This window comes from Pandoraea sp. E26 (assembly GCF_000681415.1).
Classification (GTDB): Bacteria; Pseudomonadota; Gammaproteobacteria; order Burkholderiales; family Burkholderiaceae; genus Pandoraea; species Pandoraea pnomenusa.
Genome location: NZ_AYXJ01000050.1, coordinates 1 through 88,794 on the forward strand (window position 1 = coordinate 1; position 88,794 = coordinate 88,794).

Below are 88,794 nucleotides of genomic sequence, written 5' to 3' on the forward strand. Positions count from 1 at the left end.
GCCGCTGATGCCCGCCACGCCGACGGGGCAGATCATCTGTTCGAGCCGCTCGGCCGACACACCGCGCTCTCGCAGACGATGCTCGAACTGACGACGCTTGGTCATCGAGCCGATCAGGCCGAAGTAGGCAAAGTCGTCACGCCTGAAGATCGCCTCGCACAGGCGCTGATCGAGCGCGTGGTTGTGCGTCATCACGAGGAAATAGGCGCCTGGCGGTGCTTCGGTCACCAGGGCCTCGGGGGTGTCGGTGGATTCGACCACGGTGTTGGCCGGCACCGTTTCGGGGAACGTTTCGGTACGCTCGTCGGCCCACGTCACGCGGCACGGCAACGTGGCGAGCACCTGGACGATGGCCTGTCCGACGTGTCCCGCACCGAACAGCACGATATGAAAGTCGCTCGGCGCGAGTCGCTCGCTCAGCCACAGCCAGCCGTCGCTGCCCTGCCAGAAGGAGCAGGCGGCGTCGTCGGCGTCGCGGGTGAGCGTGTGCGGATGGGCGAGTGGTTCGTCGGGATCGAGCCCGGTCAACATGACCGGACCGCCTTGCTGCTGACTGGCAGCGGCATTGGCACCGGGCGCGCCGAACGCCACGCTGCGCAGGCTCGCCTCGCCAGCCGCCAGGCGCTTGTGCAACGCGCTCACCCACGCCAGGTCGGTCAGCGTGAGCACCTCGAACGCGAGTGTGACGGCCCCGCCGCAGCATTGCCCGAGGCTGGGACCGAGGGCGAAACGCTCGACGTGACGTGCGCCTTGCTGCCCGTATTGGCGCAACAGCGTGCGCGCCACCTCCATCGCCTTCCATTCGAGATGACCGCCGCCGATGGTCTCCCAGACGTGCTCGCGCGTGACGAGCAGGTGCGTGCCCGCTTCGCGCGGCGCGGAGCCTTCCACGCGTGCGATCGTCACCAGTACCGCGGCTTCGCCGCGGGCCAGCAGCTTGTGGGCGGCGTCGACCCAGCGATGCATCAGGCGGCGCTCCGGGTGCGCAACTCGGTGATGGCCATGAGCAGTGCCTCGGAAGTGGCGGGCGCATTGAGCAACGGTTCGTCGCGATAGTCGTTCACGCTGGCCACGGCGTCGCGCAGGGCGTTGAAGACCGAGAACGGCAGCAGCAGCGGCGGCTCGCCCACGGCCTTGGATCGATGGATCGAGTCCGAGACGTTGGTGTTCTCGAACAGCGCCACGCGAAAGTCCGTCGGGCAATCGCTGATGCCGGGGATCTTGTACGTGGAAGGTGCGTGCGTCATCAGCTTGCCGTCCTGGTTCCACCAGAGTTCTTCCGTCGTGAGCCAGCCCATGCCCTGGATGAACGCGCCTTCTACCTGTCCGATGTCGAGCGCCGGGTTGATGGACTTGCCGGCGTCGTGCAGCACGTCGGCGCGCAGCAGGCGCCATTCACCGGTCAGCGTGTCGAGAACGACTTCCGAGACCGCCGCGCCGTAGGCGAAGTAGAAGAATGGGTTGCCGTTCATGGTCCTGGCGTCCCACGACAGGCCCGGTGTGGCATAGAAGCCGTCGGACCACAACTGCACGCGCGCCCAGTAGGCCGCTTCGACCAGATCGGGGAAGGGGACGTCGGTGCCGTTGACGCTGACCACGTCGTTGGCGAAGTGCACGTCGTCGGCCGAGCCGCCGTACTTCTGCGCGGCGAAGTCGGCCAGACGCCGGCGAATCTGCCAGGCGGCGTTCTGTGCCGCCTTGCCGTTCAGGTCGGCTCCCGTCGAGGCGGCCGTGGCGGAGGTGTTGGCCACCTTGCTGGTGTCGGTCGCCGTCACGCGCACGTGCGAGAGATCGACGCCAAGCTCGTGAGCGACCACCTGTGCGACCTTCGTGTTCAGGCCCTGGCCCATCTCGGTGCCGCCGTGATTGACGAGCATCGAGCCGTCGCGATAGACGTGCACGAGGGCGCCCGCCTGGTTGAAGGCCTGCACGTTGAACGAAATGCCGAACTTCAGCGGCGTGAGTGCGAGCCCCTTGCGCAGCACCGGACTCGTGCGGTTGAACGCGCGCACGGCTTCGCGTCGGGCCCGGTAATCGCTGGTCTGTTCCAGTTGCGCCACCAGCTCGTGAATGACGTTGTCCTTCACGAGCTGGCCGTAGGGCGTGGTGTTGCGCTCGGTCTTGCCATAGAAGTTCGCGCGGCGCACATCGAGCGCATCCTTGCCCAGGCGGCGCGCGATCGCGTCCTGCAGGACTTCCATGATAAGTGCGCCCTGCGGGCCACCGAAGCCGCGAAACGCCGTGTTCGATTGCGTATTGGTCTTGCCGCACAGGGCGCGCAGATCGGCGGCCGGCACGAAGTAGGCGTTGTCGAAATGGCAGATGGCGCGCGTGGCGACAGGGCCAGACAGGTCCGCCGAGAAGCCCGCGCGCAGCGTCATGTCGACCTTCGCGCCGACGATGCGGCCGTCGTCGTCATACCCGACGTCGTATTCGAAGTAGAAGCCATGACGCTTGCCGGTCATCATGAAGTCGTCGTCGCGATCCAGACGCAGCTTCACCGGACGTTTCAGTCGCGAGGCGCACAGCGACGCCACACACGCGAACAGGCCCGATTGCGATTCCTTGCCGCCGAAGCCGCCGCCCATGCGGCGGCACTCCACCTGCACCTGATGGCTATGCCAGCCGAGTGCGTGCGACACGAGCGCCTGCATTTCGGTGGGGTGCTGCGTCGAGCAATACAGGTGGATACCGTCGTTTTCCTTCGGAATCGCGTACGAGATCTGCCCTTCGAGGTAGAACTGCTCCTGACCGTTGCACTCGAACGTGCCGCTCAGTCGATGCGGCGCGGTTTGCAGTGCGGCATCGGCATCGCCGCGGCGCAACTGCATCGGCGGCAGCACGCCCGCACCGGCGGCCTTGGCGGCCTGCGGCGTGAGAATGGCGGGCAGGTCTTCGTACTCGCCCCTGGCCAGGCGCGCCGCGCGGCGCGCCGCGTCGTGCGATTCGGCCACCACGGCGAACATCGGCTGGCCGATGTACTGCACCACGCCGTCGGCGAGGATCGGGTCGTCGTGAACGACCGGACCGCAATCGTTCACGCCCGGGATGTCGGCGGCGGTGAAAACCGCGACCACGCCCGGTGCGCGTCGCACCGCGTCGAGATCGAGCGAGAGAATGCGGGCGTGCGCCCTGGGCGACGCGCCCAGCGCGCAGTGCAGCGTGCCTTGCACTTCGGGAATGTCGTCCGTGTAGGTGGCTTCGCCGGCCACATGGAGGACGGCCGATTCGTGCGGACGCGAGCGGCCCACCTGCGCGGTGGCCGCGGCCGGGGCGGCCTGTGCAGTCTGCGGGGTCTGCGGGGTCTGCGTCATGAAGCCTTCGACTTGCGTGTTCATGGGCAACTCCGATTAGACGTTCGCGAACGCGTTGACTTCATGGGCCGCAAGCGGCGCATCGGTGCGCGTTTCCAGGAAAAAACGATACAACAGATTCTGCGCGCCGGCGAGGCGGTAGGCGCTCGTGGCGCGCATGTCCGACAGCGGCTGGTAATCGGTGGGCAGCGCGGCCATGGCGGCGCGCACGGTGGCCTCCGTCCACGGCCGACCCGTCAGTGCGGCCTCGATGGCGCTACCTCGCCTGGGCGTGGCGGCCATGCCGCCGAACGCGACACGGGCCGAGCGCACGGTCTCGCCGTCGAGTTCGATGGCGAACGCGGCGCACACGGCCGAGATGTCCTGGTCGAAGCGCTTGGCCAGCTTGTACGTGCGAAAGCGCTGTACGGCCACCGGCAGCGGCACGCGAATGCCTTGCACGAATTCGCCTGCTTCCAGCGCGTTTTTTTGATAAGCGAGATAGAAATCCTCGAGCGGCATTTCGCGCACGACGCCTTCGCGATGCAGCACGATGCGCGTACCCAGCGCGATCAGCGCGGGCATCGAGTCGCCAATGGGCGAGCCGTTGGCCACGTTGCCGCCGAGGGTGCCGGCGTTGCGAATCGGGAACGAGGCGAAGCGCTGGCGCAATTCGGCCAGCTCCGGATAGTGAGCCACGAGTGCGTCGAACGCGTCGTTGAGCAGTGCACCGGCGCCGATGTAAAGGCCGTCGGGGCCCTCGGAAATCTCGCGGAGTTCGGCGACCTGACCGAGGTAGATCAGGTGAGGGAGCTCGCGAAACTGTTTGGTCACCCACAGGCCGACGTCGGTGCTGCCGGCGAGCAGGCGGGCCTGCGGGTGCGCCGCGCGCAGGCGCGCCAGCTCGGCCAGCGTGCGGGGTGCGTGGAAGACCTGGCCGTCGTGTTCGTACGAGAGCGTTTCGCCGCGCTGCAGGGCCCGGAGCTGTTGGGCCAGTGCGCCGCGGTCGAACGCCTGACGCGGCAGATCGAACATTTTCTGGGCGGCGTCGACGATGGGGCGATAGCCCGTGCAGCGGCACAGGTTGCCGGAGAGCACGTCGTCGATTTCGCGCCGGCTCGGGCAGCCGGCGTCGGCCGGACGGTTCTGGTACATGGCCCACAGCGACATCACGAAGCCCGGCGTGCAGAAGCCGCACTGCGACGCATGGCAATCCACCAGTGCCTGCTGCACCGGGTGCAGCGTGCCATCGGCGCCGCGCAGGTCTTCCACCGTGAAGAGGGCGCGGCCGTCGAGCGTCGGCAGGAACTGGATGCAAGCGTTGACCGCACGCAGCGCCACGTTGCCGTCGTCGGCCAACTCGCCGATCACGACCGTGCAGGCCCCGCAGTCGCCTTCGGCACACCCTTCCTTGGTGCCGGTGCAATGCAGGTCTTCGCGCGTGTACTGAAGCACGGTGCGGGTCGTGGCCTCGCCAGTGACCTCGTGCACCTTGCCGCGGTAAAAAAAGCGGATGGCTTGTGTCTCCATGGTTCTCAGTGTAGTGCAGTGCATTGTGGACGCGCCGGATATCGTTGTCTCCGCCGGCGTTGGGGGATGGGCCGAAGATAGCACCGCGGGCCGGGGGAAATATTTCGTCGGCATGATGATGCCTATTCGGGCGCCCCGATGAGGTGGCATTGTCATAAACTATGGCTCAACCCGCCGTCATCCGGCGTTCAACACGCCATCAGTGCGCCCCAGCTCATGCAAAGACCCCGCGAACAGATCGACGCCTACCTGCTGCGGGTACTCCATACGTTGCTGACCGAACAGAGCGTGTCGCGCGCCGCTCTCAAGCTCGGACAGTCGCAGCCGGCCGTCAGCAATTCGCTGCGCCGTCTGCGAGAGATCACCGGCGACGCCATTCTGGTGCGCGGCAAGAGCGGGATGGTCGCCACCGAACGCGGACAGGAGCTGCTGGGCTACGCGACCGACGCGCTCGCGGCCATCGACCGGATCACGCATCCGAGCACGGAGTTCGCGCCGCAGACCACGACCCGGGCCTTCCGACTGGGCGCGCCCGATTATCTCGACGCTGTCTTCCTCCCCAATATCGCCGAGGTGTTGCGTCGCGACGCGCCATCGGCGCGCCTGCACGTCCAGCCGATCAACGCGGGCTTCGATTACGCGGGCGCCCTGGAGAACGGCTCGCTCGACGTGGTGATCGGCAACTGGCTCGAGCCGCCGCCCCAATTGCACATGTCGCGCCTGTTCGACGACGAGGTGGTGTGCATGCTCGGTGCGCAGCATCCGCTTGCAAGCAAGGGCATTTCGCTTAAGCATTATCTGGAATTACCGCATCTGGCGCCCACGCCTTACGTGGCCGAGCGACAGAGCTTCATCGACGGATGGCTGGCCGACCAGGGCCTGCGCCGCAACATCCAGATGACGATGCCGTACTTCGGCCTCGTGCCGTACGTGCTGATGCGCACCGACCTGGTATTCACGACCGGCCGCCAGTTCGCGCAGCACTACGCGCGGTATCTGCCGATCCGGGTGCTGCCATCGCCCTTTGCCTTCCCGCCGATGCGCTTTTATCAGTTGTGGCACGAACGCACACACGCGGCGCCCGAGGTGACCTGGCTGCGACGACGCATTGCGGAAGTGGCGACGGAGCTCGACGTCGCGAACGGGAGCGGGGCGCAAGTGCCGGTGGCGCCGCGGCCCTGAGATTTGGGGCGCGCGTGCCAGGCCAGGATTCGGGGCGGGCCAGGGGGCGCGTGAGGGCCGCCGTCCGGAGGCAGGAGGCACGAGGGCTGCCCGGTATCAGCGCGAGGCGCGAGCGGTCTAGGCGGTTGAGGGGGAAGGGTCTGGAGACGCGCGCGAGGCGGGAGGTGGCGACCCGAGGGAACCCCGGCCGTTGCCTGAAGGCGAACGGCCGGCAAAACGAACAACGCTCAGCGCAGCGAGACAGCGCGAGGCGGGCGGTGCAGCGCCAGCGACAGGAAAATCACGACGAACGCGGCGAGCGACCACATCGGCAGCGTCAGACCCAGAATCGGCGGGTACATTGTCTGGCACATGCCTTGTACCTGGAAGACCTGCGGCAGCAGGCGCGAGGTCGGCAGGGCGTCGACGAACGCCTCGACCACGTCGTACCCGCAGCTCACGAGCGGATTGGCCTGCACGTAGATCAGATAGCCCGACGCCGCCATGCCGCCGATGGCCGACAGCGCTGCCAGCACGCGGGCAACCTGAATGCCTGTCCGATGGCGCGAGATCGCACCGACCAGACCGAAGATTGCGATCAGCACGAGGGCATAGCGTGTCAGGATGCACAGCGGACACGGATCTTCGTGACGCACGTACTGGAAGTACAGCGCGCCGCCCAGCAGGGCGAGGCAGACCACGGTAAGCAGGAGATACAGCAGACGTTCGCGGCGCAGGGCCGGGTCGAGTTGGGCGTTCATGTCACTTCGGGCGGTGGGCCATCACAATTCCCGCAACACCCCGAATGACGCCGGGCGACGGGCACTTGGGCAGGGATTGTAACCCCACCCCGAGGTCAATGTGCGTCTCGCATGGCGCGAAAATGAAGCGAAAAGCCGGGAACTTTTCGCCCTGATTTGACACGCCCGACCCCTTCCCGCCGCAAGGCATCCCGCCGGCGGCACATCGGCGCGCCGACACGTGAGCGAGGCTGCCGTCCACGCGGCGCCTGGCGTGCCGCGGCGCGAGCGCGATCAGGCGCCGAGGCCCGCCGAGCGCAGCGCGTGCTCGATGGCGCGCGCCACCGGGAACAGGCGGGCATCGTCGCCCGCCGCGCTGCTGGCCATGAGGCCGATTGGGGCTTCTCCCTTGCCGTGGCAAGGCAGGGAGAAGGCGCAACCGTCGATCATGTTGATGGCGGTCGGGTTGCGCAGCACCAGCGCGTTGGTGGCCGTGAAGGTCTCGTCGCTCGCTTCGAGCGGTGCGATGGCCGGCGGGGTGAGCGGCACGGTCGGGCAAAGCACCGCGTCGAAGCTTTGCCAGACGGGGTTCGCCGCGGCAATGAGTGCCGCGCGTGCGTTCAGCAGGTCGATGTAGTCGGCGGCGCCCGCGGGTTCGCCCTTGCGAATGCGTACGAGCACGCGCGGATCATAGTCCTGCGCACGCTCGGCGAGCCACTTGCGATGCCATGCGTAGGCTTCGATCGGCGAGAACCCGAAACGGTTGATGGCAGGCAGGTCGTCGAACGGCGTGAACTTGAATTCCACCAGTGTGGCGCCTGCCCCGGCGAGCGCGGCCAGGGCGCGTTCGTAGATGGCGATGGCCTCCGGTTCGGCGCCGTCGAGCACGAAGTTCGTCAAGACACCGAAGCGCATGCCGCGCATCTCGCGCGGTGCGGCCGGGGCTTCGTCCACGGCCTGTCCCGCGAGGATGGCGTCGACCCGGGCACAGCAGTCGACCGAGCGGCCGATGGGGCCGACGGAGTCTAGCGACGTCGACAGCGGCAGGGCGCCCTCGCGCGGTGTGCGCGCGGCGGTCGGCTTGAAGCCCGTGAGGCCGCAGAAGGCCGACGGAATGCGAATGGACCCCCCGGTGTCGGTGCCGAGGCCGATGGCCGCCATGCCATCCGCGACCGAGGCGGCGGCGCCGGACGACGAGCCGCCGGCGATGTGGCCCGCGTCGCGCTGCCACGGCGAGCGCGGCGTGCCGTAGTGCGGATTCAGTCCGAGGCCGGAAAAGGCGAATTCCGTCATGTTGGTGCGACCGACGATCACGGCGCCCGCCTGCCGCAGCCTGGCCACGGCGAGCGCGTCGTGCTTGGCCGGGGGCGCGTTGTCGAGCACCCTGGAGCCGGCGCGCGTGACTTGTCCGGCGACGTCGAACAGATCCTTCACCGACACGGGGATGCCCATGAGCGGCGAAAGCCGCACCCCGGCACGGCGCAATGCGTCGAGCCCGTCGGCGGCGTCGCGGGCGGCTTGCGCGTCGACGTGCGTGAAGACGACGTGGCCTTGGCCGGCGGGGTCGGCAATGCGCGCGAGCGCCTGTTCGGTGAGGGCACGGCTGGTGGTGCGGCCGGCGTCGAGCGCGGCGGCGAGGTCGGACAGGGGGCGTTGCAGATCGATGGCGTCGGTGCTCATGTTCAGATCGCTTTCAGGATATGGGTGCGGAATTCGTCAATGTGACGGGCGATGGCCCGGCGGGCGCGCTCGGCGTCATGCGCGGCGAGCGCGTCATACAGTTCGAGATGCTCCTCGTAGACGCCCTCGAGATGGCTCGGCGTCGACAGCGCAAGGAACCAGAAGCGCAGCGAGCGCTCGTGCAGGCCGCGCAGCAGATCGGCGAGTGTCTGGTTGCGCGAGGCGCGCGAGATCGCGAGATGGAAGTCACGGTCGATGCGCATCATGGCGGCCACGTCGCGCGCGGCGATGGCGTCGCGAGAGCGCAGCAGCACCGCCTCGATGGCCGCGAGGTCGTCGGGCGTGGCCGCGCGCGCGGCCAGCTCGACGCAATAGGTCTCGTTGATCATGCGCACGTCGATGATCTCGAGCGCGTCGTTCAGCGAGACGGGCGCGACCATGGCGCCCTTGCGCGGCAGGATGACCACCAGCCCTTCGAGCGCGAGGCGATGCATGGCCTGATGCACCGGCGTGCGCCCAAGCCCCGTCGACTGCATCAGTTGCGCTTCGTTCAGGGGCTCACCCGGACGCAGACGCAGCGTGATGATGTCGTGCTTGATGGCTTCGTAGGCGCGCTCGGTAAGGCTGCGGCCCTCGGGGCTCGCGCTCGAACCGGGCGGGTTCGTCGCGGCGGTCGCGTCGGGCATGCGGCGCACGGGAGCGTTGGGGGGAGGGGCGGTCGTCTCGTTGGGCATCGGGTCTGAGGAGGTCAGTCGGCGATGGCCAGCGCCTGCGTGACGTAGCCGTGCCGGATCGTGCGGCCGAGCACGGGGTCGTGCAGCTCGATCTCGAACCGCTCGCCGCCGGCCACGCCGCCAATGGCAGCGAGTGTGCCACAGAACATCGCGGCACCCGAGCGCAGTCCGCCGACACTCGCCGTATCGCCGGCACTACCGATACCATCGGCCCCGGCACCCGCTTCGAGCCTCGCCATCAATTCCTGCGGCGCGAGCAGCCCCGCCACCGTGCCCTCCTGATACAGGCGGCGCTCTCCGTCGCACGTGACCCACGAGCGCAGTTCCAGCCGATCCCAGTGCGCCGCCACATCGGCAAGGTGCCACGCGCCGCGCGCTACCGGCTTGGCGCAGATCTGCTTCGAGACCGTCACCCCATATGCCTCGACTTCCCGGTCGGTGTGGTCCGAACCGACGCTCACGAGCATGGCGTCGCCGTGGCGCACGAGCACGCATTCGGCCTCTCCGCTGCTCGTCTGGCCGACGACGTCGATGGTTTCATCCTGCGACAGCAACGCCGGCGCCAGTCGATAGAAGCAGGGCGTGCTCGACGGACGGCGCACGCCGAGCGCGGCCAGCTCTGCAATGTGATGCTCGACGGCGTCGCGATCGCGGCCGGCCCAGCCCGCAATGATCAGGGTGTCGATCGGCACGTCGACGCGCGTGGCGACGCCGCTGCCGCCGACAGCGGACACCGAAAAGGACAGACGGGAACCCATACGTTGCAAACTCCTGAAAGTGCGACTGGTGAAATTGATTTGATATTGTTGTGATATTTCACTGGCGGAGGCGACAAAAAGCAAGCGAAAAAATTTCGTCGCATCTTGCGGAAAACGGGAATCTTTTATGAAAAGCCCCGTCAATCTTGGGTTGCGCGCCGGTTCGCCCGTCGCGTATATTGATTCCGCACCCGTTTTCGGCCTGTGGTTTGTCGGGTTTCGGCATTCCGGCGAGCGCGTCGGAGCCCTCCCCGGGGGGGAGGGGGTGCGGACCCGCGACCCGGTGGCCGTCCGGTCGGCGGGACCGGGCAAGCGAGCGCAACGTCTATCAAGCCGGCGGCACATGGCCGGCTTCCCACCTTTATCAAGCATCACGTCTTGTGTTGCCGCTGCGGCCCGCGAGGGGCGCGACGCGTGGCCGGCGTGGAGTCAAGAACAGCAAAATCGGCGCAACGCGCCGCGGGGAGAACGTATCGGATGCATCACGCCATCGACTTCATTCAGGACCTGGCCGTCATCATGCTGCTGGCCGGCATCGTGACGGTCATCTTCAACCGGTTCCGGCAGCCGGTCGTGCTCGGCTACATCGTGGCGGGGGTGATCATCGGCCCGTACACGCCGCCGTTTGCCCTGATACACGACGAGAAGACCATCGGCATTCTGGCCGAGCTGGGCGTGGTGTTCCTGATGTTCTCGCTGGGGCTGGAGTTCAGCCTGCGCAAACTCGCACGCGTGGGGGTGACCGCCTTCGTGGCGGCGCTCACCGAGATCGTGCTCATGCTGTGGATCGGCTACGAGATCGGCCGCTTCTTCGGCTGGGGCACCATGGATTCGATCTTCCTCGGCGCCATGCTCGCGGTGTCGTCGACGACCATCATCGTGAAGGCGCTCGACGAGCTGGGCATGAAACGCGAACGTTTCGCGCAACTGATCTTCGGTGTGCTGATCGTCGAGGACGTGTTGGCCATCGGCATGATCGCGCTGCTCTCGGGCATTGCCATCAGCGGCTCGGTCGACGCCGGGGAGGCTACCTTCACCCTCGGCAAGCTGCTGTTGTTCATGGTGGTGTCGCTGGTCGTGGGTATCCTGCTGGTGCCGCGCATTCTCGCGTACGTGGCCAAGTTCAAGAGCGACGAGATGCTGCTGGTCGTGGTGCTCGGCCTGTGCTTCGGCTTCTGCCTGCTCGTCATCCAGATGGGTTACAGCGTGGCGCTCGGTGCGTTCCTGATCGGTGCCATCATGGCCGAGGCCCGCGAGCTGCATACGATCGAGCGACTCGTCGCGCCGCTGCGCGACATGTTCAGCGCGGTGTTCTTCGTCACCATCGGCTTGCTGCTCGATCCGCACGTGCTCGCCACGTACATCTGGCCGATCCTGGTGATCACGGTGGCGGTGGTGCTCGGCAAGATCGTGTCCTGCGGGCTGGGGGCCTATCTCTCAGGGCAGGACGGCCGCACATCGATGCGCGTGGGCATGGGGCTGTCGCAGATCGGCGAGTTCTCGTTCATCATCGCGTCGCTGGGCCTGTCGCTCAAGGTGACCAGCGACTTCCTCTATCCGATCGCCGTGGCGGTGTCGGTCATCACGACGCTGCTCACCCCCTATCTCATCAAGAGCGCCGATCCGGTAACGGGGTGGCTCGGACGCGCGATGCCGGGCCGTCTGTCGTACGTGCTCGGACAATACACGCAGTGGTTGCAGAGCATTCATCTGACGGGCGACAGCGCGGCGATCGTCACCATCGTGCGGCGCATCGTGGTGAGCGTTGCGATCAATCTGGCGCTGGTGGTGACGATCTTCCTCGGTGGCGCATTCTTCTACCGGCGCCTTGCCGAACTGATGTCGCCGTGGGTGAGCGATCCGAGTCTGCAAAGTGCGGTGGTTTGGGGCGCGGCGCTGGTGTTGTCGCTGCCGTTCCTGATTGCGGTGTACCGCAAGCTCAAGTCGCTCTCCTTGCTGCTCGTGGAGCTTTCCGTGCCGCCGAGTCTGACGGGGCGCTACACATTCCAGGTGCGACGTGTGGTGGCGGAGATCCTGCCGATCGCGGCGATGGTCGGCGTGATCCTGCTCGTGGCGGCGCTCTCGGCGAGCATTCTGCCGTCGACGGAGATGATCGTCCTGATCGTGGCGGGCACCGTGGTGCTGGCCGTCGCCATGCGCAGCTGGTTCGTGCGCATGCACGCAAAGCTCCAGATCGCGCTCAAGGAGACGCTCGAGCATCAACCGGACAGCGGCGAGCAGGGCGGCGGCGGGGCGTCGCACTGAGCGGCACTGAGCGGCACCAAGCGGCACCAAGCGGCTTCGGATGCTTCCGGCGCTTCAGCTTTTGCGCGGCGGGAAATCAAAGATCAGGCACGTGGTCGTGGCGTGCGCGTACAGCGTGCCGTCCGGCCCGACGATGCGCCCCTCCGCGATGCCGACCTGACGCCCCGCCTGAATGACTTTCCCTTCGGCGCGCACGCACGGGACATCCCGGGTGAGGGGGCGCACCATGTTGGTCTTGAGTTCCAGCGTGGTGTAACTGCGACCGGCGGGGAGCGTCGAATGAATGGCGCAGGCCACGGCCGAATCGAGCAAGGCGGCGAACCAGCCGCCATGGACCGAGCCCAGCGGGTTGTAATACGGCAGGGCCGGTCGTCCCTGAAAGACCGCGCGGCCCTCTGCCACTTCGATGGCGATGAAGCCGAGTGTCTCGCTGATCGGCGGCATCGGCAGCGCCCCATCGAACATCGCTTCGAAAATCTCCCGACCCGACAGCCCGACGACGTCGGCGGGGTTGGCGACGCCATAGCGTGCCGGCCCGCGACGTTCGATGCGTTCGCGCACGGCCGCTTCGTCGGCATTCCACTGTGCCAGCACCGCGGTGGCATCCGGCTTGTTGTTCATGACGTCTTCCTCGTAACTTTTATAATGCTAGGGATGTGGCCCGATTATAGAAGTCACGATGCATGCCCAGGGGCATTTGCGTTAGAGGGAAGTGTCGATGTTCGGCGGCGAGCCACGGGCAGACGGGAGGACGGGGGGCCAGACTCGCTGTCCCCACTGTCTCCGCTGGCCGTGGCCGTTCAGGCCGCCTGCGCCTGGCTGCGACGGTAGTTCGCCAGCTCGTCGATCGTGAGGATCGGCAGGCCGTGCAGCTCGGCGAAGCGCTCGATGTCAGCGCCTCGCGTCATCGTGCCGTCCGGGTTCATCAGCTCGCACAGCACGGCGGCCGGCTTCAGACCGGCGAGAATCGCCAGATCCACCGACCCCTCGGTGTGGCCGCGGCGCGTGAGCACGCCGCCCGGCTGCGCACGCAGCGGGAAGACGTGACCGGGGCGTGACAAATCGGAGGGCTTGGCATCGTCGGCGATGGCGGTGCGGATCGTGGTGACGCGATCGGCCGCCGATACGCCGGTGCTCACGCCCTGACGCGCCTCGATCGTCACCGTGAATGCGGTGCCGTAACGGCTCTGGTTCTGCTCGACCATCGGGGGCAGATCGAGACGGCGCAGCGTCTCGTCGGGCAGGCACAGACAGACGATGCCGCTGCATTCGCGGATCAGCATGGCCATCGTGGTCGGAGTGATTTTCTCTGCGGCCACGATCAGATCGGCTTCGTTCTCGCGGTCGAGATCGTCCATGAGGATGACCGGACGGCCTTCGCGCATGGCGTCGAGTGACGCCGCCAGACGAACTTCGACGGGCGGCAGGTTGGCGAACGCCGGATAGGCGTGCAGATCGTCGGCGTTGTTGGCGGCCGGTGTATCGGCTTGCGGTGCGACTTGGGCAGTGCTGTTGAATGCGGACATGAAACGCTCCTCGCGTAAGTCAATCGGGCGAAAAACGTTTTCGGGGCATGCGAACGGACGTCACCATGGGACGGCATCCCATGGTGCGCGGGTATCGACGCATCTTCTCTCATCCGGACTATGACCGTCGGCTCTGGCTTCGCACCAGATCTGCTGACCCTGCCGGTGTCGCGAAAGCAACGATGGCAGGCGCTCGCGGGCTCGTGACGCACGCAGCTCGCGCTGCGTGAGGTGTCACATACCGCCGGTGGGGACTTTCACCCCGCCCTGAAGACGTGTGTGTCGAACGCATCGCATCTCGCGGATACTCATTGCGCGGCGTCATTGCGTATTCGACACGCCGGAGCGTAGCACAAGGTGCCGAGGGTTCGCAGCGAAGACTGCGCGACATATGGGGGCATTCGGGATGCGCGGGGCGCGAATCCGGAGGCTGTCGCGGCGCGCCAGTGGCGCCGCGACCCGGCAACGACGCCGCCGAAAACGTCAGGCGCTCGTGCCCTTGACGGTGTACCCGGCGTCCGTGATGGCGGCGCTGACTTCCGCCGGCGAGAGCCGGCTTTCGACGTCGACGCGGCCGGCGCCGAGATCCACGTTGACCTTGGCTGTGGCGTCGCGCTCGGTGATCGCTCGCGTGACAGCCTTTACGCAATGACCGCAGCTCATTCCTTCGACTTGCACTTGCATGTTGCTCTCCTTGAAGTAGGTATCGGTTACGGATACGTCAAACCGATCATAGACCTTCCTATGGCGGGAAGCTCAAGCACTTTTTCGGATGATTCGCGTCGACGCTCAGACACGCCCCAAACGCATGCGGCGCTGACAGCGCTATTGTGGATAGGTGAAGGGTTCTGGCGCGGCGTTGCCTGCGACACGTTGACGCGGTGGGCCCCAAAGGCATGGAAGCGCGCGGCGAGACACTTGACCTTCCTGCCATGGCAAGCTTTAAGCTGCGAAGCATGATGACAGTCCTCCCGGAGGCCGCTATATGACTCAGAACTGGTCGGTGGGTATCGAAGGCATGACCTGCGCGTCGTGCGTGACGCGGGTCGAGAAGGCGTTGCGACGCGCGCCGGGCGTCGCGAACGCCAATGTGAACCTCGCTACCGAGACGGCGGCGGTGGAAGCGCTCGCCGGAGTTGCGCCGGCCGCCCTGCTGGGGGCGGTCGAAGCCGCCGTGAGCGACGCCGGCTATCAGGTCGCCGAGCAGCCGTTCGAGCTGGCGATCGGCGGCATGACATGCGCATCGTGCGCGGGGCGCGTGGAAAAGGCGCTTCGCGGCGTGCCGGGCGTGGTGGAAGCGAACGTCAACCTGGCAACCGAGCGTGCCGCTGTACGCGGGGTGCGAGGGGTGGTCGACATGAGTGCGCTGACAGCGGCGGTGGCGAAGGCGGGGTACGAGGCGTCGCCCGTCACCGATCCGGCGCAGGCGGCATCGTCCGGCGAGGGGCCGACGTGGTGGCCCGTGGCGGTGGCGGCACTGTTGTCGTTGCCGCTGTTGTTGCCGATGTTGCTCGAACCGCTGGGTGTCCATTTGATGCCGCCGCCATGGGTGCAGTGGTTGCTCGCCACACCCGTGCAGTTCTGGCTCGGCGCCCGGTTCTACCGGGCGGGGTACAAAGCCGTGCGTGCCGGTAGCGGCAACATGGATGTGCTGGTGGCGTTGGGCACGTCTGCCGCGTACGGCTTGAGTCTTTACGAGTGGTGGCGCGCACCGACCGGCAGCATGCCGCATCTGTATTTCGAAGCGGCGGCCGTCGTGATTACGCTCGTCTTGCTCGGCAAATGGCTGGAAGCGCGTGCGAAACGACGCACGGTCGAGGCGATACGTGCGCTGGCGGCATTGCGGCCCGAAACGGCGCGTGTGCTGCGCGATCCGCAGGGTCTGGCCAGTGAAGTGACGGTGCCGCTCGGGCAGGTAAAGGTTGGCGATTGGGTGGTCGTGCGCGCCGGCGAACGCGTGCCGGTCGATGGCGTGATTCGCGATGGCGCCAGCCAACTCGACGAGTCGCTGCTCACGGGCGAGCCGCTGCCGATCGACAAGGCGGCGGGGGACACGGTCGTGGGCGGCTCGATCAATGGAGCGGGCACGCTGCGCGTGGAGACGAGCGCCATCGGTGCGGACACCGCGCTCGCCCGCATCATTCGGATGGTCGAAGATGCACAGGCCGGCAAGGCGCCGATTCAGCGCGCCGTCGACCGCGTGGCGGCGATATTCGTGCCGGTGGTCGTGCTGATCGCCATCGTCACGGTGGTCGCCGGACTCATGCTGGGGATCGGCCTGGAAGCGGCGCTGCTCAATGCGGTGGCGGTGCTCGTCATTGCCTGTCCGTGTGCGCTCGGATTGGCCACGCCCGCCGCGATCATGGTCGGCACGGGCGCCGCGGCGCGGCAGGGCATTCTCATCAAGGATGCCGAGGCGTTGGAGCTGGCGCATCGCATCCGTGTGGTGGCGTTCGACAAGACCGGTACGCTGACCGAAGGGAAGCCGCGCCTGGTGGCGCATCTGCCTGCCGGAGGCACGTCTGCCGAGACGTTGCTGCGCTGGGCCGCGGCAGTCCAGTCAGGCAGTTCGCACCCGCTCGCGAAGGCCGTGATGGTCGCCGCGGATGAGGCGGGGCTGACGTCGTCCCTGCCGGTGGCGTCCGACGTGACGGCGTTGCCCGGTCGTGGCATGCGGGCGCACATCTCGGAAGCGGGCGACGCGAGCGGTGCGCACACCCTGCAGTTGGGCAACACACGGCTGCTCGAGGAACTCGGGGTGTCTGCGGGTGCGCTCGCGAGCGAGGCGACGCGCCTTGCCGCCGAGGGGCGCACGGTATCCTGGCTGGTCGAGACGCCTGGGGCGAGTGCCGCGCAATTGCTCGGCTTGCTGGCATTCGGGGATACGCTCAAGGCAAGCGCCAGGCCGGCGATCGAGCGGCTCCATGCGCTTGGTGTGCGATGCGTGATGGTCACGGGCGACAACGCCGGGAGCGCCGGGGCGGTGGCGGCGGCGCTGGGCCTCGACGAGGTTCATGCGGATGTGTTGCCGGAGCACAAGGCGCAAGTCATCGCGCAACTCAAGCGCGATGGTGCTGTCGTAGCGATGGTCGGCGACGGCATCAATGACGCGCCGGCACTGGCTGCCGCCGATGTGGGCATCGCCATGGGCTCGGGCACGGACGTTGCGATGCAGACGGCAGGCATCACACTCATGCGCGGCGATCCGCTGCGTGTGGCCGATGCCATCGATGTGTCGCGTCGCACGTGGTCGAAGATTCGTCAGAACCTGTTCTGGGCATTTGCCTACAACGTTGTCGGCATCCCGCTCGCGGCCTTTGGCCTGCTGAGTCCGGTGATCGCCGGGGCAGCGATGGCGCTGAGCAGCGTCAGCGTGGTGAGCAATGCCTTGTTGTTGCGCCGCTGGCGTCCGGCGGTGCTGGCGGCCAACGTTGGGGCGTCCGACGTCCCCCACTTGCCGCGCGACGCGCGAGCGTGACATGCCCCGGTGCCCCCCGACAGGTCGATCGTGCACCGGGCAGGGGCGTTCGGCTTGCCCGGGCGTCAGGCGAACGGCGCATAATGGGCTCATCGGGACGGATGTCGCGGCGACGGACAGGCCAACCGGCCGGGCCGCGTCGCCTGAATTTTTTTGACTTGAAAATCGCCGAAAGCGACCTCATCTAGGTGATATCGTCTGTCTTCCGGCACGAGGTCCATGCTGCCGAATATGAATAGTCTGCATATCGCGAGTTACAACATTCACAAGGGATTTTCCGCGTTCAACCGCTTGCGCGTTCACGAACTACGCGCCGGGTTGGAGGGGCTCGCGCCGGATCTCGTTTTCCTGCAGGAAGTGCAGGGCATGCATCAGAGACACGCCCTGCGCCATACCGATTGGCCGCTGCAACCGCAGCACGAGTTTCTGGCCGGGGCGATGTGGCGCGATCACGCGTATGGTCGCAACGTCGTTTATGAGCACGGGCATCACGGCAATGCGATTCTCAGTCGCTATCCGATCGTGAAATCGGACAATCACGACATCACGACCTATAGTTTTGAGAAGCGGGGCATGCTTCATTGCGAGATCGCCGTGCCGGGATTGGCACAGCCCCTGCATTGTCTGTGTGTGCACCTGTCGCTGGCTGGGCCTGGCCGTCGGCGCCAGTTCGAGATGCTTACCGAGCGCGTTGCCGATGCCATTCCGGCGGATGCACCGCTGATCATTGCGGGCGATTTCAACGACTGGAGCAATCAGGCCGATCGGTTGCTGGCCGAGAAACTGGCGCTGACCGAGGTTTTCCAGAACAGTGCGGGGCGTCCTGCCCGGAGTTTTCCGAGCGGAATGCCGCTTTTGCGACTTGACCGCATTTACGCACGCGGCTTTCATATTGAAGGGGCGCAGGTTTTACACGGTCGCCCCTGGTCACGGATCTCCGATCACGCGCCGATCAGCGCCCGACTCGTGCCGTCGGGTGGCGACGAGGCGGTGAACGGCTCCAATACCCCGTCGTTCAACCCTCGTTCCCCCCAGTGAGGCAGCCATGAACATCGGACAAGCGGCACAGGCCAGCGGCGTGACCGCCAAGATGATCCGGTACTACGAGAGTATCGGCCTGATGCCCCCGAGCCCGCGCTCCGAGGCAGGTTACCGGCGCTATGGCGAGCAGGATCTGCACCTTCTGCGTTTCATCCGTCAGGCCCGACGATTGGGCTTCGGCATCGATCAGATTCGCCAATTGCTCGCCCTTTGGCAGGATCGCGACCGGTCCAGCGCCCAGGTCAAGGCGTTGGCGCAATCCCACGTCGACGAGCTGAATCAGCGCATCGGGGAATTGGTGGCGATGCGCGATACGCTCTCGCATCTCGCGAAGCACTGCCACGGCGACGATCGTCCCGACTGCCCGATTCTCGAAGGTATTGCCGCGGCCGGGTTGTCGTCGGCACCGAATCGCAAGGCGGACGGCTCCTCGGAAGGCGCGTCACCTTGTGCTCATGAGCCAGCGGCGCTCGCGCAGGGCGCAGCTACCGGCGTAACCGCCACGGCCGGCACCGCTGGCTCGGCAGATACTACGGGAACCGCTGGCACCAAGGCGCCCGCCAATGCGGCCGGAGGCGATGGGGATGGCAAGGCGTTGCACAGCCTGCAGAAGTAATTGGATCACCCGGACATCGGCCGCGAACCGCCCTCGGGTCCAAAATTCGGGCCGCATACCGTCCGTTGCAACATGACGCGCCGCAATAGCGGCGCTTTTTTTTGTCTGCGTAATTTTGATCGATCGCTGCGACACCGTGCCGCAAGCCAGTCGTCGGGACTGTGGAATTTTTTTATCTAATTGATTTTTATAATATTTATATGGAATAAATTGGATTCGAAGCGTGCCTCTAGCAGATTTTGTGGGATTTTTGCACATAGGGGCTAACCCTTACCGGGAAAACCCTATATAATGCGAAGCACTGCTGCGATGCAGCACACTAAATGAACTGGAGAAACGTCATGTTTGCCGCCCTGTTTGAAGTCGTGAACACTTGGTTTGAAACTGCTGAGCGTCGTCGTCGTGAAGCGTTCCTGGCTGAGTCGAAGGACATCATTGAGCTGGAACAACGTATCCGCGCGATCGAAACCGCCGGTTACTAAGCAAGTCTGCAAGAAGTCCTTTCGGACGAACGGTCGTCGCTGGCGCAATCAGATCAGTCGATCGGCCAACGGGCGATTCGCGTCATCGGTTGCGATGACGTGCGACGGCGCCCCGCCGTGAGTCCGGATGCCAAATCTCGCTGTTCCGGGAATTGGTTCGCGAAAGCCCGCCACCTTGGCGGGCTTTGTCGTTTACCTCGCGGTGTCGCCTTGTCGCTGTGTCGCCGTGTCGCCGTGTCGCCGTGTCGCCGCGTCGTCGCTGGCAGCTTCGTTGCCTCCACCGCCCCCCGCCATTGCCGCAGCTCAGGTCCCCGCCGTCGGCAGGCGTATCGGCAATGTGCTGGGGGGGGGGTGTCGATGCCCGCCCAATGCGGGTGAGGTGCCCGGGAGCAGGGGGCTCCCGGGATACGCTTCAGGTACGGCGTCAGTCGGTGCCGTACTTCGGCGAGCGCGGCCCGTACAGCAGGCCGTTGGGGTGTCCGGCGGACAGCAGACGCGCGTTCGCCGTGCCCGCCACCGTGTAACCGGCGTTCGACACGCTGTTGACGATCTGCTTGACCGCTGCCGTGATCAGCATGCCGATCAGGCCGCCGCCGCTGTTGTTGCCTCCCTCGTTGTTCGATGCACTTGCGGCACCGCTCCAGAGCTTGGCACCGTTGCGCAGGTCGATGAGATCGGCTGACACCGTGACGACGGTCGCGCTGTCGAGCACCATGTACTTCGTGCCGTATTGCTTGATCTTGATATAGAGGGCGGCGTCGGCGCCGAAGATCTCACGCAGCTTGACCGGGCTTACCTGGTGGATGTCGCCGGCTACCGTCAAGCCATTCTGACGGAACGACTCGTCGACCAGCGCGACGGGCATCACGTAATAGCCGGCTTCGCCCAGCGGCACCGTCACCTGCGACAGCACGCTGTAGGTGGCATCGATGTCGGGTGATTCGTTGAGCGGCGGCAGCACCAGAATCGACTTCGGCTTGCTTTCCTTGAACGCGGTGTAGTCGTAGGGCTTGGCCTGATGCACGGCGCACCCGGTCATCGCGGCGGCGAGCGCCGCAACGGCCATCCATTTGCAAAGTCGGACGATCATTGTTTGGCCTCCGAGGTCTTGTTCTTGAGGAGGAAGTCGATGTAGCCGGCCGATTCGGGGAACAACTGCTTTTCGGTCTGGAATTCCTCGACCATTTTGTCGGGCTTGCCGACCGATGCGTAGAGCAGTCCAAGGTGCGCGTGATAGCCCGGGGGCGCGGCGTGGTTGCCGGCCTTGATCTTTTCGAGATCGCGCTCGAGCACGATGATCTGCGCTTCCTTCGATTCTCCCTTGAAGTATTCGTAGACCTGTGGCTGATAGCTTTCCCAGTCGTACAGCGGCTTGGGCGGCGTGGCACAGCCGGTCACCAACGTGACGACGGCGCCACCCACGGCGGCCGCGAGCGCGGCACGGCCGAACGAGAACTTGCGATTCATGGCGTAGTAATCCTGTCAGGCATGGCGCGGCGTGGTCGTGCATCGCGCTCGCGCACACGAGAAGTGCGCGCGATCACGCGATTACGTGAGTACGCGGGCGCGCGGCGTGCGCGTCACGACCGACGCGCCGCGACATGCGGCATCAATAGAGGCTTGGGGCGTGAGTGGGCTTACTTGCCGGGCTTCCAGGCACCGCTTTCGATGCCGGCGACCAGGTTGTTGACCGCTTCGCGCATGGCCAGATCAAGGACCTTGCCATTGAGCGTGGAGTCGTAGCCGGCGGTGCCGCCGAAGCCGATCACCTCGCGATTCGACAGCGCGAACTCGCCCGCGCCACCGCTCGAGAAGACGACTTCCGACGTGGCGATGTCGACCACGTTCAGATTGACCTTGGCGTAGGCGATCTGCTCGCGGCCTCGGCCGAGAATGCCGAAGAGCTGTTTGTCGCCCACTTCCTTGCGGCCGAACTCGACGACATCGCCGGTGATGACGTAGTCGGCACCCTTGAGCGTCTGCCGCGTCTTCTTGATGTCGGCTTCCTGGCGAATCTCGGCCATGTTGTCGCGGTCGAGCACGTTGAAGCGGTTGGTTTGCTGCAGATGCGTGATCAGGATCGTCTTGGCCTGACTGCCGAGGCGGTCGACGTTATCGGAAAACACCCCTCGCATGTATGCCGAACGATTGTCGAACTTGCCGACGGCGATCGGCGTGCGCACGCCGACGAATGGACGGCTGGCACTCTCGACCTTGGCGACTTCCACGGTACGCGAGCTTTCGGTGGCGCAACCGCCGAGCACGCCGACGGCGAGCACGGCGGCGCTGAACAGCGCGACGCTGGACTTCCTGTTTTGCACGGTGAACCCCTTGTAGTGTTGTCGCCCGGCGGTCGACGTCTCGTGGCGTCGACCTGCTGCGGGCATCTGATCGCCTTACCGGAATTGCGGACTTCTCGTTCTGATATTTGGTAAGGGGTGCTGATGTTAGCACGCGTGCGAGCCGGTGAGGGCGTTGCCGAATGTCAAAAAATGCTCGCGTTCGGTCGCCTCAGTCGAGACCGAAGACGAGCAGGAGGTTGGTGGCGGTGATGAGGGCGAACAGGCTCCACGCCGCCACTTGCGTGGGGCGTCCGATGGCGTTGCCGCGCATCACGCGGCGATCGCTCACCGAGCGGATGAGCGGCCACATGGCGAACGGGAGTTGCAGGCTGAGCAGCACCTGACTCCAGACGAGCAGCTTGCCCACGGCGCCGTCGCCGAGCCACAGCACGCCGACGAGCGCGGGCACGAGCGCCAGCCCACGCGTGATCAGGCGTCGCTGATAGCACGGGATCTTCAGGTGCAGGAAGCCGTCCATGATGACCTGACCGGCGATGGTGCCGGTGAGCGTCGAGCTTTGCCCCGAGGCGAGCAGGGCGATACCGAAGAGGAAGGCGGCCGCACTGCCGGCAATCGGCGTGATGAGTTGATACGCCTGCTCGATATCGGTGACGTTGGTCTGGCCGCTGGCGTGAAACACCGAACCCGCAAGCATCAGGATCGCCGCATTCACCCCCATGGCGATCACGAGCGAAACCCACGTATCGATGCGCACCAGCGCGAGCGTGTCGTGCACGTCGCCGCGCTTGCCGCCGACCACGCGCCGGGTCTGCACGACCGACGAATGCAGGTACAGGTTGTGCGGCATGATCGTCGCGCCGACAATGCCGAGCGCGAGCACGATGGCATCGCGCCGGTCGTGGCTCGGGGCGCCGGGCACGAGTCCGGCGGCAACCGCATGCCAGTCGGGCGGCACCATCGCGACCTGCGCGACGAAGCAGAATGCCATGGTGCCGATCAGCCCGAAGACAATGGCCTCGATCTGCCGGAAGCCTTTGCCTTGCAGGCCCAGCACGATCATGGTGTCGAGCGCGGTGAGCACGATGCCCCACGCGATCGGCACGCCGAGCAGCAGTTTGAAGGCCAGCGCGCAGCCGAGCACTTCGGCGATATCGCACGCGATGATCGAAATCTCGGCGGTGATCCATTGCACGAAACGTCCCGCGCGGCCGTACCGTTCATAGCTGGCCTGTGCGAGATCGCGTCCGGCAACGAGTCCCAGCCGCGCCGCGAGCATCTGGAGAAAGATGGCGGCGAGACTCGACATTGCCACGACCCAGAGCAGGGAGTAACCGAATTGCGAGCCGGCCTGAATGTCCGTGGCCCAGTTGCCGGGATCCATGTAGCCGATGGCGATGAGCAGCCCGGGACCGGCGAAGCGCTTGAGCTTGCGCCAGCGGGAGTCGCGTGCGTCGATGACGATGCTGCCTTTGACTTCGGAGGGACAGAACGGTGCGGTGGCGGTGGTCGGCAGGGGCATGAAGGCGCAAAGGCGGGAAGCGGGAAATGAGAACGGTTGGCAACGGGTTTCGTCCGATCCCGCAACGTTAGCCGGGTGTGCGCAGGCTCGCAAGCGGGATCGCGGCGGGAGGGGGGCGGTGAGCGGCGAGGAACCGGGGGACAAGGGTAAGCGGTGAGGGGCGCCGCCGGAAATGCGATCACGAATCTCTGGTCAATGACGGGTGAACTGTTATACTGTACATTCATACAGTATTTCGACGCGTGATGACCCTGTCGCTTTCCTCCCTGCCTGCCGGGCTGTGGCGTGCCAGTGAACTGGCGCATTGCCACCGTGCGGGGCACGCCTCCGGCTTTGCCGCGCTCGACGCCGAGTTGCCCGGCGCCGGATGGCCATATGGCGCGGTGACGGAGTTGCTGAGCGATCGTCCCGGGATCGGTGAATGGCGGCTGCTCGCCCCGGCGTTGCGCGATCTCACGCAGGCGGGCAAGCCGGTGATGGTGATTGCGCCGCCGATGCTGCCGTATGCGCCAGCGCTGGCCGGCTGGGGAATCGATTTGCGCTGGCTCAGTGTCGTGCTGCGTCCCGTGCATGACACGGCAGGCGCGGGGGCGCGCCGGCGTGGTGTGCGTGGCGTGCGTGGGGCGGGGGCCGCCGGCGCGCAGGACCGGGACATGCTCTGGTGCGCCGAGCAGGCGCTCAAGAGCGCGTGTTGCGGCGCGGTGCTGACCTGGCTCCCGGCGGCCACACCCGAACAGATTCGGCGGTTGCAGGTCGCGGCGGGGGGCGCGCAAACGCTGGCCTGGGTGATGCGTCCTTGCGCCGCGGCGGCCACGGCTTCGGCGGCGCCGTTGCGACTGGGGCTGAGCGTCGGCGAGGGGAGCCGTCTCGGCGTGCGGTTTCACAAGCGTCGAGGTCCGCCACGGCTCGAACCTCTCTGGCTGAGCCTGCCCGCCCCGTACGCTGGTGTTGCTCAGGGGGGCACGGGAGCCGCCGATGTCGCCGACGACGGGATGGCGGTGTCCGCGGCGCCCGATCCCGCGCCTTCGCCCGCACCGTCCACGGTGCCTTTCGTTTCTGCTTCCGGAGTCTCGCATGGCTTGCTGGATCGCCCTGCATCTGCCGTATCTGGCGCTCGAGATCGCCGCGTCGTTCACGCCGGCTGACGCGCAGACGACGGTCGTGCTCGCGCAGTCGCGCGTCTGGCAGGCCGGCGAGGCGGCACGGGCGGCGGGCGTGCAAAACGGCATGCGTCGCGGCGGGGTGTTGGCGCTGTTGCCGCAGGCGCGATTCCATGATCGCGACGAAGCGGCCGAGCGAGTTGCACTCGAGGCGCTGGCGCTCGCGTTGCTGCGTTTCGGCCCCGACGTTGCCATTGCCTCGCCACAGTGCGTGCTGATCGACGTGGCCCCGAGCCTGCGCTTGTTCGGCGGGCTGGCCTCGCTTGCCGCGCAGGTATTCGAGAGCGCCGAGGCGCTCGGGCACCGGGCGTCGCTCGGCATTGCCGCGACGGCCGGTGCGGCGGCGTTGCTCGCGCGTGCCGGCGAGGCGCGTGCCGGCGAGGCGGTGCCGCTGCCTGTCGACTCGCAGGCGGACTCGCAGGCGCCGACACCGCGGCAGATGCAGGCCGCCATGCAGACGCGAGCGTCGCGCCGCTCGATCGCGCCCGGGGAAGCCCGGCAGGCGGTAGCCACGAGAACTTCTGCGGAGACGGCGATGCCGCTGGCATCCGCATGGCGCGGCGAGCCATTGTTGCCGCCAGACGAGCGGGCGCTGCCGCAACAGCTCGACTCGCTGTCGGTGGCATGGGTGCCCGAGGCGCAGCCGTGGCTCGACTGGCTCGCACAGATCGGGTGTGCGACGTTGGGCGAATTGCGGGCATTGCCTGCGCCCGGCGTGCGACGGCGCTGCGGCGCCGAACTGCTGGCGGCGCTTTCCCGCGCGTATGGCGAGACACCGGAGGCACCGGCCTGGTACCGTGCGCCGCCCCATTTCGAGGCCGTGCTGCCGCTGCCGTCACTCACACATGACGTCGAGGTGCTGCTCTTCGGCCTGCGCCGTCTGCTGGCCCAGCTCACCGGGTGGCTTGCGTCCGGGCAACTGGCCACGCGCGCGCTCACGCTGGTGCTGGAGCACGAGCCGCTTGGCCGGCAGACTCTGGCGCCGACACGTTTCGATATTCGCCTGGCCGAGCCGAGCGCCGCGCCCGCGCACCTGCTGTCGCTGTGCAAGGAACGACTGGCCCGTGCGCCGCTGGTCGCGCCGGTGTTGACCTTGCGGCTCGACGTCACGCAAACGGCCCGGCATGAACCGCAAAGCGGATCGTTGCTGCCCGAGCCGGGACGCGCCCGGCAGGACTTCGTGCAACTGATGGAACGCGTGACGGCGCGGCTGGGCGATGAACACGTGAGGCGTTTGCACGTGCGCGGCGATCACCGCCCGGAGGCGGCCTGCGTCAGTGAGCCCTACGGCTCGCCCGCGGCATCCGGTCAGGCATCCGTCGGCAAACGCGCGACGCCCGATGCGAGTCGCCATCTGCCGACGCGGGAGGTGCCGGTCCCGCCGCGTCCGGTGTGGCTGCTCGATACGCCTCAGCGGTTGCGCGTGCACGAGGAGCGTCCGTGGCGGCAGGGCGTGTTGCAACTGGTGAGCGGCCCGGAGCGCATCGAGGCCGGCTGGTGGGCGCCGGGAACGGTCACGCGCGACTACTTCATCGCCGCGGACACCACAGGGGCGCTGCTGTGGGTGTTTCGCGAGCGTCCCGTGAAGGGGGCGGACGCCGCGTGGTATTTGCATGGCTTGTTCGGTTGAATTCGACGAGACCGTTCTGCTATGAATGTCGACGATTTTCTGCCATGGCAAGGGCCTACCGAGGGGCTGGCCGCCAATGACGACGGTGCCGATGACAGTGCCGCTGCGTCCGCTGCGGCCGCTTCGCGCGAGACGGACGACGGCGGTCTGCCCGCCTATGCCGAACTGCATTGCCTGTCGAACTTCTCGTTTCAGCGCGGTGCGTCGCATCCGGAGGAGTTGATCGCGCGCGCTGCACATCTGGGCTACACCGCGCTGGCGATCACCGACGAGTGCTCGCTGGCCGGCGTGGTGCGCGCGTTGGCCGAGGTGGTGAAACATCCGTCGATGTCGCTGATCGTGGGCAGCGAGTTTCGCCTGACGCCTCAGGCACCGCAAGCGGCCGAGCCGGTGCCGGCCCGCGCGCCGCTGGCGCCCGCCGGCATCGACACCTCGGGACAGGATCCGGATCGCCTGGGAACTCTTCATCTCGTGGCACTTGCGCAGCATCGCGACGGTTACGGCAACCTTTCCGAGATGATCACGCTGGGGCGCATGCGCGGGCCGAACCGCAGTTATCGCCTGCACCCGCGAGACTTCAGTGCGCCGCACGCCGGGCAGGCCCATTTGCGGGGGCTGCCGGGCTGCCTGATCATTCTCGTGCCCGACCCCGACGCGAGTGTCGAGTGCACGCTGGCCCAGACGCGTTGGGCAAGGCAGACGTTTGGCGAGGGGCGTGTCTGGCTCGCGCTCGAGCGGCGGCACCGCGCCGACGATGACGCGCATCTGGCACGGCTGCGCACGATCGGCGCCGAATGCGGCGTGCCGCTCGTTGCCACCGGCCACGTTCTCATGCATGTGCGCTCGCGCAAGCCGTTGCAGGACACGCTCACGGCCATCGGACTGGGCAAGCCGGTGCAGGCCTGCGGGCTGGCACTGGCGGCCAACGCCGAGCAGCATCTGCGCACACGGTTGCGGCTCGCATGGCGCTATCCGGCCGAGGCCCTGGCCGAGACGATTGCCATCGCTTCCCGGTGCCATTTCGATCTGCGCAGCCTGCGTTACGAGTATCCCGAGGAGCTGGTGCCCGCCGGTCATACCCCGCAGACCTACCTGCGTCAGGAAGTCGAGGCGGGCGCGAAGCGGCGCTATCCGCATGGCGTGCCGCAAAAGGTTCGCGACCTGATAGAGAGCGAACTGGCGCTCATTCGGGATCTCGAGTACGAGCCGTACTTTCTGACGGTGTACGACATCGTGCGCTTTGCCCGCAGTCAGAACATCCTGTGCCAGGGGCGTGGGTCGGCGGCCAACTCGGCGGTGTGCTATTGCCTGCACATCACGGCCGTCAATCCCGACGAAGTGCAGTTGCTCTTCGGTCGCTTTCTGTCGAAGGAGCGCAACGAGCCTCCCGATATCGATGTCGACTTCGAGCATCAGAAGCGCGAGATCGTCATCCAGTACATCTACAACAAGTACGGCAACGACCGGGCGGCGCTGGCCGCGACGGTGATTTCCTATCGCATGCGCAGCGCGGTTCGCGATGTCGGGCGGGCGCTCGGCATCGATCTGTCGATCGTCGAGCAGGTGGCGCAGAGCCAGCAGTGGTGGGACGGGCGCGAGAATCTGCTCGCGCGCATGGCGACACAGGGGTTGTCGCCCGATGCGCCGACCACGCGGCTGTGGGCCGATCTGGTGGCGCGGCTGATCGGCTTTCCGCGGCATCTGTCACAGCACGTCGGTGGTTTCGTGATCTCGCGCGACAGACTCTCGCGGCTCGTGCCGATCGCACCGGCGGCGATGGAGAATCGTTACGTCATCCAATGGGACAAGGACGACATCGAGACGCTCAAGCTGCTCAAGGTCGACGTGCTGGCGCTTGGCATGCTGAGCGCGTTGCGCCGTACGCTCGACCTGCTGGGCGAATGGCGGGGCAAGCCGATGGAGCTGGCCGATATTCCGCGCGACGACCCGGCAACGTACGGGATGATTCGCCGGGCCGATACCGTGGGCGTTTTCCAGATCGAGTCGCGGGCGCAGATGAGCATGCTGCCGAGGCTCAAGCCGGACAAGTTCTACGATCTCGTGATCGAAGTGGCGATCGTGCGGCCGGGGCCGATTCAGGGCGGCATGGTGCATCCGTATCTGCGCCGCAAGCAGGGCAAGGAGGAGGTGATCTATCCGCGCGAGGAGATCAAGGCGGCGCTCGAGCGCACGTTGGGCGTGCCGATCTTTCAGGAGCAGGTCATGCAGATCGCGATGATCGCCGCCGACTTCTCGCCCGGCGATGCCGATCAGTTACGCCGCTCGATGGCCGCATGGAAGCGCAAGGGCGGGCTCGAGAAATTCCAGACACGCATCATCGGCGGGATGCAGAAAAACGGCTATCCGCTCGAATTCGCCGAAGCCATCTGCCGACAGATCGAGGGCTTCGGCGAATACGGGTTCCCCGAAAGCCATGCGGCGAGTTTCGCGTTGCTCGCGTATGCCAGTGCGTGGCTCAAGTGCCATGCGCCGGAGATGTTCCTGTGCGGGTTGCTCAACAGTTTGCCGATGGGGTTCTATTCGGCGTCGCAACTGGTGCAGGATGCGCGCCGGCATCGTGTCGAGGTGCGGGCGGTCGATGTCTGTGTGAGCGATGTCGATTCGCGTCCCGAGGCGAGGGTCGGGCGATACGGCAATGCCCGGCGCCCGGCGGTGCGGCTTGGGCTGTCGTTGGTCAAGGGCCTGTCGGAGGCGGGCGCGAAAGCGATCGAGCAGGCGCGGCGGCAGCGCCCGTTTACCGACATCGACGATCTGACCGCTCGCGCGGCGTTGTCGCGACGCGATCTCGATGCGCTGGCGGCGGCCGATGCATTGTCGGCCTTGTTGGGCGGGCGCCGTCAGGCGCGCTGGGCGGTGGCGGCGTGGCAGCCGCCCACGCCGCTGCTGGGCGCAACGGTCCTGCGCGACGCGCTGCCGGGCAGTGCCGACGAGCAGGTGGCGTTGCCGGCGATGCCCGAGGGGCAGGACATCGTGGCCGATTATGCGAGCACGGGGTTGACACTGCGGCGTCACCCGTTGCTGTTGCTACGCGAGAAACTCGCGAGAATGCGCGTGCGAACGGCAAGGGAGTTGCAGGCCGAGGGCGTCAACGGCCGACGCGTGCGAACGGCAGGCATCGTGACGGGGCGCCAGCGTCCCGGCACGGCCAATGGCACGGTGTTCGTCTCGCTGGAAGACGAGACTGGCGTGATCAATGTGATTGTCTGGCCGGACCTGGTCGAATCGCAGCGCAAGGAACTGCTGGCGTCGTCCTTGCTGGGGGTGGAAGGCGTGTGGCAGCGCGAGGAGCGTGTGACCCATCTGGTGGCGCATCGCCTGGTCGATCTCTCGTCGATGCTCGGCGAGCTCACGATCTCGAGTCGGAACTTTCACTGACACGATTTCGCCAGTTCACCGAGGCGTGATGCACGCCTCCGGCACGTCGGTTCAATGGGCGGCGTCGGCTTGCTTGCCCGCCTCCTGAGCGAGTGCACTGGCCTCTTCCTCGCTGCGCAGGCCGTTGAAGTGAGCGTTGAGCAGCACGGCGCTGATCGAGGCGAGCAAAATGCCGCTGTGAAAGAACGGCGCGAACGCGTGCGGCAGCTTCATGAAGAACTTGTCCGACGCCACGGGAATCATCCCCACGCCGATGCTGATGGCGATGATGTAGAGGTTGTAGCGATTCTTCGAAAGATCCACCTTCGAGAGGATCTTGATGCCTGTGGCCGTGACCATGCCGAACATCACGATGCCCGCACCGCCCAGCACGAATTGCGGCACCGATGCCACCACGTGCGCCACCTTCGGAAACAGTCCGAGCACGATCAGGATCAGCCCGCCCGTCGCGCACACCCAGCGGCTTTTCACTCCCGTCACGCCAACGAGCCCGACGTTCTGCGAGAACGACGTGTACGGAAACGTATTGAAGATCCCGCCGATGACCGTGCCCAGTCCGTCGACGCGCAGCCCGCGCACCAGCGTCTTCTGATCGACCGGGCGACCGACGATGTCGCCTACCGCGAGAAACATGCCGGTCGATTCGATGAACGTCACGAGCATGACCAGCGTCATCGTGGCGATGGCGATCGGATCGAAACGCGGCATGCCGAAGTGAAAGGGCATGACGAAGCCGAACCACGGCGCCTCGGACACCCCGGCGAACGACACCTTGCCGAGCACGACCGCCACGATCGTGCCGAACAGAATGCCGAGCAACACGGCAATGTTGGCGAAGAAGCCGCGAACATATTTGGTGATGAACAGGATGCACAGCAGCACCGCGAACGACACGCCGAGGTAAAGCGGATTGCCATAGTCGGGGTTGCCGAAGCCGCCCGCCGCCCAGTTGATGCCCACACCCATGAGCGAGATGCCGATCACCGTAATGACCGTGCCCGTGACAACCGGCGGGAAGAGCCGCAGCAGTTTGCCGATGAAGGGGGCAATGAAGATGCCGATCACGCCTGCCGCGATGGTCGCGCCGTAAATGTCGAGCAGTCCGAGCTCGGGGTTGGTGCCGATCGCGATCATGGGGGTGACGGCCGTAAACGTCACGCCCATCATGATCGGCAGGCGAAGGCCGAAGATCCAGAGGCCGAGCGTCTGTATCAGCGTGGCGATACCGCACGCGAAGAGATCGGCATTGATCAGGAACGCAATCTGATCGACCGACATCTTCAGCGCTCCGCCAATGATCAGCGGCACGGCGACCGCGCCCGCATACATCACCAGCACGTGTTGCAATCCCAGCGTGAACAACTTGGGCAGCGGCAGGCGCTCATCGACCGGGTGCACCGGCACAGCAGCGGATTGCGTCATGTCTTCTCCTGATCCGACGGTATGCGTAGATTTACAAGGCGAAGCCGAGCGTAAATTTTTTACCGGGGGGCAGCGAGTGCAGTCAAAAAAAGGCTGCGCGTGGCGATCATCCCTTCAAGGCCCGCAATCGACGTGCAGGCATGGCGAAAAACTGCGGTATGTCGCCATGGTACGCCTGCCGGCGAGGCAATGGCGCGTCGGGCGCAACGCCTTGCCGGGCGTGGCATGGGGCGTCATGCCTGCGTGCGGATGACACAATCGCGCACGCGACCGACGGCGTTGGAATGGTCCATTCGACAGCGTCCGGGCGCACTGTCGAGTGACTCAATATATCGATTTTGAAATACCAAAGATTGCGTCTGGCGTATGAGGCGGCGCGACACGAACGGCGGGTTCGCCGACGTCCCAAGCGCCTGGGCGCTCGGACGCGCAGACCCCGCGCCAGCAGTCCTAGCGCGTGCCGGTCGTACCGGAGGGCTTGCGCACGAGCGCGTCGCCGGTGTGGCTTCCCGTAGTGGCATTGCGTTGGGCGACGCTGTCGAGCTTGCTGGAGATTTCGTCACCCATGTGGTGCAGAAACTCCATTTCCTTCGCACCGATGCCGCCCGCGCAAAGCGCACCGCCCCAGTCGCCGTAGAGCAGGGCCACGGTCTGGTTACGCTGGCGAATCGGCAACAGGAAGAAAGACTTCACATTGGCGAAGTGCTGCCGGTGCCAGAGCGGGATACGCGCCACGATGCGAGGCTCGCGCGCATTGTCGATCAGGATGGCGCGTCCGTTGGTCAGCGCAAGGTGGAAGACGTCGGGCTCGAACGCTTCGGGGAACGCCAGCCCGAGCAGCGGCTGCACGTCGCGTCCGATGCCGAATCGCATCTCGAAGACCTTGTTGGCCGGCGAACGCACGAAAGCGGCGCAATTCACGAAGCCCAGCGACTGCAGGATCGCCTCGAGCGTCAGGTTGAGCAGGCCCACGGCATCCGTCTCGCCGGTGGCGGCACGCACTTCGGAGAGGCCGTCGGCCAGGCGGCGTGCCGCGTCCAGCGGCTTGCCGGCCGGCGGCTGGCGCGAGTTCGACGCACCGGTGCTGATCGCGATGAATTCCTGATGGCTCGTGTCGCGCGCCATCTCTTCGCCCACCGAGACGACTTCGCCGACGTCCAGCGCCAGACGGTCCGCGTAACGCTCCGCCAGCTCGGCCAGACGCGCCGGGTCGGCGCCGCGCGTGAGCTCGGTCACCATTTCGTTGGACATGTTGGCCACCGCGCACAGCCAGTCGGCGTGCGAGAGCGGCGCATCGCCTTCCAGGTCGATCGGCCGCATGCTGGTCGCGATCGACTCGGGCAACCCCCACTTGCGGGCCGCCGCTTCGGACAGTTCCGGGAACGAGATGGCCAGCACCTGTTCGCAGGCATCGCTGTCGCTGATGCCTTGCTGCTCGGCGAGCCTCTGGATCTCCACCCATTCGTCGGGAAAGCAGTACGTCACCAGCAATCGCGCCACGTGATGCAGCAACGTGCACACGACCGCCTCTTCGCCGTCGCGAATGCCGTTCTTGGACGTGATGTCGCGCGCGAACGCGCCCGCGAGCGTGGCGCGCGCGAGTTCGCGAGCCATGTCGTCGCGGCCCGCCGCGACTTCGCCGAAGCCTTCGAGCAGCTTGAGACTCAGGGCGAGGTGGCCGATCGTATCGACGCCGAGAATCATGATCGCGCGCGAGACCGTCGTCACGTTGCAGCCGAACGGCGCATACATGGCGGAGTTGGCCAGGCGGATCACTTTCTGCGTGAGCGCGAAATCGGAGAGCACCGACGACGCCAGATCGGCGGTACTCGTGTTCTCGCTTTGCATGGCGGACACAATGCCCGTGACCGAGCGCTGCAGCGACGGGAAGTCGCCGCGCTCGGCCATGCGCTGCCATAACAGTTCGAGCGTTTTTTCTTTGGTCAGACTCATGGTGGCGGGGTTGTCCGGTCAGTGGCCGGCATCCACATGGAGGCGCCCGCTCGCAAAGGCCGCCTCGAGTTCTCCCGCGGGCAGGGCTTTCGACACCAGCCAGCCCTGGATGGAATGGCAGCCGCGATCAATCAGCATCTGCCGTTGTTCTTCCGTCTCGACGCCCTCGGCGATCGCCGACAGTCCGAGCTCGCGTGCCAGTCCGAGGACCGCGGTCACGATCGTACGGTCGTTCGGTGACGTGGGCATGTCTTTCACGAAGCTGCGATCGATCTTGAGCGACGAGAGCGGGAAGCGCTTGAGGTATCCCAGACTCGAATAGCCCGCGCCGAAATCGTCGACGGCAAAGCGCACGCCAAGCGTCTGCAACTCGCGCAGCACCAGATTGGCCTGCTCCGGATCGCGCATGAGCACGCTCTCGGTAATTTCGAGGACCAGCCGGTGGCCTTCCACGCCCGAATCGGCAATCGCCTGCCAGACCAGGCTCGGGAACGAGGGATGGTGAAACTGCTGCGCCGAGACGTTGACCGACATGTAAATCCCGTCGAGCCGGGTGCGATCCCAGCGCGCGAGTTGCATGCAGGCCGCGCGCAAGGCCCAGCCGCCGAGCAAATTGATCAGACCGTTGGCTTCGGCCAGCGGAATGAATTCCGCCGGCGAGACCGGGCCCAGCGCCGGATGCCAGCGCATGAGTGCCTCGACCCCTTTCACGTTCAACGTGATGGGGTCGCAGATCGGTTGGTAATGCAGGCTGAACTCGCCGTTGTGAATCGCCTCGAACATGGCCGATTCCAGCGAGAACGCCTTGCGATGCAGGTCGCCCAGATCGTCCGTGTAGATAAACAACCCGTTGCGGCCGCGATCCTTGGCGCAGTACATGGCGGCGTCGGCGTGCTTGATGAGCAGGCCGGCCGAGTCGCCGTGCTGCGGATAAAACGATACGCCGATGCTCGTGGTCAGGTGCAACAACTGGTCGCCGACCTGGAACGGCTGTTGCACCGCCGAGAGCAACCGCTTCATGATCCCGCCGAGCGCCTGTTCATTGTCGCAGCCCGGCAGCACCAGCACGAACTCGTCGCCGCCCATGCGCGCGGCCATGTCCGTGTCGCGGATCTGCGCGATCAGGCGCTGCCCGGCGTCGCGCAGCAATTGATCGCCCACGTCGTGGCCGAGCGAATCGTTGACCTTCTTGAAACCGTCCAGGTCGAGCAGGGCGACCGCGAAGTTCGGACCGCCCTCGCGCGCATGCTGAATCGCGTCGACGATGCACTGCTGGATGTACTGACGATTGCCCAGACCGGTCACCGCGTCGCGCACGGCCAGATCGGAAAGACGCGCCTCGTTTTCCTTGAAGGCGGTGATGTCTTCGCCATGGACGAGGAACGTCGCGCCCGCGCCGGCAATGCGCGGGGTGTACTGGGCGATGCGCAGGCGCATCCAGACCCGGTCGGTCAGGCCGCGCAGCAGACGAACCGTGCACTGCTGGGGACCAAGCGTCTGGGCGGCGGAGAAGGCGTCTTGCAGCAGCGGCACGTCTTCGATGCCGGTGAGCTCGAAAAGCGTGGCGTGGTCGATATACTCGCGCGAGTATTCGAGCAGGCGCAGGGAAGTCTCGGCAATGAAAAGAAAACGGCCGTCGGCAGCGACATGCGCCGAGAGTCCGCCGGTCAGCTCGACCAGCGCCCGGGACAGCGCCGGGGCCGGCACCGAGACCTGGGTCTCGGCGATGGCCGGCGTCAGGGTCGAAGGTTCGACCAGGGGCACGCCGGCTGGGAGTCGATCTGAACTCATTGTTGTTGTCTGTGCATGCATCACGTCGAGCGCGCTGCTGCTCATGTGCTTCCCCGTTAAGGCAAACGCGCTCATGGCCGGACGTCGGTCCGGCAGGTGTCCGATGGATTGTGGGCCATTATAGCCAAAGACGCCAGCGATTTTGGTGGCCGCAACCCTCGTTTCATGCCGCTTTCCACAGGTTTGGGCTTGTGGGTTTTTTTCTGACAAGGCAAGCCGGTTTTTTCCTGCATGGACATGGGGCGTCAGACCGATGCCGTGCCGTGGGCCTGGCCGCAAACGCACGTCGGACGGCGCCTTGGGCGCACGCGATTGCCGACGCGCGCCGATGAGCACCGTTCGCGAGCGCCAAGTCGACTCGGGCGCGAGGTGTTTGCGGGCCCGGCAATCTCGTGAATTTCGTGCCAGCGGCGCAACATCGCCGCTGGCGGGCGAGCCGATGATGCCCGCAATGCACGACGTCGGCAACGCCGCCGACGGAGCGCGGCAGCGCGGTGGCCTGGTGGCGGTGGGGTTCCCGCGGGTGAATGCCCCTACGCTGCTACTGGGTTTTCGTGCGCGAGCGACCACGCGATGCACGCGCGGGCGAGGGCGGCCGAGGCATCGAGGCCGAAGCGGCCGAGGGGAGTCTCGCAGGTCGCGAGCGCCACCGGAATCTCGGTGCAGCCGAGAATGACACGCTGCGCCCCGGCGGCGAGCAGTTGCTCCATCGCCATGGCAAGCGCTTCGCCGCCGCGACGCACGTCACCGGCCTTGGTGAGGCGGATGCCTTCGTTCACGAGCGCCTGATGGGCGAGCGGTTCGGCCGCCGAGGCAAACCGGTAACCGAGTGCTTCGAGCCGAGGGCGGTAGACATTGGCGTGGTGCGTGCCTTCCGTGGCCATCAGCCCGATGGGCGACCCGGGCGCGACGCAGGAGGACAATTCGCCCGCGACGGCCTCGACCACGTCGAGCACGGGCAGGCGGGTGCGATGTCGCAGGGCGTCGAGCCACGCATGCGCGGTATTGCAGGCAATGGCGATGCAGCCGGCGCCGGATTGCTCGAGCGCGTGCACGCCGTCGAGCATGCCGTCGAGCGGGGAGGCGCCGTCGTGCAGCAGGGCTTCGGTGCGGTCGGGGATCTGCGGCACCGAGTAGAGGATGAACGGGATGTGATCCTGATCCCGGCTGGCCGGATGTTGATCGACGATCTTGCGGCAGAGGTCGATACCGGCGGCGGGGCCCATGCCGCCCAGGATACCGAGCGTGGCGTGCGAATTCATGGTGATGACAATCAGGAGGGGAAGGCTGCGGTCAGACGGGATCGGGCGCCGGGCAGGGCGGCACAGGGGCGCAGGCCCCTGCACGACGCGCCGTCCTTCAGGATCAGTCGTAAGCCTTGGTGATCGGATCCTTGAACATGGCCTTCATTTCCGCGGTCATCGGATAGTTCATGTTCTGACCCTTCGGCGGCACCGGCTGGGTGAACCACTTGTCGTAGAGCTTGGTCATCTCGCCCGACTTTTCCATGCTGGCGATGGTCGTGTCCACGACCTTGGTGAACGCCGGATCGTCCTTGCGCAACATGCAGGCGTAGTTCTCGAACTGGAGGTTCGGGCCGACGATCTCATAGTTCTTGCCTTCGTCCGCGGACAGCGAGGCACGCTGACCGTAGAGCAGCGGCTCGTCCATCACGAACGCCACGGCGCGCCCCTGCTTGACCGTCAGGAAGCCGTCGGAGTGTTCCTTCGTCTGAATCAGGTTGAAGCCGATCTCGCCCTTCTTGCCCGACAGAATGCGGTCGGCGGTCGTGCCGGCGGTCGTGGAGATGGTTTTGCCCTTCAGGCTGTTCAGGTCAGTGATACCCGAACCCTTCTTGGCGATCATCTTGATCGAATACAGGAAGATGTTGTGCGAGAAGCCGACCTGCTTGGCGCGCTCGAACGTGTGCGTGGTCGAGCCGCATTCCAGATCGATGGTGCCGTTCTGCATCAGGGCGATACGGTTCTGCGAGGTGATCGGCGTCTCCGTCACCTTCAGGTTCGGCATGTTGAGCTCTTTCTTGACCGCGTCGACGATCTTGAGCGCGATTTCCTGGGAGTACCCGATGGTCTTGCCGTTGTTGTCCGTATACGAGAACGGAATCGACGACTCGCGCACCCCGAGGGCGATCACGCCGGTGTCCTTGATCTTCTTGAGGGTTCCCGTGAGTTCCTGCGCGCTCGCGGTTTGCGCGAACAGGGCGGCAGCAGCGCTGACGAGCAGCAGGGGAGCAAACAGCTTCTTCATGGTCTCTGTCCTATCGGAAGTGAATGGCACGGTGGTCCGCGCCGTTGGAATGTCAAACCCAAACACACTGATACAACTCGACACGTCTTCCCGCGTTTTCCCCGTGGGAGAGAGGTACCTGACGTCTCACACCCGGCGCTGCCTGCATCGCCGGCCGGGCGGCCTGCTATGGTCGTCGACCAAAAATCACCCGGCCAGCCGGGCAAACCCTGCCAGATCGACAGCGGGGCGCTTGCCGTCGATCGCGTCGGCGATCACGCGCGCGGCGCCCATCGACAACGTGAAACCCAGGCCACCGTGGCCGACGTTCAGCCACAGATTGCCCAGCGTATGCGCGCGCCCCAGAATCGGGCGGCCATGCGGCGTTGCCGGACGCATGCCGGTCCACTCGAGCGGCGCGTCCGCACCGCGCAGCGCGGGGAACAATCCCGCCGACAACGTGCGCAGCGCGTCGATGCGGTGCGCGGCAATGCGATAGTCGTAGCCGACCAGATCGGCAATGCCCGCCACGCGCAGGTGCTCGCCGAGACTGGCATAGACGACCTTGTTGTCCGCATCGGTCACCGACACTTGCGGGCGGGCTTGCGGCGGTGCGCCGCGATACGTCAGGCTGTAGCCCTTGAGCGGATACAGCGACACCGACTCGCCCACGGTGCGCAGCAGCGGCATGGCTGCCAGCCCATTGGCGACCACGCACGCGTCGACCGTCACATCGCCCGAACGGGTGCGGATCGCCCGCACGGTGTTGCCGCGCGCGTCGAAACCGGTGACCTCGCGCTCGTACAGCAGTGCGCCGCGCGAATGTTCGCCGACGAGCCGTGCCAACGCCTGACACAGCAACTGACAATCGCCGGTCCCCTCGCCCGGCGTATGAATGCCGCCGGCCAGCTCGCCCGCGATCTTGGCGAGCGCGGGTTCGAGCTCGGCGCAGGTCGCGGCGTCCACGCGTCGTTGCGCATAGCCCAGCCCGTTGGCCAGTTCGAGCGAGCGCTCCGCGGCAGCGAGCTTGTCCGCGTCGCGATACACCACGAGCTTGCCGCTCAGCCGGTAATCGAACGACACCGATTCGCTCGCCAGGAACTCCAGCATCACCTCGCGGCTGTGCAGCCCGAGCGAGAGCAGGCGCAGCGTGGAGCTGGCGTTGGCCTGGGCATTGCAATGTTTGACGAACTCGATCGACCACCGCCAGAAGTCCGGATCGAACGAGGGTTTGATCCGCAACGGCCCCGTGCGCGAGAACAGCAGCGAGGGCAGTTGCGAGAGCACGCCGGGGGCGGCGAGGGGCGACACGTAGCCGTAGCTCAACTGGCCGCCGTTGGCGAAGCTGGTCCCGAGACCCGGACCGCGTGCGGCGTCGATGACCGTGACCTCGTGGCCTGCGCGAAGCAACTGATACGCGCTGGCGAGGCCGACGACGCCCGCCCCGATGACTCCAATATGCATGACGATGAATGACAACCAAAAACGCAGGGGAATGCAAGGCGGAAAAATATGCTCCGCCGGGGACGGGGGCGCCTCGCGGCGGGCCTTCCGCACCACCTTTGCTACGCAGTGTAGAGCGAGAAAATTCGGTAACCTATGCGGATTTGAGGCAGCATATGTCTTTTGGGTATAGGGTCGGCGGCCTCGCCGATTCGCGCTTGGGGACAGGGGGACGACGTCAGGCATGAAATTGCGGCATATCGAGACGTTTCGCACGGTGGTACTGACGGGTTCCGCCAGCGGCGCGGCGCAATTGCTCAACGTATCGCAACCGGTCGTCTCGCGCGTATTGCAGCACGCCGAACAGCAACTCGGCTTCAAGCTGTTCGATCGCGTCAAGGGGCGCCTCGTGCCGACAGCGGAGGCGCGCCGCTTGTACCCCGACGTCGAGCGTATCTTCAGCGACCTCGAGCGCCTTCGCACCACGTCGCGCAATCTGCGTCAGCACGGCATAGGGCATTTGCGCATTGCCGCCACGCCGAGTCTGGCGCACAGCCTTCTGCCGGCGGCCATCGAGCGCATGCGGCGCGCACACCCCGATGTCGTCTTCGAACTCATCACCCACCACACGACCGAAATGATCACCGCGATCCTCACGTCGTCGGTCGACGTGGGCATCGTGTCCGCGCCGCCGATGGCGGCCGGCATCGTGAGCCGTCCGGTGGCGCAGGGACACATCGTGCTGGCGGTACCGGCCGTGTGGCCGAAGCTCGCGCGGCGCGGCCCGGCGAGCGCCGATGCGCTGGTCGGGCGCGACCTCATCAAGCTGCACGACGACACGCCGCTCGGTGCGCTGATCAACGAGCGTCTGGAGCAGACCGAACTGCTACAGGATGCGGAGGTCATGGTGCAGACGTACTCGCTCGCGGCGGCGCTCGTCGAGCATGGCCTGGGGTATGCGCTGCTCGACCAGTTCACGGCGGCGAGCGCGAACGGGCAGGCGCAGCGCCTGTATCGCGTGGCGCCCGCCATCGTGTTCCCCGTGGAGATGCTGCGCCCGTCGCACGAACCCGAGTCGGTGCTCGCCGATACGCTGCGGCGTCATCTCGCGGATGTGGCCACGGAGCTCAGCGAGCGGGCCGACGCCCTGTGCGAAGGTCGCGAGATCGTGCTGGCGCCGAACGGCGTCGCCGAGGAAGGCTGAGCCCCTCGGCCGCCGTCGACGTGCATCGCTCTTCAGCGGGTGGCGAAGCGCGCGGCCTCAGCGGCAACTCGGTTCGCTCCTCACTTCCAGGTAGGTAAACGGCTGCGGCTGGAGCTTGTCGGCCAGCGACGGGTAATTGGCTTGCACGAAGCGGCGCGCGCCGGCCATGTCGAACGCCGTGCGCAACCAGAGTTTGCCGTCGTGACTGTCGAGCATGAGCGTGCCCGCGTAGATCACGTCGCCGCGGCGCACATTGACGGTCGGCACCTTGCGTCCCTTGCAGTAGCGGAAGCGGTAACTGTTGTCGGCGGGGGTGAATTCCATCGGCCCGAAACGCTCGTTGCGCATGAGCGGCGAGACGCGCATGGCGATGAACCCGCGCGTGGGCGGATTGGCGTTGAGCGTGCGGATAAGCTTTGCGCCGACGATGCCGTTGACCGTTTGCGAGTCATCGGAATAACTCCACGGTCCCCAGGTGCTGCGCAGCGGCGTGTCGAGCCCGACGATCACGAGCGCGTATTCGTCGAGCGTGTCTTCGGTGAGGGCGGGGTTGGGCGGCACGCCCTTGGTGCTGCAGGCGGCGAGCCAGACGGCGCTCAGCGACGCCAGCGCGGCGAGCGCTGCACGCCGCGCGAGAGGCGAAAACAACAGGGTGCGAAACGACCTCATTGCAGCCTCCTTGTCGCGCCTGGCGCTCGGGGACGATTCCAACGGTACGAATGGTACGAATGGTACGAATGGTACGAGTGCTACGAATGGTACGAGTGCTACGAACGGTACGAACGGATTGACCGGATCGACTGAAGCGGCAAGACATCCGGCGGGCACCGTGCGACGGGCCGGTCCGTGCCGGGCAAGACGCGCACGCCCGAAAACGCCGCCAGGCGCCCGAATCTCAGTCCTGCAGGAATCTTACCTTGACCTTGCGGCCCTTCACACGCCCGTCGCTCAGCTTTCGCAACGCCACCGGTGCGATGTCGCGTTCCACAGCAATATACGTGAAGTTGTCGAGCACGTTGATCTTGCCGATCTGCGACGCGGCGAAGCCGGCTTCTCCGGTCAGCGCACCGAGCACGTCGCCGGGACGGATCTTGTCCTTCTTGCCGCCCAGCATCTGAATCGTCACCATCGGTGGCAGCAGATGGCCGCTGCCCGACGGCGTGAGCTCGTCGAGCTTGTGCCACGGCACTTCATGGCCCAGCGCGGCTTCGATATTGCCCACACGGCCCATCTCGTTCATCGTGACGAGGCTGAAGGCCCAGCCGTCTTCGTCGGCGCGGCCGGTGCGGCCGATGCGGTGCACGTACACCTCGGGGTCGGGCGTCACATCCACGTTGATCACTGCCTCGAGCTGGGCAATATCCAGCCCACGTGCGGCCACGTCGGTCGCCACGAGCACGGAGCAGCTACGGTTGGCGAACTGGATCAATACCTGATCGCGCTCGCGCTGCTCCAGCTCGCCATGCAGCATGAGCGCATGGAAGCCTTCGGCGCGCAGCACGTCGGTGAGATCGCGGCACTGCGCGCGCGTGTTGCAGAACGCAATGGTGCTCACCGGGCGGAAGTGATCGAGCAGGCGACCCACGACGTGCAGGCGCTCGTTATCGTCCACTTCGTAGAAGCGTTGGCGGATCTTGCTCGCGTCATGCTTCTCTTCAAGGCGCACTTCGCGCGGCGCGCGCAGCAGGCGCTGCGCGAGCTTGCCGATGCCTTCCGGATACGTCGCCGAGAAGAGCAGTGTCTGGCGCGAGGCGGGGGTTTGGCGTGCGACCGTGGCGATATCGTCGAAAAAGCCCATGTCGAGCATGCGGTCGGCTTCGTCGAGTACCAGGGTCTTGACGCCGGCGAGCGAGAGCGTGCCGCGTTCCAGGTGGTCCATGATGCGTCCGGGCGTGCCGACGATCACGTGCGCGCCATGCGCGAGACTCTCCGCCTGCGGCCGAATCGGCGTGCCGCCACACAGGGTGAGCACCTTGACGTTGTCTTCCGCCCGCGCGATGCGGCGCACCTCCTGGGCGACCTGCTCGGCGAGCTCGCGGGTCGGGCAGAGCACGGCGGCCTGCACGGCGAAATCGCGGGCGTCGACGCGCTGAAGCAGGCCGAGCGCGAACGCGGCAGTCTTGCCGCTGCCGGTCTTGGCCTGCGCGATGAGGTCGTGGCCGGCGAGCATGTCGGGCAGCGACGCCTGCTGGATGGGCGTCATCGAGACGTAACCGAGCCGTGCGAGGTTCTCCTGCATGGCAGGCGAGAGCGGCAGGCTCGAGAAGGGGGCGCTGTCGTTGCGCGAGTCGGTGGCTTTTGAGTTCATGCGCAATTATACCGGGCAGGGGAACGGGCCGACGCGGGTCCGTCCTGGGGCTCGGGGTTTGCGCCGTTGCCAGTCCGGGGCCGCCGGGCGTAGCATGGCCGTGCCTGGTCGATATCGTCGCATGTCCCGAAGTCTCGTCCATTCCCGCAGAGGTTGCCCATGCCCGCGAATCCGGAAGAGAAGGTCCGCCAGCACATGGCGGAAGTCGTCGCAATGGCGCGCGAGCGCGCGCCCGACGTGGCCGCCCTGTTCGAACCGTTCGTGCGGCATTACTACGGACTGGCCGACGCCGACGACGTCGTCTCGCGCAGTGTCGCCGATCTATACGGCGCGGCGATGGCCCATTGGCAGCTCGGCCAGAAGTTCGTCAGTGGCGAGCCACGCATCCGCATCTACAATCCCACGCTCGACCAGCACGGTTGGCATTGCGGCCACACGGTCGTGGAGATCGTCAACGACGACATGCCGTTCCTGGTCGATTCGGTGACGATGGAGATCAACCGTCAGGGGCTCGCCCTGCATTCGGCGTTTCACCCCGTTTATCGGCTTCGGCGCGACGCGTCTGGCAAGCGCCTGGCCGTGGCGCCGGGCGCGGGGCCGGGGCGGGCGGCTTCGGCGGGCGAGAGCACGACGGCCGGCGCGGACAACGAGGGTGCGTCGGTCACAGCTGGTGGCGCCGGTGCGTTGCTGACACCGGGCGCGGGCGGCGCGGCGTCCGGCAATGGCGCAGGGGCGCATGACGGCAACGGTGCCCCGGCGGACGGCAGCCGTTTCGAATCGTATATCCACATCGAAGTCGATCGGTTCTCCGAGCCCGAGCGTATCCAGGCGCTGGCCGAGGGCCTGCAACGCGCGCTTGGCGACGTGCGCGCCGCCGTGGAAGACTGGCGCGCCATGCAGGCCGCGGCGCAAGCCGCCATCGAATCGCTCGCGCAACGGGCGCAGCACGCGGCTGTGAGCGCGCAGGAGCGTTCCGAGATCGACGAAGCGCAGGCGTTTCTCGACTGGATGCTCGCACGGCATTTCACTTTCCTGGGTTATCGCGATTACCAACTGGTCGTGCGCGACGGCGATCCCTGTTTGCAGGGCGTGGCGGGCACGGGCCTGGGCGTGCTGCGCGAGTCGCGGCGAGATGCCGCCACGCCGGACGTGACCCGTCTGTCGCCCGGCGCCATCGGCATCGTGCAGGCCACCACGCCGATTTTCCTGACCAAGGCGAACTCGCGTGCGAGCGTACATCGCCCGGGCTATCTCGACTACGTCGGTGTAAAGCGTTACGACGCTCATGGAAACGTGTGCGGCGAGCGGCGGTTTCTCGGCCTGTACACCTCCACGGTCTACATGGTGCCGGTCGACGAGATTCCGCTCGTGCGGCGCAAGGTCGCGGAAGTGATCGCGCGCACCGGCTTCTTGCCGAACGGTCATCTGGCCAAGACGCTGGTGACGATCCTCGAGCAGTACCCGCGCGATGAACTGTTCCAGATCGACGTCGATGCACTCACCGACATCGCCTTGGGCATTTTGCGGTTGCAGGAGCGCCAGCGCACGCGGCTGTTCGTGCGGCGCGACCGCTTCGACCGCTACGTGTCGTGCCTCGTGTTCGTGCCACGCGAGAAGTTCAATACCGATCTGCGGGTGCGCGTGCAGAACTTGCTGCTCGCGGCATACCACGGCACGAGCGTGGAGTTCACTCCCCAGCTCTCCGAGTCGATGCTCGCGCGCATTCACATCACGGTGCGCACGCAGCCGGGCAAGGTGCCGGACGTCGACGTGAACGAGTTGGAGGCGCGCATCGTCGAGGCCACGCGCCGCTGGCAGGACGATCTTGCCGACGCCCTGCGCGAGCAACTGGGCGAGGAGCGTGGCACGCGCGCGCTGCGGCGCTACGCGCAGGCCTTTCCCGCGGGATATCGCGAGGACTATGCCGCGCGCGTCGCGGTGCGCGACGTCGAACTGATCGAACCGCTGCTCGTGGCGGCATCGCCCTCGCCCTCGCCCTCTCCCTCGCCCGCCGCGGCGTCGGGCGCCAGGCCGCTGGCCATGCAGCTCTACCGCCCGCTCGAAGCCCCGGCGGGCACGCTGCGCTTCAAGATTTATCAGGCGGGCGAGCCTATCGCGCTCTCGCGCAGCCTGCCCATGCTCGAACACCTCGGCGTGCGGGTGAACGACGAGCGTCCCTATCGCATCGAGCCCGCAGGCGAAGGCGTCGTCTGGATGCACGACTTCGGCATGACGAGCCTCGATGGCGCCGACGTCGACCTGGAACACGCCCGGGCGCGATTCGAAGACGCCTTCGCGCGCATCTGGGCGGGCGACGTGGAGAATGACGATCTGAATCGTCTCGTGCTGCAAGCCGGGCTGACGTGGCGCGAGGTGCGTATCCTGCGTGCGTATGCGAAGTACATCCGGCAAGTCGGCTCGACGTTCAGCAATGCCTACATCGAGAGCGCGCTGACCGGGAATCCGGCGATCGCGGGCATGCTGGTGCGCCTGTTCCTGGCGCGTTTCGATCCGACGCGGGGCGACGACGCGCGTGCATCGCAAGCGCAACAGCTTCGCGGGCAAATCCACGCCGCGCTGGAGGACGTGCCGAATCTCGACGAGGACCGCATCCTGCGCCAGTTCCTCGGCGTGCTGGAAGCGACGTTGCGGACCAACTACTTCCAGACGACCGGCGATGGCCACACGCAGAAGGCCTATCTGTCGTTCAAGTTCGATCCGTCCCGGGTGCCGGGACTGCCCGAACCCAAGCCGATGTTCGAGATCTGGGTCTATTCGCCGCGCGTGGAGGGCGTGCACCTGCGTGGCGGTCGCGTGGCGCGCGGCGGCTTGCGCTGGTCGGATCGCCGGGAAGACTTCCGCACGGAAGTGCTGGGTCTGGTCAAGGCGCAGATGGTGAAGAACACGGTGATCGTGCCCGTGGGTTCCAAAGGCGGTTTCGTGGTCAAGCAACCGCCGCCGGCGGGCGATCGCGACGCCTATCTGGCCGAAGGCGTGGCGTGCTACCAGACGTTCCTGCGCGGGCTGCTCGATCTCACCGACAACTATGTCGACGGCCGACTCGTCCCGCCGAAGCAGACCGTGCGCATCGACGGCGACGACCCGTATCTCGTCGTGGCGGCCGACAAGGGCACGGCGACCTTCTCCGATTACGCCAACGCCATCTCCGCGGAATACGGCTTCTGGCTGGGCGACGCCTTCGCATCGGGCGGCTCGGTCGGGTACGACCACAAGAAGATGGCCATCACCGCGCGCGGGGCCTGGGAGTCGGTGAAGCGGCACTTCAGCGAGATGGGCGTCGACACGCAGACGCAGGACTTCACGGTGGTGGGCATCGGCGACATGTCGGGCGACGTGTTCGGCAACGGCATGCTGCTCTCCCGGCATATCCGGCTGGTGGCCGCGTTCGACCATCGTCATGTGTTTCTCGATCCGGCGCCGGACGCGGCGGCATCGTTTGCGGAGCGAGAGCGCCTGTTCCAGTTGCCGCGCTCGAGCTGGGCCGATTACGACACGCGCCTGATCTCGGAAGGCGGCGGCGTCTTTCCTCGCACGGCCAAGGTCATCCCGATCTCGCCGCAGGTGCGCGCGCTGATCGGCACCGACGCCACGGAAATGGCGCCCAACGACCTGTTGCGTGCGCTGCTCAAGGCGCCTGTCGATCTGCTCTACAACGGTGGCATCGGCACGTACGTGAAGGCGAGCAGCGAGACGCACGCCCAGGTCGGCGATCGTGCCAACGACGGCCTGCGGGTCAACGGGGGCGAGTTGCGCTGCAAGGTCGTGGCCGAAGGCGGCAATCTGGGCCTCACCCAGCTTGGCCGCATCGAGTATGCGCAGCACGGCGGGCGCATCAACACCGATGCCATCGACAACTCGGCGGGCGTCGATTGCTCCGATCACGAAGTCAACATCAAGATTCTGCTGGGGCTTGTCGTCACCGACGGTGAAATGACGCTCAAGCAGCGCAATAGTCTGCTTGCCGAGATGACTGACGAAGTCGGTGCGCTGGTGTTGCGCGACAACTACCTGCAGACACAGGCGTTGTCGCTGGGCAGGTTGCGCGCGCCGCAGTCGCTCGACGACGAGGCGCGCTTCATGCGCTTTCTCGAGCGCGCGCAGCGGCTGGCGCGCGCCATCGAGTTCCTGCCGGACGACGAAGCGCTCGACGCGCGTCGAGCGGCGGGCACGGGGCTCACCTCGCCCGAGCGCGCCGTGCTCATGGCATACAGCAAGATGTGGCTCTACGACGTGCTGCTCGCGAGCGATCTGCCCGACGCCGGGTTCGTGGCCGACGGATTGCCGTCGTACTTCCCCACGCCGCTGGCGAGCCGGTGCGGCGCGGCAATGCAGCGTCACCCGCTCAGGCGCGAGATCCTCGCCACGATGCATGCCAACGCGCTGGTCAACCGCGCGGGCGTGACGTTCGTGCATCGGCTCAGCGAGGAGACCGGGGCCGACCCGGCCGACGTGGTGCGTGCCAGTCTGGCCGCGCGCGGCGCCTACGGGCTCGACGCCCTGTGGCGCGAGATCGACGCGCTCGATGCGCGCGTGTCGCACGAGACACAGGCGTCGTTGTTTGCCGCGGTGTCGCAGTGGCATGAGCAGGCGACGTTGTGGTTCCTGCGTCGCCGCCTGAGCGATGTACCGCAAACGGTCGAGCGTTTGCGCGGTGTGCTCGACCCGATGCTGCCCGCGCTCGATGGGCTCGTGAGCGGCGAGGCCGCCGACGCCGCAAGCGCGCGCTGCCGGACCCTGATCGACGCGGGCGTGCCGCCCGAGCTGGCGCGGACGGCCGCGGACATCGACGCCCGTGTGGCACTGCTCGACATTGCCGAGGTGGCCAGCACCTGCGGTCGCGAACCGGCGCTCGCGGCGCAGGTGTACTTCGCGCTCGCCGCGCCGCTGGGTTACGGCTGGCTTCAGTCGGGCGTGCTCGGCTTGCCGATGCAGACGCACTGGCAACGGCTCGCGCGCGCCACGTTGCTCGAGGAGCTGTCGGTGTTGCGGCGGCGGTTGACGGCGAGTGTGCTGGCGCGCGACGCGGCCGTGGGCGAGGACGTGCGGGCGGCGAGGGCGGCCGAGAGGGCGGAAGGGGCGGAAGGGGAGGAAGGGAAGGAAGGAGCCGAGGGCGCAGACAAGGCGAAACGCGAGGGGAGCCGTGGCGCCGGGCGGGGCGAGGCAAGCGAGGTAAGCGAGGTGAGCGAACTAAGCGAAGCGGCCGATGCGACGCCAGCGGGCCGTCTGGTTGCGCACTGGCAGAAGGCGCATGCCGATGCGCTGGCCCGTTACCACCGCGTGCTGGCCGATCAGGTTGCGGCGGGGAGCGCCGATCTGGCGATGCTCTCGGTGAGCCTCAAGGCGCTTGCCGAAGTCGGGCGCTGAATGGAGCGTTGAATCGCGTGCGGACGCCGGCAGTCACCCCGCGGCGGGCCGATGTGGTGCCCGTCGTGCCCGGCGGTGTCCCGCGAGGGTGTCGTGCGGGCGGGCCCGGCGTCCACGTCGCCCCGCAAAACCGTCGTCAGGTAACTTTTAAGCGTTTACACAAAAGACGCGAAACGGCGTATCATCCGGGAAAACCCTAGGATTGCATCGACCCGTACGAACGCTTGCCCGTCGTACGTCTCGATGCGTCCTGGGGTTTCGTCGATTCCTGATCCCGCGAAATGCCCAACGATACCCGCCCTGCGAACGGACAGTTCGCCACGACGTTGCAGATCGTCTCCACCGTGTTTTTCACGTTCCTCTGCTATCTGACGATCGGCCTGCCGCTCGCCGTGCTGCCGTCGTTCGTGCACGTCGATCTCGCTTACAGTTCCGTGATCGCGGGGCTGGCCATCAGCGTTCAGTATCTCGCGACGCTGCTCTCGCGGCCGTACGCCGGTCGAACGGCCGATGCCTGGGGGCCCAAGCGCACGGTCCTTTGCGGACTGGTCGCATGCGGTGCATCGGGCTTGCTCGTGTCGCTCGGCGGACTCGTCTCCGGTGTGCCCTGGCTGTCCCTGATCACCCTGATTCTCGGGCGCCTCGTGCTGGGCTTCGGCGAGAGCTGGGTGTCGACGGGCGCGATCATGTGGGGCATTGGGCAAGTCGGGCCGTCGCACACCGCACGGGTCATCTCGTGGAACGGCGTGGCGACGTATGGCGCGCTGGCGCTGGGCGCGCCGCTCGGCGTGGCGCTCGACAATGCCTACGGGATCGAGGCGCTCGGCGGTGCGATCGCGCTGGCCGGCGTCGTTGGCCTGGCGCTGGCGCGCCTGAAGCGCGCAACGCCGGTCATTCACGGCGAACGGCTCGCATTCCGCGCGGTGCTCGGTCGCGTGATGCCATTCGGCATGGGGCTTGCGCTGGGTTCGATCGGCTTCGGGGCCATTTCGACGTTCATCACGCTCCACTACGCCAGCCATCACTGGGATCACGCCGCGCTTGCCCTGACGGCGTTCGGTCTTTGCTTCATGGGTGTGCGCCTGCTCTTTGGCAACAGCATCGGCCGTTTCGGCGGGTATCGCGTTGCGATGACTTCGTTCGCGCTCGAAGCCTTTGGCCTCATCGTGCTGGGGATTGCGCCCACGGGCTTCACCGCGCTGCTCGGTGCGGCGCTGGCCGGCGCGGGCTTCTCGCTCGTGTTTCCGTCGCTGGGGGTCGCGGCCGTCAATCGTGTGCCGGCGCAGAATCGCGGCGCGGCATTGGGCGCGTATTCCGTTTTCCTCGACGTGGCACTGGGCGTTACCGGTCCGGTGGCCGGCCTGATCGTTGGCGCGTACGGATACGCGCAGGTCTACCTTTGCGCGGCCATTGCGGCCATCGCGGCGGTGTTGCTCACGCTGTGGATGTCGCGCAACGTCGCGGCGAGCGAGGCGCACGACGCCGAGCCGGCGGGCCATCGGCCAGCCCGTGCCGCAACCTCTTCGGCCGCGTCTTCCTGACGACCGTCCGCGCGCCGCGACTTCCCCGGTCGCGACGTCGCTTGCCAGCGGCCACGTGCGCCGTACCCCCGGTGCGCGGCCTTTGGGCGCGACGCATCGCCACGCCAATGCAATCTCCCAAAGCACCTTAACGCTGCCGCGATCCCGACACGCGCGGCTCTTTTTCTGAAGTCTCTCCGCACGCACGCGCCTTAAATCGAATTCGCTGTACGAAGTCAACGGACGTACAACCGCCTCGATCGGCGTAGTGCAGCGCAGTGCGTACGACGTGCGCGTCGTTGGCGTCGCGTCGGCATTCAATGCTTCGGGAGATGACGATGGAACACCGTGAACTGGTTTGGGCCGCCTTGCTGGCGGCGTTGATGGTCGTGGCGACGCCGTCGCATGCAGGCGTCCAGGTCGGCGTGCAGCGTTGTCCGTCGATGGAGGATATCGGCGGCAAGGGGGAGGAATTCACACAGCCGTTGCTGGAAGCCGAGGGGGAGTGGCGCGCCGCCCCACTGGCCAAAGGCGCGCGCGGGCGCGTCGTGAGCTTCGTCAACGCGTTGGCGATTGGCGAGGGCGACGAAGTCCGCCTTCAGAAGTGCGTCTACAAGCTCGACGTCAGCGGCGAACTCGATGTGCTCTACGAGCCTGTGTCAAAGGACCGCGCCGTGAGGCTGCCGTCGGGGCCGACGAGTTGGACGCAAACGTCGTTCGCCGGTCTGACGGTGTTTGTTTGCGAGGCGGCGAAACCGGAGCGCTGCGTGTTCGCGCCGGCGGCGCGTCCCCGGAGCGATTGACGGTATTGACCTTACCTAAGCGGCTTGCGACGCCACGATCGCCGCAAGTCGTTTGATGAGGCCGGGGATGCGGGCGGCGTCCGTGTCTCCGTAGCCGATCACCAGCCCGTTGTCCGCCGGTTGCGGATCGAGCGCAAAGCTCGACAGCGCCCGCGGGCCGATCCCTTCGCGCTGCGCCGCCGCCACGATGGCCTTGTCGGGGAACGCCGGGTCCAGACGCACCGTGAGGTGCAGCCCGCAGCGCTCGCCGATCACCGCATAGCTCGGTCCTAAGTGTGCCGAGAGCGCGTCGCGCAATGCGCTCTGACGCTCCCGGTACAGTCGTCGCATTCGGCCCAGGTGACGCGCGAACTGGCCGCTGCGAATGAAGTCCGCGAGCGCGAGCTGTTCGAAGCGATGGCCGCCGCGCAGCAATTCGTCGAGGGCATCGCGGGCTTGCGCGAGCAAGGACGGCGGGAGGATCAGGAAGCCCAGGCGCAGCGCCGGGAACATCGTCTTGCTGAATGTGCCCACGTACACCACGGGAGCGTCGGGCACCATCCCCTGCATGGCCGCGATCGGTTCGCCCTGGTGACGGAATTCGCTGTCGTAGTCGTCTTCGAGAATCCAGGCGCCATGGCGGCGCGCCTGCGCGATCAGGTCGAGCCGTCGCGCGGCCGAGAGCACGCTGCCGAGCGGATATTGGTGCGACGGCGTGACGTACACGAGCCGCGGCGGCATGCGTTCCCACCATCCATCGGGAATCACGATGCCTTCGTCATCCACCCGCAGCGCGTGCAGGCGCACGTCGCTCGAATGAAAGGCGGCCTTGGCGCCGCGATAGCCGGGATCTTCCATCCAGACGGCGTCGCCCGGATCGGTGAGCAGGCGTACACAAAGGATCAGCGCCTCGTGGGCGCCTTCGGTGATGACGACCTGCGAGGCGTCGCAGCGCACGCCGCGCGAGATGCGCAGGTGGCCCGCGATGGCCTCGCGCAGGGCGGGCTCGCCCAGAGGGTCGCCGTAGTGATAGAGGCGCGGCGGTGCCTCGCGCATGACTCGCTCGAGCGTGCGCCGCCACGTACTGGCCGGAAAACGCGTCAGCGCGGGCACGCCCGGGGTGAAGGGGAGCGGTGACTCGCCGGCGCGCGCGGCATGACGTGTGGCCGGCAGGCGTTGCAGGCGGCGCGAGGCCAGTGGCGGTGCTTCCGAATCGGACGGCGGCAACGGTGCGACGGTCCTCTGCCTGGCCGCCTCGGCGGCTTCTGCCGCGATTTGCGGATCGATGGACAGGTGCGCCACACGCGTGCCGAGCCGGTGCGGCACGATGAAACCTTCCGCAGCGAGCTGGTCGTAGACGATCGACACCGTATTTCGGGAAACGGACAAATCTTCAGCGAGCGTGCGCGAGGCAGGCAGCCGCGCACCGGCCGGCAGGCGCCCCTCGAGAATGGCGTGTTTGAGCCGTGAGAGCAGTTGCTTTTGCAGCGAGGTGCCGCGCCCGGCACCGACGCTCAACGGACTGTCGAAGAGCGCGGCGACGTTTTCGGGAACGGGTTCGTGCAAGGGCGCAGCCGCTTTGGGATTCATGTGGCACCAAGAGATTGTTCGCGAGTGGTGCTTTTCATCGTACCACTGAACCGATACTTTTGACGTCAGAGACAGCGATGACCCATCCATCTCCAGTGAGGAAGCGATGACCGAAGCGCCGAACTTCAACGAATTCGATCAACCCATCGGGCCGCCGATGCCGGATTGGACGCCGCGCGCGTTGCCGCCGCGCACACCGATCGGCGGGCGCTACTGCCGGCTCGAGCCGATCGACGTCGAGCGCCACGCAAAGGACTTGTACGGGGCCTACGCGAGCGCTCCGGATACCCGAGACTGGACGTACATGACCACGGGGCCGTTTCCGGACTTCGACACCTATTACGCGCATGCGACCCGACAGGCGGTGTCGACCGATCCCTTGCACCACGCTGTGATCGACCTGGCGACGGGCAAGGCCGTGGGCACGCTGTCGCTCATGCGTATCGATCCGGCCAATGGCGTGGTCGAAGTGGGGCACGTGGCGTATTCGCCATTGCTCAAACGTACACGGGCGGGGACCGAGGCGCAGTATCTGCTGATGCGCCGTGCGTTCGACGAACTGGGTTACCGGCGGTACGAATGGAAGTGCGATTCGCTCAATGCACCGTCGCGCCGAGCGGCGGCGCGTTACGGCTTCACGTTCGAGGGCATCTTCCGGCAGGCGACGGTATACAAGGGCCGCAGCCGCGATACGGCCTGGTTTGCCATGACCGACGGGGAATGGCCTGCCATCAGCCGCGGCTTCGAGCAGTGGCTCTCGCCGGAGAACTTCGATGCCGAGGGCCGGCAGCGCGCGGGACTCGCCGCGTTGATCGCCGCGGCGCGGGTGTAGACGCGGGCATTACCGCACGTATTACGGCTGGCACGACCGCAAGCTGACGGGCGCGTTCAGGCGAGCTGGCGAAGACAAACGGCCCGCCGGAGTCATCCGGCGGGCCGTTGGCTTTGACGCGTCAGCTGGATGCCGACGCAATCTCGGACAAATCTTAGCGATCAGCCCGGGAAGAACACGTACTTCAGCACGAACAGCACGGCGATGACCCAGGCGGCCGGATGGACTTCCCTGGCACGCCCGGTGAACAACTTGAGCACGGCGTACGAGATGAAGCCGAAGGCCAGACCCGTGGCGATGGAGTACGTGAACGGCATGGCCAGCGCCGTGAGGGCGGCAGGCGTCGCTTCGGTGACGTCGTCCCATTCCACGTCGAGCAGTTCGCGCAGCATCAGGCCGGCCACGTACAGCAGCGCCGGGGCGGCGGCATAGGCGGGCACGGAGCCGGCCAGCGGCGCGATGAACAGCGCGAGGATGAACAGGACGGCGATCGTGAGCGCGGTAAGGCCGGTGCGGCCGCCGGCCTGCACGCCCGAGGCGCTTTCCACGTACGCGGTGGTGCTGCTCGTGCCCAGCAGGGAACCGATGAAGATGGCGATCGAGTCGGCGAACAATGCACGTCCGAGTCCCTTGTAGTGCGTACCTTCGAGCAGGCCGGCGCGCTTGGCCACGCCCATCAGCGTGCCGGTCGCGTCGAACACTTCCACCAGCACGAAGGCCAGGATCACATGCACGAAGCCGGCGTGCAGCGCGCCCGGAATATCGAGTTGGAGGAACGTCGGGGCAAGGCTCGGCGGCATGGCGAAAACGCCCTGGAACTGGTTCAGGCCCAGGACCATCGACAGCACCGTGACCACCAGAATCCCGATCAGGATCGCGCCACGCACGCGCAAGGCGTCGAGCACGGCGATCAGGAAGAAGCCGAAGATGGCAAGCAGGGCCTGCGGCGAGTGGAGGTCGCCCAGACCGATCTTCGTTGCCGGATTGGCCACGACGACGCCGGCGTTACCGAGGGCGATGATGGCGAGAAAGAGGCCGATACCGGCGGCGATGGCGCATCGCAGCGACTTGGGTACCCCGGCAATGAGCCAGGAGCGAATGCCGGTGACCGTCAGAATGATGAACAGGCAGCCGGAGATGAACACCGCGCCGAGCGCCTGTTGCCACGTGTAGCCCATGGCGCCCACGACCGTGAAGGCGAAGAACGCATTGAGCCCCATGCCCGGGGCCATGCCGATGGGATAGTTGGCCACGAAAGCCATGACCACCGAGCCGATCGCGGCGGCCAGGCACGTCGCGACGAACACGGCGCTCTTGTCCATCCCGGTCGTGCCCAGGATGTTCGGGTTGACGAAAATGATGTACGACATCGTGAGGAAGGTCGTGAGACCCGCCACGATTTCCGTGCGTACATTGGAGCCATGCTCCTCGAGCTTGAAGAATTTGGTCAGCAACGTGCTCTCCTTGTGACTTTGTTATGCCGTTGTCCGTGTGCAGCGGGGGCGCGCGCATTGTACTGCGGGCGCGTCCGTGCAAACGAGTTTGTCAGAACTTCATGCGCATGCCCACCCCGAAAGTATTCCCGGCGTCGAGCCCCGAGACCTTGTCGTTCAGGTAGGCCGCGTACAGGTCCGTACGCTTGGAGAGGTCGTAATCGTAGCCGAGCGCCCAGGTGTTACGACTGCTGGTGTTGGCGCCCGAATTCTTCGTGTAGGCGTAGGAAGCCATCACGCGGCCGCCGCCGAGCGGCACCGAAACCCCGAGCTGACCGCCGTTGGAGGTGAGGTTACCGCCCGCGATCGTGTTCTTGATGTACTGATACTGGCCGAACAGCTTCACCACCCGGAAGTCGTACGTCATGCCGGCCTGCAACGCCTGCTGATTGCGAAAGCCCGCGATGCCGGCCATGTCGTCGGGCGTCGTATCGAACTTCACTTGCTGGTAGGCGAGCGTGGCGGCGAACGGACCATGAAAATACATGGCGGCGGCGCTCCACTTGTTCTGGCCCGTCTCGCCGGCCTTGTTGCCGAAGGCGTACGAGACGCTGGCGCCCAGGCCCTTGTAATCCGGCGTGGCGTACATCACCGCATTGCTCCATCCCGAGTCGCCCACGATGCCCTGGCCCGCGAGGCCGAGGAACGTGTGATACACCATCGGGCTGAAGGTATACGAGTCGACGAACGGATTGAAAAGAATCGTCGAGACGAAATAGGACGTCGTCAGACGCCCCATGGTGATCGTGCCGAGGGTATTCGATTGAAGGCCGACGTAAGCGTTGCGCGAGAAGAAACTGTCGCCCGTGAATCGGCCATAAGTACCGCGTTGCGGCAGGAAGAAGTCTTCCAGCGTGAAGATCGCCTTCAGACCGTCGCCGAGATCTTCCGAGCCCTTCATCCCCCAGTAGGAGGTCGACATGCCCCCGCCGCCCTGCGTCCACGCGCGCTCGCCGCCGGGGGCCTTGGCCGCGCCGACCCAGGCGTCGACCTGACCGTAAAGCGATACGTTCGATTGCGCGTGAGCGACGCCCGCCGCGCCGCAGACCGCGAGGGCGAGCGCGCCCCGCAGCCAACCTGCTGCCTTGCTCATGAATGTGTCTCCGTCTCGTTATGATTTATGCGTGCCTCTGGACTTCCGTTCGTCACCGACGAGTGCAAGGGGCCGCCTGAGTCATTGACACACTGACTTCGCTTCGCGCGGGTATCGGTGCTGCTTTGAGGCGTGATCATTATTATCAGGATGCCTCGCGCGAAATATCACGCAGCGTTGATACCCGGTATTACGTTGTTGTCGTCACAGTTCGCGGGTTAACACCGGCAGCCGACCGCTTGCCTCCCGTTGCGGTCTCCGATCGGCGTTGCGCCGCGTGCGCTAACGAATCGCCCGCCAACTGGCGTGATGCGCGGCGAGCCAATTCCGCGCGAGGCTCGGATCGCCGTGCCGGTTCGGATGAAACGACGGTGCGAGGTATTTCAGCATCGGCCCAGTGCTGCGCCAGACCACGCCGTCGCGGCCGAAGAACATCGTGGCGAATCCCCACCACGTGCGGGGCTTGAAGAGCGTGCCGTCGTGCCAGAGGTTGTTGATCGTCTGCGCGTGGCTCTCGAGCGCGAACATGACGAGCACGTAGAGATAAGTGAGCACCCGTTGGCGCTCGCTGCCGCCAAGTGCACGGTACAGATCGAACGCCACCGCCTTGTGCTCCGTTTCCTCCGCCGCATGCCAGCGCCACATCAGGCGCATTTTCGGTTCGGCGTTCGCCAGCCATCGGTCATAGCGCAATGCGCCGTCGCCGAACACCGCGGTGCAGTGCTCATACGCCGCGGTGACCGCGAGCATGTACATCGGCGAGAGTTTGCGGCGGTGGGCCCAGCGAATGCGCCGGTTCGCCCAGTTCTCCCAGTGGTTCACCAGCCCCTGCCTGGCCAGTTGCGCGTTGTACTGACCATGCAAATGGCGATGTGTGGCTTCCTGCCCGATGAATTGGGCGATGTCGGCGCGCAACGTGTCGTAGCGGGCGTCCGCCGGAAGCCGATCCATCGTGTTGCGCACCGAGTCGATGAACGACTGCTCGCCGACCGGAAAACTCATCGACAACGCGTTGTAGTACATCGTTCGATAGGCGTCGCCGCTGTGCCAGTGCCGATCGAAGCCGGCGGCCAGATCGACCGTCAGCTTGCGCACGGTCAGCGCGGAAATGTCATGGCTCATGGTGTCGTATCTCCCCGGTCGGGTTGAGGAATCGCTTGATATTCGGTGCGAATGTGAGCATTATTCATTTTTCAGGCGCCTGGCCGCAACTCGCTTCCCACTCAGATTTTCCTCATGTCCACCACCAAGCCGCCCACGTCGCCGAATGCCTCGTCCACCATGCGAAAGCGGCCGATGCAGGCTCGCGCGCAACATACCGTCGAGACCATTTTCGAGGCCACCGCTCAGGTTCTCGACGAAGAAGGCGAAGCCGCGCTCACGACCAATCGCATCGCGAGGAAGGCGGGTTTCTCCATCGGTACGCTTTATCAGTACTTCCCCACGAAGGAGGCGATCCTGCTCGCGATGATCGCGCGCGAGCGCCGGCGGGTCATGGACGAACTCAACGAGCGCATCGCGCGCGCCGCGCAAGAGGGCGCCGACCCCGAACGTGTCATTCGCGAGCGGCTGCGTGTGCTGATCGAGGCGTTCGGTGCGGGGGGGCGCGTCAAGCGTTCGCTCATCAAGATGGCGTGGCAGCTCGACCATCACGAGAACATCATGCAGGCCATGCGCGAGGCCGCGGAGCACATTGCCGTCGCCATGTCGCGGCGCGACGCGCCCGAGATGCGCCCGCCGAGTGCTGCGACCGTGTTCGTGCTCACGCGTGCCGTGATGGGCACGCTGCGCTCGGCGGCGCTCGAAGACTCGCCGTTGCTTGGCACGCCTGAATTCGAGGACGAGCTTTACCGGTTGTGCTGGGGGCTCCTGCGCGCGGACACTTGAGGCGGTCCGGGGGCCAGCCCCGTCGCCGCTGGCGCAAGGGTGTGACGCGCCTCGACTTGCCTTACGCAAAGTGCGTGGCTAGAATGCGAACTGATTTTTGGTATCCGGCGATGTGATCGGCCGGTGCCACGTAAGCGTTCACGTGAACCAACGCATACTCCGCGACAGCGACCGGGCGATCCGGCACGTCGGTCGAGGGGCGTGCGTTCGTCGATGAACCACCGGGCAGCCCATTCGGCGCAATCCCCGGTTCTCCACGCGCCACAAGCGCCTTCTCTCCCGATTTGTCCGTACTGCCGGTTCGTTCCGATGCCTGCGTCGCGATCGTTCGCCCGCCGGCTCGCGCTCGCGCCGCGCCCATCGGTATCGATGCCCTGTCGCTTCGGTCGCCGACGTGTGCGCGGCACTCGCGTCTGCCGGCCCCTCATGGAGTCTTGACACATGCCGTCCCCCGCAACTCCGGCCGCTGACGCGACCGTCAGCGCAACAGCCAGCGCAACGGCGCTGCTGCTGCGCTTCTCGCTGAACGTCTTCCTCGCATGCCTGACCATCGGCATGTCGCTGTCCGTCGTGCCGCTGTTCGTGCACGACGTTCTCGGTTTTCACAACATCGTGGTCGGATTCGCTGTCGGCGTACAGTCGCTCGCCACGGTGCTCACGCGCAAATTCGCCGGTCGCACGGCGGATCTGCGCGGCGCCCGTGTTGCGCTGATGCGCGGGCTGACGTTTGTCGGGCTCTCCGGTGTTGCCCTGCTCGCGACCGGGCTCGTCACGCTGTCCCCCGAGCCCCGGCTGGCGGTGCTGACCGTGGCACGTTTGCTGCTGGGCGTGGGCGAGAGCCTGTGCATCACCGGCACGCTGACGTGGGCCATCGGCAGTCTGGGGGCATCGCAATCGGGGCGTGTGATGTCGTGGACCGGGGCGGCCGTCTTCAGCGGATTTGCCGTCGGCGCGCCACTCGGCCTCTCGCTTTATGGGGCTACCGCGCTCATCGGCGTGGCCATCGCGATCTGTCTGCTGCCCATCGCCGGTTGGGTCGTGATTTCGCGGATTCCCGGCGTGGCGCCGATGCATCAGACGGGGCGTGCGCTGCCGTACTCGCAGGTGTTGCGCATCGTTTTCCTGCCGGGGCTGGCGCTCGCATTGCAGGGGGTGGGTTTCGCGGTGGTCGGCGCTTTCGTGGTGCTGTACTTCGATGCGTCGCGCTGGTCGGGCGCTGCTGTCGCGCTGTCGGCCTTCGGGCTCGCGTTCGTGCTGGTGAGACTGATCGGTGGACGTTGGCCCGAGCGCTTCGGCAATCTGCGCGTGGCGCAGGCGTCGCTCGCGGTCGAAGCCGTCGGCCTGTTGCTGGTGTGGCAGGCGCCGGGCGCGTGGCTTGCGCTGGCCGGCACCGCGCTCGCCGGCGCCGGCGCATCGCTGATCTTTCCCTCACTGGGCATCGAGGTGGTGCAGCGTGCGCCCGCCGCGAGCCGTGGCACGAGCCTGGGCACGTATGCCGCGTTTCAGGACGTCGCCATTCTCCTGACCGGGCCGCTCGCCGGCGCCGTGGCCAACCCGTTCGGCTATCGCGCGGTCTTCCTGTGCGGTGGGCTCGCGGCAGCGGTGGGCGTCATCGTCGTCGTCATATTGCGCGCACGTCGCCGCTGATCCAACAGCCCGCGGCGGCGTCGAGCGGATCGCGCAGCGTCACGGTGATCGCCGAGGCGCGTCCCATGGCGACCCCCTGGCGCACGACGACGCCGCGCTCGCCAGGGAGAAGCCAGCCGTAGCGGCGCGCGCCGTAAAGCAGTGCGGCTGCCGCGATGCCGGTCGCGGCATCTTCGGGATAGCCGGAGGCGCGCGGATACTGGCGCGCCTGCAACACCGGCAACGCGCGCCCATCGCCCACCGCCTCGCGCGCGCAAGGGTACAGACCAGTGGATGCGATGGCGTCGCACGTGGCGGCCATCGTGGCGAAGTCGGGCCGCAGCGCCTGCAATGTCGCCACGCTGCGCAGCGGCACGAGTGTCTTCACGCGACTCGTCGCCGCGTTGCAGATACCTTCCGGGGCAATATCGTCGGGCGAGATTCGCAATGTGGCGCAGATTGCCTCGATGGCGCTCGCGTCGATGACCGGCTCGGTGCGCCCCGCCGGCTGACTGACTTCGATGTGCTCGCCGTCGGCGGCCAGCCTGCCTTCGACCGGGCCACTCAGCGTCTCGATCGTGACCGGCCTGCCGTCCCAGCGTCCCGCGCGGCGCAATACCCACAACGCACCCAGCGTCGCATGACCGCACATCTCCATCTCGTGATTCGGTACGAAAAAGCGAAAGCGCCACGCCCGGTCCGGCTGCGTCGAGGCCATGACGAAGCCGCTCTCGTGGCCGTAGTGCGCCGCGACGGCGCGCATATCGCCTTCCGACATCGCGTCGGCGTCGAGCACGATCGGGGCGGGGTTGCCGCCGTCGTCTGTGGCGGGGAAGACGCTGACCAGGCAAACCGAGGCAGGTGCGGGCAGCGAGAGCGGGTTGTGGACGGTCATGATTCGACTCGAGGAAAGCGGGACAGTGGTCGACGTCGCGTGGGGCGGCATCTGTCGGGATGATGTTCCGCGCCGGCAACGCGATCGGCGTAAGGGAAGCCTTAAGGGTACGCGTGAAATCACACGACCGTCAGGCATCGATGGCCCGCGGCGTGCCGAATCTTTCGGACGCATTTTCATCGCCACGCGGGTGTCAGGCAGCCACGTCGAATATCGGCGCGCCATCGGGGCATTGACGCGGCGCATCGTCGACCGTCCTGTCAATGGCGTTTGGCTGTCGCGCTCTTGCCACAGTCGGGCGACTTACGATTTCGGAATGTGATCAGTGACTGAAGGACTGCTCCATATAGAGCGGTGTCCTATGGTTTACAATCGCGGCGGCCTCCCAATCCCCAAATGGGATGGCCGGGTGAGAAACGTCGCGCAGGCCCTCAGGCTGGGCGCAGACGTCCGGAGACAATGTCGACGGACTCCGCGAAATCGATTCCCGCGACATGGGAATCGTGAGGTCTTCAGAGCAGTCGGGTGGGTAAGGCGGCGTGATCGGTGCGAGTGGTCCGGCGGCAGCGTTGCAGTCTTGATTCCGGCTGCATGGCAGCCGAAGTTCGAAGTGGAAACCATGAGTACTATCGCTAGCGGTACCCAACCCAGTGCGCAGTCGCGCGCGATCGAGGCGCAAGCCTACGCCAAAGCGACCTGGCGTTTGTTGCCGTTCCTTTTCCTTTGTTACGTCGCGGCGTATCTCGACCGTGTCAACGTCGGCTTCGCCAAGCTGCAGATGCTCAACGACCTTCAGTTCAGCGAGACGGTCTATGGCCTGGGCGCCGGCATCTTCTTCATCGGCTACTTTTTCTTTGAAGTGCCGAGCAACATCATCATGCACAAGGTCGGTGCGCGCCGCTGGATCGCGCGCATCATGATCTCGTGGGCGGTGCTCTCGGCGGCCACGCTATTCGTGAAGACACCCACGCAGTTCTACGTCGTGCGTTTTCTGCTCGGCGTGGCCGAGGCGGGCTTCTTCCCCGGCATCGTGCTGTACCTGACCTACTGGTTCCCGGCGCAGCGTCGCGGTCGCATGAACGCGCTGTTCATGATCGGCATTCCCGTCGCGGGCGTGTTCGGCGGTCCGCTCTCGGGCTGGATTCTCGCGGCGTTCAATGGCGTGGGCGGCTGGGCCGCCTGGCAATGGCTGTTCTTCATCGAAGCCATTCCGTCGGTGATTCTCGGCGTGATCACGCTCATGTATCTGCCGAACGGCATTCGCGCGGCCACTTGGCTCACCGAAGACGAAAAGGCCGTTCTGGAGCACAACATCGCGCAGGACAGCGCGGGCAAGGTGCAGCACTCGGTCGCGTCGGTGTTCGCGAACGGTCGTGTGTGGCTCATGGCCGCGATTTACTTCTGCTGCATGATGGGCCTTTATGGCATTGGCTTTTACCTGCCGACGCTAATCAAGGCCAGCGGCGTGAAGAGCGCGCTGGACGTGGGGCTGCTTACCGCCATTCCCTACGCCTGCGCCGTGCTCAGCATGATCGCCGTGGCGCGCAGCTCGGACCGCACGCGCGAGCGCCGCTGGCACTTCGCCGTGGTGTCGCTTGCCGGGGCCGTGGGCCTGTACCTGAGCACGGTCTGGGGCAACAATGTCCCGCTCGCCATGGTGGCGCTGTCGGTCGGCACGGCCGGCATGCTGGCCACGATGCCGGTGTTCTGGACGTACCCGAGCGCGCTGCTCGTCGGCGGCTCGGCTGCTGCCGCCATCGGCATGATCAACTCGATCGGCAACCTGGCCGGTTTCGTGAGCCCGTTCGTCATCGGCTGGCTCAAGGACGTGACGCAAAGCACCAACGCCGGCATGTACTGCGTGTCGGCCGCGCTCGCCTTGGGGGCCGTGCTGGCGCTCACGCAATCGAAGGCGCAGGTCAACCGCTGAAACGCTTCAGAGCACGGTGATGGCGGCAGCGGTGCCAATGCCGCCGATGTCGCCAATGTCGCCTTTGTCGTGCGTGGTCCGTGAAATAGAAAAAGCCGGCGTTCGCCGGCTTTTTCATTGGATGCTGCGGGGCGGTCGTGCCGACCCGCCCTCGATCGCTTTCGCGCTTACGCCGTCGCGACGCTTGCCAGCGCGGCGTTGAACGTCTTGCTCGGGCGCATGACTTGCTCGAGCTTGTCGAAGTCGGGCTTGTAGTAGCCACCGATGTCGGCCGGCTTGCCTTGTACTTCGGCGAGTTCGGCCACGATCGTCTTCTCGTTCTCGGCCAGTCGCTTGGCCAGCGGCGCGAAGCGCTGGGCCAGCTCGGCGTCTTCCTTCTGCTCGGCGAGTTCCTGTGCCCAGTACATCGACAGATAGAACTGGCTGCCGCGATTGTCGAGCTCGCCGGTCTTGGGCGACGGGCCCTTGTTGTTGTCCAGCAGCTTGCCGGTTGCCGCGTCGAGCGTCTTGGCGAGGATCTTGGCGCGGTTGTTGCCCGTCTTGATACCGAGGTCTTCCAGCGACACGGCCAGCGCCAGGAATTCACCCAGCGAGTCCCAACGCAGGTGATTCTCCTCGACCAGTTGCTTGACGTGCTTCGGTGCCGAGCCGCCGGCGCCCGTTTCGTACATGCCGCCACCGGCCATCAGCGGCACGATCGACAGCATCTTGGCGCTGGTGCCCAGCTCCATGATCGGGAAGAGGTCGGTCAGGTAGTCGCGCAGAATGTTGCCGGTCACCGAAATGGTGTCCAGGCCGCGGATCACGCGCTCGAGCGTGTAACGCATGGCGCGCACTTGCGACATGATCTGGATATCGAGGCCGGTGGTGTCGTGGTCCTTCAGGTACGTCTCGACCTTCTTGATCAGTTCGGCTTCGTGCGGACGGTACGGGTCGAGCCAGAAGACGGCCGGCATGCCCGAGTTGCGAACGCGGTTCACCGCGAGCTTTACCCAGTCGCGGATCGGGGCGTCCTTGACCTGACACATGCGCCAGATGTCGCCGGCTTCCACATTCTGCGAGAGCAGCACTTCGCCCGTGGCGATGTTGACGATGTTCGCCACGCCGTCTTCGACGATTTCGAACGTCTTGTCGTGCGAGCCGTACTCTTCTGCCTTCTGCGCCATGAGGCCGACGTTCGGCACCGTGCCCATGGTGGTCGGGTCGAATGCGCCGTTCGTCTTGCAGAAGTTGATGATTTCCTGGTAAATGCGGGCGAACGTGCTCTCCGGGATCACGGCCTTGGTGTCCTTCGGACGGCCGTCGGCGCCCCACATCTTGCCGCCCAGGCGGATCATGGCCGGCATCGAGGCATCGACGATCACGTCGTTCGGTGCGTGCAGGTTCGAGATGCCCTTGGCCGAGTCGACCATCGCCAGTTCCGGACGGTGCTCGTGGCAGGCGTGCAGATCGCGGATGATCTCTTCACGTTGCGTGCTCGGCAGCGCCTCGATTTTCTCGTACAGGTTCACGAGGCCGTTGTTGACGTTCACGCCCAGTTCGTCGAACAGCTTGCCGTGCTTCTCGAAGGCTTCCTTGTAGAAGATCTTCACGGCGTGGCCGAACACGATCGGGTGCGAGACCTTCATCATGGTGGCCTTCACGTGCAGCGAGAACATGACGCCGGTCTTGCGGGCGTCTTCCATCTGTTCTTCGTAGAACTCGCACAGCGCCTTCTTGCTCATGAACATGCTGTCGATGATTTCGCCGTCGAGCAGCGAGACCTTCGGCTTGAGCACGATGGTCTTGCCGCTCTTCGTCACGAGTTCCATGCGCACGTCGCAAGCCTTGTCGATCGTCATCGACTTTTCGCCGTGGTAGAAGTCGCCGTGCTTCATGTGCGCCACGTGAGTGCGCGAAGCCATGCTCCATTCGCCCATGCTGTGCGGATGCTTCTTGGCGTAGTTCTTCACGGCCAACGGGGCGCGGCGATCCGAATTGCCTTCGCGCAGCACCGGGTTCACGGCCGAGCCCAGGCACTTCGAGTAGCGCTTCTGGATGGCCTTCTCTTCGTCGGTCTTCGGGTCTTCCGGATAGTCCGGCACCTTGTAGCCCTTCGATTGGAGCTCCTTGATGGCGCTCTGCAACTGGAACACCGAAGCGCTGATGTTCGGCAGCTTGATGATGTTGGTGTCCGGATCCTGCGTGAGGCGGCCCAACTCGGCGAGGTTGTCCGGCACGCGCTGTTCTTCCGTCAGGAATTCGGGGAATTCGCCGAGGATACGACCTGCCACCGAGATGTCGCTCGTCTCGATCGCCACGCCGGCCGGCGCGGTGAACGTGCGAATGATCGGGAGGAAGGCGCCGGTGGCCAGAAGCGGTGCTTCGTCGGTCAGGGTGTAGATGATGCTGGATTGCTGCGTACTCATCGCTGGTCTCGGATTCAAGAATCAGGAAAAGGTGGGGGAACGCCGCCGACTGGGGTGACAGTCCGCTAGCCATGACAAATTCTCTCGATTGTGACACGGGTCAGGGGCAAAACTGAAATGCCTTTTCGTAATGTGAATGCGTCAGTCTTATATAAGACTGGCTCTGAAGGCCCCGTCATATCGTGGAAATCCCCGTCGCGCGGGGCACGGGTCGCGCCACGCCCCGGCGGGAAGTTGGATCGGTATGTGGTTAAATTGATCGAATTTTAGTTTTGATTTAAAAAATCTATTGATGTTGCGATGTCGCGCATGCATTTCCGCGGGGCATGCGCCGCGACTGCGTAGTGTCGCTCGCAGCCGGTGCGTACGGTTGGGGGGGGCTCTCGGTCTGCCGCTTGCCATGGCTGGGCGGTTGCGCTCTAATGGCGCCCAGCGCCGACCTTGGGAAGCCGCCAACGGTTCCCATGCACAGTCCTCCCCCCGTTTGCTGTGCCGCGCGCGCTCCCTCGCTGCCGTCATCAGAAGAATGAAAACGCAGCATGGTGGTATTCGACCGTAGCGCACAAAACCAATCATTGTTCCGCGAGCGTCGTCGGGCATGCATGCCCGATGCTTCGCCGTACCGGGGAATCACTGCATGTCTGTTTCAACGCTTCGCCGAAGTGCGCTTGCCGCAGCGGTGCTCGGTGCCGTTCTGACGCATGGCGCGTATGCCGCGGGCACGCTCGTCGCAGACGGCACTGCCGCTGTCGGCGGGCCGCCTGCCTCGTCGTCCGACGCGGGAAACGCCGCGATCTCCGAGGCTCGCGCGCTGATGCGCGCCAAATCGCCCGCACGGGCCTACGCGTTGCTGGCGCCGCTGGAGAGCCGTCTGGCGGGCGACGGCGAATATGACTACCTGCTGGGTATCGCTGCCGCGGACAGTCATCACCTCGAGGTTGCCGAGCGCGCACTCAAACGCAGCGTGGCGGCCCGTCCTGGCGATGGTCCGGCTCACCTCGAACTGGCGCGCACCTATTTTCTGCTCGGGCAGCGCGATAACGCGAGACGCGAGTTCGAGGGGGTGGCCGCGGGCGAGGTCCCCGAGGGTGTGCGTCCGGTCATCGAGGCCTACCTGAACGCGATCAATGCGCCTGCGGGCGCGCGTACGTCCTGGACCGGCTACGTGCAGGGCAACGTCGGGCACGATACCAATGCCAACAACGCGACGACGAATTCCGCGATCGCGATTCCGGCACTGGGCGGCTTGATGTTCGTCCTCGACGGCGCCTCGCGCGGAACGCCGGCGAACTTCGGCGACATCAGTGGCGGGCTAGGCGTGCGACATGCCGTGACGGACAACCTGGTGGTGTCGGCATCGGGAGAGGTCGATGTGCGCACCTACGCCGATAAGGCGCGCGCCTTCGATCAGGGCAGCTATTTGCTTCAACTGGGCGCGAACTGGTTGTCCGGGCCGAACAATTTCGGACTTCAGTACGCCAACCAGCACATGTGGGTCGATTCGGAGAGCTACCGCAATCTCAACGGCTTCACCGCGCAGTGGACGCGCGATCTTGGCAGCGACCTTCAGGTGGCGACGTTCGCGCAGTACACGCCGATTCGCTACATGGGCACGAATGCGCGCGACGTGAATCGCGCCATCGTTGGCGCGTCGATCGTCAAGGGATTCTCGTCGGTCTATGGCGCGCCGGTCGCTTATGCCTCGCTGTACGCGGGGCGAGAAAAGCCCAAGGACGACTTGTCCGCCGCGTTCGGCAATCGGCTGTGGGGCGCGCGACTCGGCGGCGAATGGCACGTGATGCCGGATCAACTGCTGTTCGCCAGCGCTAGCATCGAGCGACGCAACTACGACACGCTCGACAGTTTGTTTCTCGTGGAGCGCAGCGACCGTCAGCTTGACGTGAGGGCTGGCTATTCGTACTTCGTGACGAAGGCGTTTTCGATCACGCCGCAATTCAGCTTCACGCGGAATGGCTCCAGCCAGCCGCTGTACCAGTACCACCGAAGTGTCTACGAGGTCGTGGCTCGCTATGACTTCCGCTGATCTCAATCCTCACGCCGATCCGGAGCGATCGATCATGACATTCATCGTGTTGTCGGGGCCTCGTCGGGCCTTGCGTTTTCCCGCACGCCGCGCTGCGCAATGGAGCGCCATCGCATCGGCGGTGGCTTCTTTCGTCATCCCGCAGGCCAGAGCGCAGAGTGGAGGGCTCGACTTCTCGCGATTCCTGCCGCAGCCGGTGGTGTCAGCTTCAGGAGGCACTGCTGCGGGTGCTGTGCCGGGTGGGGCGAGTCCGGGTCTCTATGTCGAGGTGCTGGGTGGCGCGATCGTCGTGAGCAATGGTGGTGGATCGCCGCTTTTCTCGGCCGGGCAATTCGGCTTCACGCCCAATTTCAGCGTGCCGCCGGTCGTGCTTCCGCAGAATCCGGGAATCCTTTTCACGCCGCCCCCGATATTTTCGGCAACGGGTTCGCCGACGCAGCCCACACCGGCTACAGGGCCTGTCGTGCTGTTGCCGACGCCACGGCCGCCCGCCGCCGAGCTTCCGCCGGTCTTGACGCCCCCGCTTGTGACGCCGCCGGTGCTCCCACCCCCCGTCGTGCTGACCAGCGGCGCGGGGTATTACATGATGAACTGGGGCTCGGACGGTATCGCAAGTCTTGGCACGGGCACGGCGACCTTCAATGCCGCGAGCGAGATGACGAAGTTCGTGGGATCGGACATGCCGTTCAATGTCGTGTCGGCCGTGACGGTCGCCGACGCGGGCAAACTGGACGATCTGGGCTGGGGGCGCTGGACGGCGGGCACGATATCCGATCATGGCGAGACGATCGATTTGTCGACGTGGAGTTCGGGCATGCCTTATATCGTTGGCAAGCCCACGCTGGATGCGAATCTGCCGATCTCGGGCACGATGACGTATGCGCTCGCCGGCGCAACGAAGGCTATCGACAGGATTTCCGGTGCGACCGGTACGTTGACGGGATCGCTGAGCATCGCGTTCCAGAATGCGCGCTACGACGTCACGCCGAATCTGAATATCGCCATGCCCGGGCAGACTTACGCGACCGGCGCCGGCATGACGGTGGTTGGCCCGGACGGTGCGCGTGCAACGTTCGACACGATGACGCAAAACGTCTCGGGCGGCGCGTGTGTCGGCGGCGCTTGTACGTTTTCGACGCAAGGCGTGCTGACCGGCGCGGCGGCGAACAATGCGGGCATCGTGTACTCGCTCTCGGGCCCTGAGATTCGGGTAACGGGGGCGGCGGGGTTCAAGCGCTGAGGTGCGAGGTGTGGTGCAGGGCAGGGGAGGTGCGCTCGCATTGAAGCGGGCGCCTGTCTCGTCGTTGCGGCATGCGGGATCAATCGCACGCGATCACTGTGATGCCGGCGCAGAATGCAAAAAGGGCCGACGTATCGTCGGCCCTTCGAATCTGGTGGGTGGTACAGGGATTGAACCTGTGACCCCTGCCGTGTGAAGGCAGTGCTCTACCGCTGAGCTAACCACCCAAATCATTAACTAAATCAATGATTTAGTGTTGATTGCTGAAGTCTTTCCTTCGCAATCAGGAGCAGAACTTTAACTGTTTTCGTAGAAGTCTGCAACCTTTCTTTTCAATCTTGTTTTGCTGCCGCCGTGACGATATCTCTCGATCACTTCACGCCGTTTCTCGCGATGACTCGCAAGCAGCAAAGACAGCGATTATAGGGATGTTTTCTTCGCTTGGGAAGGGCTCCGTGCAATTTTTTCGCGGATACCTCGCGAATCCCTGTCATGTCACGCAGCCGGCGTCGCTTCACCTTCCGGCGCTGCCGGTTCCGTGCGCCAGACGCATGTCCCTTTGATGCCCTTGTCGATGCCGTCGAGTACCGCGCCGTGCAGTGCGATCTCTTCAGCCGCCGCGAGGATGACCGGCAGTTCGAATTGACGCAGCGAGATCTTTTCGCGATGTGCGCCCGCGTCGCTTTCGTCGCCGTCGCCCGAATCGATGACCAGGCTCTCCTGACCGCGGGTCATCGCCAGGTACACGTCGGCGAGCAGTTCTGCGTCGAGCAGTGCGCCGTGCAACGTACGATGCGCATTGTTCACGCCAAGACGTTCGCACAGCGCATCCAGCGAGTTGCGCCGACCAGGGAACATCTCCCGCGCACGCAGCAGCGTGTCGATCAGGCCAGAGCAGTGCTCCATGAAAGGCGGCCAGCCGAGGCGCCCGAACTCCATGTCGAGAAAGCCCAGGTCGAACGCGGCGTTGTGAATGATGATTTCGGCGCCGCGGCAATACTCGCGCAGCTCTTCCGCAATCTCCGCGAACTTGGGCTTGTCGGAGAGGAATTCCGTCGTCAGGCCGTGCACCGCCAGTGCCCCCGGATCGCTGTCGCGCTCGGGGTTGATGTAGAAATGCAGGTTGTTGCCGGTCAGGCGGCGATTGACCAGTTCGACGCAACCGATCTCCAGCAGACGGTCCCCCGTCTTCGGGTTCAGCCCGGTGGTTTCGGTATCGAGGATCAGTTGTCGCATGATGTTTCGGTAGTTGGCTCGTACTTTCGGAATTGGCACGCGCGGCCGTATGGTCTCACGGACCGCCGGACTGACGAACTCGCGCAACGCGCGGTCGCTCGCCCGCGCGCGAGGTCACCCGCGCCGCAGACTCTCCACGCCGCGATTGGCCAGTTGGTCGGCGGCTTCATTGCCGTCGTGTCCCGCGTGACCTTTCACCCAGCGCCAGTCGATCTCGTGCTTCTGAGAGACGGCGTCGAGTTCCTGCCACAGGTCGGCGTTCTTCACGGGCTCCTTCGCGGCGGTCTTCCAGCCTCGGGCCTTCCAGCCGTGAATCCATTCGCTGATGCCCTTTTGCACGTACTGCGAATCGGTATGCAGCACGACATGGCACGGCTTGTTCAACGCTTCGAGCGCGCGAATGACGGCAAGCAGCTCCATGCGGTTATTGGTCGTATTCGGCTCGCCGCCGAACATTTCCTTGCGGTGTTTGCCGGCAACGAGCAGGGCGCCCCAACCGCCGGGGCCGGGATTGCCTTTGCAGGCACCGTCGGTATAGATCTCAACTTGCGGCAAGGTCATCTCTCAAACGATCAGTCGGACACTTCGGTCGCTTCGGCCATCTGGCGGTGCGTGGTGTTCGGTGTGGCCACCGGCGCCGCCGCAGGCTGGAGCGCGAGTATACGCTTGCGGACCTTGCCGACCAAGCGCATGCCACGCACACGCTTCACCGCGCGAACCCCGTACAAGGCGCCGAAGATCGGCCACCAGCGATCGCCGGCGGACTCCATGAACTCGAAGCGTTGCAGCCAGTGATCGCCGCGCAGCGGCGGCCGGTAGCACCCGAAGCGGCCACGGTCGATGTCGAACGACAGCAGCTTGAGCCAGTCCTTCAGGCGAGTGAAGGCGATGAGGTCGGCGCCCGGGGGCAGAAACGGCGCGCCCGCCAGACGTCCCAGCTCTTCGCGCGCGCCCCACAGGCTCAGGTTGTTGAAGCCGGTGATGATGACCTGTCCCTCGGGCACGAGAATGCGCTCGACTTCGCGCAGGATGTCGTGCGGGTTCTCGGCGAACTCGAGCACGTGCGGCAGCACAACGAGGTCGGTGCTGGCCGTGGCGATCGGCAATTCGTCGAATCGACTCACCAGGATGTCGCGCGCCACCATCTCGGATGCGATGGGCGTGGTGCCGTCCGCCGCCGTCGCGCACGTGGTCGTATCGGTCGTGTCGCTCGCGGCCTTGGTCATGAGCGTGGGGGCCTCTGGCCCCCGTGCGGCGGGTAGCACGAGCCCTCGGTAGGGCATGCGGTTCTCGCGCAGCGTATCGAGCTCGGGACGGCCCAGCTGCAACGCGTGATAGCCGAACAGATCCCCGACCCATTGATCGAAGAGGGCCTGTTCCCATGCGAGCGCGTAGCGGCCTGGCGGTGAGACGAGCCAGACGGGCCAGTCTATAATCGGACGTTCTGACATGGTGGCGAGTATATATGGATGCGCACGCAGATGCGGCAAGTGGGCAGTCGGCCGGAACACTGACCGTCTTTCCCGTCCCCGCGTTCCAGGACAATTATCTCTGGGTCATCGACAACGGCAAAGACGCTGTTGTCGTCGATCCCGGCGACGCCGATCCGGTGCTCGCCTATCTCGAATCGCGCGGCCTCACGCTGCGCGCCATTCTCATCACCCACAAGCATGCGGATCACGTCGGCGGCGTGGGCACGTTGCTGCGGCATTTCAATGTGCCGGTGCACGGCCCGGCGCGTGAAGCCATCGCGGGCGTCGATCATCCCCACGCGGGCGGCGACACGGTGCACATCGCGGCGCCGGCCATGACGCTGGAGGTCATCGATGTCCCCGGCCACACGTCCGGCCACGTCGCCTACTTCCTCGGCGCGGGCGCGGCGGGCGTGCCGCGGCTGTTCTGCGGCGATACGTTGTTTTCGTGCGGATGCGGGCGCCTTTTCGAGGGCACGCCGGCGCAAATGCTCGCATCGCTCGACAGGCTCGCGGCGCTGCCGCCGGCCACGCTCGTGCATTGCACCCACGAGTACACCCTGTCGAACATTCGCTTCGCGCTGGCCGTCGATCCGGACAACGAGGCACTCGCCGCCTGGCATCAGGAGGCCACGGCGCTGCGCGCGGCAGGGCGTCCCACGCTGCCCACCACGCTCGCCCAGGAGCGGGTGACGAACCCGTTCCTGCGCAGCGACGCACCGGCGGTCGTCGCGGCCGCCGAGCGGCACGCCGGGCGCACGTCGCTGTCTCGGGAGGCGGTATTCGCCGCCATCCGCGGCTGGAAAGACAACTTCCGTTGATCGAGAGCGCGTCGCGCTGTCAACAGCACGACGCGCGATGACATCTGCCGCATTGCGGACGTTGACACATGTCGGCTCGTCTGCTCACCCCTGATTCATTGCCCCACACGTGATGTTTCGGAGTCATATCGATGGCATCGCGCATGCGATCCGAGCGTACCTTCCGTGTGTCGTTACGACCACATCTCGTGGGTTCCCGGTCGGGGATAACCCTTAAATTTCGGCCATTTTGATGAGATTTTTGCAAAAAAATTAGGCAGAAAGGTTGACGCATCTGAAGGGTTTCCTTACCATCCTTGCCAATTTCATGAAGATGTAACCCCATTCGAGCCCGATCAATGCGACTTATCGTTAGCTTGTTACTGACGCTGCTTCTGGCGGCTTGCGCCAGCACAGCGCCGACCACAGGTGCGTCGAATACGACTCCCGATGCGCAGAGCAAGTCGCCTCTCGCCTCGACCGCAAAAGGCAAACAACGCGTTTCGAGCGATCAGACCATCGACCTCGACAACGACTCGATCAACGATCTGGCCTACGGCAGCGACGACGCCGATCTCTGGTCACGTATCCGCCACGGCTTTGCCATCCCCGATCTCGACACCGACCTCGCGCAGGACCGCACGCAGTGGTACGCGCAGCGCCCCGAGTATGTCGAGCGCATGATCGACCGGTCGAGCAAGTACCTGTTCCATATCGTCGAAGAACTCGAGCGCCGTCATATGCCGACGGAACTCGCGCTGCTGCCGTTCGTGGAAAGCGCTTACAACCCGCAGGCGCTCTCCACGGCGAAGGCGGCCGGTATGTGGCAGTTCATTCCCAGCACCGGCAAGACGTACAACCTCAAGCAGAACATGTGGCAGGATCAGCGCCGCGATGTGCTCGCTTCGACGACCGCCGCGCTCGACTATCTGTCGAAGCTCTACGCGATGTTCGGCGACTGGCACTTGGCGCTTGCCGCGTACAACTGGGGCGAAGGCAACGTGCAGCGCGCCATCGACCGCAATCAGGCGCAGGGGCTGCCGACCGACTACCTGAGCCTGCGCATGCCGACCGAAACGCGCTACTACGTGCCGAAGCTGCAGGCGATCAAGAACATCATCGCGCACCCCGACGTCTACAGCGTCAAGCTGCCGGACATTCCGAATCACCCGTATTTCGTTAGCGTGACGACCAAGCGCGACATCGACGTGGCGCTCGCCGCCAAGCTCGCCGATCTGCCGCTCGACGAATTCCGCGCGCTCAACCCGTCGTTCCGCAAGCCCGTGATCCTGGGCGCGGGGCAGCCGCAGATCCTGCTGCCGTTCGACAGTGCGGAAGTGTTTCAGCGTCGCCTGAAGAGTTACGACAAGCCGCTCTCGAGCTGGACGACCTACACCTCGTCTTCGCGCGAGCGTCCGGAAGACGTTGCCCGCAAGCTCGGTGTCGACGCCGCGGTGATCCGCTCCGTCAACAACATCGCGCCGCGCATGCGCCTGAAGGCGGGCTCGACGCTGCTGGTGCCGCGCTCAGACGACATCGACCAGGACATCAGCCCGTCGGTGGCGAGCAATGCCGTGCTGGCGCTGGAGCCGGACCTGCCGGATACGCGCAAGATCATGGTGCGTGCGCGCAAGCGCGACACGCTCGCTGCCGTCGCGTCGCGCAGTGGTGTGAGCGTCGCGCAGATCAAGAGCTGGAATCGTCTGCGCAGTGACAGGCTCACGTCGGGCCAACTGCTGGTGCTTCACGTGCCGGTCAAGGACGCTTCGCGTGTTGCCGCTGCATCGGCGCCTGCCGCAAAGGACGACGAGGAAGCGCCGCGCACGCGCATGGTGCGTGGCAAGAACGGCAAAATGATTCGCGTGGTCGACCATCGACCCGCCGCCAAGCCGGCGAAGGTGGCCGCCAGCAGCAAGGCCGCTCCGGCCAGGACGACTGGCAAGACCGCCAAGGCGTCGGCAAAGGCGGTGACCAGGACCGCGAAGGCGCCAGCGAAGGCCTCGACCAAGGTCACCAAAACGGCCCAACGCTGAAGTCGCCCCCGGGCTCTGGCGAACGGTCATCGATTCGATATCGTTCGCTCGTCAATGGTCCCGAGCCCATAGACAACCCCGCATCAAATCGAGCGCCCGTGAGGATTCCCTCACAGGCGCTTTCTTTTGCGCGTCGACGGCACGTTGGCCAACGCCTTATGCGTGCGTGAGCGCCTCCGGGCTTCGCGTCATCTCGCCACGCGCGTGAACAGGCGATGCCGACGACTTACCGGTGCGCGCTGCCGACGTTCGCGCATCGGCGTAATCCCCTAGCGTTTGCGCGGGGGCGCGTGCGTCCACGGTAAGCCTTCCGTAAGCGTCAACGCGCACACTGAACGCGAGGCACGTGGCCCGTGTCCGACGATTTCATTGCACCGAAGCGAATTGCCGTTCGATGGCCACACGCCGTCGACCCAGCCGGCCCGATCCGGCGCCGCGCAGCCAGGTCCGACCCACCGTCGACATCGCCCGGGGGTGGCGGCCGCGTGAGCTCATCAAATACATGCAAGGAGACACCATGACTTCGTACGCGTCATTTCACGCCCGCTCGATCGCCCCTGACTCGCGCGAGGCCTTCTGGGAGGAACAGGCCAGCCTGATCGACTGGGAGACGCCCTTCACGCGGGTGCTCGATTACGACAAGCCGCCGTTTGCGCGCTGGTTCGTGGGCGGGCGTACCAATCTTTGCCACAACGCCGTCGATCGCCACCTGCCGTCGCGTGGCACGCAGAATGCCCTGATCTGGGTCTCGACCGAGACCGGGCAGGAGCGCGTCTATACGTACGACGAGCTTGCGGCGGAGGTGAACCGCATGGCGGCGTCGCTGCAATCGTTGGGCGTGGGTCGCGGCGAGCGGGTGCTGATCTACATGCCGATGGTGCCCGAGGCGCTGTTCGCCATGCTGGCATGCACGCGGCTTGGCGCAATTCACTCGGTCGTTTTCGGGGGCTTCGCCTCGGTGAATCTCGCCGCGCGCATCGACGACGCGCAGCCGAAGGTCATCGTCTCGGCCGACGCCGGCTCGCGCAACGGCAAGGTCGTCCCGTACAAGCCGCTGCTCGACGAGGGCATCGAACTCGCACGGCACAAGCCGTCGAGCGTGCTGCTCATCGATCGTGGCCTGGCCGAAATGACGCGCGTGCCCGGTCGCGACGTCGACTACGCGCCGCTGCGCGAACAACATCTCGACGCTTTCGTCGCGTGCGAATGGCTCGAATCGAGCGAGCCGTCGTACGTGCTCTACACGTCCGGCACCACGGGCAAGCCCAAGGGGGTGCAGCGCGACACCGGCGGATACGCCGTGGCACTCGCCTCGTCGATGCAGCACATCTTCTGCGCCCGGCCGGGCGACACGATGTTCTGCGCGTCGGACATCGGCTGGGTCGTCGGCCACAGCTACATCGTATACGCGCCGTTGCTCGCGGGCATTGCAACGGTCATGTACGAGGGCACGCCGATTCGTCCGGACGGCGGCATCTGGTGGCGCATCGTGGAGAAGTACAAGGTCACGCAGCTCTTCACCGCGCCCACGGCCATTCGGGTGCTCAAGAAGCAGGACCCGGCATACCTGACGCAATACGATCTGTCCTCGCTGCGGCTGATTTTCCTGGCCGGGGAGCCGCTCGACGAGCCGACCGCACGCTGGCTCACCGATGGCGTCGGCAAGCCCGTCGTGGACAATTACTGGCAGACCGAGACGGGCTGGCCGATCCTCGGCATGGCGCGCGGCGTGGAGGTGTTGCCGGGCAAGCTCGGGTCGCCGGGCAAGCCGGTGTATGGCTATGACGTGAAGCTCGTCGACGAGGTCACGGGCGAGGACTGCGGGCCGAATCAGAAGGGCGTGCTGGCCATCGAAGGACCGCTGCCGCCGGGATGCATGAGCACCGTATGGGGCGACGACGCGCGTTTCGTCAAGACGTATTGGGAGACGGTGCCGGGGCGGATGCTTTACTCGAGCTTCGACTGGGGCGTGCGCGACGACGACGGCTATTACTTCATTCTCGGGCGCACCGACGACGTGATCAACGTGGCCGGGCACCGGCTGGGCTCGCGCGAGATCGAGGAGAGCATCGCGAGCCATCCGGCCGTGGCCGAGGTGGCGGTGATCGGCGCGCAGGATGCGCTCAAGGGGCAGGTGGCGATGGCGTTCGCCGTGCTGCGCCAGCCGGAGCTGGCAGCCACGCCAGAGGCGCGCATGGCGCTCGAGGGCGACGTGATGAAGACGGTCGACAGACAACTGGGCGCGGTGGCGCGTCCGGCGCGCGTGTTCTTCGTCTCGATGCTGCCGAAGACCCGCTCCGGCAAGCTCCTGCGCCGGGCGATCCAGGCGATCTGCGAAGGCCGCGAAACGGGCGACCTCATCACGATCGAAGATCCGGCGGCGCTCGAACAGGTACGTGACGCGGTCAAAGCGGTGTAGTAGGGTCATGGGGTTCCGGGGGCTGGCGCAGCTCCCATGACCCCGATTGCCCCTCGACATGACCTCATCCCAACCGGCCGCCTGGCGGCAAAAGGCGATGCTGCTCGTGGTCTCCGTCGGCTTTTTCATGCAGACGCTGGACTCGACCATCGTGAACACCGCATTGCCCGCCATGGCGCGCGACCTCGGCCAGTCGCCGCTGCACATGCAGGCGGTGGTCATCGCCTACGCCCTGACCATGGCGGTGACGATTCCGATATCCGGATGGCTGGCCGATCGGTTCGGCACGCGCGTCGTCTTCTCCAGCGCATTGACCATTTTCTCCATCGGCTCGGCGATGTGCGCCTATTCCGGAACGCTCGACGCGCTGGTCGCCTGGCGTGTGGTGCAGGGCTTCGGCGGCGCGATGCTGCTGCCCGTGGGGCGGCTCGCCGTACTGCGCACCTTTCCGCGCGAGCGGTATCTCCAGGCGCTGGCGTTCGTCGCCGTGCCGGGCATGATCGGTCCGCTCATCGGCCCGACGCTCGGCGGCTGGCTCGTGAAGGTGGCTTCGTGGCATTGGGTGTTTCTCATCAACGTGCCAGTCGGGGCCGCGGGGTGTCTCGCCGCGCACTTCTTTCTGACGAATGCCCGCGCGCCCCACACGGCACCCTTCGATGTCAAGGGGTACCTGCTGCTCACCGTGGGTATGGTGGCGACGTCGCTGGCGCTGGACCGGCACGCCGACATCGCCGGTGCGCATGCGCTGATGCTGGTGTTGCTCGTGCTCGGCTTCGCCGGCTTCGTTGCCTACGGCCTCTATGCGAACCGCGCCCCGCAGCCACTGTTCTCGCTCGCCATGTTTCGCGTGCATACGTTCAGCGTCGGGTTGCTCGGCAATCTGTTCGCGCGAATCGGCATCGCGGCGGTGCCGTATCTCGTTCCGCTGCTCTTGCAGGTCAGTCTGGGCTACACCGCTTTCGAGGCGGGGTTGCTGATGCTGCCGATCACCCTCGCGGGGATCTTCGCCAAGGGTCTGGCGACGCGGCTGGTGATGCGCTTCGGCTATCGCCCGGTGCTGGTCTGGAACACGATCATCGCCGGTGGCGTGATGGCGAGTTTCGCGCTCGTCACGCCGCACTATCCGGTGCCGCTGCTGGTTGTTCAACTCGGCATTCTCGGCGGCATCAACTCGGTGCAGTTCACGGCCATGAACACGCTTACGCTCAAGGACCTGAATCCGGACGATGCGAGCGGCGGCAACAGTCTGTTCTCGCTCGTGCAGATGCTGGCGATGAGCTTCGGGCTGACCGTCGGCGGCGCGTTGCTGGTGACGTTTACCGGTGCCTTCGGCGAGCATGCGGGCGTGGGTGCGCTGCCCGCGTTTCGCGCAACCTTCGCGTGCGTCGGCCTGATCACCTGCTGCTCGGCGTGGATCTTCGGTCAACTGACGGATCGTGAACAGCGCGCGACCGACGATGGCGACGCCCAGGCGCGCGCCGTCACGTCCGCGCCGCCGCCGCCGGCGCACTAGCGGCGGCGCGCGGCGTTCCGGCACGGCGTCGACCGCTCAGGCGAACGGTCGATCGAGAATTTCCGGTGCACGGATCGCGTCGATCAGCAGGCCCAGGAAGGCCTCCACGGGAGCGGGCAGGGTGCGGCCCGCCATGGTCTGCACCTGGAGCGTGCGCTGGTGCAGGGCGGGATTGCGAATCGGTATGGCGACCAACCCATCCGGCGCCAACCGGCTGCGCACGGTGAGCAGGCCCGTGAGCGTAACCGCGTTGCCCGAGCGCACGAAGCTATGCAGCGCGGCGTGGTAGTTGCTCACGAACACCGGTTCGAACAGCAAGCCTTCGAGCGTGCAGCACAGGTCGAACATCTGTCGGATCGTCACCCCGGCATTGGACAGCGCCATCGGGTAGGGCTGCAGGTCGGCGAGGGCGACGTCGCGGCGCCTGGCCAGCGGATGTTGCTCCGCCATCAGGGCGAAGATGGGCGCGGGTTGGGTGTGCACGACCTGCACACCTTTCTCGGGCGCCACGCTGAAACACACCGCGATGTCGGCCTCGCCATCGCGCACGCGCTCGGTGGCGACGAAGGGCGACACGACGTCGAGCAGGAAATGTGCGCCGGGGTAGGCTTCGCGAAAGCGCGCGAAGACCTGCGGCAGAAAGTCTCGCGCAACCCCTTCGGCGCTCGCCACGCGAATCGTGGCACGCCCCGCCTCCGTCAGCCCCCGGATTTCCGACGTCACGCGCTCGGTGTCGAGCAGCACGCGACGCGCATGATCGGCGAGCAACGCGCCTGCCTCGCTCAGCACCATGCCGCGCGGGCGACGCTCGAACAGCGGGGTGCCGAGGTCTTCCTCCAGCTTGGCGATCTGACGGCTCAGCGCCGAGACGGCCACGTGCAGGCGCTCCGACGCGCGGCTGAGCGAACCGGTGCGGGCGACCTCGAGAAAATAGCGTAGCGCGTGTGTTTGCATGAGCCGTTCCAGCCATAGAAAGGTTCAACGGCAGGTGTCTGCCTGGCGTTCGTTGCTTTGCCGAAATGGCAACGAAACCTTCGAAATATTATCATTGTTGTCAAAAATACCCGCTCCTAGAATGGCCTGAACGGTTGTGCCGCAGCGTGCTTCCGACATGCTTCGCGCGATGTGCGAGACGGCAGCCGTCCCCTCAAAAGCCATCTGGAGACAAGCAGTGACCCGTAGCGCAGCCATTGCACAAGCCACCGCCCAATACGATTCGGGCGCGTTCCTGGACACACTCAGTCGTCGTGTCGCCTACAAGACCGAGAGTCAGGAGGCGGATAGCGGCGAGGTGCTCCATGCCTATCTTTCCGACGAAATGACGCCTTCGCTGGCGGCGCTCGGCTTCACGTCGCGCATCGTGCCGAACCCGGTGCCGGGCGGTGGCCCGTTCCTGATCGCGCAGCGTCATGAAAGCGACGACGCGCCGACCGTGCTCACCTACGGGCACGGCGACGTGGTGCGCGGCTATGACGCCCAGTGGCGCAGCGGGCTGAAGCCGTGGGAGATCGTCGTGGAGGGCGATCGCTGGTATGGGCGCGGCACGGCCGACAACAAGGGCCAGCACACCATCAACCTCGCGGCGTTGGCCCAGGTGCTGGCCTTGCGTGGCGGCAAGCTCGGCTACAACGTGAAGATGATCGTGGAGATGGGCGAGGAAATGGGCTCGCCGGGCCTGCATGCGATTTGCGAGCAACTGCGCGACGAGTTGCGCGCCGACGTGCTGATCGCGTCCGACGGCCCGCGTCTGAGTGCCGAACGTCCGACGGTTTTCCTCGGCTCGCGCGGCCTTGTCAATTTCAAGCTGAGTCTGAATCTTCGCGATGGTGGTCATCACTCCGGCAACTGGGGTGGTTTGCTGCGCAATCCGGGCGTGGTGCTGGCGAACGCCATTGCTTCGATCGTCGACGGCAACGGCAAGATCCTCGTCGAGGGGCTGCGCCCGCCGGAGCTGCCCGCTTCGGTGCGGCGTGCACTGGCAGGGCTGGAGGTCGGCGGCGGGCCGAACGATCCCGAGGTCGACGTCGACTACGGCGAGCCGGGGCTCACACCGACCGAGCGCGTCATCGGCTGGAACAACATCGAAGTCCTCGCGTTCAAGACGGGCAATCCTGAAAAGCCGGTCAATGCCATCCCGCCGTATGCGTATGCCCACATGCAGATCCGCTTCGTGGTCGGCACGGACTGGGAGCGACTTGGCGAGATTCTGCGCGCGCATCTCGACGCGCACGGATTCCCGATGGTGGAGGTCGAGGTGGAGCGCGGCGTGATGGCGACGCGTCTCGACCCGGAGGATCCCTGGGTGCTGTGGGCGCTTGGGTCGATGCGCGAGACGACGGGCAAGCCGCCGGTGCTGCTGCCGAACCTCGGCGGCACGTTGCCGAACGACGTGTTTGCCGACGTGCTCGGGCTACCCACGCTGTGGGTGCCGCACTCCTACCCGGCATGTTCGCAGCATGCGCCCGACGAGCACCTGCTCGGCTCGGTCGCGCGTGAAGCGTTGCAGATCATGGCCGGGCTGTTCTGGGATCTTGGGGATGTGAATCTGAAAGAGGGGAAGCCGCGATGAACAGTTCTGCTGCCGCCGCCGGGGCGGACCCGGCGAAGGGCGCGTCGAGCGCAGACAAGGAGGGGGCGCGCGCCGAGGTGCCCGTCTACAAGCTGATCGTCGCGACGTCCATCGGCAATGCGCTCGAATGGTACGACCTGATCGTCTACGGCTATTTCGCCGTGACGATTTCCAGGCTGTTCTTTCCCGCGCACGACGAAACCGTGTCGTTGCTCATGGCGCTGGGGACGTTTGCGCTGTCGTATCTCGCGCGCCCGCTCGGTGCGTTCGTGCTGGGCGCGTATGCCGACCGGCACGGGCGTCGTGCGTCGCTCATGCTCTCGATCGCCATGATGACGCTCGGCACCGGTCTCATTGCGTTCATGCCGACGTACGCCGCGATCGGTGTCTGGGCGCCCATCGGCATCTTCGTGTCACGACTGATGCAGGGGTTCTCGGCGGGCGGGGAGTTCGGCAGTTCCACGGCGTTTCTCGTCGAGCATGTGCCGAACCGGCCGGGCTTCATGTCGAGCTGGCAGTTCGCGAGTCAGGGGGCGAGCACGCTGCTGGCCTCGGCGTTCGGTGCGGTGCTTACCGGCGCGCTGACCCAGCCGCAGCTCGAATCCTGGGGGTGGCGCATTCCCTTCCTGTTCGGGATGCTGGTCGGGCCGATCGGACTCTACATTCGCAAGTACATGGATGAGACGCCCGCCTTCGAGACGGCCCGCAAGACCGAATCGCCAGGCAAGGCGTCGCCGGTATGGGAGGTGCTCGCCACGCAGAAGTCGCGCCTGCTGGTCTCCATCGGCGCGCTCATCCTGACGACGACGGCAAACTACATGATCCTGTACATGCCGACGTATGCCACGAAGCAACTGGGCCTGCCGCCGGCGCAGGGCTTCATTGCGACGCTGGTCACCGGCTTCGTGATCATGACGCTCACGCCGTTCGTGGGCCACTGGTCGGACAAGGTCGGGCGCATTCGCATCATGTTCGTGGCCGGTGTGCTGTTCCTGTGCACCGTGTATCCGGCGTTCGCGTTCATGAACGCGCATCCTTCGCTGGCGACGATGATGCTGGTGATGCTGTGGGTCGGCACGTTGAAGGCGGTGTACTTTGCGCCGATTCCAGCCCTGATGTCGTCGCTGTTCCCGACGCGCACGCGCGCAACGGGCATGGCGGTGGGGTACAACCTCGGCACGACGATCTTCGGCGGCTTCACGCCGTTGGCGGTGGCGTGGCTGATTGCATCGACCGGCAACAAGCTCGCCCCGGGGCTGTATCTGATGGTCGGGGCGGTGATCAGCTTGACGACGTTGGCCATTGCACGAAAGCGCATGGGCGCGCGCTGACGCGAACGCGCCGGCCTTGGTCGCCTAAGGGCTTTCCCGAGCTTCCCGCCAGCAGGGCACACCGACCTTGCTGGCGGGAATTTTTTTCGCTAGTATTTTAGGCATAAACTATTTACGATTTAACAAAGATCGAGGCGTCGGTGAGTGCGGCGCGGTCAGTGAATCCGGAGGCTGGAGATGAATATCGTCTGTATCGGTGGCGGTCCCGCGGGCCTGTATTTCGGGCTGTTGATGAAATTGCGCGAGCCGTCGCACCGGGTGGTGGTGGTCGAGCGCAATCGTCCGTACGACACCTTCGGCTGGGGCGTGGTGTTCTCCGACGCCACCATGGACAACCTCCAGGACGCCGATCCGGTGAGCGCCGCGGAAATCAACGCGGCCTTCAATCACTGGGACGACATTGACATCCATTTCGAGGGCCGCACCATCACGTCCGGCGGCCACGGCTTCATCGGCATCGGCCGCAAGAAGCTGCTCAACATTCTTCAGGCGCGCTGCGAGGCGCTTGGCGTCGAGCTCGTTTTCGAGACGGAAGTGGGCGACGATCAGGAGATCGCGCGCCGCTATCAGGCCGATCTGGTCATCGCCTCGGACGGCCTGAACAGCCGCATCCGCACCCGCTACGCCGACACCTACCGCCCGGACATCGATACGCGCCAGAACCGCTTTGTCTGGCTCGGCACGCATCAGCGCTTCGATGCCTTCACGTTCGCCTTCGAAAAGACCGAGCACGGCTGGTTCCAGGCGCACGCCTACCAGTTCGACGCCGACACGTCGACCTTCATCGTGGAGACGCCCGAGGAAGTCTGGCGCGCGCACGGTATCGATCAGATGAGCCAGGAAGAGGGCGTGAAGTTTTGCGAGAAGCTCTTCGCCAAATACCTCGGCGGCCACGAGCTGATGAGCAACGCCAAGCACCTTCGCGGCTCGGCGATCTGGATTCGTTTCCCACGCGTGATCTGCGAGCACTGGGTGCACTGGAACGACGTCGACGGCAAACGCGTGCCGGTCGTGCTCATGGGCGACGCCGCCCATACGGCGCACTTCTCCATCGGCTCGGGTACGAAGCTCGCACTCGAAGACGCGATCGCGCTGGCTGACGGCCTGGTCACGCAGAATGTCGACGCCCTGCCGCGCGTTTTGCAGGACTATGAAGCCGCCCGCAGCGTGGAGGTGCTGAAGATTCAGAATGCCGCGCGCAACTCCACGGAATGGTTCGAGACGGTCGATCGTTACGCGCGTTTCGCGCCGGAGCAGTTCGCCTATTCGCTGCTCACGCGCTCGCAGCGCATCTCGCACGAGAACCTGCGTGTGCGAGATGCCGGTTACGTCGAGGGCTACGAGGACTGGCTCGCCGAGCGCGCCGGGGTGAAGCGCGCCGCCGGTCAGCACGCGATTCCGCCGATGTTTACGCCGTATCGCGCGCGTGAGCTCACGCTCAAGAATCGCATCGTGATGTCGCCGATGGCGATGTATTCGGCCGTGGACGGCGTGCCGGGGGACTTCCATCTCGTGCACCTGGGCAGCCGTGCGCTGGGCGGCGCGGGCATGATCGTCGCGGAAATGACCTGCGTGTCGCCCGACGCGCGCATCACCCCGGGCTGCCCGGGGCTCTGGAACGACACGCAGCGCGACGCGTGGAAGCGCATTGTCGACTTCGTGCACGCGGGAAGCGACGCGAAGATCGCCATGCAGATCGGTCACGCCGGTCGCAAGGGTTCGACGCGACTGGCCTGGGACGGCATCGATCTGCCGCTCGACGAAGGCAACTGGCCGCTCATCTCGGCGTCGCCGCTGCCATACATCGACGGCGTGTCGCAGACACCGCGCGAGATGACGCGCGCCGACATGGGCCGTGTGAAGGACGACTTCGTGCAGGCGGCGCGGCGCGCGGCCGAAGCCGGTTTCGACTGGCTCGAACTGCACTGCGCGCACGGCTATCTGCTCTCGAGCTTCATTTCGCCACTCACGAATCAGCGTACCGACGAATACGGCGGCTCGCTGGAGAACCGCCTGCGCTATCCGCTGGAGGTGTTCCGCGCGGTGCGGGCCGTCTGGCCGGACGCCAGGCCGATGTCGGTGCGGATTTCGGCGCACGACTGGGTCGAAGGCGGCATCACGCCCGACGACGCGGTGCAGATCGCACGGGCGTTCAAGGCAGCCGGCGCCGATCTCATCGACTGCTCGTCGGGGCAGGTGAGCAAGGCGGAGAAGCCGGTCTACGGTCGCATGTTCCAGACGCCGTTCGCCGATCGGGTGCGCAACGAAGCGGGCATTCCGACGATTGCCGTTGGCGCGATCTTTGAAGCGGACCATGTGAACAGCATCATCGCGTCGGGCCGCGCCGACCTGTGCGCGCTGGCGCGTCCGCATCTGGCCGATCCGTTCTGGACGCTGCATGAAGCCGCGAAGATCGGCTACAAGGATCTGCCGTGGCCGGCGCAGTACTATGCCGGCAAGCGGCAGTACGAGACCAATCTGGAGCGTGCTGCCGCCTACGCTCAACAGATCGGCAAATAAGGACAGTTCATGACGTCTACGACAACTCCGGCCACCGCGGCGCCGGCATCGCTGCAAGGAGCGCACGCCCTTGTGACGGGTGGCGCGCGTGGTATTGGCGAGGCGGTGGCGCGCGCGTTGCTCTCGCAAGGCGCGCGCGTGACCCTGCTCGGGCGCAACGAGACCACGCTCGCCGCCGGCGCGCGGGCATTGGCCGCGCACGGCGACGTGGCATGGGTGAGCGCCGACATTTCGGACGCCGCGGCCGTCGAGGCGGCGTTCGCCCGCGCTGCCGAGCGCTTCGGGCCGGTGCAGGTGCTGGTCAACAACGCCGGGCAAGCGCTCAGCGCCCCGTTCGGCAAGACGGACGCGGCGCTGTGGCAGCAGATGATCGACGTCAACCTGACGGGCACGTTCCACTGCATTCGCGCCGCACTGCCGGCCATGCTTGCGGCCGGCTGGGGCCGCATCGTGAATGTGGCCAGCACGGCGGGCCTGATCGGCTACCCGTACGTGACGGCCTATTGCGCGGCCAAGCACGGCGTGGTCGGCCTCACGCGCGCGCTCGCGCTGGAGGTGGCGAAAAAGGGTGTGACGGTCAACGCCGTGTGTCCGGGATACACGGAGACGGACATCGTGCGCGACGCCGTGGCGAACATCGTCGCGAAGACGGGGCGCAGCGAGGACGAGGCGCGTGCCGAGCTGGCCGGACGCAATCCGCAGGCTCGACTGGTGCAGCCGCAGGAGGTGGCCGACGCGGTGCTGTGGCTGTGCCAGCCCGCCGCGAGCGCGATGACAGGGCAGTCGCTCGCGGTGGCGGGCGGCGAGGTGACTGTCGGCTGAGCGCCGGGCGCCCGGATCCGCGCCATGGCGCGAACGCATAACCTATTCAAGGAGATTGGCCAATGAGCGACGTGAAACTGACGATGGCGCACCACAAGCGCCCTTTCGCGAACTATGAAGCCAGGCACTTTCTGTGGTCGGTGTCGAATGACGCGCAAGGGCGTCCGAGCATTGGCACGATCACGCTGAACCGACCCGACAAGAAGAACCCGCTCACGTTCGATTCGTATGCCGAGCTGCGCGATCTGTTCCGCGGGCTGGTGTATGCGACGGATATCAGGACGGTGGTGGTGACGGGTGCAGGCGGCAATTTCTGCTCGGGCGGTGACGTCCACGAGATCATCGGCCCGCTCACGCAGATGAGCATGCCGGAACTGCTGGATTTCACGCGTATGACGGGCGATCTGGTCAAGGCGATGCGCGCCTGTCCGCAGCCGATCGTCAGCGCGATCGATGGCATTTGCGCCGGTGCGGGCGCCATGGTGGCGCTGGCCTCGGACATGCGCCTGGGCACGCCGCAGACGAAGACGGCCTTCCTGTTCGTGCGTGTGGGACTTGCGGGGGCCGACATGGGCGCCTGCACGCTGCTGCCGCGCATGATCGGGCAGGGGCGGGCGTCGGAGCTTCTGTACACGGGGCGCGTGATGACGGCCGAGGAAGGGGTGCAGTGGGGGTTTTTCAACGCGCTGCATGACGGCGGCGCGGTGTTGAGCGCCGCGCAAACGCTGGCCGACCAGATCGCATGCGGGCCGACGTTCGCCCATGGTGTGACGAAGAAGCTCCTGCATCAGGAGTGGAACATGGGCGTGGACGAGGCGATCGAGGCCGAGGCCGAGGCGCAGGCCATCTGCATGCAGACGAAGGATTTTCGCCGCGCCTACGACGCCTTTGTCGCCAGGCAAAAGCCGGTATTCCAGGGTGACTGACGCGAGACGACAGGCAACATGACTTCCCTAACACCTCACCACGCGCGCAACGCCGATTTTCTGGCGTGGCCGTTCTTCGACGACGCGCACCGTCGCCTTGGTGCCGAACTGGACGATTGGTGCTCGCGCGAGCTGCATGTCGATCATCATGCCGACACCGATGCCACTTGCATCTCGCTGGTCCGCCAGTTGGGCCGTGCGGGCTGGTTGAAGTATTGCGTGCCGGCCAGTCATGGCGGCGCGATGGACAAGCTCGATTCCCGGGCGCTGTGCGTGCTGCGCGAGACGCTGGCGCGCCACGACGGCCTGGCCGATTTCGCCTTCGCGATGCAGGGCCTGGGCAGCGGCGCGATCACGCTTGCCGGCAGCGACGCGCTGCGCCGGCGTTATCTGCCGCGCGTGGCGTCGGGCGAGGCGATTGCGGCCTTCGCGCTCTCTGAGCCCAACGCCGGGTCGGATGTGGCGGCGATGGCCTGCTCGGCCACGCCTGACGGTGACCATTACGTACTCAACGGCGAGAAGACCTGGATCTCGAACGGCGGTATCGCGGATTTCTATTGTGTCTTCGTGCGGACCGGCGAGGCGCCGGGTGCGCGCGGCATCAGCGCCTTCGTGGTGGATGCCGATACGCCGGGGCTGACGATCGCCGAGCGCATCGATGTGAGCGCGCCGCACCCGTTGGCCCGACTGAAGTTCGAGAACTGCCGCGTGCCGGCCTCGCAGCGCCTGGGCGACGCGGGGCAGGGTTTCAAGGTCGCGATGACGACGCTGGATATTTTCCGTGCGTCGGTGGCCGCGGCGTCGTTGGGTTTCGCACGTCGCGCGCTCGATGAAGGTCTGGCGCGCACGAAGTCGCGCGAGATGTTCGGGCAGACGCTGGCGGACTTCCAGATCACGCAGGCGGCGTTGGGCGACATGGCCACGTCGGTGGATGCGGCCGCGTTGCTGACGTATCGCGCCGCCTGGCAGCGTGACGTACAGGGGCAGCGCACGACGCGCGAAGCAGCGATGGCAAAGATGTTCGCGACGGAATCGGCGCAGCAGGTCATCGACCGGGCGTTGCAGATGTTCGGGGGCGCGGGGGTAGTGTCGGGCGCGATTGTGGAGCGTCTGTATCGGGAGATTCGTTCGTTGCGCATTTACGAGGGCGCAACGGAGGTGCAAAAGCTGATCATCGCGCGCGAACTGCTCAAGGACGATTGAGCCTCGGTGTCCGAAGCGCCGGGCGTGGCTGTACGCGGCGGTAAGTAGCAGGATAAGGCGGGTGATGTGCGCAGTGCCCCCGGGAGACAGGGACGGCATGGCGTCTTGCAATGACACTTGGAAGCACTTGATCGACGTTTGGCCGGGGCGGCCGGCGTCATGCTGGATTACCGGGGGCAAGGAGAAGCACATGGAACGATCTGGACATCTCGACACTTTCGCGCGCGACAATTTGCCGCCCGCGGATCAGTGGCCTGAGTTTCTGCTGGACAATCCGGACGTGGCGTACCCGGCGCGCATCAATTGCGCCGCCGAACTGCTGGATCGCACGATTGCGCAGGGCCGTGGTGACGCGCCCGCGATTTATTCGGTGGAGAACGGCAAGCCCACGGTCACGACGTATCTCGGCCTGCGCGAGATGGTGGATCGCATCGCGCATGTGCTTCGCAACGACATGTCGCTGGTGCCGGGCAATCGCGTGCTGTTACGTGGTCCGAACAATCTGTTCATGGCGGCGGCCTGGCTGGCGGTGATCAAGGCGGGGCTGGTCGGCGTGCCGACGATGCCGCTGTTGCGTGCGAAGGAGCTCAAGCAGATCGTCGACAAGGCGGAGATCGGCGCGGCTTTGTGCGACGGCCGTCTGAAGGAGGAGCTGGAGTTCAACCGTCAGGCGGGCCATGAGTATTTCTGTCCCACGCTCACACAGGCGGTGTATTTCCATGACGTGGGTGAGGACTCACTGGAGGCCCGCATGGCGCGTCAGCCGGCGAGCTTCGAGGCGTGCGACACGGCGGTGGACGATGTCTGCCTGATCGCGTTCACGAGCGGCACGACAGGGCAGCCGAAGGGTACGATGCATTTTCATCGCGACGTGCTGGCGATGTGCGATCTGTTCCCGCGCCATGTGCTCAAGCCGGGGCCGGACGATATTTTCTGCGGCACGCCCCCGTTAGCGTTCACTTTCGGCACGGGCGGCTTGCTGACGTTCCCGCTGCGCGTCGGTGCATCGACGGTGTTGCTCGAGAAGCTCACGCCGGACAGTCTGTTGCAGGCGATCGAGCAGTACCGCGCGACGATCTGCTTTACGGCGCCGACGTTCTATCGTCAGATGGCGGCGCTGGTGGGCAAGTACGATCTGTCGAGTCTGAAGAAGACGGTGTCCGCGGGCGAGGCGTTGCCGGACGCGACGCGTCAGCTGTGGAAGCAGGCCACGGGCATCGAGATGATCGACGGCATCGGCGGCACGGAGATGATCCATATTTTTATTTCGGCGGCGAACGGGGATGTGGTGCCGGGCGCGATCGGCAAGCCGGTGCCGGGGTATGTGGCGATGATCGTGGACGAGAACATGCAGCCGCTGCCGCCGGGGAAGGTGGGCAAGCTGGCAGTGAAGGGGCCCACGGGCTGTCGGTATCTCGCGGATTCGCGTCAGACGAATTATGTGAAGAACGGCTGGAATCTGCCGGGCGACACGTTCATGTGCGATGAAGCGGGCAATTATTACTATCAGGCGCGCTCGGACGACATGATTGTCTCGGCGGGCTACAACATCGCTGGGCCGGAGGTGGAGTCGGCGTTGCTGAAGCATCCGTCGGTGGCGGAGTGCGGGGTGGTGGGGGCGAACGATGAGGCGCGCGGCCAGATCGTGAAGGCTTATGTGGTGCTCAAGGCGGGCGAGCCACGCGACGCTTCGATGGTCAAGGCGCTTCAGGAGTATGTGAAGGCTAACATCGCGCCGTACAAGTATCCGCGTGCGATCGAGTTCGTCGACGCGCTTCCGCGCACGGAGACGGGTAAGCTTCAGCGCTTCAAGCTGCGGCAGATGACGCAGTGAGGTGAGGGCGGAGCGCTCCGGTGGGCGCTCACTCACGTCCGGGCTCGGCACCGCGATGCGGTGGGATTCGACGTGATGAAGCCCGATGCACCGGGGTGCGTGAGACGATGAGGAGATAAAGGATGGCGGGCACTGAAATGGCGGCGAATGCTTTCGTGAAGCCGGTGCTGGTGCGGTTCAAGCACTGCGATGCCGCTGGCATTGTGTTTTATCCGCGCTATTTCGAGATGATCAACGATCTGGTCGAGGACTGGTGTGCCGAAGGGCTCGGCCTGTCGTTCGGCGAGATGCATTTGCGCAATGGGATGGGCGTGCCGACGGCGAACCTGGAGTGCCGTTTCAGTGCGCCAAGTTTTCTGGGCGAGACGCTCTCGCGTTCGTTGGAGGTGGTGCGTCTGGGGCGTTCGTCGATGACGTTGCGCATCCTTTTCGCGGGACCCGACGACGAGACGCGTCTGCTGGCCACGCTGGTGTTGGTCTGGGTCGCGAAAGGCGAGGGCGGCAGGCCCGCCCCGATCGCGGTTCCCGAGGCCCAGCGTGAAGCAATTGTGCGCTTTGCCGCACCTGATTCTGTGATTGAAGGAGTGTCGTGATGCTGCAAGTTCTGCAACCGCCCGAGTGGGCGAAACCGCGCGGCTATGCGAATGGCATGGCTTTCGAGATGACGGCCGGCAGCCGCATCGTGTTTGTCGGCGGTCAGATCGGCTGGAATGGGCAGCAACGTTTCGAGACGGATGATTTTGCGCTTCAGGTGCGTCAGACGCTGGAGAACATCGTGGCGATTCTGGCGGAGGGCAACGCGAAGCCCGAGCATATCGTGCGCATGACGTGGTACGTGAAGGACAAGAAGGAGTATGTCGCGAACTATCCGGCGATCGGCGAACACTATCGCGCGGTAATCGGTCGGCATTTCCCCGCGATGACGGCGGTTGAGGTGGCCGATCTGGTGGAGGACGAAGCGAAGGTGGAAATCGAGGTGACGGCGGTGGTGCCGGCCGCCTGACGCGCGGTAGGTCCAACGCCACAAACGAGGACGCAATCCCGCATCCTCGTTTGACCAACGATCAGCTCACTTGCGGTCGAACGAATACTTGCCCGGACCGGTGAGCGCCAATAGGATCAACCCGCCTGCAATGCTCAGGTTCTTGTAGAAGTTGATCATCGCCATGAACTGCTCCACGCCGCTCAAACCCCAGTATCGATGGCCAATCAACGCCGTCGCCACGGTGTACGCCGCAAGTACCAACGCCAGCGGTCGCGTATAGAAACCCAGGACGATCATTACCCCCGCGATCAACTCCACAACCACCGCAATGACCGCTGACACCGCCGGCATCGGCGCACCCGTCGCGGCCATGTATCCAACCGTCCCCTCGAAGCTCATCAGCTTCTGAAAACCAAACATCACAAACAACACCATCAGCAATACCCGTGCAGCCAACAGCACGCCATCTTTGTTCGTTTCGAGCGAGACGTATCGCATTTTCATTTGCCTTTTCATGTGGGTGTTTCGCGTGATTCGCAAAAACATGTGGCAATTTTAGTGTCCTGATTTGATGCATCAAGATGGTGAGATTTGTAAGTTTGTCGCGAATAGGTTGACAAAACCTCTCCCCCAGACGGACCGGAGCCCCTTTCCGCCGCTCAGACATAGACCCAACTCGCCGCGAAAAGGCGCCCCGGTCCGTCCCCCTCCATGCCCCCAGTCCTT

The 88,794-nt window shown here is 65.7% G+C and carries 64 protein-coding genes, 1 tRNA gene, 1 pseudogene and 1 riboswitch; of the genes and pseudogenes, 32 read left to right on the plus strand and 34 right to left on the minus strand.

The window, feature by feature from the left end:
• From xdhC to xdhA, 3 genes are all read right to left on the minus strand, one after another.
• Positions 1–966 (minus strand): xanthine dehydrogenase accessory protein XdhC (xdhC, locus tag W930_RS0124485; RefSeq protein WP_028731383.1); only part of this gene is annotated, 966 nt, incomplete at its 3' end.
• A complete protein-coding gene (xdhB, locus tag W930_RS0124490) occupies positions 966–3,338 on the minus strand; it encodes a xanthine dehydrogenase molybdopterin binding subunit (protein ID WP_023871839.1) in 2,373 nt (790 codons plus the stop codon). The genes xdhB and xdhC, both read right to left, overlap by 1 nt.
• A gap of 12 nt (positions 3,339–3,350) precedes the next feature.
• Positions 3,351–4,823 carry a xanthine dehydrogenase small subunit gene (gene xdhA / locus W930_RS0124495; protein ID WP_023871838.1) on the minus strand — a complete coding sequence of 491 codons (1,473 nt, stop codon included), beginning with the start codon at positions 4,821–4,823 and terminating at the stop codon, positions 3,351–3,353.
• Between the two features lie 216 nt (positions 4,824–5,039).
• Here xdhA and W930_RS0124500 point away from each other — a divergent pair, with 216 nt between their 5' ends.
• Entirely contained in the window at positions 5,040–6,005 is a 966-nt protein-coding gene (locus W930_RS0124500; protein ID WP_023871837.1) for a LysR substrate-binding domain-containing protein, read from the plus strand.
• A gap of 227 nt (positions 6,006–6,232) precedes the next feature.
• Here W930_RS0124500 and W930_RS0124505 read toward each other — a convergent pair whose 3' ends face one another.
• From W930_RS0124505 to W930_RS0124520, 4 genes are all read right to left on the minus strand, one after another.
• Positions 6,233–6,745, minus strand: coding sequence for a disulfide bond formation protein B (locus W930_RS0124505; RefSeq protein WP_023871836.1), 513 nt, complete (start codon positions 6,743–6,745; stop codon positions 6,233–6,235).
• Between the two features lie 273 nt (positions 6,746–7,018).
• Positions 7,019–8,404, minus strand: coding sequence for an amidase (locus W930_RS0124510; RefSeq protein WP_023871835.1), 1,386 nt, complete (start codon positions 8,402–8,404; stop codon positions 7,019–7,021).
• Between the two features lie 2 nt (positions 8,405–8,406).
• Positions 8,407–9,090: a GntR family transcriptional regulator gene (locus W930_RS0124515; protein WP_023871834.1), complete on the minus strand. Its 684-nt coding sequence runs from the start codon at positions 9,088–9,090 to the stop codon at positions 8,407–8,409.
• Between the two features lie 62 nt (positions 9,091–9,152).
• Complete coding sequence (locus W930_RS0124520) at positions 9,153–9,896, minus strand: DUF2848 domain-containing protein (protein WP_024788851.1); 744 nt, start codon at positions 9,894–9,896, stop codon at positions 9,153–9,155.
• A gap of 477 nt (positions 9,897–10,373) precedes the next feature.
• On the opposite strand from W930_RS0124520, the gene W930_RS0124525 reads away from it, so the two are divergent.
• Entirely contained in the window at positions 10,374–12,161 is a 1,788-nt protein-coding gene (locus W930_RS0124525) for a cation:proton antiporter (RefSeq protein ID WP_023595114.1), read from the plus strand.
• A 54-nt stretch (positions 12,162–12,215) separates the two neighbouring features.
• On the opposite strand, the gene W930_RS0124530 is transcribed toward W930_RS0124525, so the two are convergent.
• The 3 genes from W930_RS0124530 to W930_RS0124540 form a co-directional block, all read right to left on the minus strand.
• A complete protein-coding gene (locus tag W930_RS0124530) occupies positions 12,216–12,782 on the minus strand; it encodes a PaaI family thioesterase (RefSeq protein WP_024788852.1) in 567 nt (188 codons plus the stop codon).
• A 179-nt stretch (positions 12,783–12,961) separates the two neighbouring features.
• A complete protein-coding gene (gene ribB / locus W930_RS0124535) occupies positions 12,962–13,687 on the minus strand; it encodes a 3,4-dihydroxy-2-butanone-4-phosphate synthase (protein ID WP_023595116.1) in 726 nt (241 codons plus the stop codon).
• Between the two features lie 97 nt (positions 13,688–13,784).
• A riboswitch (FMN riboswitch) is annotated at positions 13,785–13,966 on the minus strand.
• Positions 13,967–14,170: 204 nt separating this feature from the next.
• Positions 14,171–14,371 (minus strand): heavy-metal-associated domain-containing protein, encoded by a 201-nt coding sequence (locus tag W930_RS0124540; RefSeq protein ID WP_023595117.1) that lies wholly within the window; start codon positions 14,369–14,371, stop codon positions 14,171–14,173.
• 301 nt (positions 14,372–14,672) lie between these two features.
• Here W930_RS0124540 and W930_RS28765 point away from each other — a divergent pair, with 301 nt between their 5' ends.
• From W930_RS28765 to W930_RS29915, 4 genes and pseudogenes are all read left to right on the plus strand, one after another.
• Positions 14,673–17,165, plus strand: a complete 2,493-nt coding sequence (locus W930_RS28765) for a heavy metal translocating P-type ATPase (RefSeq protein WP_024788853.1) — start codon at positions 14,673–14,675, stop codon at positions 17,163–17,165.
• A gap of 231 nt (positions 17,166–17,396) precedes the next feature.
• A complete protein-coding gene (locus tag W930_RS28770; protein WP_023871831.1) occupies positions 17,397–18,203 on the plus strand; it encodes an endonuclease/exonuclease/phosphatase family protein in 807 nt (268 codons plus the stop codon).
• Positions 18,204–18,210: 7 nt separating this feature from the next.
• Positions 18,211–18,600: pseudogene (cueR, locus tag W930_RS30295) on the plus strand (Cu(I)-responsive transcriptional regulator); the annotation flags it as partial.
• Positions 18,601–19,163: 563 nt separating this feature from the next.
• On the plus strand, positions 19,164–19,304 hold the full coding sequence (locus W930_RS29915; RefSeq protein ID WP_023595121.1) for a DUF3563 family protein: 141 nt from the start codon (positions 19,164–19,166) through the stop codon (positions 19,302–19,304).
• 424 nt (positions 19,305–19,728) lie between these two features.
• Here the strand turns inward: W930_RS29915 and W930_RS0124565 are convergent, their stop codons facing one another.
• The 4 genes from W930_RS0124565 to W930_RS0124580 all read right to left on the minus strand — a co-directional run bounded on the left by W930_RS0124565 (position 19,729) and on the right by W930_RS0124580 (position 23,126).
• The gene (locus W930_RS0124565) at positions 19,729–20,394 is read right to left on the minus strand and encodes a DUF799 domain-containing protein (RefSeq protein WP_023871829.1); all 666 of its coding nucleotides are present in this window, start codon (positions 20,392–20,394) and stop codon (positions 19,729–19,731) included.
• On the minus strand, positions 20,391–20,771 hold the full coding sequence (locus W930_RS0124570) for a DUF4810 domain-containing protein (RefSeq protein WP_023595123.1): 381 nt from the start codon (positions 20,769–20,771) through the stop codon (positions 20,391–20,393). The genes W930_RS0124565 and W930_RS0124570 overlap by 4 nt, the downstream gene beginning before the upstream one ends.
• A gap of 170 nt (positions 20,772–20,941) precedes the next feature.
• The gene (locus W930_RS0124575) at positions 20,942–21,691 is read right to left on the minus strand and encodes a CsgG/HfaB family protein (RefSeq protein WP_080685331.1); all 750 of its coding nucleotides are present in this window, start codon (positions 21,689–21,691) and stop codon (positions 20,942–20,944) included.
• A 124-nt stretch (positions 21,692–21,815) separates the two neighbouring features.
• Complete coding sequence (locus tag W930_RS0124580; RefSeq protein ID WP_023595125.1) at positions 21,816–23,126, minus strand: Nramp family divalent metal transporter; 1,311 nt, start codon at positions 23,124–23,126, stop codon at positions 21,816–21,818.
• A gap of 245 nt (positions 23,127–23,371) precedes the next feature.
• On the opposite strand from W930_RS0124580, the gene imuA reads away from it, so the two are divergent.
• Genes imuA through W930_RS0124595 form a run of 3 tightly spaced genes read left to right on the plus strand, consistent with a single transcriptional unit; the run spans position 23,372 to position 29,312 of the window.
• Positions 23,372–24,271 (plus strand): translesion DNA synthesis-associated protein ImuA, encoded by a 900-nt coding sequence (gene imuA / locus W930_RS30300; protein ID WP_024788854.1) that lies wholly within the window; start codon positions 23,372–23,374, stop codon positions 24,269–24,271.
• Positions 24,201–25,916, plus strand: a complete 1,716-nt coding sequence (locus W930_RS0124590; protein WP_023595127.1) for a DNA polymerase Y family protein — start codon at positions 24,201–24,203, stop codon at positions 25,914–25,916. The genes imuA and W930_RS0124590 overlap by 71 nt, the downstream gene beginning before the upstream one ends.
• 21 nt (positions 25,917–25,937) lie before the next feature.
• Entirely contained in the window at positions 25,938–29,312 is a 3,375-nt protein-coding gene (locus tag W930_RS0124595) for an error-prone DNA polymerase (RefSeq protein WP_023595128.1), read from the plus strand.
• Positions 29,313–29,363: 51 nt separating this feature from the next.
• Here the strand turns inward: W930_RS0124595 and W930_RS0124600 are convergent, their stop codons facing one another.
• From W930_RS0124600 to W930_RS0124625, 6 genes are all read right to left on the minus strand, one after another.
• Complete coding sequence (locus W930_RS0124600; RefSeq protein ID WP_023595129.1) at positions 29,364–30,734, minus strand: nucleobase:cation symporter-2 family protein; 1,371 nt, start codon at positions 30,732–30,734, stop codon at positions 29,364–29,366.
• A 450-nt stretch (positions 30,735–31,184) separates the two neighbouring features.
• Positions 31,185–32,687, minus strand: coding sequence for an HDOD domain-containing protein (locus W930_RS28785; RefSeq protein WP_023595130.1), 1,503 nt, complete (start codon positions 32,685–32,687; stop codon positions 31,185–31,187).
• Between the two features lie 18 nt (positions 32,688–32,705).
• On the minus strand, positions 32,706–34,478 hold the full coding sequence (locus W930_RS28790) for a bifunctional diguanylate cyclase/phosphodiesterase (RefSeq protein WP_158516341.1): 1,773 nt from the start codon (positions 34,476–34,478) through the stop codon (positions 32,706–32,708).
• A 533-nt stretch (positions 34,479–35,011) separates the two neighbouring features.
• A complete protein-coding gene (locus tag W930_RS0124615; RefSeq protein WP_023595132.1) occupies positions 35,012–35,740 on the minus strand; it encodes an aspartate/glutamate racemase family protein in 729 nt (242 codons plus the stop codon).
• A gap of 103 nt (positions 35,741–35,843) precedes the next feature.
• Positions 35,844–36,746 carry a transporter substrate-binding domain-containing protein gene (locus W930_RS0124620; protein WP_023871823.1) on the minus strand — a complete coding sequence of 301 codons (903 nt, stop codon included), beginning with the start codon at positions 36,744–36,746 and terminating at the stop codon, positions 35,844–35,846.
• 186 nt (positions 36,747–36,932) lie between these two features.
• Positions 36,933–38,189, minus strand: coding sequence for a D-amino acid dehydrogenase (locus tag W930_RS0124625; protein ID WP_023871822.1), 1,257 nt, complete (start codon positions 38,187–38,189; stop codon positions 36,933–36,935).
• A 223-nt stretch (positions 38,190–38,412) separates the two neighbouring features.
• Here W930_RS0124625 and W930_RS0124630 point away from each other — a divergent pair, with 223 nt between their 5' ends.
• The gene (locus W930_RS0124630) at positions 38,413–39,372 is read left to right on the plus strand and encodes a LysR family transcriptional regulator (protein ID WP_023871821.1); all 960 of its coding nucleotides are present in this window, start codon (positions 38,413–38,415) and stop codon (positions 39,370–39,372) included.
• A 57-nt stretch (positions 39,373–39,429) separates the two neighbouring features.
• Here W930_RS0124630 and W930_RS0124635 read toward each other — a convergent pair whose 3' ends face one another.
• On the minus strand, positions 39,430–40,041 hold the full coding sequence (locus W930_RS0124635) for a hypothetical protein (RefSeq protein WP_023595136.1): 612 nt from the start codon (positions 40,039–40,041) through the stop codon (positions 39,430–39,432).
• A 226-nt stretch (positions 40,042–40,267) separates the two neighbouring features.
• Positions 40,268–41,680 carry an ATP-dependent RNA helicase DbpA gene (gene dbpA, locus W930_RS0124640; protein WP_023871820.1) on the minus strand — a complete coding sequence of 471 codons (1,413 nt, stop codon included), beginning with the start codon at positions 41,678–41,680 and terminating at the stop codon, positions 40,268–40,270.
• Positions 41,681–41,839: 159 nt separating this feature from the next.
• On the opposite strand from dbpA, the gene W930_RS0124645 reads away from it, so the two are divergent.
• From W930_RS0124645 to W930_RS0124655, 3 genes are all read left to right on the plus strand, one after another.
• Positions 41,840–47,065 (plus strand): NAD-glutamate dehydrogenase, encoded by a 5,226-nt coding sequence (locus W930_RS0124645; RefSeq protein WP_028731388.1) that lies wholly within the window; start codon positions 41,840–41,842, stop codon positions 47,063–47,065.
• A gap of 281 nt (positions 47,066–47,346) precedes the next feature.
• Positions 47,347–48,606: an MFS transporter gene (locus tag W930_RS28795; RefSeq protein ID WP_023871818.1), complete on the plus strand. Its 1,260-nt coding sequence runs from the start codon at positions 47,347–47,349 to the stop codon at positions 48,604–48,606.
• Positions 48,607–48,923: 317 nt separating this feature from the next.
• Positions 48,924–49,388 (plus strand): DUF3757 domain-containing protein, encoded by a 465-nt coding sequence (locus W930_RS0124655; protein WP_023595140.1) that lies wholly within the window; start codon positions 48,924–48,926, stop codon positions 49,386–49,388.
• A gap of 15 nt (positions 49,389–49,403) precedes the next feature.
• On the opposite strand, the gene W930_RS0124660 is transcribed toward W930_RS0124655, so the two are convergent.
• Entirely contained in the window at positions 49,404–50,957 is a 1,554-nt protein-coding gene (locus W930_RS0124660) for a PLP-dependent aminotransferase family protein (protein ID WP_024788840.1), read from the minus strand.
• A gap of 106 nt (positions 50,958–51,063) precedes the next feature.
• Between W930_RS0124660 and W930_RS0124665 the strand changes: the two genes are divergently transcribed.
• A complete protein-coding gene (locus W930_RS0124665; protein ID WP_023595142.1) occupies positions 51,064–51,789 on the plus strand; it encodes a GNAT family N-acetyltransferase in 726 nt (241 codons plus the stop codon).
• Between the two features lie 161 nt (positions 51,790–51,950).
• Here the strand turns inward: W930_RS0124665 and W930_RS0124670 are convergent, their stop codons facing one another.
• From W930_RS0124670 to W930_RS0124680, 3 genes are all read right to left on the minus strand, one after another.
• Positions 51,951–53,243, minus strand: coding sequence for an NCS2 family permease (locus W930_RS0124670; RefSeq protein ID WP_023595143.1), 1,293 nt, complete (start codon positions 53,241–53,243; stop codon positions 51,951–51,953).
• Positions 53,244–53,334: 91 nt separating this feature from the next.
• Positions 53,335–54,375: a porin gene (locus tag W930_RS0124675; RefSeq protein WP_023595144.1), complete on the minus strand. Its 1,041-nt coding sequence runs from the start codon at positions 54,373–54,375 to the stop codon at positions 53,335–53,337.
• A gap of 282 nt (positions 54,376–54,657) precedes the next feature.
• Positions 54,658–55,497 carry a metal-dependent hydrolase gene (locus tag W930_RS0124680; RefSeq protein ID WP_028731391.1) on the minus strand — a complete coding sequence of 280 codons (840 nt, stop codon included), beginning with the start codon at positions 55,495–55,497 and terminating at the stop codon, positions 54,658–54,660.
• A gap of 114 nt (positions 55,498–55,611) precedes the next feature.
• Between W930_RS0124680 and W930_RS0124685 the strand changes: the two genes are divergently transcribed.
• Both W930_RS0124685 and W930_RS0124695 read left to right on the plus strand, forming a co-directional pair.
• Entirely contained in the window at positions 55,612–56,262 is a 651-nt protein-coding gene (locus W930_RS0124685) for a TetR/AcrR family transcriptional regulator (protein WP_023595146.1), read from the plus strand.
• Positions 56,263–56,703: 441 nt separating this feature from the next.
• Positions 56,704–57,909 (plus strand): arabinose transporter, encoded by a 1,206-nt coding sequence (locus W930_RS0124695; protein WP_024788838.1) that lies wholly within the window; start codon positions 56,704–56,706, stop codon positions 57,907–57,909.
• Here the strand turns inward: W930_RS0124695 and W930_RS0124700 are convergent.
• The gene (locus tag W930_RS0124700) at positions 57,884–58,783 is read right to left on the minus strand and encodes a PhzF family phenazine biosynthesis protein (RefSeq protein WP_024788837.1); all 900 of its coding nucleotides are present in this window, start codon (positions 58,781–58,783) and stop codon (positions 57,884–57,886) included. The genes W930_RS0124695 and W930_RS0124700 overlap by 26 nt on opposite strands.
• Positions 58,784–59,402: 619 nt before the next feature.
• Here W930_RS0124700 and W930_RS0124705 point away from each other — a divergent pair.
• Positions 59,403–60,713 (plus strand): MFS transporter, encoded by a 1,311-nt coding sequence (locus tag W930_RS0124705; protein WP_023871812.1) that lies wholly within the window; start codon positions 59,403–59,405, stop codon positions 60,711–60,713.
• Positions 60,714–60,880: 167 nt separating this feature from the next.
• On the opposite strand, the gene W930_RS0124710 is transcribed toward W930_RS0124705, so the two are convergent.
• Positions 60,881–63,121: an NADP-dependent isocitrate dehydrogenase gene (locus W930_RS0124710; RefSeq protein WP_023871811.1), complete on the minus strand. Its 2,241-nt coding sequence runs from the start codon at positions 63,119–63,121 to the stop codon at positions 60,881–60,883.
• A gap of 637 nt (positions 63,122–63,758) precedes the next feature.
• On the opposite strand from W930_RS0124710, the gene W930_RS0124715 reads away from it, so the two are divergent.
• Positions 63,759–65,165: a surface lipoprotein assembly modifier gene (locus W930_RS0124715; RefSeq protein ID WP_023871810.1), complete on the plus strand. Its 1,407-nt coding sequence runs from the start codon at positions 63,759–63,761 to the stop codon at positions 65,163–65,165.
• Positions 65,152–66,405 carry a hypothetical protein gene (locus tag W930_RS0124725; protein ID WP_145929467.1) on the plus strand — a complete coding sequence of 418 codons (1,254 nt, stop codon included), beginning with the start codon at positions 65,152–65,154 and terminating at the stop codon, positions 66,403–66,405. The genes W930_RS0124715 and W930_RS0124725 overlap by 14 nt, the downstream gene beginning before the upstream one ends.
• A gap of 152 nt (positions 66,406–66,557) precedes the next feature.
• On the opposite strand, the gene W930_RS0124730 is transcribed toward W930_RS0124725, so the two are convergent.
• From W930_RS0124730 to W930_RS0124745, 4 genes are all read right to left on the minus strand, one after another.
• Positions 66,558–66,632 (minus strand) — tRNA-Val (locus tag W930_RS0124730).
• Between the two features lie 268 nt (positions 66,633–66,900).
• Positions 66,901–67,641, minus strand: coding sequence for a DNA polymerase III subunit epsilon (dnaQ, locus tag W930_RS0124735; RefSeq protein WP_023871808.1), 741 nt, complete (start codon positions 67,639–67,641; stop codon positions 66,901–66,903).
• 114 nt (positions 67,642–67,755) lie between these two features.
• Entirely contained in the window at positions 67,756–68,202 is a 447-nt protein-coding gene (gene rnhA / locus W930_RS0124740; protein WP_023595156.1) for a ribonuclease HI, read from the minus strand.
• Between the two features lie 11 nt (positions 68,203–68,213).
• A complete protein-coding gene (locus W930_RS0124745; RefSeq protein WP_023871807.1) occupies positions 68,214–69,092 on the minus strand; it encodes a methyltransferase domain-containing protein in 879 nt (292 codons plus the stop codon).
• Between the two features lie 14 nt (positions 69,093–69,106).
• Between W930_RS0124745 and gloB the strand changes: the two genes are divergently transcribed.
• The 4 genes from gloB (at position 69,107) to mdtD (ending at position 75,878) form a co-directional block, all read left to right on the plus strand.
• Complete coding sequence (gene gloB / locus W930_RS0124750) at positions 69,107–69,934, plus strand: hydroxyacylglutathione hydrolase (RefSeq protein WP_023595158.1); 828 nt, start codon at positions 69,107–69,109, stop codon at positions 69,932–69,934.
• A 338-nt stretch (positions 69,935–70,272) separates the two neighbouring features.
• On the plus strand, positions 70,273–71,946 hold the full coding sequence (locus W930_RS0124755; protein ID WP_023595159.1) for a transglycosylase SLT domain-containing protein: 1,674 nt from the start codon (positions 70,273–70,275) through the stop codon (positions 71,944–71,946).
• A 517-nt stretch (positions 71,947–72,463) separates the two neighbouring features.
• Positions 72,464–74,365 (plus strand): propionate--CoA ligase, encoded by a 1,902-nt coding sequence (locus W930_RS0124760; RefSeq protein WP_023871806.1) that lies wholly within the window; start codon positions 72,464–72,466, stop codon positions 74,363–74,365.
• Positions 74,366–74,423: 58 nt separating this feature from the next.
• Positions 74,424–75,878 (plus strand): multidrug transporter subunit MdtD, encoded by a 1,455-nt coding sequence (gene mdtD, locus W930_RS28800; protein WP_080685313.1) that lies wholly within the window; start codon positions 74,424–74,426, stop codon positions 75,876–75,878.
• Positions 75,879–75,914: 36 nt separating this feature from the next.
• Here the strand turns inward: mdtD and W930_RS0124770 are convergent, their stop codons facing one another.
• Positions 75,915–76,832, minus strand: a complete 918-nt coding sequence (locus W930_RS0124770; protein WP_023595162.1) for a LysR family transcriptional regulator — start codon at positions 76,830–76,832, stop codon at positions 75,915–75,917.
• Between the two features lie 217 nt (positions 76,833–77,049).
• Between W930_RS0124770 and W930_RS0124775 the strand changes: the two genes are divergently transcribed.
• The 9 genes from W930_RS0124775 (at position 77,050) to W930_RS0124815 (ending at position 88,086) form a co-directional block, all read left to right on the plus strand.
• The gene (locus W930_RS0124775; RefSeq protein ID WP_023871805.1) at positions 77,050–78,447 is read left to right on the plus strand and encodes a M20 family metallopeptidase; all 1,398 of its coding nucleotides are present in this window, start codon (positions 77,050–77,052) and stop codon (positions 78,445–78,447) included.
• A complete protein-coding gene (locus W930_RS0124780; RefSeq protein ID WP_023595164.1) occupies positions 78,444–79,778 on the plus strand; it encodes an MFS transporter in 1,335 nt (444 codons plus the stop codon). The genes W930_RS0124775 and W930_RS0124780 overlap by 4 nt, the downstream gene beginning before the upstream one ends.
• Positions 79,779–79,955: 177 nt before the next feature.
• Complete coding sequence (locus W930_RS0124785; protein ID WP_023871804.1) at positions 79,956–82,298, plus strand: bifunctional salicylyl-CoA 5-hydroxylase/oxidoreductase; 2,343 nt, start codon at positions 79,956–79,958, stop codon at positions 82,296–82,298.
• A 9-nt stretch (positions 82,299–82,307) separates the two neighbouring features.
• Positions 82,308–83,120, plus strand: a complete 813-nt coding sequence (locus W930_RS0124790; protein WP_023871803.1) for an SDR family NAD(P)-dependent oxidoreductase — start codon at positions 82,308–82,310, stop codon at positions 83,118–83,120.
• A gap of 62 nt (positions 83,121–83,182) precedes the next feature.
• A complete protein-coding gene (locus W930_RS0124795) occupies positions 83,183–84,046 on the plus strand; it encodes an enoyl-CoA hydratase family protein (RefSeq protein WP_023595167.1) in 864 nt (287 codons plus the stop codon).
• An 18-nt stretch (positions 84,047–84,064) separates the two neighbouring features.
• Positions 84,065–85,249, plus strand: coding sequence for an acyl-CoA dehydrogenase family protein (locus W930_RS0124800; protein WP_023871802.1), 1,185 nt, complete (start codon positions 84,065–84,067; stop codon positions 85,247–85,249).
• 190 nt (positions 85,250–85,439) lie between these two features.
• Entirely contained in the window at positions 85,440–87,083 is a 1,644-nt protein-coding gene (locus W930_RS0124805; protein WP_023871801.1) for an AMP-binding protein, read from the plus strand.
• 122 nt (positions 87,084–87,205) lie between these two features.
• Positions 87,206–87,676, plus strand: coding sequence for a thioesterase family protein (locus W930_RS0124810; protein ID WP_028731396.1), 471 nt, complete (start codon positions 87,206–87,208; stop codon positions 87,674–87,676).
• 2 nt (positions 87,677–87,678) lie between these two features.
• On the plus strand, positions 87,679–88,086 hold the full coding sequence (locus tag W930_RS0124815; protein ID WP_023871799.1) for a RidA family protein: 408 nt from the start codon (positions 87,679–87,681) through the stop codon (positions 88,084–88,086).
• A gap of 66 nt (positions 88,087–88,152) precedes the next feature.
• Here W930_RS0124815 and W930_RS0124820 read toward each other — a convergent pair whose 3' ends face one another.
• Complete coding sequence (locus W930_RS0124820) at positions 88,153–88,566, minus strand: DoxX family protein (RefSeq protein ID WP_023871798.1); 414 nt, start codon at positions 88,564–88,566, stop codon at positions 88,153–88,155.
• Positions 88,567–88,794: the final 228 nt, after the last annotated feature.

Bases quoted from the DNA above. Each gene is read 5' to 3' on its own strand.
- W930_RS0124710 (WP_023871811.1), bottom strand. From the start codon at position 63,121: ATGAGTACGCAGCAATCCAGCATCATCTACACCCTGACCGACGAAGCA.
- xdhA (WP_023871838.1), bottom strand. From the start codon at position 4,823: ATGGAGACACAAGCCATCCGCTTTTTTTACCGCGGCAAGGTGCACGAG.
- rnhA (WP_023595156.1), bottom strand. From the start codon at position 68,202: ATGACCTTGCCGCAAGTTGAGATCTATACCGACGGTGCCTGCAAAGGC.
- W930_RS28785 (WP_023595130.1), bottom strand. From the start codon at position 32,687: ATGAGTCTGACCAAAGAAAAAACGCTCGAACTGTTATGGCAGCGCATG.
- W930_RS29915 (WP_023595121.1), top strand. From the start codon at position 19,164: ATGTTTGCCGCCCTGTTTGAAGTCGTGAACACTTGGTTTGAAACTGCT.
- W930_RS0124580 (WP_023595125.1), bottom strand. From the start codon at position 23,126: ATGCCCCTGCCGACCACCGCCACCGCACCGTTCTGTCCCTCCGAAGTC.
- W930_RS0124705 (WP_023871812.1), top strand. From the start codon at position 59,403: ATGAGTACTATCGCTAGCGGTACCCAACCCAGTGCGCAGTCGCGCGCG.
- W930_RS0124630 (WP_023871821.1), top strand. From the start codon at position 38,413: ATGAAATTGCGGCATATCGAGACGTTTCGCACGGTGGTACTGACGGGT.
- gloB (WP_023595158.1), top strand. From the start codon at position 69,107: ATGGATGCGCACGCAGATGCGGCAAGTGGGCAGTCGGCCGGAACACTG.
- W930_RS28770 (WP_023871831.1), top strand. From the start codon at position 17,397: ATGAATAGTCTGCATATCGCGAGTTACAACATTCACAAGGGATTTTCC.
- W930_RS0124820 (WP_023871798.1), bottom strand. From the start codon at position 88,566: ATGCGATACGTCTCGCTCGAAACGAACAAAGATGGCGTGCTGTTGGCT.
- W930_RS0124755 (WP_023595159.1), top strand. From the start codon at position 70,273: ATGCGACTTATCGTTAGCTTGTTACTGACGCTGCTTCTGGCGGCTTGC.
- W930_RS0124795 (WP_023595167.1), top strand. From the start codon at position 83,183: ATGAGCGACGTGAAACTGACGATGGCGCACCACAAGCGCCCTTTCGCG.
- W930_RS0124725 (WP_145929467.1), top strand. From the start codon at position 65,152: ATGACTTCCGCTGATCTCAATCCTCACGCCGATCCGGAGCGATCGATC.
- mdtD (WP_080685313.1), top strand. From the start codon at position 74,424: ATGACCTCATCCCAACCGGCCGCCTGGCGGCAAAAGGCGATGCTGCTC.
- W930_RS0124675 (WP_023595144.1), bottom strand. From the start codon at position 54,375: ATGAGCAAGGCAGCAGGTTGGCTGCGGGGCGCGCTCGCCCTCGCGGTC.
- W930_RS0124530 (WP_024788852.1), bottom strand. From the start codon at position 12,782: ATGAACAACAAGCCGGATGCCACCGCGGTGCTGGCACAGTGGAATGCC.
- W930_RS0124680 (WP_028731391.1), bottom strand. From the start codon at position 55,497: ATGAGCCATGACATTTCCGCGCTGACCGTGCGCAAGCTGACGGTCGAT.
- W930_RS0124790 (WP_023871803.1), top strand. From the start codon at position 82,308: ATGACGTCTACGACAACTCCGGCCACCGCGGCGCCGGCATCGCTGCAA.
- W930_RS0124525 (WP_023595114.1), top strand. From the start codon at position 10,374: ATGCATCACGCCATCGACTTCATTCAGGACCTGGCCGTCATCATGCTG.
- W930_RS0124620 (WP_023871823.1), bottom strand. From the start codon at position 36,746: ATGAAGAAGCTGTTTGCTCCCCTGCTGCTCGTCAGCGCTGCTGCCGCC.
- W930_RS0124780 (WP_023595164.1), top strand. From the start codon at position 78,444: ATGAACAGTTCTGCTGCCGCCGCCGGGGCGGACCCGGCGAAGGGCGCG.
- W930_RS0124515 (WP_023871834.1), bottom strand. From the start codon at position 9,090: ATGCCCGACGCGACCGCCGCGACGAACCCGCCCGGTTCGAGCGCGAGC.
- W930_RS0124565 (WP_023871829.1), bottom strand. From the start codon at position 20,394: ATGATCGTCCGACTTTGCAAATGGATGGCCGTTGCGGCGCTCGCCGCC.
- W930_RS0124645 (WP_028731388.1), top strand. From the start codon at position 41,840: ATGCCCGCGAATCCGGAAGAGAAGGTCCGCCAGCACATGGCGGAAGTC.
- W930_RS0124625 (WP_023871822.1), bottom strand. From the start codon at position 38,189: ATGCATATTGGAGTCATCGGGGCGGGCGTCGTCGGCCTCGCCAGCGCG.
- W930_RS0124575 (WP_080685331.1), bottom strand. From the start codon at position 21,691: ATGCCCGCAGCAGGTCGACGCCACGAGACGTCGACCGCCGGGCGACAA.
- W930_RS0124695 (WP_024788838.1), top strand. From the start codon at position 56,704: ATGCCGTCCCCCGCAACTCCGGCCGCTGACGCGACCGTCAGCGCAACA.
- W930_RS28795 (WP_023871818.1), top strand. From the start codon at position 47,347: ATGCCCAACGATACCCGCCCTGCGAACGGACAGTTCGCCACGACGTTG.
- imuA (WP_024788854.1), top strand. From the start codon at position 23,372: ATGACCCTGTCGCTTTCCTCCCTGCCTGCCGGGCTGTGGCGTGCCAGT.
- W930_RS0124685 (WP_023595146.1), top strand. From the start codon at position 55,612: ATGTCCACCACCAAGCCGCCCACGTCGCCGAATGCCTCGTCCACCATG.
- W930_RS0124595 (WP_023595128.1), top strand. From the start codon at position 25,938: ATGAATGTCGACGATTTTCTGCCATGGCAAGGGCCTACCGAGGGGCTG.
- dbpA (WP_023871820.1), bottom strand. From the start codon at position 41,680: ATGAACTCAAAAGCCACCGACTCGCGCAACGACAGCGCCCCCTTCTCG.
- W930_RS0124570 (WP_023595123.1), bottom strand. From the start codon at position 20,771: ATGAATCGCAAGTTCTCGTTCGGCCGTGCCGCGCTCGCGGCCGCCGTG.
- W930_RS0124715 (WP_023871810.1), top strand. From the start codon at position 63,759: ATGTCTGTTTCAACGCTTCGCCGAAGTGCGCTTGCCGCAGCGGTGCTC.
- W930_RS0124745 (WP_023871807.1), bottom strand. From the start codon at position 69,092: ATGTCAGAACGTCCGATTATAGACTGGCCCGTCTGGCTCGTCTCACCG.
- W930_RS0124500 (WP_023871837.1), top strand. From the start codon at position 5,040: ATGCAAAGACCCCGCGAACAGATCGACGCCTACCTGCTGCGGGTACTC.
- W930_RS28765 (WP_024788853.1), top strand. From the start codon at position 14,673: ATGACTCAGAACTGGTCGGTGGGTATCGAAGGCATGACCTGCGCGTCG.
- W930_RS0124700 (WP_024788837.1), bottom strand. From the start codon at position 58,783: ATGACCGTCCACAACCCGCTCTCGCTGCCCGCACCTGCCTCGGTTTGC.
- W930_RS0124770 (WP_023595162.1), bottom strand. From the start codon at position 76,832: ATGCAAACACACGCGCTACGCTATTTTCTCGAGGTCGCCCGCACCGGT.
- W930_RS0124800 (WP_023871802.1), top strand. From the start codon at position 84,065: ATGACTTCCCTAACACCTCACCACGCGCGCAACGCCGATTTTCTGGCG.
- W930_RS0124810 (WP_028731396.1), top strand. From the start codon at position 87,206: ATGGCGGGCACTGAAATGGCGGCGAATGCTTTCGTGAAGCCGGTGCTG.
- W930_RS0124665 (WP_023595142.1), top strand. From the start codon at position 51,064: ATGACCGAAGCGCCGAACTTCAACGAATTCGATCAACCCATCGGGCCG.
- W930_RS0124660 (WP_024788840.1), bottom strand. From the start codon at position 50,957: ATGAATCCCAAAGCGGCTGCGCCCTTGCACGAACCCGTTCCCGAAAAC.
- W930_RS0124600 (WP_023595129.1), bottom strand. From the start codon at position 30,734: ATGACGCAATCCGCTGCTGTGCCGGTGCACCCGGTCGATGAGCGCCTG.
- xdhB (WP_023871839.1), bottom strand. From the start codon at position 3,338: ATGAACACGCAAGTCGAAGGCTTCATGACGCAGACCCCGCAGACCCCG.
- ribB (WP_023595116.1), bottom strand. From the start codon at position 13,687: ATGTCCGCATTCAACAGCACTGCCCAAGTCGCACCGCAAGCCGATACA.
- dnaQ (WP_023871808.1), bottom strand. From the start codon at position 67,641: ATGCGACAACTGATCCTCGATACCGAAACCACCGGGCTGAACCCGAAG.
- W930_RS0124635 (WP_023595136.1), bottom strand. From the start codon at position 40,041: ATGAGGTCGTTTCGCACCCTGTTGTTTTCGCCTCTCGCGCGGCGTGCA.
- W930_RS0124805 (WP_023871801.1), top strand. From the start codon at position 85,440: ATGGAACGATCTGGACATCTCGACACTTTCGCGCGCGACAATTTGCCG.
- W930_RS0124510 (WP_023871835.1), bottom strand. From the start codon at position 8,404: ATGAGCACCGACGCCATCGATCTGCAACGCCCCCTGTCCGACCTCGCC.
- W930_RS0124540 (WP_023595117.1), bottom strand. From the start codon at position 14,371: ATGCAAGTGCAAGTCGAAGGAATGAGCTGCGGTCATTGCGTAAAGGCT.
- W930_RS0124655 (WP_023595140.1), top strand. From the start codon at position 48,924: ATGGAACACCGTGAACTGGTTTGGGCCGCCTTGCTGGCGGCGTTGATG.
- W930_RS0124520 (WP_024788851.1), bottom strand. From the start codon at position 9,896: ATGGGTTCCCGTCTGTCCTTTTCGGTGTCCGCTGTCGGCGGCAGCGGC.
- W930_RS28790 (WP_158516341.1), bottom strand. From the start codon at position 34,478: ATGAGTTCAGATCGACTCCCAGCCGGCGTGCCCCTGGTCGAACCTTCG.
- W930_RS0124590 (WP_023595127.1), top strand. From the start codon at position 24,201: ATGGCTTGCTGGATCGCCCTGCATCTGCCGTATCTGGCGCTCGAGATC.
- W930_RS0124785 (WP_023871804.1), top strand. From the start codon at position 79,956: ATGAATATCGTCTGTATCGGTGGCGGTCCCGCGGGCCTGTATTTCGGG.
- W930_RS0124760 (WP_023871806.1), top strand. From the start codon at position 72,464: ATGACTTCGTACGCGTCATTTCACGCCCGCTCGATCGCCCCTGACTCG.
- W930_RS0124505 (WP_023871836.1), bottom strand. From the start codon at position 6,745: ATGAACGCCCAACTCGACCCGGCCCTGCGCCGCGAACGTCTGCTGTAT.
- W930_RS0124615 (WP_023595132.1), bottom strand. From the start codon at position 35,740: ATGAATTCGCACGCCACGCTCGGTATCCTGGGCGGCATGGGCCCCGCC.